Source organism: Acinetobacter sp. YH16042 (assembly GCF_013417245.1).
GTDB classification, from domain to species: Bacteria; Pseudomonadota; Gammaproteobacteria; order Pseudomonadales; family Moraxellaceae; genus Acinetobacter; species Acinetobacter amyesii.
On sequence record NZ_VPEJ01000010.1, the window covers coordinates 1 to 113,055 of the forward strand.

120 protein-coding genes, 1 tRNA gene, 1 other RNA gene and 2 pseudogenes are annotated in these 113,055 nt (G+C 40.0%); 78 read left to right on the forward strand and 46 right to left on the reverse strand.

Annotation, left to right across the window (positions count from 1 at the left end; translation table 11 throughout):
* Positions 1-231 precede the first annotated feature (231 nt).
* From FTV37_RS08850 to FTV37_RS08890, 9 genes are all read right to left on the reverse strand, one after another.
* Positions 232-2,196 (reverse strand): esterase/lipase family protein, encoded by a 1,965-nt coding sequence (locus FTV37_RS08850; protein ID WP_373683568.1) that lies wholly within the window; start codon positions 2,194-2,196, stop codon positions 232-234.
* A 167-nt stretch (positions 2,197-2,363) separates the two neighbouring features.
* The gene (locus FTV37_RS08855; RefSeq protein ID WP_168377627.1) at positions 2,364-3,278 is read right to left on the reverse strand and encodes an ABUW_2363 family tetratricopeptide repeat lipoprotein; all 915 of its coding nucleotides are present in this window, start codon (positions 3,276-3,278) and stop codon (positions 2,364-2,366) included.
* Positions 3,279-3,383: 105 nt separating this feature from the next.
* Positions 3,384-4,193 (reverse strand): serine O-acetyltransferase, encoded by an 810-nt coding sequence (cysE, locus tag FTV37_RS08860; RefSeq protein WP_078188746.1) that lies wholly within the window; start codon positions 4,191-4,193, stop codon positions 3,384-3,386.
* The gene (locus FTV37_RS08865) at positions 4,186-5,028 is read right to left on the reverse strand and encodes an RNA methyltransferase (protein ID WP_180022698.1); all 843 of its coding nucleotides are present in this window, start codon (positions 5,026-5,028) and stop codon (positions 4,186-4,188) included. Before FTV37_RS08865 ends, cysE begins: the two co-directional genes overlap by 8 nt.
* A 51-nt stretch (positions 5,029-5,079) precedes the next feature.
* Positions 5,080-8,652, reverse strand: a complete 3,573-nt coding sequence (dnaE, locus tag FTV37_RS08870) for a DNA polymerase III subunit alpha (RefSeq protein ID WP_180063560.1) — start codon at positions 8,650-8,652, stop codon at positions 5,080-5,082.
* 129 nt (positions 8,653-8,781) lie between these two features.
* A complete protein-coding gene (locus FTV37_RS17880; RefSeq protein WP_257224263.1) occupies positions 8,782-9,066 on the reverse strand; it encodes a hypothetical protein in 285 nt (94 codons plus the stop codon).
* A gap of 594 nt (positions 9,067-9,660) precedes the next feature.
* Positions 9,661-10,356 carry a methionine ABC transporter permease gene (locus FTV37_RS08880; RefSeq protein ID WP_078188742.1) on the reverse strand — a complete coding sequence of 232 codons (696 nt, stop codon included), beginning with the start codon at positions 10,354-10,356 and terminating at the stop codon, positions 9,661-9,663.
* On the reverse strand, positions 10,353-11,378 hold the full coding sequence (locus FTV37_RS08885) for a methionine ABC transporter ATP-binding protein (RefSeq protein ID WP_180063561.1): 1,026 nt from the start codon (positions 11,376-11,378) through the stop codon (positions 10,353-10,355). Before FTV37_RS08885 ends, FTV37_RS08880 begins: the two co-directional genes overlap by 4 nt.
* Before the next feature lie 74 nt (positions 11,379-11,452).
* Positions 11,453-12,325, reverse strand: coding sequence for a MetQ/NlpA family ABC transporter substrate-binding protein (locus FTV37_RS08890; RefSeq protein ID WP_180007758.1), 873 nt, complete (start codon positions 12,323-12,325; stop codon positions 11,453-11,455).
* A gap of 656 nt (positions 12,326-12,981) precedes the next feature.
* Between FTV37_RS08890 and FTV37_RS08895 the strand changes: the two genes are divergently transcribed.
* Positions 12,982-13,302, forward strand: a complete 321-nt coding sequence (locus FTV37_RS08895) for a pyrimidine/purine nucleoside phosphorylase (RefSeq protein WP_180063562.1) — start codon at positions 12,982-12,984, stop codon at positions 13,300-13,302.
* 243 nt (positions 13,303-13,545) lie between these two features.
* Here the strand turns inward: FTV37_RS08895 and FTV37_RS08900 are convergent, their stop codons facing one another.
* On the reverse strand, positions 13,546-14,103 hold the full coding sequence (locus FTV37_RS08900) for a GNAT family N-acetyltransferase (protein WP_180063563.1): 558 nt from the start codon (positions 14,101-14,103) through the stop codon (positions 13,546-13,548).
* 171 nt (positions 14,104-14,274) lie between these two features.
* Between FTV37_RS08900 and FTV37_RS08905 the strand changes: the two genes are divergently transcribed.
* Positions 14,275-15,441, forward strand: coding sequence for a hypothetical protein (locus FTV37_RS08905; RefSeq protein WP_180063564.1), 1,167 nt, complete (start codon positions 14,275-14,277; stop codon positions 15,439-15,441).
* 104 nt (positions 15,442-15,545) lie between these two features.
* Here FTV37_RS08905 and purD read toward each other — a convergent pair whose 3' ends face one another.
* The 8 genes from purD to FTV37_RS08945 all read right to left on the reverse strand — a co-directional run bounded on the left by purD (position 15,546) and on the right by FTV37_RS08945 (position 23,564).
* The gene (purD, locus tag FTV37_RS08910; RefSeq protein WP_180063565.1) at positions 15,546-16,829 is read right to left on the reverse strand and encodes a phosphoribosylamine--glycine ligase; all 1,284 of its coding nucleotides are present in this window, start codon (positions 16,827-16,829) and stop codon (positions 15,546-15,548) included.
* Positions 16,830-16,959: 130 nt separating this feature from the next.
* Positions 16,960-18,534, reverse strand: a complete 1,575-nt coding sequence (purH, locus tag FTV37_RS08915) for a bifunctional phosphoribosylaminoimidazolecarboxamide formyltransferase/IMP cyclohydrolase (protein WP_180063566.1) — start codon at positions 18,532-18,534, stop codon at positions 16,960-16,962.
* Between the two features lie 95 nt (positions 18,535-18,629).
* On the reverse strand, positions 18,630-18,899 hold the full coding sequence (gene fis, locus FTV37_RS08920; RefSeq protein WP_001086304.1) for a DNA-binding transcriptional regulator Fis: 270 nt from the start codon (positions 18,897-18,899) through the stop codon (positions 18,630-18,632).
* Between the two features lie 392 nt (positions 18,900-19,291).
* The gene (locus FTV37_RS08925) at positions 19,292-20,176 is read right to left on the reverse strand and encodes a DUF3426 domain-containing protein (protein ID WP_180063567.1); all 885 of its coding nucleotides are present in this window, start codon (positions 20,174-20,176) and stop codon (positions 19,292-19,294) included.
* Between the two features lie 18 nt (positions 20,177-20,194).
* Positions 20,195-21,097 carry a 50S ribosomal protein L11 methyltransferase gene (prmA, locus tag FTV37_RS08930; RefSeq protein WP_180063568.1) on the reverse strand — a complete coding sequence of 301 codons (903 nt, stop codon included), beginning with the start codon at positions 21,095-21,097 and terminating at the stop codon, positions 20,195-20,197.
* A 126-nt stretch (positions 21,098-21,223) separates the two neighbouring features.
* Positions 21,224-22,111 (reverse strand): bile acid:sodium symporter family protein, encoded by an 888-nt coding sequence (locus FTV37_RS08935; RefSeq protein ID WP_180003877.1) that lies wholly within the window; start codon positions 22,109-22,111, stop codon positions 21,224-21,226.
* A 75-nt stretch (positions 22,112-22,186) separates the two neighbouring features.
* Entirely contained in the window at positions 22,187-23,065 is an 879-nt protein-coding gene (locus tag FTV37_RS08940) for a bile acid:sodium symporter family protein (RefSeq protein ID WP_180063569.1), read from the reverse strand.
* Between the two features lie 148 nt (positions 23,066-23,213).
* A complete protein-coding gene (locus FTV37_RS08945; protein WP_180063570.1) occupies positions 23,214-23,564 on the reverse strand; it encodes a hypothetical protein in 351 nt (116 codons plus the stop codon).
* Between the two features lie 253 nt (positions 23,565-23,817).
* Between FTV37_RS08945 and mnmG the strand changes: the two genes are divergently transcribed.
* From mnmG to FTV37_RS08960, 3 genes are all read left to right on the forward strand, one after another.
* Entirely contained in the window at positions 23,818-25,698 is a 1,881-nt protein-coding gene (gene mnmG, locus FTV37_RS08950; RefSeq protein ID WP_180063571.1) for a tRNA uridine-5-carboxymethylaminomethyl(34) synthesis enzyme MnmG, read from the forward strand.
* Positions 25,699-26,042: 344 nt separating this feature from the next.
* Positions 26,043-27,248, forward strand: a complete 1,206-nt coding sequence (gene mhpT / locus FTV37_RS08955; RefSeq protein WP_180063572.1) for a 3-(3-hydroxy-phenyl)propionate transporter MhpT — start codon at positions 26,043-26,045, stop codon at positions 27,246-27,248.
* 114 nt (positions 27,249-27,362) lie between these two features.
* Positions 27,363-27,689 carry a hypothetical protein gene (locus FTV37_RS08960; RefSeq protein ID WP_078193710.1) on the forward strand — a complete coding sequence of 109 codons (327 nt, stop codon included), beginning with the start codon at positions 27,363-27,365 and terminating at the stop codon, positions 27,687-27,689.
* Positions 27,690-27,759: 70 nt separating this feature from the next.
* On the opposite strand, the gene glnG is transcribed toward FTV37_RS08960, so the two are convergent.
* Both glnG and glnL read right to left on the reverse strand, forming a co-directional pair.
* Positions 27,760-29,235, reverse strand: a complete 1,476-nt coding sequence (glnG, locus tag FTV37_RS08965; protein WP_180063573.1) for a nitrogen regulation protein NR(I) — start codon at positions 29,233-29,235, stop codon at positions 27,760-27,762.
* On the reverse strand, positions 29,225-30,331 hold the full coding sequence (gene glnL / locus FTV37_RS08970; protein WP_180063574.1) for a nitrogen regulation protein NR(II): 1,107 nt from the start codon (positions 30,329-30,331) through the stop codon (positions 29,225-29,227). Before glnL ends, glnG begins: the two co-directional genes overlap by 11 nt.
* Positions 30,332-30,683: 352 nt before the next feature.
* Here glnL and rimO point away from each other — a divergent pair, with 352 nt between their 5' ends.
* The 12 genes from rimO (at position 30,684) to lpxA (ending at position 43,054) form a co-directional block, all read left to right on the forward strand.
* The gene (gene rimO, locus FTV37_RS08975; RefSeq protein ID WP_111883759.1) at positions 30,684-32,027 is read left to right on the forward strand and encodes a 30S ribosomal protein S12 methylthiotransferase RimO; all 1,344 of its coding nucleotides are present in this window, start codon (positions 30,684-30,686) and stop codon (positions 32,025-32,027) included.
* A 45-nt stretch (positions 32,028-32,072) separates the two neighbouring features.
* Positions 32,073-32,801, forward strand: coding sequence for a UMP kinase (pyrH, locus tag FTV37_RS08980; RefSeq protein ID WP_078193535.1), 729 nt, complete (start codon positions 32,073-32,075; stop codon positions 32,799-32,801).
* A gap of 79 nt (positions 32,802-32,880) precedes the next feature.
* Positions 32,881-33,435 carry a ribosome recycling factor gene (gene frr, locus FTV37_RS08985; RefSeq protein WP_111883758.1) on the forward strand — a complete coding sequence of 185 codons (555 nt, stop codon included), beginning with the start codon at positions 32,881-32,883 and terminating at the stop codon, positions 33,433-33,435.
* 6 nt (positions 33,436-33,441) lie between these two features.
* The gene (gene uppS, locus FTV37_RS08990) at positions 33,442-34,197 is read left to right on the forward strand and encodes a polyprenyl diphosphate synthase (RefSeq protein WP_078188723.1); all 756 of its coding nucleotides are present in this window, start codon (positions 33,442-33,444) and stop codon (positions 34,195-34,197) included.
* On the forward strand, positions 34,198-35,022 hold the full coding sequence (locus FTV37_RS08995) for a CDP-archaeol synthase (RefSeq protein WP_078193533.1): 825 nt from the start codon (positions 34,198-34,200) through the stop codon (positions 35,020-35,022).
* Positions 35,023-36,219 carry a 1-deoxy-D-xylulose-5-phosphate reductoisomerase gene (gene ispC, locus FTV37_RS09000; protein ID WP_180063575.1) on the forward strand — a complete coding sequence of 399 codons (1,197 nt, stop codon included), beginning with the start codon at positions 35,023-35,025 and terminating at the stop codon, positions 36,217-36,219. It begins immediately after the preceding gene.
* 3 nt (positions 36,220-36,222) lie between these two features.
* A complete protein-coding gene (gene rseP, locus FTV37_RS09005) occupies positions 36,223-37,578 on the forward strand; it encodes an RIP metalloprotease RseP (RefSeq protein WP_078193531.1) in 1,356 nt (451 codons plus the stop codon).
* Between the two features lie 40 nt (positions 37,579-37,618).
* A complete protein-coding gene (gene bamA, locus FTV37_RS09010; RefSeq protein ID WP_180063576.1) occupies positions 37,619-40,162 on the forward strand; it encodes an outer membrane protein assembly factor BamA in 2,544 nt (847 codons plus the stop codon).
* 41 nt (positions 40,163-40,203) lie between these two features.
* Positions 40,204-40,704 (forward strand): OmpH family outer membrane protein, encoded by a 501-nt coding sequence (locus tag FTV37_RS09015; protein ID WP_180048911.1) that lies wholly within the window; start codon positions 40,204-40,206, stop codon positions 40,702-40,704.
* Between the two features lie 3 nt (positions 40,705-40,707).
* The gene (gene lpxD, locus FTV37_RS09020; RefSeq protein WP_180048912.1) at positions 40,708-41,778 is read left to right on the forward strand and encodes a UDP-3-O-(3-hydroxymyristoyl)glucosamine N-acyltransferase; all 1,071 of its coding nucleotides are present in this window, start codon (positions 40,708-40,710) and stop codon (positions 41,776-41,778) included.
* Between the two features lie 5 nt (positions 41,779-41,783).
* Complete coding sequence (gene fabZ, locus FTV37_RS09025) at positions 41,784-42,269, forward strand: 3-hydroxyacyl-ACP dehydratase FabZ (RefSeq protein WP_180063675.1); 486 nt, start codon at positions 41,784-41,786, stop codon at positions 42,267-42,269.
* Positions 42,266-43,054, forward strand: a complete 789-nt coding sequence (gene lpxA / locus FTV37_RS09030; RefSeq protein ID WP_180063577.1) for an acyl-ACP--UDP-N-acetylglucosamine O-acyltransferase — start codon at positions 42,266-42,268, stop codon at positions 43,052-43,054. Before fabZ ends, lpxA begins: the two co-directional genes overlap by 4 nt.
* A gap of 59 nt (positions 43,055-43,113) precedes the next feature.
* Here lpxA and FTV37_RS09035 read toward each other — a convergent pair.
* A pseudogene (locus tag FTV37_RS09035) lies at positions 43,114-43,975 on the reverse strand (YbgF trimerization domain-containing protein).
* Positions 43,976-44,266: 291 nt separating this feature from the next.
* Here FTV37_RS09035 and ffs point away from each other — a divergent pair.
* Positions 44,267-44,363: signal recognition particle sRNA small type (gene ffs, locus FTV37_RS09040), an RNA gene on the forward strand.
* A gap of 136 nt (positions 44,364-44,499) precedes the next feature.
* Here ffs and FTV37_RS09045 read toward each other — a convergent pair.
* From FTV37_RS09045 to FTV37_RS09060, 4 genes are all read right to left on the reverse strand, one after another.
* Positions 44,500-45,144: a regulatory protein RecX gene (locus FTV37_RS09045; protein WP_180063578.1), complete on the reverse strand. Its 645-nt coding sequence runs from the start codon at positions 45,142-45,144 to the stop codon at positions 44,500-44,502.
* 80 nt (positions 45,145-45,224) lie between these two features.
* A complete protein-coding gene (gene recA, locus FTV37_RS09050) occupies positions 45,225-46,268 on the reverse strand; it encodes a recombinase RecA (RefSeq protein WP_180054430.1) in 1,044 nt (347 codons plus the stop codon).
* 145 nt (positions 46,269-46,413) lie between these two features.
* Positions 46,414-46,854, reverse strand: coding sequence for an RNA-binding S4 domain-containing protein (locus FTV37_RS09055; protein WP_168377604.1), 441 nt, complete (start codon positions 46,852-46,854; stop codon positions 46,414-46,416).
* Complete coding sequence (locus FTV37_RS09060; protein WP_218947582.1) at positions 46,847-47,536, reverse strand: HAD-IA family hydrolase; 690 nt, start codon at positions 47,534-47,536, stop codon at positions 46,847-46,849. Before FTV37_RS09060 ends, FTV37_RS09055 begins: the two co-directional genes overlap by 8 nt.
* 221 nt (positions 47,537-47,757) lie before the next feature.
* Between FTV37_RS09060 and FTV37_RS09065 the strand changes: the two genes are divergently transcribed.
* Positions 47,758-49,059 carry a site-specific integrase gene (locus FTV37_RS09065; RefSeq protein ID WP_180063579.1) on the forward strand — a complete coding sequence of 434 codons (1,302 nt, stop codon included), beginning with the start codon at positions 47,758-47,760 and terminating at the stop codon, positions 49,057-49,059.
* On the opposite strand, the gene FTV37_RS17885 is transcribed toward FTV37_RS09065, so the two are convergent.
* From FTV37_RS17885 to FTV37_RS09085, 5 genes are all read right to left on the reverse strand, one after another.
* Positions 48,969-49,190, reverse strand: coding sequence for a hypothetical protein (locus FTV37_RS17885; protein WP_168377601.1), 222 nt, complete (start codon positions 49,188-49,190; stop codon positions 48,969-48,971). The genes FTV37_RS09065 and FTV37_RS17885 overlap by 91 nt on opposite strands.
* Before the next feature lie 94 nt (positions 49,191-49,284).
* Positions 49,285-49,542, reverse strand: a complete 258-nt coding sequence (locus FTV37_RS09070; protein WP_180063580.1) for a hypothetical protein — start codon at positions 49,540-49,542, stop codon at positions 49,285-49,287.
* Positions 49,539-50,708 (reverse strand): hypothetical protein, encoded by a 1,170-nt coding sequence (locus FTV37_RS09075; protein WP_180063581.1) that lies wholly within the window; start codon positions 50,706-50,708, stop codon positions 49,539-49,541. Before FTV37_RS09075 ends, FTV37_RS09070 begins: the two co-directional genes overlap by 4 nt.
* Positions 50,705-51,826, reverse strand: coding sequence for an ATP-binding protein (locus FTV37_RS09080; RefSeq protein ID WP_168377705.1), 1,122 nt, complete (start codon positions 51,824-51,826; stop codon positions 50,705-50,707). The genes FTV37_RS09075 and FTV37_RS09080 overlap by 4 nt, the downstream gene beginning before the upstream one ends.
* Positions 51,826-52,251 carry a hypothetical protein gene (locus tag FTV37_RS09085; RefSeq protein ID WP_180063582.1) on the reverse strand — a complete coding sequence of 142 codons (426 nt, stop codon included), beginning with the start codon at positions 52,249-52,251 and terminating at the stop codon, positions 51,826-51,828. The genes FTV37_RS09080 and FTV37_RS09085 overlap by 1 nt, the downstream gene beginning before the upstream one ends.
* A 247-nt stretch (positions 52,252-52,498) precedes the next feature.
* Here FTV37_RS09085 and FTV37_RS09090 point away from each other — a divergent pair, with 247 nt between their 5' ends.
* Together FTV37_RS09090 and FTV37_RS09095 are read left to right on the forward strand one after the other, a co-directional pair.
* Positions 52,499-53,395, forward strand: coding sequence for a hypothetical protein (locus FTV37_RS09090; RefSeq protein ID WP_180063583.1), 897 nt, complete (start codon positions 52,499-52,501; stop codon positions 53,393-53,395).
* Positions 53,396-53,486: 91 nt separating this feature from the next.
* Positions 53,487-53,834: a hypothetical protein gene (locus tag FTV37_RS09095; protein ID WP_180063584.1), complete on the forward strand. Its 348-nt coding sequence runs from the start codon at positions 53,487-53,489 to the stop codon at positions 53,832-53,834.
* Here FTV37_RS09095 and FTV37_RS09100 read toward each other — a convergent pair.
* The 4 genes from FTV37_RS09100 to FTV37_RS09115 form a co-directional block, all read right to left on the reverse strand.
* Complete coding sequence (locus tag FTV37_RS09100) at positions 53,831-54,160, reverse strand: hypothetical protein (RefSeq protein WP_180063585.1); 330 nt, start codon at positions 54,158-54,160, stop codon at positions 53,831-53,833. The two genes, FTV37_RS09095 and FTV37_RS09100, sit on opposite strands and share 4 nt — an antisense overlap.
* A gap of 86 nt (positions 54,161-54,246) precedes the next feature.
* A complete protein-coding gene (locus FTV37_RS09105; protein WP_180063586.1) occupies positions 54,247-55,110 on the reverse strand; it encodes a DNA adenine methylase in 864 nt (287 codons plus the stop codon).
* A 28-nt stretch (positions 55,111-55,138) separates the two neighbouring features.
* Positions 55,139-56,881 carry an AAA family ATPase gene (locus tag FTV37_RS09110; protein ID WP_180063587.1) on the reverse strand — a complete coding sequence of 581 codons (1,743 nt, stop codon included), beginning with the start codon at positions 56,879-56,881 and terminating at the stop codon, positions 55,139-55,141.
* Between the two features lie 27 nt (positions 56,882-56,908).
* The gene (locus FTV37_RS09115) at positions 56,909-57,688 is read right to left on the reverse strand and encodes a LexA family transcriptional regulator (RefSeq protein ID WP_180063588.1); all 780 of its coding nucleotides are present in this window, start codon (positions 57,686-57,688) and stop codon (positions 56,909-56,911) included.
* A gap of 1 nt (position 57,689) precedes the next feature.
* On the opposite strand from FTV37_RS09115, the gene FTV37_RS09120 reads away from it, so the two are divergent.
* The 9 genes from FTV37_RS09120 to FTV37_RS09160 are packed head-to-tail and all read left to right on the forward strand — an operon-like array spanning position 57,690 to position 61,631.
* On the forward strand, positions 57,690-57,938 hold the full coding sequence (locus tag FTV37_RS09120; RefSeq protein WP_180063589.1) for a Cro/CI family transcriptional regulator: 249 nt from the start codon (positions 57,690-57,692) through the stop codon (positions 57,936-57,938).
* A gap of 21 nt (positions 57,939-57,959) precedes the next feature.
* Positions 57,960-58,406 (forward strand): phage regulatory CII family protein, encoded by a 447-nt coding sequence (locus tag FTV37_RS09125; protein ID WP_078190844.1) that lies wholly within the window; start codon positions 57,960-57,962, stop codon positions 58,404-58,406.
* A gap of 54 nt (positions 58,407-58,460) precedes the next feature.
* Complete coding sequence (locus FTV37_RS09130) at positions 58,461-58,718, forward strand: hypothetical protein (RefSeq protein WP_257224266.1); 258 nt, start codon at positions 58,461-58,463, stop codon at positions 58,716-58,718.
* Positions 58,715-59,011, forward strand: coding sequence for a hypothetical protein (locus FTV37_RS09135; RefSeq protein WP_168377693.1), 297 nt, complete (start codon positions 58,715-58,717; stop codon positions 59,009-59,011). The genes FTV37_RS09130 and FTV37_RS09135 overlap by 4 nt, the downstream gene beginning before the upstream one ends.
* Positions 59,011-59,841, forward strand: a complete 831-nt coding sequence (locus FTV37_RS09140) for a YdaU family protein (protein ID WP_180063590.1) — start codon at positions 59,011-59,013, stop codon at positions 59,839-59,841. The genes FTV37_RS09135 and FTV37_RS09140 overlap by 1 nt, the downstream gene beginning before the upstream one ends.
* On the forward strand, positions 59,838-60,581 hold the full coding sequence (locus FTV37_RS09145; RefSeq protein ID WP_180063591.1) for an ATP-binding protein: 744 nt from the start codon (positions 59,838-59,840) through the stop codon (positions 60,579-60,581). Before FTV37_RS09140 ends, FTV37_RS09145 begins: the two co-directional genes overlap by 4 nt.
* Positions 60,578-60,820 (forward strand): hypothetical protein, encoded by a 243-nt coding sequence (locus FTV37_RS09150; protein ID WP_078190839.1) that lies wholly within the window; start codon positions 60,578-60,580, stop codon positions 60,818-60,820. Before FTV37_RS09145 ends, FTV37_RS09150 begins: the two co-directional genes overlap by 4 nt.
* Positions 60,820-61,230 (forward strand): hypothetical protein, encoded by a 411-nt coding sequence (locus tag FTV37_RS09155; protein WP_180063592.1) that lies wholly within the window; start codon positions 60,820-60,822, stop codon positions 61,228-61,230. The genes FTV37_RS09150 and FTV37_RS09155 overlap by 1 nt, the downstream gene beginning before the upstream one ends.
* Positions 61,227-61,631, forward strand: coding sequence for an antiterminator Q family protein (locus FTV37_RS09160; protein WP_180063593.1), 405 nt, complete (start codon positions 61,227-61,229; stop codon positions 61,629-61,631). Before FTV37_RS09155 ends, FTV37_RS09160 begins: the two co-directional genes overlap by 4 nt.
* Here the strand turns inward: FTV37_RS09160 and FTV37_RS09165 are convergent.
* Positions 61,613-62,377 carry a hypothetical protein gene (locus FTV37_RS09165; protein ID WP_180063594.1) on the reverse strand — a complete coding sequence of 255 codons (765 nt, stop codon included), beginning with the start codon at positions 62,375-62,377 and terminating at the stop codon, positions 61,613-61,615. The genes FTV37_RS09160 and FTV37_RS09165 overlap by 19 nt on opposite strands.
* Before the next feature lie 438 nt (positions 62,378-62,815).
* On the opposite strand from FTV37_RS09165, the gene FTV37_RS09170 reads away from it, so the two are divergent.
* The 23 genes from FTV37_RS09170 (at position 62,816) to FTV37_RS09280 (ending at position 77,167) form a co-directional block, all read left to right on the forward strand.
* Positions 62,816-62,891 (forward strand) — tRNA-Arg (locus FTV37_RS09170).
* Positions 62,892-63,746: 855 nt separating this feature from the next.
* Positions 63,747-63,968: a transposase gene (locus FTV37_RS09175; RefSeq protein ID WP_180063595.1), complete on the forward strand. Its 222-nt coding sequence runs from the start codon at positions 63,747-63,749 to the stop codon at positions 63,966-63,968.
* A gap of 125 nt (positions 63,969-64,093) precedes the next feature.
* Positions 64,094-64,309 (forward strand): cold-shock protein, encoded by a 216-nt coding sequence (locus FTV37_RS09180; protein WP_180063596.1) that lies wholly within the window; start codon positions 64,094-64,096, stop codon positions 64,307-64,309.
* 2 nt (positions 64,310-64,311) lie between these two features.
* Positions 64,312-64,524 carry a hypothetical protein gene (locus FTV37_RS09185; RefSeq protein WP_180063597.1) on the forward strand — a complete coding sequence of 71 codons (213 nt, stop codon included), beginning with the start codon at positions 64,312-64,314 and terminating at the stop codon, positions 64,522-64,524.
* Between the two features lie 53 nt (positions 64,525-64,577).
* Positions 64,578-65,006 (forward strand): hypothetical protein, encoded by a 429-nt coding sequence (locus tag FTV37_RS09190; RefSeq protein WP_180063598.1) that lies wholly within the window; start codon positions 64,578-64,580, stop codon positions 65,004-65,006.
* Entirely contained in the window at positions 64,975-65,616 is a 642-nt protein-coding gene (locus FTV37_RS09195; protein WP_180063599.1) for a putative metallopeptidase, read from the forward strand. Before FTV37_RS09190 ends, FTV37_RS09195 begins: the two co-directional genes overlap by 32 nt.
* Positions 65,617-65,674: 58 nt before the next feature.
* Positions 65,675-66,100, forward strand: coding sequence for a DUF2280 domain-containing protein (locus tag FTV37_RS09200; RefSeq protein ID WP_168377682.1), 426 nt, complete (start codon positions 65,675-65,677; stop codon positions 66,098-66,100).
* A 12-nt stretch (positions 66,101-66,112) separates the two neighbouring features.
* Entirely contained in the window at positions 66,113-67,360 is a 1,248-nt protein-coding gene (locus tag FTV37_RS09205) for a PBSX family phage terminase large subunit (RefSeq protein ID WP_180063600.1), read from the forward strand.
* Positions 67,361-67,372: 12 nt separating this feature from the next.
* Positions 67,373-68,833 carry a DUF935 family protein gene (locus FTV37_RS09210; RefSeq protein WP_180063601.1) on the forward strand — a complete coding sequence of 487 codons (1,461 nt, stop codon included), beginning with the start codon at positions 67,373-67,375 and terminating at the stop codon, positions 68,831-68,833.
* On the forward strand, positions 68,834-70,030 hold the full coding sequence (locus FTV37_RS09215; protein WP_180063602.1) for a phage minor head protein: 1,197 nt from the start codon (positions 68,834-68,836) through the stop codon (positions 70,028-70,030).
* 34 nt (positions 70,031-70,064) lie between these two features.
* Positions 70,065-70,457, forward strand: a complete 393-nt coding sequence (locus FTV37_RS09220) for a hypothetical protein (protein WP_168377678.1) — start codon at positions 70,065-70,067, stop codon at positions 70,455-70,457.
* Between the two features lie 54 nt (positions 70,458-70,511).
* Positions 70,512-71,492, forward strand: a complete 981-nt coding sequence (locus tag FTV37_RS09225) for a hypothetical protein (protein WP_180063603.1) — start codon at positions 70,512-70,514, stop codon at positions 71,490-71,492.
* Complete coding sequence (locus FTV37_RS09230; RefSeq protein ID WP_078193411.1) at positions 71,492-71,875, forward strand: hypothetical protein; 384 nt, start codon at positions 71,492-71,494, stop codon at positions 71,873-71,875. Before FTV37_RS09225 ends, FTV37_RS09230 begins: the two co-directional genes overlap by 1 nt.
* A gap of 3 nt (positions 71,876-71,878) precedes the next feature.
* Complete coding sequence (locus tag FTV37_RS09235; protein WP_180063604.1) at positions 71,879-72,955, forward strand: major capsid protein; 1,077 nt, start codon at positions 71,879-71,881, stop codon at positions 72,953-72,955.
* Positions 72,956-72,965: 10 nt separating this feature from the next.
* Positions 72,966-73,322 carry a hypothetical protein gene (locus FTV37_RS09240; RefSeq protein WP_180063605.1) on the forward strand — a complete coding sequence of 119 codons (357 nt, stop codon included), beginning with the start codon at positions 72,966-72,968 and terminating at the stop codon, positions 73,320-73,322.
* A 7-nt stretch (positions 73,323-73,329) separates the two neighbouring features.
* Positions 73,330-73,770, forward strand: a complete 441-nt coding sequence (locus tag FTV37_RS09245) for a gp436 family protein (protein WP_180063607.1) — start codon at positions 73,330-73,332, stop codon at positions 73,768-73,770.
* A gap of 7 nt (positions 73,771-73,777) precedes the next feature.
* Positions 73,778-74,293: a phage virion morphogenesis protein gene (locus FTV37_RS09250; RefSeq protein WP_180063608.1), complete on the forward strand. Its 516-nt coding sequence runs from the start codon at positions 73,778-73,780 to the stop codon at positions 74,291-74,293.
* A complete protein-coding gene (locus FTV37_RS09255; RefSeq protein WP_180063610.1) occupies positions 74,268-74,690 on the forward strand; it encodes a hypothetical protein in 423 nt (140 codons plus the stop codon). Before FTV37_RS09250 ends, FTV37_RS09255 begins: the two co-directional genes overlap by 26 nt.
* A gap of 9 nt (positions 74,691-74,699) precedes the next feature.
* Positions 74,700-74,870 carry a hypothetical protein gene (locus tag FTV37_RS09260; protein WP_180063612.1) on the forward strand — a complete coding sequence of 57 codons (171 nt, stop codon included), beginning with the start codon at positions 74,700-74,702 and terminating at the stop codon, positions 74,868-74,870.
* A complete protein-coding gene (locus FTV37_RS09265) occupies positions 74,863-75,597 on the forward strand; it encodes a hypothetical protein (protein ID WP_180063613.1) in 735 nt (244 codons plus the stop codon). The genes FTV37_RS09260 and FTV37_RS09265 overlap by 8 nt, the downstream gene beginning before the upstream one ends.
* 70 nt (positions 75,598-75,667) lie before the next feature.
* On the forward strand, positions 75,668-76,258 hold the full coding sequence (locus FTV37_RS09270; protein ID WP_180063615.1) for a hypothetical protein: 591 nt from the start codon (positions 75,668-75,670) through the stop codon (positions 76,256-76,258).
* 91 nt (positions 76,259-76,349) lie between these two features.
* Positions 76,350-76,598: a hypothetical protein gene (locus FTV37_RS09275; RefSeq protein ID WP_218947583.1), complete on the forward strand. Its 249-nt coding sequence runs from the start codon at positions 76,350-76,352 to the stop codon at positions 76,596-76,598.
* A gap of 2 nt (positions 76,599-76,600) precedes the next feature.
* Positions 76,601-77,167 (forward strand): hypothetical protein, encoded by a 567-nt coding sequence (locus FTV37_RS09280; RefSeq protein WP_180063619.1) that lies wholly within the window; start codon positions 76,601-76,603, stop codon positions 77,165-77,167.
* A gap of 32 nt (positions 77,168-77,199) precedes the next feature.
* Here FTV37_RS09280 and FTV37_RS18160 read toward each other — a convergent pair whose 3' ends face one another.
* A complete protein-coding gene (locus FTV37_RS18160; protein WP_373683569.1) occupies positions 77,200-77,610 on the reverse strand; it encodes an Arc family DNA-binding protein in 411 nt (136 codons plus the stop codon).
* A gap of 66 nt (positions 77,611-77,676) precedes the next feature.
* Between FTV37_RS18160 and FTV37_RS09290 the strand changes: the two genes are divergently transcribed.
* The 14 genes from FTV37_RS09290 to FTV37_RS09355 all read left to right on the forward strand — a co-directional run bounded on the left by FTV37_RS09290 (position 77,677) and on the right by FTV37_RS09355 (position 91,992).
* Positions 77,677-77,829, forward strand: coding sequence for a toxin-antitoxin system HicB family antitoxin (locus tag FTV37_RS09290; protein ID WP_180063621.1), 153 nt, complete (start codon positions 77,677-77,679; stop codon positions 77,827-77,829).
* 79 nt (positions 77,830-77,908) lie between these two features.
* Complete coding sequence (locus FTV37_RS09295) at positions 77,909-78,832, forward strand: phage antirepressor N-terminal domain-containing protein (protein WP_180063623.1); 924 nt, start codon at positions 77,909-77,911, stop codon at positions 78,830-78,832.
* Between the two features lie 66 nt (positions 78,833-78,898).
* Positions 78,899-82,507, forward strand: a complete 3,609-nt coding sequence (locus FTV37_RS17890) for a tape measure protein (RefSeq protein ID WP_257224268.1) — start codon at positions 78,899-78,901, stop codon at positions 82,505-82,507.
* The gene (locus tag FTV37_RS09305; protein WP_180063625.1) at positions 82,504-82,908 is read left to right on the forward strand and encodes a hypothetical protein; all 405 of its coding nucleotides are present in this window, start codon (positions 82,504-82,506) and stop codon (positions 82,906-82,908) included. Before FTV37_RS17890 ends, FTV37_RS09305 begins: the two co-directional genes overlap by 4 nt.
* A complete protein-coding gene (locus tag FTV37_RS09310) occupies positions 82,908-84,878 on the forward strand; it encodes a hypothetical protein (RefSeq protein ID WP_180063626.1) in 1,971 nt (656 codons plus the stop codon). Before FTV37_RS09305 ends, FTV37_RS09310 begins: the two co-directional genes overlap by 1 nt.
* Positions 84,879-84,887: 9 nt before the next feature.
* Positions 84,888-86,504, forward strand: coding sequence for a hypothetical protein (locus tag FTV37_RS09315; protein WP_180063635.1), 1,617 nt, complete (start codon positions 84,888-84,890; stop codon positions 86,502-86,504).
* Between the two features lie 53 nt (positions 86,505-86,557).
* Complete coding sequence (locus tag FTV37_RS09320) at positions 86,558-87,808, forward strand: hypothetical protein (RefSeq protein ID WP_180063637.1); 1,251 nt, start codon at positions 86,558-86,560, stop codon at positions 87,806-87,808.
* Positions 87,805-88,089, forward strand: a complete 285-nt coding sequence (locus FTV37_RS17895; RefSeq protein ID WP_257224269.1) for a carboxypeptidase regulatory-like domain-containing protein — start codon at positions 87,805-87,807, stop codon at positions 88,087-88,089. Before FTV37_RS09320 ends, FTV37_RS17895 begins: the two co-directional genes overlap by 4 nt.
* Positions 88,086-88,472, forward strand: coding sequence for a hypothetical protein (locus FTV37_RS09330; RefSeq protein ID WP_180063639.1), 387 nt, complete (start codon positions 88,086-88,088; stop codon positions 88,470-88,472). The genes FTV37_RS17895 and FTV37_RS09330 overlap by 4 nt, the downstream gene beginning before the upstream one ends.
* 18 nt (positions 88,473-88,490) lie before the next feature.
* The gene (locus FTV37_RS09335; RefSeq protein WP_180063641.1) at positions 88,491-90,578 is read left to right on the forward strand and encodes a hypothetical protein; all 2,088 of its coding nucleotides are present in this window, start codon (positions 88,491-88,493) and stop codon (positions 90,576-90,578) included.
* A complete protein-coding gene (locus FTV37_RS09340) occupies positions 90,571-90,804 on the forward strand; it encodes a hypothetical protein (protein WP_180063643.1) in 234 nt (77 codons plus the stop codon). Before FTV37_RS09335 ends, FTV37_RS09340 begins: the two co-directional genes overlap by 8 nt.
* A gap of 59 nt (positions 90,805-90,863) precedes the next feature.
* A complete protein-coding gene (locus FTV37_RS09345; protein WP_180026358.1) occupies positions 90,864-91,121 on the forward strand; it encodes a holin in 258 nt (85 codons plus the stop codon).
* Positions 91,105-91,614 (forward strand): lysozyme, encoded by a 510-nt coding sequence (locus FTV37_RS09350; protein ID WP_180063644.1) that lies wholly within the window; start codon positions 91,105-91,107, stop codon positions 91,612-91,614. The genes FTV37_RS09345 and FTV37_RS09350 overlap by 17 nt, the downstream gene beginning before the upstream one ends.
* Positions 91,615-91,992 (forward strand): hypothetical protein, encoded by a 378-nt coding sequence (locus FTV37_RS09355; protein WP_180063645.1) that lies wholly within the window; start codon positions 91,615-91,617, stop codon positions 91,990-91,992.
* 141 nt (positions 91,993-92,133) lie between these two features.
* Here FTV37_RS09355 and FTV37_RS09360 read toward each other — a convergent pair whose 3' ends face one another.
* The 4 genes from FTV37_RS09360 to FTV37_RS09375 all read right to left on the reverse strand — a co-directional run bounded on the left by FTV37_RS09360 (position 92,134) and on the right by FTV37_RS09375 (position 95,421).
* Entirely contained in the window at positions 92,134-92,787 is a 654-nt protein-coding gene (locus FTV37_RS09360) for a hypothetical protein (protein WP_180063646.1), read from the reverse strand.
* 35 nt (positions 92,788-92,822) lie between these two features.
* The gene (locus tag FTV37_RS09365) at positions 92,823-94,118 is read right to left on the reverse strand and encodes a Y-family DNA polymerase (protein WP_180063647.1); all 1,296 of its coding nucleotides are present in this window, start codon (positions 94,116-94,118) and stop codon (positions 92,823-92,825) included.
* Entirely contained in the window at positions 94,115-94,678 is a 564-nt protein-coding gene (locus FTV37_RS09370) for a LexA family transcriptional regulator (RefSeq protein WP_180063648.1), read from the reverse strand. Before FTV37_RS09370 ends, FTV37_RS09365 begins: the two co-directional genes overlap by 4 nt.
* Before the next feature lie 119 nt (positions 94,679-94,797).
* Positions 94,798-95,421: an SOS response-associated peptidase family protein gene (locus tag FTV37_RS09375; protein WP_180063650.1), complete on the reverse strand. Its 624-nt coding sequence runs from the start codon at positions 95,419-95,421 to the stop codon at positions 94,798-94,800.
* A 61-nt stretch (positions 95,422-95,482) separates the two neighbouring features.
* Between FTV37_RS09375 and FTV37_RS09380 the strand changes: the two genes are divergently transcribed.
* From FTV37_RS09380 to FTV37_RS09390, 3 genes are all read left to right on the forward strand, one after another.
* Positions 95,483-95,743 (forward strand): hypothetical protein, encoded by a 261-nt coding sequence (locus FTV37_RS09380; protein WP_180063652.1) that lies wholly within the window; start codon positions 95,483-95,485, stop codon positions 95,741-95,743.
* A gap of 320 nt (positions 95,744-96,063) precedes the next feature.
* The gene (locus FTV37_RS09385) at positions 96,064-96,915 is read left to right on the forward strand and encodes a 3'(2'),5'-bisphosphate nucleotidase CysQ (RefSeq protein ID WP_180063654.1); all 852 of its coding nucleotides are present in this window, start codon (positions 96,064-96,066) and stop codon (positions 96,913-96,915) included.
* A gap of 69 nt (positions 96,916-96,984) precedes the next feature.
* Positions 96,985-97,728 (forward strand): histidine phosphatase family protein, encoded by a 744-nt coding sequence (locus FTV37_RS09390; protein ID WP_078188709.1) that lies wholly within the window; start codon positions 96,985-96,987, stop codon positions 97,726-97,728.
* Between the two features lie 87 nt (positions 97,729-97,815).
* Here FTV37_RS09390 and FTV37_RS09395 read toward each other — a convergent pair whose 3' ends face one another.
* Complete coding sequence (locus FTV37_RS09395; protein ID WP_180004630.1) at positions 97,816-98,259, reverse strand: hypothetical protein; 444 nt, start codon at positions 98,257-98,259, stop codon at positions 97,816-97,818.
* 444 nt (positions 98,260-98,703) lie between these two features.
* On the opposite strand from FTV37_RS09395, the gene FTV37_RS09400 reads away from it, so the two are divergent.
* Positions 98,704-101,298 carry a M66 family metalloprotease gene (locus FTV37_RS09400; RefSeq protein ID WP_180063656.1) on the forward strand — a complete coding sequence of 865 codons (2,595 nt, stop codon included), beginning with the start codon at positions 98,704-98,706 and terminating at the stop codon, positions 101,296-101,298.
* A 105-nt stretch (positions 101,299-101,403) separates the two neighbouring features.
* On the opposite strand, the gene rpsT is transcribed toward FTV37_RS09400, so the two are convergent.
* The gene (gene rpsT, locus FTV37_RS09405; RefSeq protein WP_078188707.1) at positions 101,404-101,670 is read right to left on the reverse strand and encodes a 30S ribosomal protein S20; all 267 of its coding nucleotides are present in this window, start codon (positions 101,668-101,670) and stop codon (positions 101,404-101,406) included.
* A gap of 215 nt (positions 101,671-101,885) precedes the next feature.
* Here rpsT and FTV37_RS09410 point away from each other — a divergent pair, with 215 nt between their 5' ends.
* The 6 genes and pseudogenes from FTV37_RS09410 to FTV37_RS09435 all read left to right on the forward strand — a co-directional run.
* Positions 101,886-102,551 (forward strand): NAD(P)H-binding protein, encoded by a 666-nt coding sequence (locus FTV37_RS09410; RefSeq protein ID WP_180063658.1) that lies wholly within the window; start codon positions 101,886-101,888, stop codon positions 102,549-102,551.
* 10 nt (positions 102,552-102,561) lie between these two features.
* Positions 102,562-103,074 carry a ribonuclease E activity regulator RraA gene (rraA, locus tag FTV37_RS09415; RefSeq protein WP_180063660.1) on the forward strand — a complete coding sequence of 171 codons (513 nt, stop codon included), beginning with the start codon at positions 102,562-102,564 and terminating at the stop codon, positions 103,072-103,074.
* Positions 103,075-103,217: 143 nt separating this feature from the next.
* Positions 103,218-103,997 (forward strand): glutathione S-transferase N-terminal domain-containing protein, encoded by a 780-nt coding sequence (locus tag FTV37_RS09420; protein ID WP_180063662.1) that lies wholly within the window; start codon positions 103,218-103,220, stop codon positions 103,995-103,997.
* Between the two features lie 226 nt (positions 103,998-104,223).
* Positions 104,224-104,907, forward strand: coding sequence for a response regulator transcription factor (locus tag FTV37_RS09425; RefSeq protein WP_078188703.1), 684 nt, complete (start codon positions 104,224-104,226; stop codon positions 104,905-104,907).
* A gap of 53 nt (positions 104,908-104,960) precedes the next feature.
* Positions 104,961-106,799 (forward strand): ATP-binding protein, encoded by a 1,839-nt coding sequence (locus tag FTV37_RS09430; RefSeq protein WP_257224271.1) that lies wholly within the window; start codon positions 104,961-104,963, stop codon positions 106,797-106,799.
* A gap of 42 nt (positions 106,800-106,841) precedes the next feature.
* Positions 106,842-107,276 (forward strand): annotated as a pseudogene (locus tag FTV37_RS09435) (nitroreductase family protein); the annotation flags it as partial.
* A 155-nt stretch (positions 107,277-107,431) separates the two neighbouring features.
* Here the strand turns inward: FTV37_RS09435 and FTV37_RS09440 are convergent.
* Positions 107,432-109,219, reverse strand: coding sequence for an acyl-CoA dehydrogenase (locus FTV37_RS09440; RefSeq protein ID WP_180063666.1), 1,788 nt, complete (start codon positions 109,217-109,219; stop codon positions 107,432-107,434).
* Between the two features lie 122 nt (positions 109,220-109,341).
* On the opposite strand from FTV37_RS09440, the gene FTV37_RS09445 reads away from it, so the two are divergent.
* Positions 109,342-110,328: a GlxA family transcriptional regulator gene (locus tag FTV37_RS09445; RefSeq protein ID WP_180063668.1), complete on the forward strand. Its 987-nt coding sequence runs from the start codon at positions 109,342-109,344 to the stop codon at positions 110,326-110,328.
* Positions 110,329-110,335: 7 nt separating this feature from the next.
* Here the strand turns inward: FTV37_RS09445 and FTV37_RS09450 are convergent, their stop codons facing one another.
* From FTV37_RS09450 to FTV37_RS09460, 3 genes are all read right to left on the reverse strand, one after another.
* Positions 110,336-111,535, reverse strand: a complete 1,200-nt coding sequence (locus FTV37_RS09450) for an MFS transporter (protein WP_373683570.1) — start codon at positions 111,533-111,535, stop codon at positions 110,336-110,338.
* The gene (locus FTV37_RS09455) at positions 111,519-111,965 is read right to left on the reverse strand and encodes a MarR family winged helix-turn-helix transcriptional regulator (RefSeq protein WP_180063672.1); all 447 of its coding nucleotides are present in this window, start codon (positions 111,963-111,965) and stop codon (positions 111,519-111,521) included. The genes FTV37_RS09450 and FTV37_RS09455 overlap by 17 nt, the downstream gene beginning before the upstream one ends.
* A 190-nt stretch (positions 111,966-112,155) precedes the next feature.
* Complete coding sequence (locus FTV37_RS09460) at positions 112,156-112,929, reverse strand: DUF805 domain-containing protein (RefSeq protein ID WP_180059602.1); 774 nt, start codon at positions 112,927-112,929, stop codon at positions 112,156-112,158.
* Between the last annotated feature and the right edge of the window lie 126 nt (positions 112,930-113,055).

Sequence of the window (113,055 nt, forward strand, 5' to 3'; positions counted from 1 at the left end):
ACTGAGGATCAGAAAGCTTGTTTGAATCGATGTATTTCATCCGCAGATTATGCACGAATGCTAAGAAATCCGGAGTGCAAATATTAACCAAAAAGAAGATCGTTTTTTGATTTATGAAAGAGATCTAATAATTATGTGAATATTGGCCTATTCAAGTAAATGCAGAAATGAAAAAAACCGATCCTGAGATCGGTTTTAAAATATGTAGATCAAATTAAATGCTGTATTGGATTATGGTTTATAGAGGCCAAGTTCAATCAAATGCAATCGTAGTATACGGCGCAGTTCGAGTACAGCTTCTGGGGTTTCTTGAATTGAATGACCACCTTTAATGATCTTTTCTGAAACAGCACCCTCTAAATGCGCACTGGTGTATGGCACCACATCATCCGAGATTACATTTTTATCTTGGCTGTTGGTGTTATTTCCCATAATTGAGTGAAACTTCAAGCCTTTACGCGGTTGAATATCTTCAGTGAGCGCAATAAATTTAGATTGATGGCTTAAGTCACTTGGTCCATTTTGGATTAAGCCATGGTCGATTTCACGGAATAAATCTTTCAGGTCTTCTTCTTGGGTTAAGACATCACCCATGGCCGATAAGAAAGCGCCTGGAAGTTTAATGATTTTTCGAGCAGCTTTGGTAAACCAGCGATCTGCATATTCAGTCCCACGATGAGGTGCAGCCAAGAAAATCGCACGGCTGAAATTTGGAATATCGTCAATTACCATACGTTGCTTCACGACTGGAATATTTCGGTACTGATTTAATTGACGTGAGTTCATCATTTTCAAAGCAGATTGCGTGGTATCCGCTTGGCTAACCAGTAGTCGAGCAATAATGCCACCCATACTATGACCGACTAAGACCGCATCTTTTTTAGCTGCAGCATTGGCGTCGACTTTATTAAAGGTCTGGGTCAATATGGAATAAATTTGGAAGCGGCTTTCAATAATCGGCATGTTGGTTGAATAGAACACTTGCCACACTTGATAATGCTCACGTAGCACAGAATCGCCCATAATATCGTTGGTGAGACGAATCCATGCTTCAGGGCTACTAGCAAGACCATGTACCAAGACGATAACTTTCTTGTCAGGATTATATGGTTCAAGCATGTAGAGATGAGGCATCGTCAGTTTTTCATCTCGGTCAATCAGTGATAAATAAGCTGCCTTACCCAAGTTATTTTGTGCTAACCAAAGACCATATGGAGCGGAAAAATTGGCAGCAAGCGCATAGTTTTTATTGGCAATATTGACCTGTTCATATTTGTACGGGTCGTAGGCCTTAATTTGAAACTCAGGTTGATTTAAAATTTGATCCACTGACGTTGCGCCTACGGGTTCAGCTGTTAATGTCGCTGCTAAATAGCGCGCTTGATGGATATTGGGGTTTGAGCCCGAAGGATATTTAAAATCAACGGGGTTGATAATGTATTTGGCTTTGCCTGTTTCAACTGTATGTTCTTCGGGTAAAACCACAAGGAATTCGGAACCAAAACCATCTCGGCGGGTAATTGAACGTAAACCTGAGAAGTTGAGGTTATAAGTTGACATCAATTGTTCAATTTTACGATTTTTGAGTTCTGGGTAATGGCTGAAGTCAATATGATAGGTGGTTTGTCCGACTTTGATCTGTTGGGTGACTTCTTGCGGTTTATAACGTAGTGCATAGCTGCTAACCAGTTTAGCAATCCCTTGATTATAGAAATCTCGGATTTGAACTTGGCGGTTATCAAAAATACGGTCAGCAGGCGCACGTTTGGTTTTAAACATATAGGCGTAGCTATAGCGAATACTTTTATCCAGTAGCGTCAGCTGTTGATCTAAACATTTGTTATAAGTGTCTTGTTCAATTTTTTGTTTTTCTTCTGATTTGTGGCTACTGAGAAGACCTAATTTACAGGCTGAAGAAGACTCATATTCAATGGCTTTTGCTAAATATAATTCACTTGCCGTAGACAATAATTGTTCATCTTGAATTTGAGGGATCTGTTGTAGTTCATCAACACAGGCTTTCGGGTCTTCTATACACGCTTTGGCTTCACGACCTGTCATCGACAAGACATTTAAACTGGCTTCGCTGAGTTTGTTTCGAGAAATAATACTTTCACGTTCATTGGCAATAGAAACGTTGAGTTTTTGGTTTTTGACACTGACGACCTGACATCCACTCAGTACGCTGGTACTCATGATTCCAAGGAGCAGTATTGTTTTAGTATTTAGCTGCATAAAGGGGTCGCACATTGGGTTGAATATTTTCAAATCATACGATAATTGTCAGGATTTTCAATTCGCCTTAAATGAAAAAAGACCGTTAAAACGGTCTTTTTTCAAAAGAATTTTCTAAATCGTTACAATTAAGATGTAGCTTTAGGTGGATTTAGAACTTGCCAAACATTCCAACGGCCTTGCTTTTCAATTTCTTGAATTAAGCGGTCAGCGACTTCGCCTTCTTGTGGGTATTTCACTTTATAGTTCTTTAAGACCTGAATTGCGTTCTTTTTTTGTTCCATCGCAATGTAGTTATTTGCTGCAGAAAGATAGGCTTCTTGAACACCCGCTTTCATCGCTTTGTCTAGGTATGGAATCGCTTCACGTTGACCGCCACCTTCAGATAAACCGAAACCGAACCAGAAATTTGCTTCAGCATCATCTTGGTTGATTTTTAAAATGCGCTGTGCATAAGTTAATGATTTAGTGGTGTATACAGAACCTAAGTCGAGGTTACGTGCCATCACACTGGCTTTAAATGCACGAACTAAAACATCAAAAGAAGCGTTGTCTTTAGATGCAAGGGTATCTAATTTTTGCGTCACTTCTTTAAGTTTAAGTTCAAACCCTTTACGTTCTTGGCGTTGAACAAAACGAGGTGGATAGTGACGAGCTTTACCTTCAACGAGCTGTAAGAAATCATCAATTTCAGTAATGTCGATCTCATTATCACCCGCTAAAGCAGCAAATTTCATTGAACGTACTTTGCTGTCTACAATTGGGATAATCAGACGGTTTTCTTCAAGTGTCAGTTGCTTAGATGGGTCGGTCGGGCTAGTTACCACCATCTTAGTCACAGGCTGAGCTGCAGCTTTTTGTAAATTTAATTCAAAAGGAGGTGGCGCATCGTAGTTGAATGGGTTGAGTGCGTAGAACGGTGGAGTCAGTTCAGGCTCTACAAAAATCATGGCATCTTTAGGTGCATTATTTTTAGTTGGGGCGCTTCCACAAGCGGCAAGGGTTAAAGCAATACAAGCAACTGCCAAGGGCTTAAGCGTCATATGATTCATCCATTAATTTATTTTATACAAAAAAGCATGTTGGTCAGTCTAAAAAAACTCTGAACAACATGCAAGTTAAAGGCAACTTATTATGATTGCTTTTGGTTAAGCTTTAGATTGATTACTTTGAGCTTCGCATTCGCGGCGCACATCTTCAATGATTTTAAGTTCTTCCTGACTAAAAGGTTGTTCATTGAGCTGTTGCTTTTTGAACGTTGGGTCAAGGAGAGACAAACGCTGACACAAATTATTCATACGTTTTTCATTGTGCTGAATACGATCTAACAACACACGCATACCTTCTAACATTGGGTCAGTTTGGTCTTGTGTTGCAGCATACGGTTGGAAACCAATACTTTCTGCATAATCGCGACGACGTGTTTCCGCTTCATCTTTTGGCTTATCTTTCGTGATAAAGCGTGCTGGATTACCTACAGCGGTAGTATCCGCAGGAACTTCTTTGGTCACCACGGCATTTGAGCCGACTTTGGCATTTTTACCTACCGTAAATGGGCCTAAGATCTTTGCACCAGCGCCAACCACTACGCCATCTTCCAAGGTGGGGTGACGTTTGCCTTTATTCCAAGTTGTGCCCCCTAAGGTCACACCATGGTAAAGGGTGACATCATCACCAATTTCAGCTGTTTCACCAATCACCACACCCATACCGTGGTCAATGAAGAAACGACGACCGATTTTCGCACCCGGATGAATCTCAATGCCTGTGGCAAAGCGGCTAAAAGAAGACAATAAGCGAGCTGAGCCTTTACACTCTTTTTTCCAAAGTTCATGTGCCATACGATGCATGATCAAGGCATGAATTCCTGGATAAGTCGTTAAGACTTCGAGCGTATTTCGTGCAGCAGGATCGCGCGCGAATACAGCCTGTATATCTTCTTTAAGCTGCTTAAGCATTAGATTGATCCTCATTGTCTGTAGATTTTTTCCATGTTCCGTTATTTAAAGCCTGTACTCGGCTAAAGATGCCACGTAATAAGTGGTATTCCATACGATCTAATTGTATACGTCCAAATAGGCGACGCAAGCGTAAAGGTAATAATCTTGGATTTTTTGGATCCATAAATTCAATCTCTGCCAGCATTTTTTCAATATGCGGGTAGAACTGTTCCATCATTTCATGGGTCACCAAAGGTTCATCCCATTCCATATCAATGTCATCTGTCACATGCATATTGGCATCAGGATTTGAAGTTAACTCAGTATGTGCAAGGGCAGCCATGCGCATTTCATAGCAAATCACCTGAATCGCTTGGGCAACGTTTAAAACGCCATATTCAGTATTCACAGGGATGGTGACATGGTAGTTAGCCATTGCCAATTCTTCATTGGTCAAACCACGGTCTTCACGGCCAAATACTACGGCAATTTCTTGTTGTTGTTCGCAGACCGCTTTGAGAGACATTTCTGCAGCAGGGCGAGCGTCAAGTAAAGGCCATGGAATGGTGCGACTACGTGCACTGGTCCCAAAGACAATATGACAATCTTTAATAGCATCTTCTAATGATTCAACAATTTCAATTTGATCTATTAAATCGACAGCTCCGGCAGCCAAGGCATTAATGTCTGGATGCGGGTAAGTCTTAGGTGCAACTAAGACCAGCTTTGAAAGTCCCATGGTTTTCATGGCACGTAATGCACTACCAATATTTGCGGGTAATGTTGTATTCACCATGACAATACGCACATGGGAGAGATGTGCTGAAACCGCAGCATTGTCAGTTTGATTCATGATATTTCCAATATGTTTATTTAAAAAAGCAGTTCAAACAGCGTTTAAACTTTAAGAAAATTGATTGGCTTCAGCTTGGTATAAATCCATGGCATCATCCATGCTCATCCCATCTGGCGGTGGAGGAACTTGCGCAGGAATAGAGGCTTGTTCATAACTCACCGCTTTGGCTGCTTTGGATTTGACATGATATTCAACATGCAAAGATTCTTTACCAAAGTAGTCACGCAGCTTAGACAGTAGCTCATCTAGCGGGGCAACTTTCCAGTTTAAGCCCAAATGAATGTCAGCCGTCGCATATGGGTAGTCAATATATAACTGCACAGGAATATGCGTACACATATCAACATTGCAAAAAGGCAGCAGAATATTTTGGATATCACGTGAGAGCGTTTTACTAAAATGTTCAGGCGTTAATTTGATTTGAATCGCATTGGCACGTTTTTGACGGATTTCATTCAGACTGAAGGCTTTGGTTAGACGACCCATTGGGCGGTCAAAACCTTCACGCTCATAAATTTCACCTTCAATCACCACCACTTTTTCGTTTTGAATCACGTCTTTGAAGCGGTTAAAACGTTCGTGATTCGCAGACACTTCAATACGTGCTGTACCATCATCGAGCGTTACCATCATGCGGTTCGGGAAGTTGGCAACATCGACTACTAGGCCTGCAAATACTGTAGTAACACCACGTCGTGTAGGCGTAAGCTCATTAATGCGCTGTGAAATAAAGGCTTTTAGCTCTGATCGATACACATCGATCGGATGACCTGTTAGATAAAGCCCAAGAGTATCTTTTTCACCTTTAAGACGAACTTCATCTGACCACGGTTTAACAGGTTTAGAAGGTTTACGCTGAACTTCTTCAACTTCACCAAATAAATCCATCATCCCTGTTTCGCGGTTTGTACGGGCTTGGTCAGCCGCTTGTACAGCTTCTGGCAATTGCGCCATCAAGTCAGCGCGTTCTAATCCTAAACAATCCAATGCGCCACCACGAATCAATGCTTCAAGCGTGCGCTTATTGATTTTTTTTAGGTCAATACGATGACAGAAGTCAAACAGATCTTTATATGGGCCATCTTGGATACGTGAGTCAATCACAGACTGCATGGCAGCTTCACCGACACCCTTGATCGCACCTAAACCATAGACGATGGTTTTTGGATCGCTGGCATGGAAATTATATAAAGACATATTGACCGAAGGTGGTAAGACTTCAAGACCATTAATACGACAGTCATCGATTAAGAACACCACGTTGTCCGTGTTCTGCATTTCCGAGGTCATCACCGCTGACATAAATTCAGCAGGGAAATGTGCTTTTAACCAAGCGGTTTGATATGCAACAAGGGCGTAGGCTGCGGCATGGGATTTGTTAAAACCATAGCCTGCGAATTTTTCCATATAATCGAAGATATGGTTGGCCGTATCTGCATCAATACCTTTGGTTGCAGCACCTTCAGTAAAGATCTGACGGTGCTTAATCATTTCTTCGACTTTCTTTTTACCCATGGCACGACGAAGTAAATCCGCGCCACCCAAGCTATAGCCAGCACAGAACTGCGCTGCCTGCATGACCTGTTCCTGATACACCATAATGCCGTACGTCGGTTCAAGAACACTTTCCAGTAGTGGATGTAAGTATTCAAACTCGCCACCATGCATACGGAAAATAAAGTCAGGAATTAGATCCATTGGGCCTGGACGGTATAACGATACGAAGGCAATAATTTCTTCGAACTTACTTGGACGTGCCTCTTTCAGCATTTTTTTCATGCCAACGGATTCAAACTGGAAGACCGCTGTGGTATTCGCATCTGCGAACACGGCATAGGCAGGTTTATCATCCAAAGGTATCAAGGAAATATCGACAGGTGTGGTGATATCTGGACGGGCATTGATGTGCTTAATGGCATCTTCGATTACCGTTAAGTTACGTAAGCCCAAGAAGTCGAATTTAACTAGACCTGCAGCTTCCACATCGTCTTTATCGAATTGGGCGACACGGTTAGTTCCATCTGCATCACAGAGTACTGCCGAATAGTCGGTTAACTTGGTTGGTGCAATGACCACACCACCGGCATGTTTACCTGTGTTACGGGTAATGCCTTCAAGTTTGAGTGCCATTTCCCAAATTTCGGCTGCATCGTCGTTATCTGGGTTAGATGGATTGGTGACAATGTCTTTGAGTTGTGGTTCGGCCTCAATCGATTCTTCCAAACTTAAACCTAAAGGCTTGGTCGGAATCATTTTAGAAATACGGTCAGCCAAACCATAAGATTTACCCAAGACACGGGCTACGTCACGAATTGCACCTTTTGCCGCCATGGTACCGAAAGTTGCAATCTGAGAGACCGCATCTCGACCATAAGTGCGTGCAACATAGTCAATAACACGGTCACGACCTGCAATACAGAAATCGACGTCAAAGTCGGGCATTGATACACGTTCAGGGTTTAAGAAACGCTCGAACAGGAGGTCATAACGTAGTGGGTCAAGGTCAGTAATTTTTAAACTATAGGCAACCAATGAACCTGCACCCGAACCACGGCCTGGACCAACAGGGACGCCATTACCTTTAGACCATTGAATAAAGTCCATGACAATTAGGAAATAACCTGGGAATTGCATGGTCAGGATGATCCCGACTTCATAAGCCAAACGTTCATCATAAGGCTTACGAATTTCTGGCCAGTCGTCACCACGCTGTTCGACAGGGTACAAATGCGCTAAACGTTCTTCTAAACCTTCTTTTGATAAATGTTCAAAATAGGTGTCAATGGTATGACCTTCAGGGATTGGATAATCAGGAAGATCATGGAAGCCTAAGCGTAATGACACATTACAACGTCGTGCAATGTGATAGGTGTTTTCAATAGCTGTTGGAATGTCTGAAAAGAGCTCAGTCATTTCCGCAGCAGTTTTGAAATACTGTTCAGGGCTATAATTTTTAGGACGACGATTGTCACCGAGGACATATCCATCGGCAATACAAACACGTGCTTCATGCGCTTCGAAGTCTTCTTTACGTATAAAATGCACATCATTATGTGCAACAACACCTATGTTAAATTTCTTCGCAAGTTTTACAGCTTCGTGAATGAAGTCTTCTTCACCTGAGCGTTCAGTTCGGGTAATAGCCAAGTAAACACGATTGCCAAATTTTTCGACCCAGTCGGCTAACAATGGTTCAGCTTTTTGCGGGTTGGACGAGCAAAGCATTTTGCCGACATCACTTTGCATACCCAGTAAAACAATCAGGTCTTGGTGTTGATTTAAAATCCAATCTTTTTGTACACAAGGAATATCAAGCTGTTGACCTGAAATATAGCCTTCAGAAACCAACTCAGTCAGACTACGCCAACCTTTATTGGTCATCGCGAGGAGTGTGACTTTGTGCTCAGCATCATTCAAACGAAGGGTCGAACCAAAAATCGGTTTAATGCCTTTATCTAAGCTCTTTTTATAGAATTTTACAGCAGCATGTAGATTTGAAAGGTCAGTGATGGCTAAAGCAGGCATTTCATCTGCAGCTGCAGCTTTTACAAGATCAGGTATACGTACAATAGATTCAGTAACGGAAAATTCTGTAAAAATACCAAGATGTACAAAGTGCATAGATGAGTCCCTGCGAAAACAGCTGATGATTTTAGCATGCTCTGAGATCAAACTTGCGTTTATTGCATGGCTTTATGCAGATTTATAAATTCACTGTTTAAGCAATAAACGCTGTATGACAATCACGATTTAGCAAGCAATACCTTGATTCACTGAAAAGGCAGATAATTTACCATTTTTAAACTTGAAAGCTAAGTTGCCAATATAGGGTAGATCATAGTTTTGCGGCTCTTTCAGCACGGATTTGGCATGAGCAGGTGAGAGTAAAATCACATAAGCAACTTCATTTGGATTGGCTAATTTTGCACTTTTGGGGAAGTCTTTTACAAATTGTTGAAAGTTATATTGGCTTGTCAGGTTTTTTGATCCAATTTGAATTTTATCGCGTATTTGCGTGGAGTTATCCCATTCCATCCAAACAGCCCCTTTGGTTTGTCCAAGTTGGACGAAGCTGCTTTTATTTTTATAGAATGAATCATTTTTAACTTGAGGATTGTCCTCTGCATAAATTTCAAATTTTAGAAATTTACCTTTTGATGTGATATGAAATTCAGTATTGCCGGTACATTCTGAATATTCAAATTTTAAGCTTTACTGGATTTTTGCTGATTAATGCATTTGCTTTTGATGCAGGCAAGGGTAAGGCTAAGTCAACATCATTTACCTTAATACTAGTGACATAGTCATAATCAGCAATGGATGCAGATGCAGCTGAAGTGATCAATATCCCCGTTGTGAAAAAAATTTAAGCGGAAAATTTGTGCTGTCAGTGTAGTTTGCATGGGGAATATAAAATTCTATTCTTTTGATATTTTGTACTCATTCAAGTTTTTGTAAACGTAATATTAAAGGTTATATTTTAAATTTTATGGTGTTGCTAATTTGCCGTCAAAATAATTTAAAACTAAAAAAAATTTTGGTTTAATTGCGGCATTAAAAACTAAATTTTAGAATCTAAGAAACTAAAAAGCCCTCCGAGGAGAGCTTAAATATATGAATTATGCAGGCTTAGCGCAGTTTCGATAACCAGTCCCCCAGACTTTGTACGATTTGTACCAAGATCAATAAGACAATGACGGTCATGATGACCACGCTACTATCAAAACGTTGATAACCATAAGAAATAGCAAGGTCACCGATACCGCCTGCACCTACTGCACCCGCCATGGCTGTTGCGCCAATTAAGCTAATCGTTGCAGTCGTTAAGTTTAAAATCAAAGAGCTACGAGACTCTGGTAGTACAAATTTAGTTATGATTTGCAGCGGAGATGCACCCATTGCTTGAGCAGACTCAATAATGCCGTCATTTACTTCGAGCAACGATGTTTCAATCAGACGACCAATGTAAGGACCAACATAGATTGTGAGCGGAACAATCGCAGCCCAAGTCCCAATTGATGTCCCTACAATGACTTTGGTCAAAGGAATGACCGCAATCAAGAGGATAATAAATGGCAATGAACGCAGCGCATTCACTATCGGGTTCAAACCATGGTAGATGACACGGTTAGGCAAAATGCCTTGTGGACGTGAGACATATAAGATCACGGCCTGGATAAAACCCCAAATACAGCCGAAGAGCATGGCAAAGAACACCATGTGAAAAGTTTCTTGTAGGGCAGTGACGAACTGATCCATAGACAAAGAACTTTTCCAAAAGGGTGCTGTAATTTGAGTCAGCCATTGAACAATTAAATCTCTCATTGCTGAACTCCTGCTTGAGTGACTTCAACACCATGTTGTTCTAAGAACGCCACCGCTTGTTGAATCAATGCTGTATCACCTAATAGCTGAACGAACATTTGTCCAATCACCGCACCATTAATTTCAGTCATATTGGCAAACAAAATATTCAGGCTAATATCAAACTGTTTAATTACCGCTTGAATGACGGTTTCCTGTGCCGAACTGCCCAGAAATTTTAAACAATAAATACTGTTATGGTTTTGATTTTCTAGATTATTTAAAATATTAACAGGAAGCTGTTGCTGCAATACAGTTTGAATAAAGTTTTTGGTTGTATTGTGTTTTGGCTGACTAAAAATCTCTAAGGTTGAGCCGTGTTCGATGATTTTCCCTTGTTCCATCACCGCAACATAATCACAAACAGATTCAATCACATCCATTTCATGGGTGACCATCACAATAGTAATGCCTTGTTCTTGATTGATTTTCTTTAATAACGCCAATACCGACTTAGTGGTTTGCGGATCGAGAGCGGATGTTGCTTCATCACAAAGTAAAATTTTAGGATGATTGGCTAGCGCACGGGCAATCCCGACACGTTGTTTTTGACCACCAGAGAGCTCATCTGGATAAGCATTTTTCTTATGTTTTAAGTCAATAAATTCGAGCAACTCTTCTAAACGTTTTTGGCGTTCAGCTTTAGAAACACCTAAAAGTTTAAGCGGCATTTCAATATTTTCTGCAACTGTTTTGGTTTGCAGTAAATTGAAGTGCTGGAAGATCATGCCAATATTGGTTCTTTCTTGACGTAGCTCTGCCGAATTTAAAGCAGTAAAGTCTTTATCATGAATAATAATTTGCCCTTCACTCGGACGTTCTAGCAAATTAATTAAACGGATTAAGGTACTTTTGCCTGCACCACTGTAGCCAATTAGACCGAAAATACAGCCATCTGGAATGTCCAGATTAATCTGATCCAGTGCTGTAACGGTTTGGCCTTTTAGCTCAAAATGCTTGGAGATATTTTTAAATTGGATCATAGCGTCAAAAAAGGTTCAGAAATGAAAAAACAGGCAAAGTAAACTTTGCCTGTTTATTTGAAGAAATTATATTACTATTTTGCTTCAGTGAGGTAGCTAGTTGGTTTGTTTACATCAATTTTAGTACCACCAAAATGTTCATCGATGTAAGCTTTAACTGCTGGAGTGTGATAAAGCGCGCCTACTTTTTGTAGAACTGGGTCATTTTGACGGTCAGCAGCAACAGCAAGAATGTTCACGTTCATTTTTGTACTTTGGTCGATTGGCTCATAGTAAACCGCATCTTTCAGTACGTTTAAACCACCTTCCATCGCAAGGGTATTACCCAAAACAATCGCATCAACTTCGTCTTTAACACGAACCGCAGTCGCCATTTGAATTGGTTTGATTACGATTTTTTTCGCATTTTCAGTGACGTCAGCAGGTGTGCCTTTTACATCGTCAAAATCAGCTTTAAGTTTGATTAAGCCAGCAGATTGAAGTAGTAACAATGCACGTGATTCGTTTGCGCCATCATTTGGAATCGCGATTGTTGCACCTGTTTTGAACTCTTCAAGTTTTTTGACTTTGCTTGAATAGATACCCATTGGCTCTAAATAAGTAGTCGAAAGCGGTGCGATTTTATCTTTATTGTTGTCATTAAACGCAACCATATAGGCATATGATTGGAATGCGTTAACATCAATTTCTTTGTTCGCTACAGCCGTGTTCATAGACACATAGTCAGTGAAGTTTTTCACTTCAAGTTTAATGCCAGCTTCTTTGGTTTCAGGAAGCGTAGCAATATAGCGCCAAATATCAGCATCTGAACCAGTCGAAGCCATGGTAACAGTTTGCACTTCTGCAGTGTCTTTTTGTTGTGCGGCGTCAGTTGCAGGAGCTTCTTGTTTACCACAGCCTGAAAGGCCCACAGATAAACCGAGAACTAATCCTAGGAGCTTTTTCATATATTCACCCGAGTAAATTTATAAAATTAATAAATTCACAAATCATATTATGGAGAGATTTACTTAAGTCTTTTATCAGACAGGCTGATAGATGCTTAATAATTTAAAATGCTACACAGACTTATACAATTAGATCTGAGTCTATTTCCAAATGGGAAAAGATAGCCATTGCAAGCTGCTGTAAACAAAAGATTTAATAAAGCAAATCTCTATATTTCGCTAGGCATCATATCAATTTTTTATTATTCAATATAGTGATTTAAAAAGTTATGCTTAGCAGCAAAAATGTATATGGAATATGTTTAATTAAATAATTTAATAAGTAAAAACAATATATTATTTATAATTAAACTATTTAAGTACGTCATTTGTATAAGTTTAGGTCTATATAACAAATTTTAAAATGTATTGCTGAAAAAATGATAAAAATGAAATAAGTCCTGTCATACACAAAATTTGTAACATTCATATGTAAAAATAACGGAGAGTTTCAATCTAAGCTGAGTTGAAATCTTCATTGATATATTTGAAGTTCAACTCTGATTCATGGTTTTTCAAAATCTTAGATCTAAATCTGAGGAAGATTGAATCCGCTATATTGTTTAATATAAGCTGCTTAATAATTGATCATAATAAATTGCTATGTGAGGCACACTATGTCAAATCAGTTTGATTTCGTCTCAGTTGTAAAAAAGCCTACAGTTCATTATGGCGGTAGATCGGTGAGCCATGTTTTAAAAATGGAAGATGGTAGTCAAAAAACCATCGGTGTATTTTTGCCATCAGACCAACCTATGACGTTTGAGGCGCATGTGAAAGAATGTGTTGAAATCACATCGGGGCAGTGTGTTGTGCAAATTGGAGAGCAGGGCGAGTTTGTTCAATATACGTCTGGCGAAAGCTTTATTGTTCCACAAGATTCTATTTTTAAAGTGCAATGTACCGATGTTGTCGACTATGTATACCATTTTGATTAAGCATGCTTAGACAGGTTTGCAGTTGCTTCAGCTTACACCTCAAGATGTTTTAATTGCTAGTGATCGAATTTGATATTTTTTCTTAACCCCGCATTTAGTAGGGTTTTTTTATATGATTTAATGAATGATTTAGCTTTCTTATACGAATTCCTGCGGTAACAAAAATTAAAGTATTTAACATCACCTATAACCACTGTTTGGCAGAGTTAATGTGCTTTGGTTTTGCTGTGAATAAATATTCAATTAGCAAAATGGAATGTGCAAATAATCACTACGTTGTATTTCATACAGCACGTGTTTATTTAAGGGGTGCTCTAGGGGTACAAGTGGATGATTAAACTCACGGACTTTTTGCATACCAATTTTTTGCATAACATGTTCGGATGGTTTATTTAGACACGCTGTAAATGAAATGACTTTCTCAAGTCTTAGATTTCGAAAAGCATGTTTGAGAACTGCTTTCGCACCTTCGGTGGCATAGCCTTGATGCCAATATTGCGGCAGTAAGCGCCAACCAATTTCAGGGGCATCTGCGATTTCGAACTCAGGTGGATGTACGTGTAAGCCGATAAAGCCAATAAATTCGCCTGTGGCTTTAAGCTCGACGGCATATAAACCCCAACCGCGTGTTTCGATTGCATCACGTAGGCGTTGCATAAATGCAGTCGCTTCGGAAGCATCAAGTTTGTTAGGGAAATAGCGCATGACGTCATCATCTGCACACATGTGGATGAATGGAGCAGTGTCGGAATCTTGCCATTGGCGGAGGATGAGGCAAGGGGTTTGAATAAAAATATGCATATTAAATATTAATTTGTATGGGTGTTTTCTTACTAAGATTAATGTAAATATTTTATAGTGTACATGATGATGGAATTGATATAAGTGAATAGTATTTTAGGGAGATGTAATTTGATTTGATGAACTACTCTTAATAGGCTTTTACATATATTTAGTTGATAAGGAGTAAATATGGAGTTGCAATACAAATTTTCAGAGGATGAATTTCTCGTATTATGCCAAGAATATCTTGGGCGGGAAAAAACAACAGTTTTTGAAGATTTATATGAAGCTCTTATTCACTTTTTTAGTACTCCGGATTCAATCTCAATAACTGAAATAAAGCAGAATTACACATTTGGGTACTATGATGATCACTTATCACTGAAAGAGTATATAGACAAAGGGAAAATGATAATCCCTTATCTTCAATTTGAGCTAATCAGTGATAAGGACATAGATCTGGATGTTACGGAAGTTAAACTACCTTCATTTATTATATTGTGTGATTTCCTTTATGGAGGAGGAATAACTAGGAAGTACAATATTAAAAATACAAAAATGAAAACCAAAAACAAAACATCAATACAGCTTCTTTCCGTTGAATTTCCACAAGCATTATTAACAAAGCTTTATTCACGAATGACACCACCAAAAAGTTTATTACCATCAAAATTAGGCTTTTATGAGTGGCGGCAGACTTTCTATAACAAAATGACAGGAGAAAGTTTCTTTTGCTCATGTTTTAAGGGTGCTCTTGCCCAAAATCAGATTGGGTTGGCTGTACGCCACACTCACCTTAAAAATGCGTTAGAACATAAATCTGTTAAAGTTTCGATTTGCCATATCTGCACCAATACCAATTCAGATTTAATCTATTGCCACAAAATGTATGGCTCGGCTTTTAAAGCTAAATATGGCGCGTACATTGCTAAATACGCATTTCAGGAAGGTATCAGTGAAAGGGATGCGGAAAACCATATTAGAGAGTTAAAAGGTGTTGCACGTATAGGTGAAAGGTGGGTTAACGAAACCTTATTATTTAACTATATCAATCTGCTATTTCCTCAATACACGGTTCAAAGAGAAGCATCACCAAGTTGGTTGAATCGACAAAGGTTTGATGTCTATATCCCTGAGCTAAATTTAGCGATTGAGTACCAAGGGCAACAACACTATCTTGCTGTCAACTTATTTGGTGGAGAAGAAGGTTTAAAACGGACAAAGCAAAGGGATAAGGAAAAGCTTCAACTCAGTAAAGCAAATGGAGTGGATATTATCTATTTTAGCTACAAAGATAATTTAACTGAAAAATTAGTACAAAATAGACTTAAAAACTATCTTAAAGAACCTCTATAAAAGTGTATTTTTAATCATGGATATAAATGATAAAAGCCCAAATTTGAGCTACATATTTATAAAAAACCCGCACTAAGCGGGTTTTTTATTACACAGGAAATGGATTAAGCATTTTCACGCGCAATTGCGCGGTAACCAATATCTTTACGGTATTGAACACCATCAAACGTTACTTTTTGGCAAAGCTCGAGCGCTTTTGCTTGCGCTTCACCAATGGTATTGCCAAGAGCAGTTACGCAAAGTACACGACCGCCAGCCGTTACAATGTCACCATTCTCAAGCGCTTTTGTACCTGCATGGAATACTTTTGCATCAGCCATTTCTGTGTCTAAACCAGAAATCACATCACCATTGCTAGATGTTTCTGGGTAGCCTTTAGATGCAAGTACGATACCTACAGTCTTGCGCTCATCCCATTCAGCTTCCGCAGGTAAATTGCCCGCGATACCCGCTTCAACCAAATCAACTAAAGATGATTTTAAACGCATCATAATTGGTTGAGTTTCAGGGTCGCCAAAACGACAGTTGAACTCGATCACTTTTGGTTGACCTTGCTCATCAATCATTAAGCCTGCGTATAAGAAACCTGTATAAACATGACCGTCTTTTTTCATACCTTCAACGGTAGGACGCATCACTTCATTCATGGTTTTTTCAAATACGTCAGAAGTCACAACAGGCGCAGGAGAGTAAGCACCCATACCGCCAGTGTTTGGACCTTGGTCACCTTCAAAGATACGTTTGTGATCTTGTGAAGTCGCCATCGGCAAGATGTTGTCGCCATCAATCATGCAAATGAAAGATGCTTCTTCACCTGCCAAGAATTCTTCGATCACAACGCGTGAACCTGCATCACCAAATTTATTGCCTGCAAGCATGTCATCAATTGCATCGAATGCTTCTTGATTGGTCATCGCAACAATTACGCCTTTACCAGCAGCAAGACCATCAGCTTTGATAACGATTGGCGCACCATTTTTTTCAACAAATGCTTTAGCCGCATCTACTTCTGTAAATACATCATAGAAAGCAGTTGGAATGTTGTGGCGTTTTAAGAAGTGCTTTGCAAATGCTTTAGAGCCTTCAAGCTGTGCAGCAAATTGAGTTGGACCCCAAATTTTTACACCTGCTTCACGGCAAGCATCCACAACGCCATTTACAAGCGGTGCTTCAGGACCAACCACGATTAAATCAACTGCATTGTTTTTAGCAAAGTCGATAATCGCAGCATTGTCTAAAATATTTAGTGCAACATTTTCGCATTTATTTTCAGTTGCAGAACCCGCATTACCTGGTGCTACAAATACTTTTGCGACTTTGTCATCTTGTGCGATTTTCCATGCCAATGCATGTTCACGACCGCCATTACCCAAAACTAAAATATTCATCGGTTCATACTCCATGAATCGAAAATGACATAAAGTCCTCAGCCTAAAAATAGGAGAGGACTTTATGCAAGATTAGAAATCTGTTTTAAACCACATGTATGACTTTGTCATTACATTCTAAGCACTGTGCTTAGTGGCGGAAGTGACGCATGCCAGTGAAGACCATTGCAATACCAGCTTCATCAGCTGCAGCAATTGTTTCGTCATCACGCATAGAACCACCCGGTTGGATAATGCATTTGATGCCCGCTTTTGCAGCGTTATCAATGCCATCACGGAATGGGAAGAATGCGTCAGATGCCATTACCGCACCCTCAACCACTAAACCAGCATGTTCAGCTTTAATTGCAGCAATACGAGCAGAGTTAACGCGGCTCATTTGACCTGCGCCAACACCAATGGTTTGACGACCTTTTGCATAAACAATAGCGTTAGACTTAACGTATTTCGCAACTTTCCAAGCAAAGATCATGTCATCGATTTCTTGTTCAGTTGGCGCACGTTTAGTCACAACTTTAAGGTCATCTTTCGTGATCATGCCTAAGTCTTGGTCTTGAACCAACAAACCGCCATTCACACGTTTGTAATCTAACTGAGCTTTACGTTCAGTGATTGCAGGAAGTTCGCCACATACCAGTACGCGTACGTTTTTCTTCGCACCAGTCACTTCAAGCACGCCTTCAGCAACGCTAGGAGCAATGATCACTTCAACGAATTGACGGTCAACAATGGCTTGTGCAGTTGCAACGTCTAATTCACGGTTGAATGCAATGATGCCACCGAATGCAGATTCAGGGTCAGTTGCGTATGCAAGGTCATAAGCCGCTTGGATGCCGTCTAAAGATACTGCTACACCACATGGGTTTGCGTGTTTTACGATGACACATGCAGGCTTAGCAAATGATTTTACACATTCAAGTGCTGCGTCAGTGTCTGCGATGTTGTTATAAGAGAGTTCTTTACCTTGAAGTTGTTTCGCAGTAGAAACAGATGCTTCAGTTGCTGTGTCTTCTACATAGAAAGCAGCAGATTGATGCGGGTTTTCACCGTAACGTAAGTCTTGAACTTTGTTCAATTGAGTATTGAAAGTACGCGCAAATTTATCTGCTTGACCTTCTTCCTTACCTACGCGAGCGCCTAAGTAAGATGCAATCATGCCGTCATACTGTGCAGTATGTTCAAATGCTTTAACCGCAAGGTCAAAACGAGTTGCATGTGATAATGCGCCTTCAGCTTTTAACTCTTCAACAACAGTTCCATAGTCAGATGCATTTACTACGATACCTACAGATGCATGGTTTTTCGCAGCAGCACGAACCATAGTCGGACCACCGATGTCGATATTTTCAATCGCATCAGCAAGTGAGCAGTTCGGTTTAGCCACAGTCGCAGCGAAAGGATAAAGGTTAACAACAACTAAATCGATTGCATCGATGTTGTGTTCAGCCATCACAGCTTCGTCTAGACCGCGACGAGCTAAGATACCACCATGAATTTTCGGATGTAGCGTTTTTACACGGCCGTCCATCATCTCTGGGAAACCTGTGTGCTCTGAAACTTCAACTACGGCAACATTATTGTCTTTCAACAATTTGTATGTTCCGCCAGTAGATAAAATTTCTACCCCTAGAGCAGCAAGTTCTTGTGCAAATTCAACAATTCCAGTCTTGTCAGACACAGAGATTAAAGCGCGTTTAATAGTCATGATCTTCGTCACAGTTTTCAAGGAACAGATTAAAACAAAATTAGCAAAATGCAGGTTAAAAAAAATGCCTGCGGAAGCCGCAAGCATTTTATCATTTATTCACTCATTAAACCGTGAGCTTTCAACTTTTTACGTAAAGTACCACGGTTTAAGCCGAGAATCTCAGCAGCGCGGGTTTGATTACCACGTGTATATTCAAGAACTACAGATAGAAGAGGCTTCTCCATTTCCGCCAGCACCATATCGTATACCTGAGATGGTTGCTCGCCTTGCAATTGTGCAAAGTAATGGCGAACTGCGCGATCTACGTGAATACGAAGAGCGACATCAGATTGTGCAGTAAAAATAGGAGATTTGCTATTCATGCGAATTAATCCGAAAAATCAAATATCACTTGGGTAAAGTGATTTGTTAAAAGTGGTCTATAAACTTGAATGAACTCCGTTTTAGTTCCTAATGCGGAGTTCTAAAACTTGTACATTACTTGTAGCTTGACACAACTCGCAAAATTGTTCGAAAAATAAGCGTAACAATAGATTAATAATTGTTACAGCCTAAAAAACAAACAAAAAATCTACTCAATACGCAATAAATATTAAAGCGCACGGTTGGGATTGTATTTGTTGTGAAAAATTAGCGAGGAGTTTGCAGCACAAAGCTTTCGTGGCGCGTATCATACCATTGTCTAGGAAAAAGTGAGCAAGAAAACTGCATTTTTTTTATGTTTTTTTTACTTTTTTAATAGTTTTTTCCAATATTAGGGGCGAATCAACTCAATTGAATAATTATCGAAGCTTTTGCGTGCAATTGGTAGGCTAAATTGGAATTTAAAAGGACTACTTTTTGGGATCCGTTGGATGCCATGCAGACTTTTGTCCAAATACTCTTCAGGTAAAAGCGTATAGTTTGCTATTTCAGCACCATTTTCTTTTAGTGAAATTTTCATATTGGGTAAGGCAAGGCTACGGTCATGAAAATTGATCATTTCACCAGTAAAACGTGTTTCATTATTTCCAATGCTACGAATTTTGACTTTTTTGGTACTAATTAAACTGTAATGTTCCTCTAGACGTGAACAATTGAATACATCACAGACCGCAGTAAATGCAGCACCCATTACTGGGCTGTTTTTTAAATATTGTGGATTGAACCAGAAAAACTGGAATATAAGTGCACCAAATAAGAAAGCATTAATACAGAACCACATAAAATAATTCAGTGGTGTACGTTTTTTATCTTTTTCAGCCTGTTCTGCCCAATTTACAGCAGGCAGGTTGCCGATTGGTTCGGTGCTGAAATAATTTAAGTTATTTAAATAAGTTTTTAGATCGATATTAGAGTTTTCGACTTTTTGATCAAATAGTTTTAATAAATGGTGGGTTGGTGTTTCTTCAACAGTCACTGGTGTAAGCGTATTATTAAATTCGCTGACATTAATAATAGTATGGGAGTTTTTTTGCGGTGCATTTTCTTGCTCAGGGGTAGAAAAAGACAACGCTTTATCTACCACCAAATGAGACAGTGCATTAAAAGATGTAGAGCACTTTGGGCAACAAACCATGCCCTGAGCGACAGTAAGCTGCGGAACAGTTACTTTATATGTTGTAAAACAAGTTGGGCAGTTAGTTAATTTGTCGCTCATAAGTACACATTTTAAATTTTAATACTGTTGGCGTTTACCCGAAATTCGGCACCATGTTTCGTCACGTTTTTCTACGTCTAATATATCAAAAAATTCAGAATAAACACTAGAAACATCAGAAACTTGCTCTTCAATTACACCTGCAAGTGCGAACTCTCCCTCAGATTTAATTAAAGTTGAGAATTCTGCAGCCAAAGCCATTAGAGGGCCTGCAAGAATATTGGCAACAAACACATCGGCTTTTTGTCCAGCAAGCTCTTGGTTGAACTCTTCAGGTAGGCCAACATACAAATTTTTGAGCACACCATTCAATTCGGCATTTTGTTGTGTTGCTAAAACGGCTTGTGGGTCAATATCAGTGGCATAAACTTTTTTTGCACCCAAAAGTAAAGCGGCAACACCTAAAATACCAGAACCACAACCGTAGTCGATTACGATTTTATCCTTTAGATCAACTTTACCTAACCATTGTAGGCATAAGAATGTTGATGCATGGTTGCCAGTACCAAATGCCAGACCTGGGTCTAGTTTGATGTTTACGGCGTCTGCTTCTGGCGCTTCCATCCATTCTGGTACGATCCAGTATTTTTCACCAATTTGAATAGGCTCGTAAGCATCCATCCATGTGCGTTCCCATTCTTGGTCTTCGATGAATTCGCTACGCATTGGAGCATCAGGAAGTTGAGCTTTAATAAATGTTTCTAATGCAGCAACATCAATTTCTTCATCATCTTCTTGTGCATAGATACCAGTAACGATCACTTTATTCCAAAGTGGTGTTTCACCTGGAAGTGGTTCAAGTAAATCCTGATTTTCTGCATCATCTAGCGTGACACTGACTGCACCTAAAGAACTGAGCAGCGTTTCAGTGTAATCAACTTGAGCTTTTTCAACAGTAATATGAATTTGTAACCACTTCACGGACATAACCTAAATGAGTTTTATAAAAAGCTATTGTAACGGAACTCGGCAACTTGCAGCTAGCGATTATCAAAATTGACAAAAAATAAAAGGATGCACGTAGCATCCTTTTAACTTTTCAGTGCCTTAACTTTTAATTGTTTCGGTTGTCGTTGTCGAGATTGGTGCAAAACGTGTAATTAGGAAGCCAAATACAGCGGCAAAGATGTACATAAAGATTGAATATACTGCCGCAGGCATTGCAACTGCAGAGCTGGCCATCACCGTTAAGGCGATGGTCATGGCCAACGTGCTGTTATGAATCCCGATTTCAAATGCACAAGCACGTGCCTGAGCACTATTGATGCCGAATAGTCTCGGAACAAAATAACCGATACATAAGCTGAAAATACAGAATAGAACCGTAGCTAAGCCAACTTGGGTTAGATAAGCCGCAATATTATGTCGTTCAGAGTAAATAGCACCGATAATAATTAAGATGAGAAAGACCACAGCAAAGATGCGGAGTGGTTTATGCAGTTTCTCAGTCAGTTTAGGTGCATAGTGACGAAGCAGCATACCTATACAGACTGGGATGATAATGATGCCGAAAACTTGGAGGATTTTTCCAAACTGTAGACTGATTTGTTGCCCTTCTTGCATGAAGTGCATGATCGAAAAATTCACGATCAATGGAAGGGTTAATGCTGCAATGACAGAGTTGATGGCGGTCAGGGTAATATTTAAAGCCAAGTCACCTTTAAATAGATAGCTAAATAAGTTCGCTGTACTACCACCAGGTGAGGCTGCGAGTAGCATCAAGCCGACAGCAAGCAGTGGTGGTAATGCTAGCAGTTTACATAGTAGAAAGGCGATACCGACAAGCAACACGAGCTGGCAAAATAATGCGATCAACACGGCTTTAGGATGTTTGGTGACACGTGCGAAATCTTTGGGGGTAAGTTCTAGCCCAAGCCCGATCATAATAAAGGCCAGTGCTAATGGCAAAAGAACCGTAATAATTCCAGAATCCATCGTATTTATTCTCCTTGAGCATATTTAATGGTTTTTCACCAAAGTCCTTATGGTGATTGCGTTAGAAAAAATAGTTTAGGTTTTCACTTGTTGAATCAAGTGACTGCCACGGCGCGTCAAAATAAAACCAAATAAGGTCGCCAATAAATACATAAAAATAGAATAAACACCGGCAGGTATCGCCACTGTGGTGTTTTCAAGCACACTCAGTGCGATGGTTAGGGCGATACTGGTGTTATGAATGCCAATCTCAAAGGTACACGCACGTGCCTGCTTTTCCGGTACACCTGCGAGGAACGGAATTAGGTAACCCAAAAATAAGCCACTGAAACAGAGTAAACAGGTCGCAATTCCGACGCTGGCAAAATACGTAATAATGTTGGATTGTTCACGCAAAACTGCGAGTGTAAAGATAAGAATTAATAAGAAAATAGACAACATTCGCATCGGCTTGTTGATGTGATACGCAATGGTCGGAAAGGAGTTACGAATAAACATACCGAAACATACCGGTATCAAAATAATCAGAAATACATGGGTTATCTTATCGATAGGCATACCAATGCTAGTGCTTTCACCAACAAAATGCAAAATGGATAGGTTGACGATAAAGGGCAATGTAAAGCACGAAACAACTGAGTTGATGGCTGTTAAGCTAATGTTTAAAGCAATATCACCTTTAAATAGGTAGCTAAAAAGGTTTGCTGTGGGGCCACCGGGTGAAGCCGCAAGCAACATGAGCCCCACCGCAAGTAATGGGGGTAACTCAAGCAACTTACACAGGAAAAACGCAATACTGGTCAGTAGAATAAGCTGAGTAAATAAAGCGATGAAAATAACTTTTGGATAGCGTCCAACGCGTAAAAAGTCTTTGACTGATAGTTCAAGCCCCAAACCCATCATCATGATGGCTAAAGCAATGGGCAGAAAAAATGCAAATAATCCCGAATCCATGGAATTTCCTGATATTTTTATCCTTATAGTATTTTTTGAGTTTATCTCAGTTTAATAAATAAGCAATAAATAAAAGCGAGTAAAAACTGATGTTTTACCCGCTTTATTTTTGATCTGTTAATTGGTCGATATTTTCATTGACAACTGTTTATTTAGGACGAGGGGGAGTGAACCCTAAAGCACATTTTCCTTTAATTTCTTGTCCATTAATCGTTGCAGTAGTGGCTTTTGCATCTGCACTACATATGCTTAATAATTCTGCTTCTTCGCCATGCAGATTTGCATTTTTGGAAGAGCTAAAAAATTGTGGTTCGCAGGTACCATTCCAGATAATACCGCGATAGGCAAATGATACTTGAGCGCCTTGGCTTTTACCTTTACAGACTTGTTGATATCGCTGTGCATCATACACTTTCTCAACTTTATCATTGGCTGAGGCAGCAAGTGGTGATAAACATAAACCGCATAAAACCGTGGATAGCAAAATATTCTTATTCATGCTTATAGTCCTTATGATTCTCATGGGATCTATAACAGAATAAAAAATCATCAGAATAAAACAACAATCTTCGAGTAACATTTGCTTGAGAAATGTATATTTTTATATGGAATATGCAAAGTATGTATGTTCATAAAGAAATATATAGGCATAAAACAGTAGTCAATAACAATAAAATCGAGTTAATCAGTCAACTTATCGGTGAATTTTTGCTATAATCTTCCGTCATCCTTTTTTAATCTCCTTTACCACTATGCATTATCCTAAAGTTTACGATGTCATTGTTATCGGCGGCGGTCACGCGGGTACTGAGGCAGCTCTTGCTGCGGCACGTATGGGTCGACAGACTTTACTCTTAACTCATAATATTGAGACTTTAGGGCAGATGAGCTGTAATCCAGCCATCGGTGGTATTGGTAAATCACATTTAGTACGCGAAATTGATGCGCTTGGCGGTGCAATGGCATTGGCTGCTGACAAAGGTGGTATTCAATTCCGTATTTTAAACTCACGTAAAGGTGCGGCTGTTCGTGCGACTCGCGCACAGGCTGACCGTATTCGTTATAAAGCTGCGATTCGTGAAACCTTAGAAAATCAAGCGAACTTGGATATTTTCCAACAAGCAGCTGATGACCTTATTGTTGAAGGCGATACCGTTAAAGGTGTAGTCACCCAAATGGGTATTCGCTTTGATGCGAAAACTGTTGTATTGACTACAGGTACATTCCTAGGTGGTGTGATCCACGTAGGTCTAAATAATGCTTCAGGCGGTCGTGCGGGCGATCCTCCTTCAATTTCATTGGCTGCGCGCCTTCGTGAATTGAACTTACCTGTAGGTCGTTTAAAAACTGGTACACCACCACGTATCGATGCACGATCAGTTGATTTCTCTGTGATGACGCCACAGCCGGGTGATTTCCCATCTCCGACTATGTCATTCATGGGTGATGCGTCGATGCATCCTGAGCAAATCAATTGCTATATCACACATACCAACGAGAAAACTCACGATATCATTCGTGGCGGCTTAGACCGTTCACCAATGTATACTGGTGTGATTGAAGGTGTGGGTCCACGTTACTGCCCATCGATTGAAGATAAAATTCATAAATTTGCCGATAAAGATTCGCATCAAGTATTCTTGGAACCTGAAGGTCTAGATACACATGAGCTTTATCCAAATGGTATTTCAACTTCATTACCATTCGATGTTCAGTTTGAATTGGTTCGCTCGATTCGTGGTATGGAAAATGCGCACATTTTGCGTCCGGGTTATGCAATTGAGTACGACTATTTCAACCCACAATCATTGAAATTCTCTTTAGAAACCAAATCGATTAATAACCTGTATTTTGCAGGTCAAATTAACGGTACAACAGGTTATGAAGAAGCGGGAGCGCAAGGTTTGCTTGCAGGCTTAAACGCAGCACGTCGTGCATGGGATCAAGAGCAATGGACACCAAAACGTGATGAAGCGTACATGGGCGTGTTGGTTGATGACTTGATTACTCTCGGTACTAAAGAACCGTACCGTATGTTCACGTCACGTGCGGAATACCGTTTGATGCTTCGTGAAGACAATGCGGATCAGCGTTTAACTGCCATTGGTCGTGAAATGGGGCTGGTAGATGATGCGCGTTGGGATTCGTTCTGCCAAAAAATGGAAGCAGTTGAAACTGAAAAAGGACGTTTACAACACCTTTGGGTAGCGCCAAACAATCCACTAGGCAAAAAATTCGTTGAAATGACGGGTGATGACCTGTCTAAGGAAACCAATGCGATCGATTTGCTCAAACGTCCAAATATCAACTTCTCACAAATTGCTGAATTGACAGGTTCAGAAGTTTCAGCATTTGTGGGTGAGCAAATTGAAATTGCAGTGAAATATGCGGGTTATATTAACCGTCAGCAAGAAGACGTTGCGCAAATGAAGCGTTTGGAAGATACACGTATTCCAGCTGATTTTGATTACGATGTCGTTTCTGGTCTTTCACGTGAAATTACCATGAAGCTGAAGAATGTATTGCCTGAAACATTGGCACAAGCAAGTCGTATTCCAGGTGTAACACCTGCAGCTGTTCAATTGGTGATGATTACGATTCGTAAGAATAACCAAGCGAAAAAATCTGCATAAGATTTTGAGTTAAATAAAAAACCCGCTCAGTTGCGGGTTTTTTTATTGCCAATAAATTATTGGCTGTAGGTATTTGATCGGATTAAATGAATATTTTGATCATCATTAGTTTTAGCTATGGTTTGATTATTAAAATCTTTCATAAACTTAAGTGATTGATAATGAATTATAAATACAAAAAATAAGATCTAAAAACTATTGATATACAAAGTTTTAGGTCTTAATGGTGGGCTTTTGGTCGTGTGAATTCCGACCTTTGTAGTGGTATTTATTCTACCCAATAAAGCTGAAACTTCAGGGCATGGCGTACAAGTGGGTTTACGCTACATGAATGGAGTTCGATTATGGCAAATCAACAATCGGGAAAAATGCAAAAATTTCTAACGGTATTTTTGTGTTTCTGGGTAGCATTTTTTGAAGGTTTTGACCTGCAAACGCCCGGTATCGCAGCAAAAGGAATCGCAGCGACATTTTCCTTAGATCAAGTGCAAATGGGCTATGTATTTAGCTTAGGTGTGTTTGGTATGTTATTTGGCGCGTTCTTTGGGGGGCGTGTCGCTGACTATTTGGGACAGAAGAAAGTCCTGATGCTGTCGATTTTTATCTTCGGTGTATTTATGTCGATTACGGCAGTTGCACCAAGCATTGAAATTTTATATATCGCACGATTCTTTACAGGTTTAGGTTTGGGCGCTGCGATGCCAACGATGATCTCGGTGGTGGGTGATGAAGCGACGGATGCTAACCGTGGGCGCTTAAATAGTTTGATGTACTGCGGCTTACCTGTAGGTGCAATCTTTGTTGCTGGCTTGGGTATTATTTTTAAAGATATCTCTTGGCATACATTGTTTTTAATTGGTGGTTTAACGCCTTTAATCCTGATTCCATTCATGGCGCTTATCTTAAAAGATAAGCGTACTGAAAAAGTTCAGGCAGAAAGCAAAGAAGCGGTTCCAGCGATGGGGCAAATCCTTTTTGCTGAACAGCGTTATAAATATACATTGCCGCTATGGTTAAGCTTCTTCTTTACCTTAATGGTGAACTATATTCTGATCAGTTGGTTGCCTAACTTGCTTATGGAACAAGGGTTGGAAAAGCAACAAGCTTTCATGATCATGTTGATGTTCCAAGTGGGCGCAGTGATTGGTACGCTGGGTTTAGGCTACTTGCTTGATCGGCTAAAATTATGGCAAATGGCAGTGATTATCTATTCAGGTTTGTTTGTGGCATTGTTTGTGCTGTTTACAACAAATTCCATTCCTGTACTTATCGCAGCAGGCATCATGGGCGGAATTTTCTCTACAGGCGGTCAATCGATTTTGTACGGGATCTCTCCAATTTTCTATACACCAGCTGGGAAAGTAACAGGTGTGGGGAGTGCGATTTCATGGGGTCGTTTGGGTGCAATGACGGGTCCATTACTCACAGGTAAGATTTTGGCGCTAGGTCTAGGAACGACAGGTATTTTAATTGCAAGTGCGCCGGGTATTGCTTTGTCGGCTATCGCAGTGGCTGCATTGTCGGCCTATAAGTCATCCCTTAAGAAATAATCGAAATCAGTCATATTTAAAGGAGCTACGGCTCCTTTTTTATTGAATAAATACCTTTAGCTGAAACTAAGTTTTGTTAGAATGAATCTAATATTCATGAATAAATTTACTTCTATGTCTTATCAATTGATCGAACTTGATATTTCTCCTTCGGATAACATTCAGTGTCCACATTGTCAGCAGCAAGTGATTGATTGGTCAGAAGAGCAGTATGTGCAGCCTTGTGAGCATGTGCTGTTTATTGCAATGGATATTGGTTTTGAGTTTATTACAGATGAATTTGAGCAAACCATGCAGCATACAGTCGATGACTTGCATGCCAATGATGATCAGTATCATATGTTTACTGAAATTACCGCCTCGAGCTTCCCTGAGTTTCTGATTTATAAGTCTGATTTAGGTGTGGAAGGTTATTCACGCTATGTCGGCTTTACGGCATAAAATATTGCTAAAAAATCTCAAAATAAAAAAGCCAGTCAAGTGACTGGCTTTTTTAATGTAAATCAGAAAATTAACTTTCTAATTCTTCTTCGACATCATCTTCGGCACTGTCCATACCGAGTTCTTTGAGTTTACGGGTTAAGGTATTGCGACCCCAACCTAAAAGTTCTGCTGCATGGCGCTTACGCCCACGTGTTTGCTGTAGTGCAGCATTGATGAGGGTGCGTTCAAACATTGGTGTGGCAATGTCTAGAATTTTCATCTCACCATTTTTCAGTTTTTGTACGGCCCATTGACCAAGTAATTCATCCCAATGATGCACACCAATACGATCAATCCCTTGAGCAGCAGGATTGCCATCTGTGCCTTGAATTGGAATCTGTTTTAATTCGGATGGTAGATCTTCAGGATAAACTTCACGTCCTGTAATCATCACGGTGAGCCAGCGACAGGTATTTTCAAGCTGACGCACATTACCTTGCCACGGTAGTTTTTGCATGTATTCTTGCGTTTCTGGACGCAGAATTTTTGGGCTTACCCCAAGTTCTTTGCCTGCACTTGCTAGGAAGTGTTGTGCAAGCATCGGAATATCTTCACTACGATGTGCAAGTTTTGGAATATGAATACGAATCACGTTTAGACGGTGGTACAAGTCTTCACGGAAGCGACCTTCATGTACTAACTTTTCTAAGTCTTGGTGCGTTGCCGCAACGATACGGACATCCACCTTGACTGGGATGTGACCACCAACGCGGTAGAATTCGCCATCCGCTAAAACACGCAGTAAACGTGTTTGGGTTTCAAATGGCATGTCACCAATTTCATCAAGGAAAAGTGTACCGCCATTGGCTTGTTCGAAACGACCTTGGCGCTGTGTGTTGGCACCGGTGAACGCGCCTTTTTCATGACCAAATAATTCAGTTTCGATCAAATCTTTTGGAATTGCCGCCATGTTGAGGGCAATAAAAGGCTTGTTGCCACGTGGTGAATGCTTATGCAATGCATGCGCAACCAATTCTTTACCCGTGCCTGATTCACCATTAATTAATACGGTAATGTGTGATTGAGAAAGACGACCAATGGCACGGAAGACTTCCTGCATAGCAGGTGATTCACCAATAATCTCAGTAGATTGAATCGGTTGAACAGTTTTAGCAGATTCTTGTTGTTGTAATTTGGCAATATGCAAAATTGCACGGTTTACAAGTGCTAAAGCTTCATCAATATCAAAAGGTTTTGGTAGATATTCAAAAGCACCCGTTTGATAGCTCGACACAGCAGATTCTAAATCTGAATGTGCGGTCATGATAATTACAGGTAAGTCAGGGTAGTTGCATTTGACTTTACCTAAAAAGGTCAGTCCATCAATACCCGGCATACGGATGTCTGTCAAAATAACATCTGGCGCATCGACACTTAACTGATCTAAAGCGGATTGTGCTTCTTCAAAACTGGTAACATCAAAACCTTCTTCTTTGAATGTTTTTTCCAGCACCCAACGCATGGCGCGATCATCATCGATGACCCAAATCTTATTACGCGACATGATCTGACTCCCAAGGTAAATATAGGCTAAATACTGTTTTTCCAGGAACTGATTGGCATTCAATCATTCCGTTATGTTGATGCATAATATTTTGTGCAATGCTTAGGCCGAGGCCTGTACCTTTCGCTCGTCCTGTCACTAATGGGTAAAATACGGATTCTAATATTTCTTGTGGGACACCCGGTCCATTGTCCTCGATGTCAATGCGTACCGCAGAACGTTTTAATACACCGTTGATGGTGACTAGCCGTTGAATACGTGTGCGCAAGGTGAGTTCTGGTTGATGCTCAACAAAGAACTCTTTATTTTCAGTCATCGCCTGAACAGCATTGACACTGATATTCAGCATGACCTGAATCAATTGATCACGATCTGCTAAAACATCAGGTAAAGAAAGGTCGTAATCACGGGTGATTTTAATTTTCTTTTTGGTTTGGTTGACGATCAGTGCACGGACACGTTCAAGTGGTTCGTGCACATTGACTGGTTCGTAACTTGGTAGTTGTCTTGAACCCAGCATAGTGTCAGCAAGATTACGTAATCGATCCACTTCACTAATAATAATGTCGGTGAATTCACTGTACTTCGGATCATTTAAGCTACGCGCTAAAAGTTGTGTCGCCCCACGGATACCACCGAGTGGATTTTTAATTTCATGGGCAACACCACGAATCAGTTGTCGTGCGACTTGATGCTGTTGAATTAGGTTTTCTTCTTTAGAGATTTTCAACATCCGGTCGATTTGATTGAGTTCAATCAATAGCAACGGGTGGTAGGGTTTGCCAGAGTTGAGCTGTGACACGGTGTAATCAACATGAATGTCTTTAAAGTTGACATTAATCGTTGCTTCTCGGCGCGTATAGTGCTGGCCAGAAGTTAATGTATTCATTAATGCATCATGCGTATTGAATTCATCATCAGGCATATGGAGTAAATTTAATACAGGCTGACCTGATGCACGAAGTAAGCTGATGTCAAAAAGCGCTTCACAAGATGAATTTAAATAAAAAATATTTAGGTTGCTATCGACCAATAAAATGGCAGTGGTTAAATTATCCACTAAAAGCCGGTAATCAATCGTCATAGTCTGATCCATTAGCGAGAGGTTCCTGTCTTAAAATGGCGCAATGGCATCTTCATAAAGCAAATCGTTCAATCTAATAAGGTTCGAATTGATGCAAGTTATGCAAGATATAAGCCAACTATTTGAGAAATACGCTAAGTTTTGATGCTTATTTGAATAAATGCGCTTATTTAAGACTTTAAATAAAGTGTATAGCCGATTAAAAACAGGCTGTAAATCAAAAATGCATTAAAATGGTGCAAATGAAATTATATGGATGAATTTATAGCATTATTTTGGTGCGTGATATAAAGAGTGGCCTTTTCACCTGTTTTTATGTTTTGAAAAGACATACAATACGCGGATTATAGTGGAGCGCAGATTCATGAAATCCCCCAAAGTCGGTTTTGTTTCTTTAGGTTGTCCTAAGGCATTGGTAGATTCCGAACGAATTTTAACTCAGTTAAAGACTGAAGGTTATGATGTAGCATCAGATTATGATGGTGCCGATTTAGTAGTTGTAAATACCTGTGGTTTTATTGAATCTGCAGTACAAGAGTCGCTAGATGCCATTGGCGAAGCGATGAGTTCAAACGGTCGCGTAATTGTGACTGGTTGTTTAGGTAAAGACGAAGACAAAATTCGCCAAATGCACCCAAATGTCTTAAAAGTGACAGGTGCTGCGGCATATCAAGAAGTGATGGAAGCTGTGCACGAATACGTGCCTGAGCCACCGAAACACAATCCGTTTATTGATCTAGTACCTGAACAAGGTATTCGATTAACACCAAAACATTATGCTTATTTGAAGATTTCAGAAGGTTGTAACCATCGTTGCACATTCTGCATTATTCCGAGCATGCGTGGTGATTTGGTTTCTCGTCCAGTAGGTTCAGTATTGACTGAAGCTCAAGCGCTGAAAAAAGCAGGCGTAAAAGAAGTCCTTGTGATTTCTCAAGATACATCGGCTTATGGCGTAGACACCAAATACAAATTGGACTTCTGGAACGGTCAGCCCGTTAAAACCAAATTCTATGACATGTGTGAAGCATTGGGTCAATTGGGTATCTGGGTGCGTCTGCACTATGTATATCCATATCCACATGTGGATGCTGTGATTGACTTAATGGCACAAGGCAAAATCCTGCCGTATTTGGATATTCCATTCCAACATGCAAGTCCTAAGATTTTAAAACTCATGAAACGTCCTGCGCACAGTGAAAATACACTAGAGCGTTTAAAAGTTTGGCGTGAGAAATGTCCTGATCTTGTGATTCGTTCTACATTTGTTGTGGGCTTCCCGGGTGAAACTGAAGAAGACTTCCAAATGTTGCTTGATTGGTTAAAAGAAGCGCAGCTTGATCGTGTGGGTTGTTTTACTTACTCACCAGTTGAAGGCGCGACTGCAAATGATTTGCCAGATCATGTGCCTGAAGAAATCAAACAAGAGCGTTATGAACGTTTCATGCAAGTTCAGCAAGAAATCTCTGCTGCGAAATTGCAAAGCCGTATCGGTCAGAAAATGACAGTACTTGTGGATGATCTTGAAGAAGAGTTCCCAGTTGCTGTTGCGCGTTCTTATGCAGATGCACCTGAAATTGATGGTAATGTTTTTGTTGAAGATATCGATAAGTCAGTGATTAAAGCAGGTGATTTACTTGAAGTAGAAATCACAGATGCAGATGAATATGACTTATTTGCAAAACTGATCTCGGTTAAGTCTGCTTAAACGATTCATTAAAAATAATTGAAATTAAATAATTCGGAGTTGATGATGCTTGATTCTAAAAAACCACGTTTTGGTCGCATCCTGCTTAAGCTTTCAGGTGAAGCTTTAGCGGGCAATAAAGAGATGGGTATCGATGCACAAGTGCTCGATCAAATGTCACTCGCAATTGCGCACCTTGTTGGTTTGGGTGTTCAAGTGGGTATCGTTGTCGGTGGTGGTAACCTTTACCGTGGTAGCCAATTACAAAAAGATGGTTTGGTTGGCCGTGTAACAGGTGACCAAATGGGTATGTTGGCCACTGTGATGAACGGTTTGGCACTTCGTGATGCTTTGGTACGACGTAATATCAAAACTCGTCTAATGTCAGCTTTACCCATTGGTGCAGTAGTTGAATCATACTCTAGCCGTGATGCTATTCGTCATTTAACTCGTGGCGAAGTGTGTGTATTTGTCGCAGGTACGGGTAACCCATTCTTTACGACAGATACAGCGGCATGCTTACGCGGTATCGAGATTGAAGCCAATCTTATCCTTAAAGCGACGAAGGTTGATGGCGTATACAACAAAGATCCAAGTAAATATGAAGATGCAGTGAAATACGATGCATTAACATTTGACCAAGTTTTAGATGAAAAACTGGGTGTGATGGATTTAACTGCGATCTGCTTATGCCGTGACCACAACGTTCCACTTCAAGTATTTGATATGAACAAATCAGGTTCATTACTTTCAGTGGTAATGGGTGAAAAAGAGGGTACTCACGTTACGAACTAATGTACGTGGGCCCTAAAGCTCTTTATACTACAAGCTATTTTAGAATTTACATCTTTTCGAATTAAGTAAGGAAGATCACATGATTAACGATCTTAAAAAAGACGCAGAAGACCGTATGAACAAATCTCTAGATTCTCTAGAGCATGGTTTTGCTAAAGTTCGTACAGGGCGCGCGCACCCATCAATTTTAAATGGTGTTATGGTTCCTTACTATGGCTCTGATGTGCCATTAAACCAAGTGGCGAACGTGGGTGTAGAAGACTCTCGTACTTTACTTGTTCAGCCTTTTGAACGTTCAATGGTTGCTGCAATTGATAAAGCAATCCGTGAATCTGACTTGGGCTTAAACCCGATTACTGCTGATGCCATCCGTGTTCCTATGGCTGCATTAACAGAAGAAACACGTAAAGACATGCAGAAAATTGCACGTAACGAAGCTGAAAATGCAAAAGTTGCGATCCGTAACATCCGTCGTGATGTTTTGGGTGATATCAAAGCATTGTTGAAAGAAAAAGAAATTTCTGAAGATGATGAGCGTCGTGCAGGTGATGACATTCAAAAAATCACAGACAAATTCGTTGCTGAAGTTGAAAAACGTCTGGCTGCAAAAGAAGCTGAATTGATGAAGGTCTAAGTTTTAATGACCTCATCTGAAGAAACTTCCCGTCTTCCAAAACATGTTGCCATCATTATGGATGGCAACAATCGTTTTGCCAAAAAGAATCAAATGCAAAAAGGTGAAGGGCATCGTTCTGGAAAGGACATCCTAGATCCCATCGTTGAACATTGTCGTAAAAGAAATATCCAAGCACTGACCGTTTTTGCTTTTTCGAGTGAAAATTGGAATCGTCCTCAGTTTGAGGTTGATTTGTTAATGGCTCTTCTCGAAGAAACCATTCATGAGCAGTTGCCACGCATGGAAAAATTTAACATTTCCCTACGTTTTATTGGTGATCGTTCTCGTTTATCTCCTAACTTACGTGACTTAATGTTGCAAGCCGAACAAAGGACTGCTAATTTCGACAGCATGACTTTAACTATTGCAATTAGTTACGGTGGTATGTGGGATATGGCACAGGCTGCAAAACAAATCGCAGCAGATGTTTTAACTAACAAAATAGATCTTGAAGCAGTGGATGCTGAAGTCTTTGGTCAATATGTCAGTTTAAGTGATCTACCTCCGGTAGATTTGTTAATTCGTACAGGTGGTGATTTCCGTCTTTCGAACTTCTTGCTTTGGCAAGCTGCGTATGCAGAACTTTATTTTACCCAGACATTATGGCCTGAATTTACCATTGAAGAATTTGACGACGCACTAGCAGTATTTGGTGGTCGTGAACGTCGTTTTGGTAAGACCTCAGAGCAGATTCAACAAGAGCAGTTTGAGAATAAATAAATGTTAGAGCGGATAATAACCGCATTGGTACTGGTTTCAGTTGTACTGAGTTGCATGTTTGCAACCGAGTCTAAATACCCAATGCTTGTGCTGATGATTATTGCATCAGCTGTCGCGGGTTATGAGTGGTTCAAACTCATGCCGCGGAATACACAAAATGTGATTAAACCTTTCGCTTGGGGCTATGGTCTAGTCACTGCTATTCTTTCAGCACTAGCATTGCATTTTACAGATGTTGCATTACTGCTTTGGGCGGCTTCGATCTTTACTTGGATCTTAAGTGTCTATTGGGTGAAGTCTTATCCTGATTACGATAACTGGTATAACCCGAGTCTGAGTGGTATTGGTTTAGTCTTAGTTCCTGCTGCGGTAACTGCTATTTTTTCTGTGTGGATGAACTCACCGTGGTGGCTCATGTATCTGTTCCTGTTGGTATGGGGTGCAGACAGTGGTGCATACTTCGTGGGACGTAAATTTGGTAAGAAAAAACTTGCACCAGATGTGAGCCCAAATAAATCGATCGAAGGTTTATATGGCGGTCTATTCACTGCAATGCTAATTGTTATTGTTGTTGAAATTATTTATCTTGATTTAAGCATCGCTGAACATATTTTATTTTTAATACTTTCAGTAATAACAGTATTTAGTTCAGTACTTGGTGATTTATTTGAATCGATGATCAAGCGTCGTGCAGGGATCAAAGATTCTGGTCGTATTCTTCCCGGACATGGTGGTGTGCTGGATCGTATTGACTCGTTGCTTGCTGCAGCACCTATCTTTGCAGCAGGTATGTATGTTTTAAAATTAATTGGCGTAGATTTATAGATGTCACAATCTGTTTGTATATTGGGTGTAACAGGATCCATTGGTCAAAGTACTTTAAAGATTCTGCAACAGCACCCCGAAGAGTATTCAGTTTTTGCAGTCACTGCACATAGCCGAATTGTAGAACTTGTCGAAATATGCAAACAATATCGACCGAAAATCGCAGTTGTTCCATTCAATAAAGTGGATGAACTGCGCCAATTACTCGTAGCTGAAAAATTAACTGATATTGAAATCTTGCATGATGAAGCCGGATTAATCGCAGTAGCAGAACATCCACAAGTTAATGTGGTCATGGCCGCTATTGTGGGTGCAGCAGGGTTGCTACCGACATTGGCTGCTGCGAAAGCGGGTAAACGTGTCTTACTTGCAAATAAAGAAGCGCTGGTGATGTCGGGTGACATCATGATTCAGACCGCACGTGAAAATAATGCTTTGTTACTGCCGGTCGATTCTGAACATAATGCAATCTTCCAGTGCTTGCCTGAAACTTATCTACAAGGTGAGCGTCATGGTCAGCCAAAATTGGGTGTCAAACAGATTTTACTCACCGCATCTGGTGGTCCATTTTTACATCATAGTTTAGAACAATTACAAAGTGTAACGCCTGCTCAAGCCTGTAAGCATCCAAACTGGTCGATGGGGCAAAAAATTTCTGTTGATTCTGCAACGCTGATGAATAAAGGCTTGGAATTGATCGAAGCCTGTCATCTTTTTGCAGTTGAAGAACAATTTGTAACAGTTGTTGTCCATCCACAGAGTATCATTCATTCAATGGTTCAATATGTAGATGGTTCGACTTTGGCGCAAATGGGTAATCCTGATATGTGTACGCCTATTGCTCATGCATTAGCGTGGCCAAAGCGTATTCAAACACATGTGCCTCCATTAGATTTATTTGTTCATTCACAGTTAAACTTTGAACAGCCTGATATACAGCGATTCCCAGCACTAAAATTAGCACGTCAAGCCATGAAGGCTGGGGGCTTAGCTCCTACGATTTTAAATGCAGCCAATGAAATCGCCGTGGCAGCATTTTTGCATGAGAAAATTGGCTTTACTCAAATCCCTCAAATTGTGGAACATGTGTTGGGGCAAGTTGAAAACTCAGCTGCAAATAATATTGATGTTATTTTGCATGCAGATAAATCGGCACGTATGGTTGCTGAAAAAGCAGTATTGAATTCAGGAAGTTAAGACATGAATGCCTTGTTTATGATTATTGCAGCAATATTGCTACTTGGACCGCTGATAGCGATTCATGAATTTGGGCATTATTTCGTTGCACGTAAACTGGGCGTAAAGGTTTTGGTGTATTCGATTGGTTTTGGCCCAACACTACTTAAGTGGACGTCAAAGAAGTCGGGTATTCAATATCAACTGTCTGCATTACCACTAGGTGGTTATGTCAAAATGTTGGATGAACGAGAAGGTGATGTCGCAGCAGAAGACTTACCAAAAGCATTTAACCGACAACACCCTTGGAAGCGTATTGCAATTGTTGCGGCAGGGCCACTCATCAACTTGGCTTTTGCTGTGGTGTTGTTTTGGATTTTATTTTTACCTGCACAGGAACAGCTGAATACGCGCGTAGGTAAAATTTTACCAAATACACCAGCAGCGGCTGCGCAAATGCAGTCTGGTGATAAAATTACTGCCGTAGATGGCACTCAAGTATCCACTTGGGAGCGCTTGAATTATGCCTTGGTTGATCGTGTAGGTGAAACTGGCAATATTCAAATTCAAGCTGAACGAGCAGGGCAAATTCAAAACTTCAGTTTACCGATTCAGAGTTTCTTACGCGATCAAACTCAGTCACCACTCGATGTTCTTGGTTTTACACCGTATCGTCCTGAAATTCCTGCAGTGGTTTCAAAACTCAGTGAAGATGGCGCAGCAATTCGCCAAGGGATGCAAGTGGGTGATCGAATTGTTTCGATTGATGGCGTAAAAATGAAAGACTGGTTTGATGTTGTACAAGTTGTACAAGCTTCTCCAGAAAAGTTACTTAAAATTGATGTTTTACGACAAAATAAAATTGTGCATTTAAGCGTGATGCCGCAAGGTAAGCGTGACCAAATGGGTAAAGTCACAGGGCTTTTAGGTGTACAAAGCGATCCGGGTAAAGTCAATATTCCAGCCGAATACAAACAAACCATTCAATACACGCCTGTAGAGGCGATGGGAAAAGCGGTAGAAAAAACAGGTCAAATCTCTAGTATGATCCTGAATTCTATTGTAAAAATGGTGCGTGGTTTGGTGGGTTTGGATAATTTATCTGGTCCAATTACCATTGCAAAAGTGGCTGGACAAAGTGCCGAAATGGGGTGGCAAACCTTCATTTCATTTATGGCACTGATGAGTGTGAGTTTAGGTATTTTAAATTTACTACCGATTCCTATGCTCGATGGCGGTCATTTAATTTACTATTTTATTGAATTAATTCGTGGTAAACCTGTTTCTGAACAAATACAATTGGTTGGATTAAAAATTGGTATGGTATTGCTGGGTAGCATGATGCTACTGGCTCTATTCAATGACATTATGCGTTTATAAGAACGTTATACGAAATAAATTAACAGCGGAAAAGACTGGCATGCAGCACAAACATTTATTTATGCCATTGGCACTGGTTAGTGCTATGGCCGTAGCACAACAAGTATATGCAGCAGATGATTTTGTAGTACAAGATATTCGTGTTGATGGCTTAGTGCGTTTAACTCCTGACAATGTAGCCGGAATGATCCCATTCTCCGCTGGTGATCGTGTCAATGATCAAATCATTTCAAACTCAATTCGTAGCATGTTTGCATCGGGTTTGTTTGATGATGTGAAGTCTTCACAAGTCGGTAATACCCTTGTATATACAGTGGTTGAACGCCCAGTTATTTCTAAAGTTGAGCTAAAAGGCAATAAACTTATTCCTAAAGAAGCCTTGGAAGAAGGCTTAAAGAAAATGGGTCTGTCCGAAGGTGAAGTTTTAAAGAAATCATCTTTGCAAACGGTTGAGACTGAATTAGAACAACAGTACATGCAGCAAGGTCGTTATGATGCTGATGTTAAAGTTATTACAACCGCTCAACCAAACAACCGTGTTAATGTCTTAATCGAGTTTGAAGAAGGCCAATCTGCCAAAGTATTTGATATCAATATCATTGGTAATACGGTCTTTAAAGAAAGCGAAATTAAACAAATTTTTGCATTAAAAGAAAGTGGTTGGAACTCGATCATTTCTCGTAATGACCGTTATGCACGTGAAAAGATGGCTGCGAGTTTAGAAGCTTTACGTGCGATGTATCTCAACAAAGGTTACATCAACTTTAACATTACCAATTCAAGTCTGAATTTGAGTGAAGATAAAAAACACGTCTTTATCGAAGTTTCGGTGGATGAAGGTGAACAATTTAAGTTTGGTAAAACTCATTTCTTAGGTGATACGCTTTATACGCAAACTGATTTAAACGCTTTAAAACTCTATAAAGATGGCGATTTATATTCACAAGAAAAAGTGAATGGTGTTAAACAACTTTTACTTCGTAAATACGGTAACGCAGGTTACTACTTTGCAGAAGTGAACATTGTTCCTGAAATCAATAAAGACACCAAATTGGTTGATTTAAATTACTATGTGAATCCGGGTCAGCAAGTCACTGTTCGCCGCATTAATTTTACAGGTAACTCGAAAACAGCTGATGAAGTTCTACGTCGTGAAATGCGTCAAATGGAAGGCGCATTAGCAAGTAACGAAAAAATTGATTTGTCTAAAGTGCGTTTAGAGCGTACAGGCTTCTTTAAAACCGTTGATGTTAAACCTGCACGTATTCCGGGTACGCCAGATCAAATTGATTTAAATGTGAATGTTGAAGAACAGCATTCAGGTACAAGTACTTTGGCTGTTGGTTTCTCACAAAGTGGCGGTGTAACTTTCCAAGCAGGTTTGAGTCAAACCAACTTCTTGGGTACAGGTAATGCAGTTTCTATCGATTTGTCACGTTCTGAGACTCAAGATTACTACAACCTCAGTGTAACTGACCCGTATTTCACTATTGATGGTGTACGTCGTGGTTATAATATGTACTACCGTAAAACCAAGTTAGATGACGACTATAACGTTAACAACTACGTCACTGACAGTTTTGGTGGTGGTATCAACTTTGGTTATCCGATCGATGAAAACCAAAGTATCAGTATGGGCTTGAATATTGATAATACCGAAGTAACTACAGGCCCATATGTTTCTACTTATGTGCGTGATTATTTACTAGCAAATGGTGGGAAGGCGACGGATACCACATCATTCTGTCCTACTGATGCGTCTGGTAACTCACAATTAACTGTGCCTGTATACAAAACTGATGCGAATGGAGATTTTGTACTAGATAGTGAAGGTAATAAAATTGTTACTCACAACACTTGCGCAGTACCTGAAGAATCATACGATAGTGCGTTTAAAGGTGATTTCTTAACTTATAACCTTAACTTGGGTTGGTCATACAATACCTTGAATCGCCCGGTATTCCCTACATCGGGTATGTCACACCGCGTCAATGCCGAAATTGCATTACCGGGCAGTGATGTTGAATACCAAAAAATCACTTACGACGCACAAGCTTATTTCCCACTCGGTAAAGACTTTGTGTTACGTGGTTACGGTAAGTTAGGCTATGGTAATGATTTACCGTTCTACAAAAATTTCTATGCAGGTGGTTTTGGTTCGGTACGTGGCTATGACAACAGTACTCTAGGGCCGAAATATCCTGGTGTGTATTATGATGCGCAAAATCAGGTTGACTACGATCCAGAAGAAGTCGGTGGTAATGCTTTAATTCAATTTGGTACTGAATTGGCTTTACCTGTGCCATTTAAAGGCGATTGGGCGCGTCAAGTTCGTCCAGTATTGTTTGCTGAAGGCGCACAAGTATTTGACACCCAATGTGACGTTCCTAAATCTAGTGAAGACCGTCAATACTGTAAAGATAACTACGGTTTTGATATGAATAACATGCGTTATAGCGTTGGTGCAGGTTTTACTTGGATCACGATGATTGGTCCAATTTCACTGAGTTATGCATTCCCACTAAATGACAAAGCTGGCGATGAAACAAAAGAAATCCAATTCGAGATTGGTCGTACGTTCTAAGTACGACCCTTCTGGGAATAACAAAATTACAGGTTGATAAGATGAATAAATTATTTGCTGGTTTGGCGGTATTGGGTATGTCATGTTCTGCTGTGGTACATGCAGCAGGTTACGGTGTGGTTGATTTAGAAAAGGTGGTGGATCAAAGCACTTATATAAAACAACAAAATGCTCAAATTCAACAGCAATTGAAACCACAAACCACTAAAATTGAATCACTTGCTAAAGAGCTGGAAGCAATGCAACAAAAAGCTCAGCAAGGTGGTGATAAGTTGACTGCTGCGCAAAAGCAGCAAATGGGTCAACAGTATCAAACTAAACTCAAAGAGCTGACTGATTTACAGCAAAAAGTTCAAGCTTCGGTTCAAGGTAATATCCAGTCCTTAAATCGCACGATGGATACTCGAATCAAGCAAGTTGCAGAACAATTGCGCACAGAAAATAAGTTAGATGTTGTTTTGAATAAAAATTCAGCACTTGCGTATGACCCTAAGTTTGATTTAACTGATAAAATGATTCAAAAGGTTAATGCAATTAAATAATCAATGAATTCTCAAAAATTCAGTTTAGAAAAGCTTGCTCAACTTGTTCAAGGTCAATGTATTGGTCAGCTAGACTTGCAATTCAGTGGAATGGCAAGTCTAGAGAGTGCTCAACCGCATCAGCTTGCATTTTTAAGCGCAGATAAATATCTGAATGAAGCTCAACAGTCTCAGGCTGGTGCGCTGATTGTGACTGCAGACATGCAGTCACAAATCCCTTCACAGCAAAACTTCATTGTTGTACCCAATCCGTATCTGGCTTTCGCTATTCTGACGCATGTTTTTGAAAAGAAATCTGTAGAAACAGGTATTGAAAGTACTGCCCAAATTCATCCTTCCGCAATCATTTCTGATACTGCTTATATTGGGCATTATGTGGTAATTGGTGCGAATAGTGTGGTGGGTGAAGGGACGCGCATTGAATCACAAGTGAAGATTGATCATGGCGTTGAAATTGGTAAAGATTGTTTTATCGATTCGCATGTGACAATTACTGGTGAAGCCAAGTTAGGTGATCGCGTACGTATCCATGCAAATACGGTGATCGGTGGTGAAGGGTTTGGTTTTGCACCTTATCAAGGGAAATGGCATCGTATTGCTCAATTAGGTTCTGTACGCATCGGGAATGATGTGCGTATTGGCTCAAATTGTAGTATCGACCGTGGTGCTTTAGATGACACAATTTTGGAAGATGGTGTCATTATTGATAACCTTGTGCAAATCGCGCATAACGTCAAAGTTGGTGCAAATACAGCAATGGCTGCGAAATGTGGCATTGCTGGTAGTACAACTATTGGCAAAAATTGTGTGCTAGCAGGGGCTGTTGGTATCGTAGGTCACATTAATATTGCAGATAATGTGACAATTACCGGTATGTCAATGGTCACAAAAAGTATTTCCGTTGCTGGAAGTTATTCTTCAGGCACGCCAATGCTTGAAAGTGGTTCTTGGAAAAAGGCAGCAATCCGTTTTAAACAATTAGCAGATGTGCCATTGACCCAATTGGTCAAACGACTTGATCATATGCAGTCTCAAATTGAGTCCCTTGAATCAACATTTAAATTGCGTAAATAATTATGATGACAGAGTCGAATACCCCAGCTTTCACAAAACCTGAATTACCAATGACTATTCAGACTATTCGTGAATATTTGCCACATCGTTATCCGTTTTTATTGGTTGATCGTGTTGTTGAAGTGACTGACAACGGGATTGTAGGCTATAAAAATGTAACGATTAACGAAGAATTCTTACAAGGTCATTTCCCAGGATACCCAATTATGCCGGGCGTGCTGATTGTTGAAGCATTGGCGCAAGTATCGGGTATTTTAGGTTTCATCATGAATAATGAGAAACCTTCAGCGGGTTCGTTGTTCTTATTTGCTGGTGCAGAAAAGGTCCGATTTAAAAAACAAGTCGTTGCAGGCGATCAACTTGTATTAAAATCAGAATTAGTGATGCAAAAGCGTGGCATTTACAAATATAATTGTGTTGCCACTGTAGATGGCGTAGTCGCAGCAACCGCGGAAATTATGGTTTCGCATCAGAAAACAGAGACAGCATGAGCAATAACGAATTAATTCATCCTACCGCCATTATTGACTCATCAGCAGTAATTGCTCCGGATGTGCAAATTGGACCATATTGTATTATTGGTCCTAATGTCACAATTGGAGCGGGTACTAAACTGCATTCACATGTTGTGGTGGGTGGTTATACCCGTATTGGTCAACATAACGAAATTTTTCAATTTGCCAGTGTTGGTGAAGTTTGCCAAGACTTGAAATATGCTGGTGAAGAAACGTGGTTAGAAATCGGGGATCATAACTCGATTCGTGAACACTGTAGTTTACACCGTGGTACTGTTCAAGATCAGGGTCTAACTAAAGTTGGAAGTCATAATTTATTGATGGTAAATACACATATTGCACATGACTGTGTGGTAGGTGATCACAATATCTTTGCTAATAACGTCGGCGTTGCAGGCCATGTCCATATCGGTGATTATGTCATCGTAGGTGGTAATTCTGGTATTCACCAATTCTGTAAAATCGATTCATACAGTATGATCGGTGGTGCATCGCTTATTTTGAAAGATGTACCTGCTTATGTCATGGTATCTGGTAATCCAGCCCATGCTTTTGCCATGAACATTGAAGGCATGCGTCGTAAAGGTTGGTCTAAAAATGTGATTCAAGGTTTACGTGAATCCTTTAAATTGATCTATAAAGATGGTTTAACGACGAATGAAGCGATTGAGCGTATTCGTACTGAAATTTTGCCTGAAGTGGCAGAAGCGCAATTGTTGATTGACTCACTTGAGCAGTCTAAGCGCGGTATCGTACGCTAAATGCTGCGAATAAAAAAAGACACCTTATAAGGTGTCTTTTTTTTGCGTTAAAAATAGGACTATTTTTTAACAAAGCCTGCTTCTTCAGATTTTGGATATTTTTTGGTAAGCTTGGTTTTGAGCTGCGTTGCTAAACTGCTATTTCGATCGACGTCTTTTGCAATGCTATACAGTTGATATAACGCTCTAGGCGCGCGGGTCGACTCAGGGTATTGATCTACCACGATACTATAGTTCTTTTTCGCTTCTGCGTAGTTGGTCGGTTCAACAGCAAGGTTGAACTCAGCTAACCAAAAATATGCATTGCTAATGTAGACGCTATTAGGATTATTCTTAATAAAGTTTTTCATTGGTGCAATGGCTTTTTTCGCACCACCTTGTTTATATGCATCTAAAGCAACGGTATAAGCTGCTTTCTCAAGCTCAAGTGAGTCACCACCTGCATTTACAGGTTGTTTTGCAGATGAGCTTAATGTTGCTTGGGTCGTAGGTTGTTTAGCTGGTGTAGGGGCTATATTAGCTGCTACTGGGTGCAGTACCTTGTTGGTTATCCTCCGCAGCCTCTGTGTCTTCACTCGGATCTACTTTTTGTTGGAGTAGCTCTAAACGTTGATCTAAATCTGCATAGCGGTTTGTAAGTTCACTTTTTAATTGTTCGATAATATTGTCTTGCTCTTCCATTTTACCGCGTAAGCTACGCAATTCATTTTCGAGCTGTTGGTTCTTCTGCATGAGCTGCCAATTTAAATTGGTTGGCGTAGGTGTAGAGCCAGCACCTGTTTGAATGGCTGTATTATTTGCTGTATACACAGTGCCATTATCTGCGCCACTCAAACCGCGAGATTCAATTGGAATATTGGCAAATAGCGTACCTGAGCAAGTCAATGTAAGGGCACACAATACATGCTGTTTAAACATCATAAAAATTCCATGTAGTTGCAAGCATGTCCGTATTGAATAGTTTTATTACAGACTGCTTTAGATAAAACGATAAGCACATTAAAAACGCCAAAGTTCTGAATTGCAATAAGCTTTTACAATCTTGTTGTGTATTAAAGTAAAAATATAGTGATGATGTTTCACGTTTTCTACATCATCGACCATCATATTGATTTATAAATAATCAAACAGTGTTTTCTACTCAGGAATTCTTGGTTTTAGGCTTGCATGTTTATTAAAAATCTCTATACTCTGTTCTTGCAATGGTAGCCCTGCCGGTTACTTCGCAATTGTACTCTACAAACCCCGCCAGGACCGGAAGGTAGCAACGGTAGTAGAAATATGATGTGCCGAAGTCTTGCTGGTAGGGTTGCCACCACTTTCAATAATAATAAATTAAACGTCCTCTCATTTTTTCAATCCTAGATTCTTCTTTATTTTAATTTTATTAATTCATCATTTAGATCTATATCTTTATTAATTCATCATTTAGATCTATATCTTTATTATTCGTCTTCAAATTCTTTACGTGCAATCACTTTAAAAATCGTATCGAGATCGAATCCTCGATATTGTAAAAAACGTATTTGTTTGGCTTTTTGTTTTGGATCACGTTCAACAGCTTTGCCAAATTTTTTGATCTTGAGCTGGTAGGCTTCGGCGACCCAATCTGTTTCTTTTAATTCATCCTGAATTAATTCACTGTCTACTTTTTTATTTTTTAAAGCGAGCTTTATACGGTTGGGACCTTTACCTTTACGCTTTTGACTCGACAACAGCATTTCTGCTACACGTTGATCGCTTTGATAGTTCTCACGTGCGAGTTCTTCCACCAAGTGTATGACTTCTTCACGACTATCCGCATACAGTGCTAATTTTTCAATTAAATCCGCTTTTGAGTATTCTTTACGTGTGAGTACTGCAAAGGCGTAGGAGCGTAAACGAGAGCCGCGCAGTCCTGGTTTTTTTTCAGCATGAACATCTTTACCATTGGCATCAAAATGCAACGCAGAGTGATCGGTCACCGAAGTATTGTCATGTGAAATGTCAGTTTGTGCAGTATGATTTGCGCAGGTAGGTTCTTCAGCTTCTGCGAACTGTTGTTTTAGTGCTTCGTAGTCGAGCAAGAGTGGAAAATGGTCTTTAGTCATGGGGTCATTTTAATACAAATTTTGAGTGCAAAACAAAACGCCCCGTAGGGCGTTTCGTCTACTATTAAAGTATGCTGTAATTAAGCATCTAAAAAGTCTGGTTCTTCTTCGTCTTTGTCTTCTACAGGTGCTGTACCCGTAGTCAGAAGTTGTTCACGAATCAGTTTTTCGATAGTTTGCACAAGTTCAGGGTGTTCTTCTAAGTGGCGAATGGTATTGTTTTTACCTTGCCCAATCTTGTCACCTTGGTATGAATACCAAGCACCTGCTTTTTGAACAATTTCTTGTTGTACTGCGAGGTCAACAAGCTCACCTAAATGGTTCACGCCTTTACCATAAAGAATTTGGAAAATCGCTTCACGGAATGGAGGAGCCATTTTGTTTTTCACAACTTTCACTTTGGTTTCTGAACCAATGATTTCGTCGCCTTCTTTCACTTGACCAATACGGCGGATATCTAAACGTACAGATGCATAGAATTTAAGTGCATTACCACCAGTTGTGGTTTCTGGGCTACCAAACATTACACCAATCTTCATACGGATTTGGTTAATGAAGATCACCATACAGTTCGAACGTTTCGCATTACCGGTAATTTTACGCAGTGCTTGGCTCATCAGGCGAGCTTGTAAGCCCATGTGTGAGTCACCCATTTCGCCTTCAATTTCGGCGCGAGGGGTCAGTGCAGCTACAGAGTCGACAACGATCAGGTCAATGGCACCTGAACGTACCAGCATGTCTGCAATTTCAAGTGCTTGTTCACCATTGTCTGGCTGTGAAACAAGTAAGTTATCAATATCTACGCCAAGTTTACGTGCGTATTGAGGGTCTAATGCATGTTCAGCATCGATGAATGCACAAGTACCGCCAGTTTTTTGACATTGGGCAATGGCTTGTAATGTCATAGTCGTTTTACCAGAAGATTCAGGACCGTAGATTTCTACGATACGACCTTTAGGTAAACCACCAATACCTAGTGCGATATCTAGTGTTAAAGAACCCGTAGAAACAGCCTCAACCGCCTGTACAGTATTATCACCAAGACGCATAACGGTGTTTTTACCAAACTGCTTTTCAATTTGGCTTAAGGCCGCATTTAACGCCTTGCTTTTATTATCATCCATCTTACAACCTCAATACGATGTCACGAAACAATATACTCAAGTGGATGTATTCAGTTTAAATCTGTTCCACGAGGGTATAGTGACAGAAATCATCCTTTTGTTCTATGAAAATCACAACAGGTGCGACATGTTGTGACGCTTTAACTTAATCATCATTATAAGACCATTGCTGGTCAAACTGTTGATCATTTTCTCTTTTAAATTTACCAATATCTCGACGATCTTTTTTACTTGGTCGATGATCTGGCCGAGCTAGATTATGCAACTTTCTTTGTGATGCGAGCAATTCCCGTTTTGCAATACTGACCTCAGTTTCATCATAAAGCAGCTGAGCGGTTGGGGCAGGCCCACGAACATCCGACAGTGCTTTTACCACCACGGTTTTTTTCTCAAGGCCTTGAGCAATGGTTAATTCCATGCCTACACGAACTTCACGAGAGACTTTAACGCGTTCGCCATTATGATGAACTTTACCGCCTTCAATCGCATTTTTGGCAATAGAGCGTGTTTTAAAAAAACGTGCAGCCCACAACCATTTGTCTATACGCATACCAACCGCATCTTCGGCTAGATTTGATTTACGCATATTTTTTCTGTTCCTCGGCTTGCTCAATCATTTGAGCTTCTAAAATAGGGATTAAATCTGTTAATGCGGACAGCATTGGGTAATTGCAAGTCTCGCGAGGCGCTTTGGCAGATGAAGGCTGCTGAATCGAATAGAGCTGTTCAATCCCAAAAAGTTTTGCACCATTAAGCACTTTTTCTGTGTCATCAATGAAGTAACAGTTTTTTGCATCGAAGGGATGTTTGCTTGCTAATATTTGCCAAAACTCAATAAATTCTTTGGCATGACCGAGCGTTTCTGAACTGACGATAACATCAAAATAATCACGAAGACCGGTTTCTTCGAGTTTGAATTGTAAGCCTGCAAAGTCGGCATTGGTCGCAAGCCAAATAGGATAGCCATTTTCTTTTAGATAGGTAAGCAGCTTAATGCAGCCTTCGCGTTTAGCCACTTTGGCTTTTTGTTCTATTTGCATTGCCAAAACATCAACGCCAACTTGTGACGTCCAAAAGCGAGATGAGTACCATTTTAGGGTATGATTATGCTGTTGATAAAAACTAAATAGCGTTTGCTTGCTTTGTTCGAGTGAGCACTGATGCTGTTCAGCATAGCGAATTGGCAGAAGCTCATTCCAAATGAAATCATCATAAGCAAGATCGAGTAAAGTACCGTCCATATCGAAAATTATAGTCGGTTTTTGCATTCAAGATTCTCCAAAGATTTTCAAAGTTTAACAAAGCATATAGAAAAGCTTTAGATTCAATGAAATTGCTCAACTTTCGCGTTTATTAACGATGATCAAATAATTTCAAAGTTTAACAAAGTTATTTACCTTTCAAGAAAAAATATGTACATATGTGTGTACATATTTTTGCTCTGCTTGAATATGTACAGAGTATAAAGTATTTGGACTGGAAAATTTAAATGTCTTTAAGTGATAGTTGGCTAAAATCAAATAATGGGAAACCGCGAGAAAAAGTCGAAGTTGTAACAGATAGAGATGGTTTGTCAGTCAGAATATCCCCAAAGGGAAAAGTCGTTTTTCAATATCGCTATCGTTTTGGTGGTCAAGCCAAAAGACTAGATCTAGGTACATACCCATTATTAGGTCTAAAAGATGCTCGTGCTCAGGTTCATAAATATAAAATTGAGCTAGATCAAGGCAAGGACCCAATGCAACTTAAGCTAAAAGGGGAAAGCGACTATCTGAAGCAGCTGACCGTCAAAGAAATATGTGACCTCTGGTTTAATACAATTGCCGTAAATAAAGTCTCAAAAGAATATGATTTAAGGGCATTTGAAATTCACGTTTATCCACGTATAGGTCGTAGAATTTGTAACGATGTCACCCTACAAGAATGGTCATCGCTATTATTTGAAATTACAGATGGTGCTAAAACGGTAGCAGTGAAAATACTTGGTAATCTCAAAATGATTATGCGCTGGGGGTGTGTACACGGGAAATTAATGAATCAGCCTATTCAGCATCTTAAAGCAGCTGATTTAAACGTAAAGAAAGTGAAGCGTTCGCGTTATCTTTCAGAACAGGAAATATTCTGGGTGGTGCATGCTTCTCTGAGATCCAATGCCATATCACCAAAAAACAAAGCCATTATTATTATGCTACTGTTCTTTGGCTGCCGTGTATCAGAATTGAGGCTGGCCAAGAAATCTGACTTTGATTTTCAGGAAATGATTTGGCACGTACCACCAGAGAATCACAAGATGGGGGACCGTACCCACAAGCCGATTATCCGACCCCTCATTCCACAAATTGTGCCATTCATTAAGTATGTTTTTTCACTGTCGCCTGATAGCTGTGAATATGCTTTTCCAAACTTAAAAGGTAAAGCATATACGAAGCTTTCAAAAAGCTTTCAAACAACAATTCCACCATATGTGAATGACAATGTGCGTAAGCGATTTGATGTAGAGATGCAGCATTGGACTATGCATGATTTGCGCAGGACGATGAGAACACATATATCCGAATTAGCGCCACCGCATATTTGTGAAATTATGCTGGGTCATGGGTTACCTGCTGTATGGGGAACCTATGATTTACATGAATACATGGATGAACAGGCGCAGGCTTATGAGAAGTGGTTCCATAAACTCTGCACCATATTGAACAATCACGAGCGTTTCGATATTAAAGGCTGTATTTCTAATGACTCAAGCAACCCTTTACTTCTTTCCCAAGCATCTACAGCCTTGATGCCATAGCGACTACATGAGCGCCCATGTGCTTTGATCAATGGTTCTGGAAAATCCTGTTTATCACGCCAATTGATCAAAGTGCCTTTGGTAATACCGTAGCGCTTCAACAAATCAGGCGTTGAAATATATAATCCCATCAAGACACCTCCTTTAAAATTTGTTTCACTGATTCAAGAAAATCCTCAGAAATACATTCATGTCCTATATCTGTATCTTCGCCGTTGGGATCCATCACGCCACCTTTAAAATAAGGGCCTGGGCTTGAAGGCGAAGAATAAATTCTTTGCCATTCTTTAGCCATAATTTAAGAAAAAGCTCATAACGCTTTTGAGCAGCACCATTCATGTTTCCCGCATTATCAATCTTCAAACTAGGTTTATTTGCTTTAGTGAAAACAGCTTCACCAACAATTTTATTAATTACGCATTGATATCCATCACTTGCTAAAAACATTGTGAAGGCCGGGACTAATGATTTAGGACAAATCATGAGCTCACCTGACTTGCTTGATTTTCAAGCTCGAAGCGGCGCTTTTTAACGTAGTCCATTAACTTAGGTTGAATTTCAGGACTACGTGCAGAAACATCAATTTCCAAAGCATCTAATGTCGTTAAGTCTGGTGCATTCTGAATCTGAACCATCAGTGAAGGTGGAGTCTTAATTTCAGCTTCTGCAGGTGCAAGCTCAAGTAGGCGCTTATGAATAGCATCCAATAATGGTTTGCGCTGTGCTTCAGTCCAGTTGCGTGTATAACCGGTAAGGGCAGTGGCTTCTTTAGGTGTTTGAGCATTTGTTGCACTGGTTATTAAATCTTTCAAAACATTTTGATATTCATCATCTGTTGATTCGCTAGCTAACTTTTTATCTGCTACTAACTTTTCGGCCTCAACCTGTAAACTTTTGAGTTCTTCTACACTTAAGTTGTCAGTCGTATGTTCTGGCTTAGGTGTATATTGCTCAGGATCTAGTTCAAGCAGCTTGTCCTCAGTTAACTTACATAGGTGCTGAGTGTGTTCACGTTCTAAATGACCATTTGCCATGAACACCGGACGTAATGCCAAGACTGCTTCGTTGGTGGTGCATGCATTAATTTGCATAGTGAACTTTTCAACCAGTTTCACTGGATCTGTTTCAATCTCTTCAACTGCAGATTGCTCAGATGCTTTTTCTTTAACATCATTTGATGTTTGAATTTGGCTATTTTTAGCTTCTTTAGCTGGTTCATTTACCCAAGGCAATGATGTATCACAGACAGGTTCTTCTTTATTTAAAGACCCACCACTCACTGAAATCAATGCCTGAGCGTGAACTACCGCATTATCTTCATATAGATGAACTAAGCCACGAGTGAGTAATTCCAAGTCAGATTCAGAGTTTTTCCATTTGAATGCTTTACTCAATTCAGCTGTTAAAAGTGATGGGGCAAAACATGGTGTACCTTTTGCTGGTGCTTCAGATATGGCTTCTGGAACTTGAATGGTGCCAATGGTCATATATACGACAGCAATACGGAATTCATGATCAGGGTCAAAGAAAACAGTCGCAGGGAAATTACGAATGCTATCAAAATCTAAATCAGATCCAGTATGGCGACATTCAATGTTTTGACCTGCAGCCATGGCAGCAAATGCTTCTTGTCCGTTTAAGATAATCATGAATTTACTCCCGCTTTAGCAATTTGATCTAATTCCTGTTTTACTTCTTGAATTTTCGATACATCGATCTGCATCAGCGAATCTATACCTAGATGCTCGCATACAGTTTTTGTATCTAATCCACGCTCATCGATGAAGGCCAATAGATCATCACGTTGCGCATCTGATATGCCATTAAATTCAGGTGGACTCATCCACGTTTCTTTATGCTTATCAAAGGTACAATTTAGTTCTTTGGCTTTGAGTAGCATGGCTTGGCGCATGTTTTGGTAATACATATGACTCTTATCAAGGGACTCAGTTAACTGGTTTAGGTCACTGGCATATAGCGCTTCATCACAGCTTTGTTTCCAGTTTTCCAAGTCTTCAAGTGCTTTTGCTGAAGCCAATTGCGCAGGGGTTAATGTATTGATGTGTGCCTTAGCTGCTGAAATTAATTGTGCTAAAAACATCGGTTCTGTTTTTAAGTCAGGTACCCAAACTTCACCAGTTTCTCCACCAAGAGCACCTGAGTTTTTTGCATGATGAGTTGGAGATGGTTTGAAGTTGATGACACGAGCATTCTTACCTTCGCCAGTAGTGACAGTAGTCATGTAGCCCATCATATCTGCAATACGGTACAGCTCATTTCTATTCTTACCGCCTAAGTCAGGACGGTAGATGATCTGATCATTATTTTGGTCCTCAGAGGCGTGAGCAATAAAAACAACATCCTTACCCATGCTGATTAGGGTATTCACGTATTGCTTGAATGTTTGATTGGCCAAACCTTGGGCTTTAAGTTTTAAAGCGCCATCTTTCTGCCGGTTGTTAGGATGAAGTAGTAGGTGGGTTTTAATGCATTCAAGCATCGCGCCTACTGTATCAATAACGACAGTGTTGTAAGGTGCTAAGTCTTGAGTTGTAAGACCTGCAACGTCAGCCCATTGTTGAACTGGAATTACTGCACCACGACGAAGTTCACCGGTACGATGTGCACCACGGTCAAAGTCAAAGGAAACAGCTTTATCAGCAGTAAAGCCTAAAGAGGATTTGCCGAGGCCTGGATCTGCATAGATGTAAGTGATGATGGCACTGACATTCAGTGCTTGGTCTGCTGGAATAATATTAATAGTCATCACACTTCTCCCAACAAACGGTTTTTAATCATGTGCTGCACCAACATTTCATTGATGTTGCGGTGGTCGTTGTAATCTGTGAAGTCGGGGAATGGATTGCCGTATTCATCGGTGATGTGATCTACAGATAGCTGGGTAATTTCAGCCGTATCAAATTCACTACCGGGTAAGCCGTAGCTGTCTTCAAATGGTTCAAAGTCAAAGCTTACGTCTAGGGTGAAGTTGTCTAAACGGATAACTGCATTACCTGAAGTTTTGGAAGTGAGTTCCATTGCAGCAACGGTAGTAACTTCAGGGATGCTTTTGTGAAGCACCTGAGTGTTGAGAGCTTGTGGCTTATAAGCGAATGCTATTGCACCGATTGTTACGGTTGCAGCGACAAGTGTTACCTTGAGGCTATTGAAAGGGGTTAAGGTTTTGTTCATACTTATCTCGCAGTTTTCTGTAAAAGCGCCTCGGGTCTCAAACTTCGGCGCTTTTTTGTTGTCTGGTGAAATAAATACTACTTTAAGTAGAAATAAAGTCAATACATAGTAGAATTATTTTCTACTTTAAATTGTTTTTTGTTTGTAGTAGGAAAAATAAAAATTAAGTATGCTGCATATAATTAATTAATTTGATAAATTAAAAAGACAATAAACTTCATATATTTAATTAAATTTAGAGGGGCTTATGTCTAACAAGGCTGAATTAATTCTTATTGCTGATGATGAAAAATTATTAGAAATCGCTAAGGGGTCTAAAATAAAATTTGACAAGCAATTGGCATTAGATATCGCTGAAATAGTAAGTAAAATATTTTCATACAACCCGTTTGCCGCAACAATTAATACCGCTCTAGCTGTATTTAACCGAAAAGAAAGGGAGAAGGAAAAAAAGCAAGCTAAAGCTTTACCTTTGTTAAAAGAACAAATTTTGCAGCAAATAAAAAAAGAGTTGAATCTTTCATCTGAATTGGCATGTATTTCACCAAACAATACAGAAGGAATGAAATTTGAAATTGGAGACAAGCCAACTAACGGTAGTTTTTATTTAAAGCACCCCTTATTAGATAATTTATATATACGTCCGTGTAATTACGAAGCTGTATTGGCGAAAGAAAAGGAAGCTTCTTTTAGAAGATTAGCAAGTGCATTGGGAGCAAAAAGCATTGTTTTAAAGGATGCAAAATTTTTTGATAGCAAAGGGCAATTAAGTGTTGGTACCACTATACCTCAAGCAGTTTGTGCAAATATTGGCATCAATGCGTCTTTTGAAAAAGATGGTGCGGTTATAAAAGAAGTTTATAGTGAGTTTGGTGAGCCAAGATCAGCTCCATATATACCAGAACATCTCCAGTCTTGGACGTTAATTGATACAGATTTGCGTACAATGGCTCAAGATCGCCTAGAGGGGCACTTAATAAAGCATCAAGTTACTTTGCAATTTAAGGAAACTTTTACAGGTGGTGGAAAAATAGCCGCAGAGATTGCAGATAAGGGGCTTGATATTGGCGGCTCAATCTCTAAAAATGTAAGCTCCGTATGGTTTTTTGAAGTGGAATATTATCCAATTGTTGAAGCTGTTTAAGGGCATATAACGAAAAAACCCACCACACGAGGTGGGTGAGATGAAGCTATGCTAAGCTCTCACTACCCCTAATAAAAAAATGAGTATTTAGATGTTCAAATTCTACTCTTTAATCATGATTGGCTGTGCAACAGTGATGATGTGTCATGCGAATGCTGACCAATCAACTTTTGATGAAAATGTGCAAGTTAGATGGTATGAGGCTGTTAAGCATTATGATGATGTTATGAAAAGAGCAAGTATAGCCAAACAAGAATACGACAATTGCCAGAAAAAAATAAATTGTGATGCAGTTAAAGCAAGATCATCTGATGCGTATTATGCAAAAGTTATCGCTGATGCCAAAGCAAGACTAGACGCTGCAGAACGCGATCTTTATCCTAAGATAGAAAAAACTGATGCCGGAAATGCCCAACATACGTTAACTTCTAAACCTTAGTTACATTGAATATTATATTTCGATTTGTATGAGTCGAAAGCATTCATTAGATCTTTAGAATGGTCTGTTTCATAAGTACCTTCAAGTTTGATCATCAATGGTTTATATTCTTGTTCATATGCAGTAGGGAAGTCACTACAAATAATTTGCTTACGAAGCTCATTTTCTGTTGCGGGACCCACCAATTGAGCTTGATACCACATAAACTTTGAATCAAGTTCTTTATAATCCAGTAGCAATTGTTCACGCTCTGGATCTATCTGCTCAGGCTCATAGCAGCCAAATATTCCAAAAGTGATTAAACATAAAAATGAGATGGTTTCCATAGGTTCAAATTTTTCTAAGTTGTGGCTAGTCTAGTAGGGCTCGTGATAAAAGAAAACCCACCATGGGGTGGGTTGTTTGAAGTTTTTTACGCAATATTGAGGTTTAGTTGTTGAGTGGGAATATCAACTGACTTGATGGAAGGGCCATAGATCATGACTTCTGAGCCTTTCATTTTATGATATGCACTATAATTCAAAACATAATCATCTTGCGCATATCCAGTATAAATATCTTTAATTTCTTGACAGTTATCGTAAGAAACTATCCAGTTTGTTTTCACTGAATCCAGCGCCTTTCGTATTTGAACATGATCTTCATGCATATAGAAATTTCTATATAAACCTTGACCTTTGACATAATAGGGAGGGTCTAGATAGATAAGAGAGTCTGGGGGGAGCAAGCTGTCGACTTCATTTAGTAGCTCAACTGCATCCTTATTGTAGACATTAATATGTTTAGCAAACTGGCCAATCATTTCAATTCGTTTAACAAGATCAACTTTATTAAAACGAGCATCAAGCTTATACTCACCAGACTGAGTCTTTCCACCAATGACACCACCTTTTAAAATTCCAGAACGATTAGTTCTATTAAGGAAGAATGTAGAAAAACCATGTTCAAGAGTTGAATGAATTTCAGGATTAGCCAAGACTTCTTTTTGCTTAAACCATTCCTCTATGGTTACATCGGTATCAATAACCTTCTTTAAAAAACCTTCAGTATCTTCTGTAATGCTTTTCCAGAAATTATAAATAGCTACATCAAAATCATTGATGTGAATGTTTTTACAGTACCCATTAAATAATAAATCTAGAGCAACACCAGCTCCTCCCGCATATGGTTCGAGATAATCACCTGAAAGGTTGTTTGCTTCCATCAGATCTTTAACAAAGGGCGCAAATTTACCTTTTCCACCAGGGTAGCGTAGAGGAGTATTAAATCTTTTCAACAAAAATATTCACCTTCAGCGCAACAACTTAGTTTGTTAATGTGGAATTTTCTTGGCATACAAATGCAATACTCATTTGGAGATCCCTGCAAAAATTATCGACCTGATCAGTATTTTCCAAACACCAACTTTCAATTATCTTAGCATTTTCGATAAAGCTTTTGTGTACATTAAACCAATACTTCATCTTATCTCTGATTTTTGGAAGTTGTGAATTATCGTGTTTGCGATCAGGAATAGGAAGTATTGTATTTTGAATATAATCAAAATCATATGCTCCATCATTGATATCGAGAATGTGTTCCCAGAATGGATCCTCACTATCATAATTTATGATTTTGTTATTAATGAAATCATAAATTATTTTCTCTGGATTTCTATCTGTAGATGGAGTGTTTTCATTGAAAGATTTATCTGAGGGTAGTGGGCAAAATTGCTTATGCTGACTAATAGTCTTTCTATTGTTCTCTTCAGATAAAATATCATTATCAGGCACTATCACCACAGTGCTAAAATATTTATCTGCTTTAAATAGATTCATTAGGCTAGAACAACCCACTTTTAAAGAAATCAAATTCAGTTCCGCACCATAAAGTGCTTTGAAATCATTAATATTCTTAAACGAAAATATCTTCTCTAGGAAAAATTTTCCTTCATCATCTTCTAGGTATATTTTTACCATTGGCGCCTCTGAAGATGCAATGTCAGGATCTTTACTTTGCGATAATTGATTATTTTTTATTCTTAAATAGTTTGGATTCACCAATATTTTGGGGGCTGGTGTATTATGAAGGTACACAACAGTGTCTTCTACGCTCCCTTTTTCTATTTGAGATTCTGGTAGGGTTAAAATATGTTTGAAAATAGTTAGAGAATGGGTTGTAAAAACAATTTGCAAGTTCAACCTTCTAGCTTCTTTTTTTAATAAATGCATTAATCTTATTTGTGCAATGTGATGTAATCCTGCATCAATTTCATCAATGATTAATAGCCCACCAGGATATACATCCATTTCACGCTTTAATTTTTTAAATGATGCTAAAGCGGTAAAGATACCACTAAGAGAATCTTGGCCCAAGGAAATTGAAAAAGTATTATGTTTCAAAGATGGGAGTTTTGATCTTTTCTTTGAGCCTTTAAAGTCGTGATCAATAATAGGATCTTCTGAAGAAGATACATCAAAAGTAATAACATCTTTAAATAATTGCTGAATATAGATTTTATCTACTTCTTCTATATTTCTAACTTTGGTAAGTCGTATACGATCTTTTTCGTACTCTCCAATTGGAGTCATTCGACTCATTCCAAGGTAGAGGGTTGGCAGAGGAACTTTTGCTGATTCACCAATTTCAAATTGTGATCCCAATTGCTTATCAAGAGTGCGAGGAACAACTTTTAAACGAGTAATTAAATCTCCTTCAGAGTTTTTATCAGAATGTCGTGAAACGCTACATCTTTTAGTAAATTCAATATTATCAAATAAATAAGTGATATCGATATACGATTTATCTTCGATTTTTTCTTTATAATCATCATTTTCATCTAAATGAAAAAGCTCTTGGAAGTTGGCTTGAAATAAAGCATTAAAATAACTCTTATATTGAGAAGACCTAATCCCACTACAATTAGCAATAAGACCTAAAATTGTCGATTTTCCAATGCCATTTAACCCCCCAATAACAGTAATCCTGTCAGAAAAAATAATTTCCAACTTCTGTAATTTTCTGAATTTATTTTCACCAAATTTTATTGATTTAAGTTTGATATTCATATTTTTCTCAAAATACACATAATTCAACTATACATCCCGATACAACCCAACAACCTTACCAACCAACTTACAACCATCTTCTAAAGCTATGGTTTTCTCTGGCCAGTCAGGATTTAAAGGCTGCAAATACATATTCCCGCTTTCAACAATAAGCTTCTTAAACGTCGCTTCACTATCGCCTTGGCAAGAAACAATAACTAAATCACCTGTTTTTAAATCTGTTATTTGAAAGTCAGGATTCACATAAATCTTATCGCCAGGCCTAAAGTCGGGGAGCATAGACTCACCAACAACTTCCAAACCATAGCCATTCTTTCCGCATTTAGGGTTCGGCGGTAACCATTCTTCAAACTGAGTACCTGCGGGAACAGAATCTACAGTGGTCCATGAGCCAGCTTGCACCCATGAAATAACTGGAACTAATCGACCTGCAACTGGAAAAGGGGCTGTTACATTTGGTTCTAAACCAGTGCCATGATCTAGATAACTAATATCAACATTAAATTTGTCAGCAAGAATTTGCATTTTTTCTTCACGTGGCTTTGCAATACCAAGCGTGTATCTACGAGCCATCTCATACGTCACATCAATAGCATCTTTCAACTGATTAACAGTTGTAATAGGAGATCCTTCCTTATCCATAAGGCCTTTAAGTCTTGATGCAAATTCAAGATATTTTGCTGTCTGCACTTTGGATTTCTTTCCATTTTCTACCAATGGTAGAAGTTTACCTCGTATTTTTAGTTGCACCAATTCTATTTTAGGTAGTATATTATCTTCTACTTTAAGTAGTTTTAATGAGTGCATTATGTCAACTCCAAAAGATGCTTTAGAAAAAGCGATAAAAATTGCTGGCAATAAGTCTGCATTAGCCCGTGGATTAGGCATAACACCTTGGGCTCTAAGTAAATGGAATTTCGATAAAATTCCTGAAGAACGTTGTTTGCCAATCGAAGAATTAACTAAATCTAAAGTTAAAGCTGAGCAATTGCGCCCAGACATTAATTGGACTTTCATTCGTTCTACTAAAAATAGTAATAACACAGCCCTCCAATAAACACGTTCAAAGGAAACCGATATGAACATATTGGATGCTGCTTACAACACTGTTCACGACTACCAAGGTGGAGCGAATGCATTAGCGCCACGAATGGGCATAAAAAGCCCTGCGGTACTGAACAGTAAAGTGAATCCCAATACGGAAACACACCACATCACCTTGCTTGAGGCTTCAAAACTTATGGAGCTGACAGGGGATTACCGAATTCTGCAAAGACTGAATGCTCAACACGGAAAAGTGGCCATCAACTTGCCATGCATACCCGAATGTCGAGATACAGCGCTCACAGACCTAGTACTGAGTATTGGAATGGGTGGTGGAGATATATGTGCGCAGTTCAAAGAAATGATGGCAGATGGTCGGATCACCCGAGGTGAAGCGATTGATATGTCGAAGGTCATCCATTTTCTGCACGAAATATTGGCCGAGCTAGAAGCTCAAATAAACAAATGCGTCGAGCAATAAAAAAGCCTGATCTCGTACATCAGGCTTCCAATTCAAAATATGACGGAATCACAAATGAATCTGAAACCAAATATACCACAAAACAATGACATGGCAAACGATGGATTCCTCAATGGCGACGTTGTGGTCTTCACAGACCCAATCAAACCAGGCCATCTAATGACCGTACATAAAGTCCAAGGTGATGGTGTGTTACTGGATGGAAATCATAACTTTGCGCTGAGCCATTTAGTGCGTCATGCAAACGTAGCTGAATTAGGCGCTAAACGTCGCTTAACGGCTGTGGAAATGGCAATGGGAGAGGTGTCATGAACATAGATATTAGCGATGTATCAGACTTTATCTGGAAAGCAAGTCAATCTGAATTGAATCAAATAGCAGATGAGCTGGTTGATAACGGCTATGAGTTTGAATGTGCTGAATGTGAAACCCATGAGTGTGCAACGCACGATTCAACAGAAGACATAGAAGTAGCAAAACGCTTATTTCTGCAAAACCTTGCGAATCGTTTAGATCTGTTTGGTTTGAGTGACATGCTTTCAGAGCTTAAAGATGAATGCGATCAACTCGGTGTGAACCTTAAACTTGAGCGGAGTGCTGCCTAATGCACTACTACAAAAAGAACATTGGTGACTATCGCTCAGCTACAGCTCATTTAAGTTTGCTCGAACATGGTGTCTACAATTGGCTTTTAGATACGTATTACCTGAACGAAAAACCTTTACCGCTCAATGAGCGTGAGCTTTTTCGCATGGCGCTAGCACGTACTGAAGATGAAAAGAATGCAGTACGCGACATTCTTATTGAGTTCTTTGTGGAAACCGAAAACGGTTGGGTTCATAACCGTTGTGAAAGCGAAGTAAAAGCGTATCACGCTAAAGCAGAAACCAATCGCAAGAATGGTGGGAATGGTGGCAGACCTAAAAAGCAAGCCAAAGAAAACCCAAACGGTTTTCAAATGAATGATAAAGAAACCCAGTCGGTTATTTCTGGAATCCCACAAGAAACCTTAACCAAGAACCAAGAACCATTAACCATAAACCAAGAGAATACACACACAAACGCGCAAGCAGATTTTTCAGGAAGCGATCATTGGAAACCAGATCTTGAACAACTGGCGATTGCCTTGAGAACCACAAAATATTCTCAACGAGTTTCTGAAATCCTAAGCATGGAAGATTTTCAATTCCATCTTGGGAATTTTAATACTCACCATGAAAACAATCACCAGCTCACTGATAACCAAAAACTTCGCAAGTTTGCGCAATGGATTTTTCAGGAATTTGAAAAACAATTGGCCAAAGCTGAGCGTGAAGCAACGAAAACGAAAAACCATACCACTGAAAAACAAAATTCTCGAAACGTAAATGATGCTTGGGGTGAAGTACAGCAGTATGCACCTGCAAGTGATATCGATTGTGGAGGACTGCTATGAACGCCTCAATTTTGAATGTGCAGATCCAGTTGAGTTCTGAATACTGTGAAACACACCGAGCTCAAAAAGTCTTAGTTGGTCGTACTGCAATTTGCAAACAATGCGCTACAGAGATTTTAAACAAAGCCCATAGGGATCACGAGGTCGAAGTAAATCGCATGGTTCGCGAAAAGCATTTTGAGGGGGCTAAGTTACCAGCTCGTCATGCGAATAGTGGTTTCAAAGATTACATCGTAAAAAACATTGGTCAGCAAAACGCCAAGCAACACTGCACAGCATTCACAAAGGACTTCAAGCAGGGTGTCAACCGCAATTTGATTATGGTGGGTCGTACAGGTACAGGTAAAACACATTTGGCATGCGCTGTAGCTCGGAACATCTTGGAATCACGCAAATATGCTCGTTACATCACTTCAGAAGATATGGGTAATGAGATTGCGAATGCTTGGAAAAAAGCAGATGACACTGAATCAAATGCAATTCACCGATTCACCGAATATGACCTGTTAATTCTTGATGAATATGGCTTGCATGACCGTCATGAAAATCGGTTGCAGCTTGTGCACAAAGTTTTGTATGCGCGTTATGACGCAGCAAAGCCAACGATGTTGATTTCGAACATGACGATGGCTGAGTTGCAAAAGGATTTGGGGGATCGTTTATGGTCTCGTTTTCAGCATGATGGCCTGGTGATTGTCGAATGTAATTGGGCGGATCAGCGTGTAGGAGGTGCAGCATGAATACGTCATACGTTAAAAAATTTGAAGAGATTAAAAACGTACTTGTATACATCGCATTTTCTACTGGTGAGGTGACTGCTTTAGAGCTTGAGGAAAACGTGACTGATTGGGGGCGTTGCCAATTAAATTTACATCTTAAGAAACTTGTAGAAGCTGGGTATCTGCAGAGTAATGGCAAGCAAGTAGAACGTGCTTATACCGCTACTAACAAAACAAAGCAGTTATTTGGGGTGAAGTAGTGACCAGCTACTCAATTGCTGAATACAAACAAATGATCGGTGATGCTAAACCTAAACGAGGTACCAAAAGACCTAAGGTTAAAAGTCAAAAGGTACCGAATGAGTTTGAGGCGAAATTGGCAAGAGAACTAAAGGCTTTAAAAATCGATTTTGAACAAGAATTTACGTTTCGCCCGAGCCGTAAATGGAGAGCTGATTTCCATCTAAAGGGAAGAATGATTTTGATAGAGGTTGAAGGTGGTATTTGGAGTGGTGGTAGGCATACAAGGGGTAAAGGGTATATCGGTGATATGGAGAAATATAACGCGGCAGCAATGCTGGGTTATCAAGTCATACGGTTTAGTACAGAGCAAGTGAAGTCAGGTTTAGCAATTCAGCAGATTGAGAAGATGGTAGGGAATTTAGGATGAATGCAGTTACAGAAATAAAACCAACAGTTCGTATGATGCAGAATGAATTGGCGCAGTGGGGTAAATGGGCACGACATGCTTCTTATAATCCAAGTGAATTGACTTATACCTCACCTACATATGGTTTGATGCGTTTGAAAGAGGGGCAGAAGTCGTCAGGTATTCAGGTGATGCTGGATGATAATGCTTTGATTGCTATTGATCATCTGGTGACTCAGTTACGCTTTTCACGGCCGGACCTGTACCAATGGATTGAGTTTCATTATTTAAAGGGGTATCCGATCGCCGTATTGGCGAGTAAGACCAAGGTGGATCGCCGTAATATTGATAAGTTTCTATTGGCGGCTGAGACTTGGTTGGATAGTAGGCTTGAGGCTATTTGTCATGCAATAAATGTGTAATAAGAAAAAACGGTCCAGAACCAAATATATGTAGTGATGGCGTAGCATTTAATGTATCGCCATTTCTTAAAGGTGTAATTTAGACTATTAAGGAAATAAAGTTGCGGATCACATTCATATCCTTTGCCTGTAGTTACAGAAAATGCACACCCGCAAGAAAGTAATAAACTATAAAATTCTTCATGATTACCTGATTGAAGCCTCTCAACACTCCTAATATAGCTATTAAGATGAATTCTAGATTTTGAAGTTAAACTTAAACTATGGATGTTTTGAGTTAGAAGATTTTTAAAATCAATCATTTGATCTATCACAAGCTTTTTATTTTCTTCATCCATATTGTCAACTATGAACTTATACCAATTCGGAAGTCCTTTATTATTTGAAATAAAGTAATGAGAGAAGAACTCAGGATTGTTTAAATTATTTCGTGGTAGGACGCTTTGATGGGTATAGGGAAGACATATATAAATTGAATTTAATTGAATAGATTTGACTAATTTATATTCTTCAATTAAATAATTCCTAATTTTTTTATCATTCTTTGAATTGGTATATATCACATTAATATAATAAAAAATTATGCTAGCAATAATACTGTATGAAATATTTTTTAAAATTTCATACATCGTTTCATCTAGTTTATTATTTAAAATAATACATAAACAAAATAAGGATAAGGCTAAAAGTAAGTTTAAAGTCCACTCTTTTAAAATATTAAAGAAAAACATGAAGAATTCTTTCATAAAAATATCGTTAATTTTACTTGAGTTGCGCGCAGCAAACTACTATATTTGTGATATTGTCGCTGTAGTTGCATTGATCGACAACATAGAACTTAAAAGCTCGCCAAATGGTGGGCTTTTTTGTTGCCTGTGAAAAGCCAATTCATAGAACATGCCATCGAGTAAACTTCCTTCGGGAATCTAGACTAGGGGGTGGCGCCCCAACCTTAAAGAGAACGAAAGCAAGTAAAGCAGGCCTTGCATGTTAGGTGTGTGTGATTGTGAGTAGCGGTAGATCAGTTGCCGAGCTGATTAATATCGATATCCAAGGCAAGGGTGTGGTGATTTGCCACGCCCTTTTTAATGCCCTGAGAAATGTTTTTTGTGTAAGCAATATCAGGGCACCTAAGGCGGCTTCATTTAATCTTAGTGGTTTAAATTTTTATGCCGCCACCCAATGCGCCTATGGCAGAAAGGATTATGCATCGGACTTCTATTCCGCCTTATGTGGGTTCGAATCCTACTGGGCGCGCCAATATTCAGGAGATTCACATGCTCCAATTTTTAAAATGCTTATTCGGCTTTCATGGTGCGGTTGAAATTGACCACACCATTGATGGTGATGAGATAAAAGTTTGTCGAAGTTGTTTGAAAGAAGTTAGATAATTTGCCGAACGTATTACGGCGCATAAAAGCCCTTCACATTCTAATGTTGAGGGGTTTTTCTTTTCTTATTTGGTGGTTGGTATGGCTTATATCGTAGTGGGTTTAGTTTCATTCTTATTTGGGTACGGGTTGTGCTTTAAGTGGTTTAAGAAAGACATTGTTGAAAGTAAGCCGATCGCGTTTAACGAAGGTGTTTATGTAGCATCTAAAAAGAAGATTGAGCCATGACAGATAAAGTACAAGCAAAACATGACTTAGAAATTTGCATGAAGTGGTGCAATGTTTATCACCTAGATATTGGATAGCTAGCAGAAGGAGAATATATAAATCACAAATATAAATAAAATTGAAATAAAGTTAGGTAAATATTAATATATCTGATATAGTTTGTTTGATCGAATCCGTAAGCGGAACGGTAGTGTTTGAGTTGTTAACGGAATTGCGTATTCCCTCCATTCTGATGTTCAAGCATCAAATTCAAACAGTTAACGCATAGCATGAATTCGCATCATGCCGATCAAGGGAAGCCTGCAGCTATCCGTGGGTTTTCCTTAAATTTTATTTTTAAGATACTAATTTAATTTTTATATCTTTTTTAAATTTCACAGCTACTGTAAATATCATAAGTTTAAATATCTTCTTAAGTGAATTATCTCCAACCTTACAATTGGTTTTATCTTTAAATACTTTCTTGTTTGCAAAAGCTCATTACATGAGTGATTAAATGAACATTTCAAATGGGTGGACAACCGCCGCAGCAATCAATGGCGATGTTATACGTGTAAACATTATTCCATTAAACAAAATTCAAAGCACAATGAATGGCCATACTTGGGTTGAAGTTGCAAAGCAAGTTGAACTTGAGTCAGGCAAAAAAATTGAACTGAATTTAGATGGTAAGTCTTTTTATACTGAATTGAATAAGCTTTATAAACTGTACTCTTAATTCGTCAACATTATTCAATACGTCACATAGAGTAAAATTTTTAATTTATTTTTTGTTTTTTATATTTTTAAACTAAGGGTATTTCGAATTTTTCTCTATCACAAAAAATCTATAAGGAAAAATATATGTCTAATTTAACTACTGGCACTGTGAAGTGGTTCAATGATGCAAAAGGTTTTGGTTTTATTGCCGCAGATAATGGTAATGAAGTTTTTGCACATTTTTCTCAAATTATGTCAAATGGTTTTAAAAGCTTAGCTGAAGGGCAACGGGTTCAGTTTTCACAATCTAAAGGACAACGCGGATTTCAGGCAAGTGAAATTGTAGCGATTGATAATTAATTATGAATACGCCATTAAATAAAGTAATGCTGGACGTGGTTGATCAACATGGCGCTGTCTATACACTAGAAGCTATGTGCGAAAAATCATCTGATGAGCCAAATAGTTTTGGTGATTGCGTCCGTTATCTAAATATAGATGATGAAATAATTAAGCCTAGCTTTGATATGCATTTCTACAGTGATAAAACTGGAAAAATATTTAAGTTATTTTAATTTTACATGCAATTAAATTAACCTCCTCCGGGAGGTTTTTTATTGGGTGAAATATGGAACTTGATACCTATAAAAACCTAACTAAAAAGATTCCGCCTAAAAAGAAACTACGCTCCAGGCCATTACCCAAAACCAGTGAAAAATACTTAGAAGCATTCGAGCGACTAAAAGAAATATTAGACCGGATGGAAATGAAGTATGAAGAATACTTTCATTTCAAAAGTACAAAGCACTGGCGTTTTGACTTACACCTCATCGAACATCGCATGCTAATTGAAATAGCAACTGGTCCATGGTCTGGAGGTCGTAAAGGCAAACTTGCAACAAAAGCTTGGAGTATTGATCGTTATGACCATGCAGAAGAAATGGGGTATCGATTTCACAGGTTTGAATTAGCAGATATCAATATGGGGCGTGCAACGGCCTGGCTAAGACAATTAAAGGCATCACATGGAACAGATCAGACCATTCCCACCGACTGAACTTATAGATCAGGCTGAGGAAGAAGACGCTATACGTCTTGCACCAGCACAAGAATTACTGGCCTGGGTGAAAGATAATTATCTAACTATGGGTGGCCAACTACATAACCCAGACCATGATCATATCGCTGAGCTGATTCACGACAATGAAGAGTTTTTGGCATTTGCATGGGCATCTTCTGCGGCTATGGCTAAAAAGCGCATGGTACTGGGTCAATGTGAAAAAGTGATGTTTAACCAAGGTGGATGGAAGAAAGCTCGCCAAGAACAACAAATGCGAGACTGGTTTGGCTTTGTACCTCAGTACTTAATCACGATTGATGCAGCATTTTGTGAGCAAACCTCTGATCGTGAATTCTGCCGTTTGATTGAACACGAGCTATATCACATTGGTGTAGAACGATATGAAGATGGGGAAATCATTTATAGCGATATGACTGGATTGCCGAAGCATTATTTGGCTGGCCATGATGTTGAAGTTTTCTTTGGTGAAATACGTCAGCACGGAATCGATAGCTCAGTACAACGACTATTGGATATTGCTAAAAATGCTCCATTTGTATCGGAGACAAACATTGCAGCGTGTTGCGGAAACTGTGTGATTAACTGAGCCGAAAGGCTCTTTTTTTTGCCTATCTTGCGACACGTAGCGACACAAAGAGGAATTTATGGCAACACTTAAAGAGCCTGTGAAAATTTTTATAATTCAGTCTCTTGCTTGCCGTGACACCCCTCAAGAAGTCGCGGATCTTGTGAAGCAAGAGTTTGATCTGATTCTCGATCGATCTCAGGTGGCTTTGTACGATCCAACCAAGCGACGTGGGAAAAACCTGAGCAAGAAATACGTCCAATTATTTGAGAAAACCCGTGAGGATTTCGATGCTGGATTAATCGATATTCCAATTGCGAACAAGTTCTACCGCTTGAAAGAAATCCAAAAGATGTATGATGACTCTGGGAAGAACAAAGTCGCAAAACAAAAGTTATTAAAGCTTGCACATCAAGAAACTGATGGCAGGACAATTCGTCAGGAGCACACTGGTAAAGATGGTGCTGACTTGGAAATCAAAGTTATTCGAGAGTTTATAGATTAGAAGGATTCCACTGTGGAGCTTAGAATCAAAACTCCACGTTGGTCAAAACCTTGGTTTAAGACAGCACGATATAAGGGTGCTCATGGGGGGCGTGGATCAGGTAAGTCACATTTTGTAGGTGAGCAGCTGGTAGAGGAATGCGTCATTGATAAAGATCTTCGCGCTGTATGTATTCGTGAGATTCAGAAATCGATTAAGTACTCAAGTAAGCAGCTTATTGAGGACAAGATCAAGGCTCTAGGCGTATCACATCTGTTTGATGTGCAACGTGACCTAATCAAGCGAAAGGGTGGGGAGGGAGTAATTCTTTTTCAGGGTATGCAAGACCACACAGCTGATTCAATCAAATCCCTTGAGGGTTTTAAGATAGCTTGGATTGAAGAAGCTAATAGGCTTTCATCAAAATCCCTCAGACTATTACGTCCAACAATGCGTGCTGAGGGGTCACAAATTTGGGCGACATGGAACCCCGAATCGAAAGACGACCCTATAGATGATTTTCTACGTGGTGAGTTTGCACCTGAAGACTCCATCGTTATTGAAGTAAACATCAACAACAACCCATTTGCTCCGCAAACACTGTTGGACGAATACGAGGAAGATCGTAAGCGTGCAATTAGGATGCAGGCTGCAGGTGATGAAAATGCATGGCCTATGTTTGAGCATGTTTGGCATGGTGCTTACCTTGAATTTAGCCAGGCCATTATCTTCTCTGGTCATTATGTGGTTGATGAGTTTGAACCTGATGCTGACTGGACAGAAGTGTACTACGGTTCCGATTGGGGGTTCTCACAAGATCCAACAACACTAAACCGTATTTTTATTCATGACGATATTCTCTATATACGTAATGAAGCTCATCAAGTGGGTTGTGAGATTGATCATCTTCCGAATCTTTTTGATGAAGTGCCGGGCGTTCGTACTCACGAAATCAGAGCTGATAATTCGCGACCTGAAACTATTAGTTATATGAAACGCCAAGGTTTCAAGATTAAAGCAGCAGACAAGTGGCCTGGATCTGTAGAAGACGGTGTGACGTATATGAAGAAATTCAAGCAAATCATTATTCACCCTGATTGCCCTGAAACAGCTAGAGAGTTCAAGTTGTATTCATACAAGGTCAATCGTGCAGGTGATGTACTGCCGGATATTTTGGATCTCAACAACCATCATATGGATGGTATTCGCTATGGCTTACAGCCATTGATTAAGGGTCGAAGCAGCAAAAAACCTGCTGGTGCAGGTAGTCGAACTTATTGATAAGGAAAACACATGGCAAAGTCTAAAAAAGACAAAGCGTCAAAGAAGGCTTTGTCTCTTGGCAACCTATACACTCAAGAAGCGGTAACGCGTTTTTTAGTTAATTTTGGCAAGCAACCAGATACCGATGAGGTGCTTCGTAAGGCTGGCATTACACGTCACAGATTACGAGTATTGCTAGATGATGATGAAGTTGCCCAGGCGGTTGAGACTCGCATAGATGCACTACTGGCTACACCGCTAAGAGTTGAACCAAGTGATACAGATGAGGCCGAAAAATTAACACTTGTTCTCAAAGAATGGTTTCATGAGATTGCGGCCGGTTCTTTGAATGCCTTGTTTTTTGGCTATTCGGTTCAAGAAGCTGTTTATGAACTTAAACCAGAGGGTTACATCGGCCTGGAATGGATTGGTGAAAAGCCAATGCAATGGTTTGAACCTAAAAATGATGGTCGACTAATTTACCGTCAGGAAGGGACTGCTAATGAGCAGGAGGTCGATCAAGTATTTAAATTCTTCTTAACGCGTCGTAAAGCTTCATATGAACAACCTTATGGAAAAGCATTGCTAGCAACACTGTATTGGCTATTTTTCTTTAAGCAGAATGGATTCAAATTTTGGGCTAAATTCTTAGAGCGTTTTGGTACGCCAATTCTTTTAGGTAAATGTAAAGATACCGAAACTGAAGACATGAATAGAGCATTATTAAATGCTCATGCTCAAAGTGTATTGTCGATCGATGCTGAAGACGATGTTCAGGTACTGGGTACATCTGGTGCGAGTGGTACTGCTGGAGCTGCGTTTGAGTCTTTCAATAATCAGCTTGTACGACAGATTCAAAAAGTCATCTTAGGGCAAACACTTACTAGTGGGACTGATGGTGTTGGTAGTAGAGCATTAGGTCAAGTCCATGAAAATGTAAGGATGGATAAACTCAAATCTGACATTCGACTGGTTACGCCTACTTTGCAAGCAGTGGTGAATGCACTATGCGCTCTAAATGGTTGGGGTGTGTATGAGGTTATGCTCGGTGAAAAACCTAAACCACTCAATAAGGATCAAGCCGAGCGTGATGCTCATCTTAAGAATGCTGGTGCAAACCTAACGCCACAGTATTTTCAGCGTGAGTACGGGCTTCAGGATGGTGATATCGCTGAGTCAAACCAACCTTTTCTAAACACCCAATTCTCAGCGATACCTAATCGTGCATTCAGCTTTAAAGCCCAGGCCAATAAACTTTCAGCTGAACAGCAAGAAGTTGAGGAATTAACCGATGGCCAAAAGGATCTGCAGCTTTTAAGTAATGAGCAGATTAAGCAGCTTGTTGCTGAGTCGGATAGTCCCGAAGGCCTGGCATTCAATTTAATGCAGTTGATTCCGTCTGTATCTGAATCTCAGTTTAAGGCCAATTTAGATCAGGCTTTATATGCTGCAGATGTATTGGGGTATGCGACAGCAGCCAAGGGGAAATAGATGCAACCAGTCACATTCCTTGAAGCGCTTCAGTACGCGCATGACAAAAAGATTGTGCTGCCTGATGAGTTTTATTCAATGGACTTAAAGACACGGCAGATGGCGACTACAGTGAGCTTTCTATCGAGTCTTGAGCAAGTTGAGACAGTAATTAAGTCACTGAATAGGACTTTAGCCAATGGTGGAACGTTTAACGATTTTCAGAAGTTGATTGAAGAATCTGAAATCGTTCTGCCAAAGCATTACTTGGATACTGTGTTTCGCACCAATCTCCAAAGTGCTTATGGTCATGGGCGATGGCAGCAGCAGAATCGAAATAAAGCCAAACGCCCTTATCTAATGTACTCGGCTATCGATGATAGTCGTGTACGCCCATCACATTTGGCATTGAATCGAATTGTATTGCCGATTGATCATGCATTTTGGCTAACGCATTACCCGCCATTAGGATTCCGCTGCCGCTGTACAGTCATCGCACTTACAGAGGCACAGGCGCTCAAATACGGCATTACACCGGATGATAAGTTGCCGGAAGTTACTGAGGCATTGGACTGGTCATCGCATCCATTGCAGTTTGGTGATCTAGAGGCATTGGTAGATAAAAAGATCAATGTGTCAGTACTAGATAAGGAATACCTCCTCGAGCAGAAGGAAGTCATCAAAGCTGAGTGGACTGCATCGAAAAAGCTTACGAGTCTATTTGCTCCTATGGATGATAAGACTCGGGACTTATTCGATACGGTGGCTAATAAAGTAATTCCATTAGATCCTTTGATTCGACCAAGTGCTATTCGTACTTTCTTGGATTATGTGCAAGGCAATGACCAGGCCATTACAAACTATTTGAATAGCAAAGCCTCATCCAAGGCTGACCAAGTGCTTAAGCAGTGGTTGGTTCAGGATATAGGAGCGATTCATGCTGTAGCTAAAAACACCTCAGACGTAATTACCGGCACAACCACACTGGCTTACGCAGCTTCACTCGAAGTAGGCAAGGTGGTGACATTGGATGCCCCGATGCTTTTAGCAGGGCAATCGAACATCATGATTCAAATTGAGAATGCCAATGGCCTGGGGATTGATCTTGAACAGTTGAATGCAGGAGAGGGTGTATTGTTGCCTTTGGGAGTGGCTTTCGAGGTTATTTCTATTGAAGTACTGAAAGAGCAGATGGTTTATACTTTGAAACTATTATAATTGATAAAATAAACAGATTCAGAGTGTGGCTAATATGAATAAAACTGAGGCTTTCAAGAAGTTAGGCGCTACCCAGAAGAATACATTTTGGTCAGTTTCGGCTTTTAATGAAGACAAACAATTAGTTTTAAGTTTATGGCAAGACTTCTTTAGAACAGAAAATAGAAAATCAATCTATAGGGATTCAATTTCTAGATGGCATGGACATGGAAATAAAGAATTTAGAGAGAATCTCTTAATAGCATATGAACAAAAAATACCTATTAGAGCCGTGATAGCGCGGACGAATAATATTGAAGGTGTTAAACGTGGTGAAGATGCGAGTAAATTCAAAAATACATTTTCACCAAAACTTGATTGGATTGGAGAAATTACTTTCTGGGATGGGGAAAATTTTGAAATCACATTCTTAAAAATCACTAAGTAATGAATTATTAGCAACCAGAACCGCCTTCGGGCGGTTTTTTTATGGAGCATGAAAATGCCAGAAGCTGAAAAGCCTAATCAGTATTGTTTCCAGCTCGGGCAACTGAGTGTTGATAATGCTGAGGAGGGTAAGAAAAAACGTACTTTCTCCGGTGTTGCTTACAGTGGAGAGCCAATCACTGATCACTGGTATTGGGATCGAATCATTTTTGATTTGGACTCAATGCAGCTAAAAGGCCGAATCCCTGCGTTACTTGAACATCGATCAAGTCAGCGAGCAGGAGCAATCAATACCCACTCAATCAACCATCAAACAGGTTTAACTGTTTCTGGCGATTTAATGAGTAATGAGTTTGGCGCTCAGGTTGCCCAAGATTCGGACGATGGTTTCCCGTGGCAAATGTCTGTTCGGATTGAACCCACAGCTATTGAAGAAATTCAGGCAGGTGCATCCGTATCGGTGAACGGAAAAGTTCATCAGGGTCCAATCACGGTATTCCGTGGTGGACGAATCCGTGAAGTTTCGTTTTGTGCCTTGGGCGCAGATGACAATACAAACGCCGTGGCAGCAAGTCACTCACCTAAAAACTTTAATCAACCAGAGGACACCGACGTGACCGAATTAGAGCAAACCCAGGCCAAATTAAAGCAGGCTGAAATAGATCGTGATGCTGCTCAGGCCGAACTTAAGAAGTTCAAAGCTGATAAGCGTGAAGAAGACATCAAGTCGCTTGAAACAGCAATGAATAAACAATTCAGTGCTGAAGAAAAGAAATCCTATACAGATATGGATGATGCTGCATTCGCATTTATGGCACAGCAGTTAAAGCAATTTTCTGCAGGTATTCAACAGCCAGCTGGTCAACAGCAACAAACGCAGCCAGCACCGGGTGTGAATCCAGCATTTGCACATTTATTCACTCATCAAGCGAATAGCAATCAAAGTGGGCAACAAGGCCAAGGCGATCAGCAAGGTACAGCCTTAGATCATGCGTTTAACCAATTTGCTGCAGCTCAACAAGGAGCAAAAAATTAATGGGAACCATTACTCAAACAATCACGACTACACAGCTTGTAGTGGGTGATGGCGTTCGTACAGAAAACGCCAAAGTAAAAACGGCGACTGCATATAAACGCGGTGATTTGTTGAAGGTGGCTACAAACAACCTCGCAGATCACCCCGTGGTAACAGAAGGTGTGGTTGGTGATTGGAATGCCATTGCCAATACAGATATGACTGTAGAGCAGGCTACTTACCATGCAGCCAATGGTCTGGAAATGCCAATTTACGTACAGGGTGCATTTGATATTGCTGTGGTAACTGTGAATGGTACGCCGTTAACGGAAGCCCAATATGACGCGGTACGTGCCCAGGCCTTAATCAACAAAATCGAACTTCGCAAAGTCGTGGGGAAATAATCAATGAGTCAAACTTTTACATTTCAGAACGCTCCGGTTGAATTACTGGATGTACCTCAGTTGGTGTTATTAACGGATACTACTCAGAAGGTAGACACGTGGTTAATGGATCGCTTCTTTCCTCAACGTGTCTCGTATACCAAAAAAGAAGTTCCTGTAGGTGAGTTAAATACAGCAACGCCGCTCGCGCCATTCGTTACACCAACAGCTGCTGGTCGCCAAATTAAAGTTGGTGAGTCTGGTAACGTGAAATTCGTTAAACCGGCATATTTAAAGCCAATGATGACGGTATTTCCAAGTGACGTGCAAAATACCGCTTTGATTACCCAGTTGCGTAAATTTGGTGTGATTGCCACAGGCTCAAACCGTTTAAGTGATGCAGATCTATTGCTTATTGACCAAGCGCAAAAGGCATTATATTTACGTCAATCGATTGAAAACCGAAAGCTGTTGATTGCCCGTGATGTCTTGCTATATGGCAAGACAACCTTCGCTTCTGCTGACTTCCCAATGTATGAAGTAGATTATGAGCGTAATGCGGCTTGTACATTTGCTCCATTGATCAAATGGGGGCAGGTTGGTGCTACACCAGTAAAAGATTTTCAGACCATGATTGATCTATCAGTAGAACATTCAGGTACTTCTCCAACAATGGCACTTACAACATCTAAGGTGTACAACACTTTAATTAAAGATCCAGAGTTTAAAGAGAAGTTCATTGCACCATATGCGGGTATTAGTGTTCCTTTGACTCCAACCTTTGATCAGATGGATAAACCGCAGTTCCGTGGTACGGTCGACAACATTGAAATTTGGACGTATGACGTTCAACACAGTATTGGTGGCGGTACACCGGATCGTTTTATTCCGGAAGACTTCTTTGGACTGATCTCTGATGCTAATGGCTGGATCGCTCACTGCGCTATCCAAAACGTAGAGGCTTTTGGACAAGCTCTAGAGTTCTATCTAAGCCAATGGCAAGAAAAGAATCCTTCAAGCATTCAAATGCTTGCTGAATCATCTCCACTGGCGATTCCAAACAATAAGAATGGCCTGGTAGGCGGTCGTGGGTTTGTATAAGGAAAATATTATGACGAAGTACATTGCAAAGCAGTCGCTTGGACACTTTCGTCCAGGCCAAGAAATCACAGGGCTTGAAGCTAAACAACTTCAGGCCCTTTTAGCAACTGGGGTTATTGAAGAAGAAAAAGCTCCAGAAGAACCTAAGGCTGATGGTTCAGCCGCTCGCTTAGCTGAGCTTGAAAAAGCCAATACTGATCTTATTGCAGCAAATAAGCTGATGACTGATGAAAAGGTCAAATCAGATCAGGAAAATGGTGAGCTTAAAGCGAAGGTTGCAGAGCTTGAAAAAGCATTGGCTGCATCTGACGCTGCCCTGAAAAAAGCAACTGCCGAAGCGAAGAAGGCTGCTTCAGAAGCTAAGTAGGTGATCTATGTATGCGACTAAATCTGACTTGGTGGCGCGGTTTGGTGATGAGCTAGAGCAACTGTTAATAATGCTACCCAATGTCACTGCTGTAGATGATGCCATTCAGGACGCGACAGAGGAGATTAACGGTCACATAGGTGGCCGTTATTCTTTGCCGTTGCCAAATGTGCCAAGCAACTTAAAACGCATGGCATGTGATATTGCACGCTATCGCTTGTATTTCCAGCAACCAACTGAAGAAGTCCGAAAGCGCTATGAGGATGCAATCTCATTCTTAAAGCGCGTGGCTGAAAACAAGGCACATTTACAGATCCAGTCTGAGGAATCGGACGAGATTATTGATGATGAGCCTACAAAGAAGCCAAGTACTTTACCTATCGGTAGTACTTATCGTGGTGGGGTATTTGGTGACGATGTCTTAAATATGATGCCTAGCATCAAGTGAGGCAATTATGGCGTTTGCAATCAAGATTGATTCAAATAGTTCAGCAATTGAGGCGGTAATGACTCAATTGTTGGATATTAATGCTGAAAAAGCTCGACTTTATGAAGATATTGGCTTGGCATTAACAACCAGTGTTCAAGAAAGATTCATTGGTGGGTTTGATGTTGATGGTAATCCATGGAAGATGTCTTGGCGTGCAAGCTTGCAGGGACGAGAGGGTATGCAAGGTGGTCAAACGCTACGTGATACTGGTCGTTTGATGAATTCCTATACATACAACGTTCTTTCGAATGGTGTTGAGGTAGGTACGAACGTCTTTTATGCGCCATACCTGCACTTCGGTGCTACGATTCTGCCAAAGACAAGCCAATACATTACCTTTGCTGTTGGTGGTCAATACAGAAAAGTAAAACAGGTAGTTAATCCTCCAAGGACACAATTAGGTATCAATTCTGCAGATGAAGAAATGATCCTAAATATCGTAGGAAGTTTTATTGATGAGTACCTTCTTCGCGGTACGTGATGAGATTGCAGAAAAACTGAAAGAAATTTCAGAATTTAAGCAGATTTATTCCCCGCTAAATTCAGTAGTGGTCACAGAAATGTCGCAGGTCACTCCGTCGGCGCATATCAACTTTGTACGCATAGACAAGAAAGCAAGCGCAGGTAAAGGGGGAATTAATCAGGTTGGTCAGCAGTGGGCGGTGACAGTGGCGTGTCGCAATGCCCAGTCACAGAAGAATGATGGTCGAGCAGTTAGCGATGAAGCAGGGCTTTTAACTGAAAAAGTAATTCAGCTTCTTTCAGGTTGGAAGCCGCAATCTTCTCGCAATGAATTAGATCTGATTTCGGTTCGTGATGGCTATAGCCCCGGGTTTGCATACATCACTATTATCTTTGAATCACAAAAATTTATTTAGGAGCCATTCATGGCAAAACAATATAAAGCCCGGCAACCCGTCGGGCGTTTTTCTGCCGGCGATATTGTTGGTGGGCTGACAGAGAATCAAATCAGCAAATTACTCGCAGATAAAATCATTGAAGAAGTGAAGCCATCTGCTCCAAATAAACCCACTAAAGAGGTGAAAACCGATGGCTAAAAATTATATTTCACTCCAAGGTAAATTCTATTTATCTGAAATTGCAAATGGTGTTGCAGGTGCAATGCGCCATATTGGTAACGTGCCTGAGTTTGAGCTTGAAATCACAACAGATCAGGTTGAGCACACAGAAAGCACATCCGGTCAGCGTACGACGGATTTTGTACTAACAAAGACCACTGGTGTGAACTTTTCAGGACAACTTGAAGAAGTGGATGATGCCAACCTTCAGTACATCCTTTCTGGTATGAAGTCTGAAGTTGCAAGTGATACGGTGACTGACCAAGCCTTGGGTACCGTGAAAGTCGGTGAAGAAATTAAGCTCAACGGCTATAGCTTAACTGCAGTTGCATTTACTGCCGGCTCAACAGCTATTGATGAGACGAAGTATGAGCTTGATTCTGTATTCGGCACTGTGATCTTTAAAGAAACGATTGTAGAACCAGTAACGGCAACCTACACCACTGGTGCAGTAAGTCATACCACCATTGCTAGTGATTTCAACAAAGAATATGAATTGTTCTTTAAAGGGATTAACACTGCAACTGGGGACAGTATGGCTGTTCGTTTATGGCGTACTAAAAAATCACCAGAAACTACATTCCCATTGATTCATGAAGACCTTGGCCAATATGAAATTTCAGGTCAAGCCTTATCTGATGTGACCAAAGGAACGGATGCAACACTTGGTCTATATGGCCACGTTGTGACAATTCCGAAAGTGTAAAACCTCAGGCACAAAGAACTCCACGGCGCATAAGCGTCTTTTTTTGTGCCTGAATTCTAGAGATTAAATCATGAATGATTTCTTTGTAGCGAATAATCGCTCGATCACAATTAAGGTGCTTGGCAATGATGTGGAAGTGAAGCAGCTGCAGATGCATAACTTTGATTTCTGGTCACCGATTGCATCAGTTATTCGTGACAGTCTAAAGCAAAGTGATTATTCAGATTTAATCGGCGCAGGCCTGGTAAAAGATTATGGCGCGCATGTATTTCAACTTTGCTCAATGTGTACAGACACTGAAATGGAGTCGCTATTAGATCTCGCTGAATCAGATCCGTTGGAGTTTAGCCATCTTCTTAAACATGTGATCGAAGTAAATGGTGCATATTTCAATGAAGACGTTAAGCCAGGCCCTAAAATTCGTAAGAAGAAAGGTGGTGTTGAACAAACTTGGTTTGATTCATTCCAGTACTTGATAGCGTATGGCCATAGACAAGACGATATTCTGCAAATGTCCTATGGGGCTTTTGTTGGCTACTTAAAAGCGGCTGAAAAGTATCAACGCAACCGTGGTAAGTTTGATTCAAATATCATTCGGGCAGCGCACCATGCGGATAAAAAAGGTTTTACAACGTTCCAAGATGAGCTAAGTAAACATTGATGTAAGTTGCGGTTTTCACTTAATATGTGCTCCATAATAAAATATTGAGGGTGTTGGGGTGAGAAAGCTAGCTTTAATATTGGCTCTATGTGTGTCTGTACAAGCATTTGCAGTAGATATGAGAGCACTGCGTGGTAGCAATGGTTTTGTTGAGCTTGGTAACTCAGAAGCTAGACTTAAAGATGTACTGGGGCAACCTGAGTCTGTAGATCGTCAAGTTGTGCACGACCGCAACGGATGGCCACATAAGGGCACAATCTACATTTATAAAGTTGATGGGCAGACCTACACCATTACTGTTATTGGTGGCAATGTTTACAAGATTAATTGGGAGCGTTGATAGTGAACCTTAAGGTTTTAATTGTAGCTGCTGTATTAATTGTTGGTGGATTGTTTTATTTCATAAATGAGAGCAATAAAGCGGATGTTGAAAGGTTAAAACAAGCTGAGGTTGCACATCAGCAGAAGCTGGAGAAGGAAAAAGCTGCGGAACTAAATGAGCAATATGGTGGCTCCCCAATTAAAGAAGAAACTATTAATAAGATTGTTGATGCTAAGATGGAAAAAACAGTGGAGGTTACTCCACAGCAAGCACAAGAGTTAAATAAAATTATTCTTGAGTGGACAGATGCAGCAACTGTAGCTGGTGCCACCAGTAGAATTGCATTATCTCAGCCCGTGGCAAAGCTTCAGGAAATTAAGAGAAATATTTCCATAATGAAGTTTCAGGGATGTGCAGAATCCACGCGCTTACTTTATGCTGATGCTATGACCACAAATATTGATGCATATCTTGAATTTATGAAGGGTAAAGAATATGAATTTAAGGCGGCATCACTATTGACTGATTACAGTAAGCAGTTGGAAATGGCTGAAAGAGAGAAGAAAAATTGCACAATATTGCAATAATAAAAAAGCACCCTATGGTGCTTTTTTATTATCTATCTAGCATTAGAGCCTTCAAATTTACAACCAATTTTAATCAACTCATTAGCAATAGAGCTATTAATAGTGCATCGCATTGCATGATAGCTAAGTATCCAGTAGTTGAAATTTAACTCGTACAGCTTAATTTCGTGTAATTGAGACTTAAACAATCCAAGTGTAAATCGATCAATCTCGATCGTATATCCAAGTTGCTCAAGATCATTGAATGTTGTAATTCTAAAGAAATTAGGTTCAAAGCTTTTTTCTAGGCGATATACAGCCTCAGCAGTAATGGTTCTGCTATTTTCCAAAGCGGTTTGTTCGATTTTTTCTTTTAACTCAATTGGAACACGGAGGTTCATCTGTGGGTCGTTGCGCGCCATTGTACGAAAGATTCTATTATTGATATAAAGAATATAGTGCATCACAGTGCTTTACATCAATAAAGCGCTGTGCTTTAATGTGATCACGGTGCTTTACTGGAGGATTAAATGGCACGATCGGACACACAGGTAGCAGTACGCATTCCACCTGGGTTGCACAAGCAACTAAAAGAGAAGGCAGTAAAAGAAGAGCGTTCGATGAATTATTTAATCAATAAGGCGGTTGAACTTTTATTAAACCAAGAGAGTGCGAAAGCATGAAATCAATAGGCACAAAAAAACCTTGCTCAACTCTCACATATCACAAGGTTTAGTTGCCATCACATAAGGATGTAAACACATGACAAGTTTAACCCAAATCACAGTGCCTTTCCACAATGCTGAATTATATATTGTGGAATATGAAGGGCAGCCATATACACCAATGAAGCCTATTGTTGATGGCATGGGTTTGGATTGGAAAAGCCAGTTTGTGAAATTAAAACAGCGCTTTGAACAAGGTATGGTGGAAATCACCATACCTACCAAGGGTGGCCTACAAACCATGCTTTGTTTATTACTTCGCAAGCTACCAGCATGGCTTTATTCAATTCATGCAAATAAAGTAAAACCCGAACTTAGAGACACGGTTATAAAGTACCAAAGCGAATGCGACGATGTGCTATGGGATTATTGGACAAAAGGAAAGGCGGTTAATCCACGTAAAACAACCCCGAAAGACCGCGAAAATCTACGTCATGCTGTATCAAACTTAGTATCACGTGTGAAGATCAATTTTTCAGATGCATACAACATGGTTTTGCAGCGATTCAATGTAAAAAGTATTGAAGAGATACCACTTGATAATCTCGATGATGCAGTTGAATACGTTCACGGCTTGATTTTGACATTTGATAAAGTTCAGCAACATTCACCAGTAGATATTAATGCAGTGCAGGATTGTCACGGTGTATTGCAATATCGCTTGATTGAGTATCACAGTCAGCTTGAAAAGGAAGTAAAGCGTTTAGGCGGCAAAATGCCTGAACACCCATCTTTTAATCCTGACCAAGTTGCACAAGCTTTGATGTCAAGAATACTTCAAGGTAAGCAGATGATGATCAAGCTAAATTATCAAGGCGGATTTTCTCTAGATTTGATTCCAAGAGATGCAGTAATGGTGGATGCCAATAGCATTCCAGAATTGGTAAATCGCACTGACCTAGTCTCAAAGGAGCAATTGCCACTAATAGTGCAAAATGCTATGGGTCGATTAGTTAAATAAGATCAGACATTTAAAAACCACTCTTCGGAGTGGTTTTTTTATGCCTAAGATTAAAGGAAAAAGTTCATGTCAGGCAAAAATCTTACTTTTAAATTAATTCTGGATGGTGATAGCAAAGGTTTGGTAGCAGCTGCAAAGCAGTCTGAAGATGTTACTAAAAAAGTATTCGAAACCATTAGAACTGAAGCAAAGAATGTTCAAGTGGATGCATTGGTTGGTGAGCTCAATAAAGCCACTAAAGAAATTAGCAATCTTGGTGATAAGAGCACGGTAAGTGCAAGCCAGCTTCGTGATATGTCGATGCAAAGCCAACAAATGATTGGAGCATTGAATACTGAGCTTGTAGGTGCCCAGGCCGAGCTTGTTGAACTATCACAAACAAAAGCTACGCCGTCAGATATTCAAAATGCCGTTAATCGCGTTGCTGACCTTAAAGCATCGATCCAAAGTGTTGAGGCTGCATTTGGTATTTATGAAGCAACTGCCACCGATGCAATGTTGGGTGTGGATAAAGCTGCAAGTAAAACTATTTCTGAAGTTCAAAAATTTACGTCAGTAGATTTAACCAATATTGTTTCTGAAGCTCAGAGCGCCACTCGTGCAATTGACAGTATGGGGGATGGCGCAGTTGTTTCAACAAAAGAGGTGGAACGAATTGGGCAGTTAGGTGCAACTGCAATAGATGCACTACAAAAAGAATTAACTGCGGCTAATGTGGCCTGGAAGGCTTTGGCGGATTCATCCGATGATGTTTCCTTGGAAGAATTAACTTCTGCCAAGACGAAGGTATCAGCTTTAGAGCAAGCGCTAGAATTAGCTGAAACATCGATGCATGAATTTAGCCAAGCATCGCAGCAAGCCATTCCTGTGGTCGACAACTTAGATCAATCACTTGGCAAGGCAAATCAAGAGCTAAATGAGACTGAAACAGCATCTCAGCGCGTATCAAATGAAATACAAGGTTTAAAAACAGGTTTTACAGCGCTAACCGGTGCGCTTGCTACACTTGGGATTGGTACATCTGCAATGGAAATTGCTCAAACTGCGGATGAATATAAAAATCTATCTGGGCGTATTAATATTGCGATCGGTGAGCATGGCAACCTACAAAAAGCCATGGATGATGTAAAAAATGTAGCTATTGCGACCAATTCAAATTTAACAGCTACAGGTGACTTGTATTCTCGACTAACTAAGATTGGTCAGGAGATGAAATGGCCTCAAGAACAAGCTCTTGCTTTAACCGATACAATCAATAAAGCAATTCAAGTGGGTGGTGGGTCAGCAGCATCCAATGAAGCAGCAATTACACAGTTAAATCAAGCCTTAGGTTCTGGTGTACTTCGTGGTGATGAGTTTAACTCCATGATGGAGCAATCACCACGACTGGCTCAAGCATTGGCCGATGGTTTAGGAGTGACAACAGGTGCGCTTCGTGAGATGGCAAGTGAGGGTCAGCTTACTACTGATGTCGTAACCAAGGCGTTACTCAGCCAATCTGAAAAAATCAGTGCCGAGTATGCTAAATTCCCAGCAACGATTGGCGCTGCTATTGAGAACCTGAAAACAGCCTGGACTGTCTACATCGGTGAGGCGGATGCTGCTTCAGGGGCGAGTGAAAAAGTTGCCAATGCGCTGAAATACGTGGCAGAAAACCTCGATACGATTGTTTCTACCCTAACTTTAGCTGGTCAAGCTTTTATTGCCTATAAGGCGCTAAATATTGCAAGCGTGTTCCTTGATAAAGCAGCAGGTGTGAGAGCAGCATCTACAGCGATTGCGCAAGAAACAACAGTAGTGGTTGCAAATACACAAGCTCAAATTGCGAATGCTGCAGCTACACGGGGTGCAGCGACTGCCAAAACCCAGCTTGCCACCAATTCAGCGGCTGCAAGCACATCGATGGCTGCTACTGGTGGTTCAGTTATGAATCTCATTAGTCGACTGGGTGCATTGGGTATAGCGATTACAGCGATAGGTGTTTTAATACCAACAGTTGCAGTTCCTCTTGGAACGGCAATCGGTGAAGGGTTAGCTAAAAGTGTTGAAAAGGCTGAGATGGCATTTTCTAATCTAGGCAAAGCCTCAGAAGACAAAAGGTATTTAACAGCAATTCAGGAGTTGGAGTCAGCAACTAAAACGGAAGCTGCTCAAGCCAAGGTTGCAGCAGAAATTAAAGCGGAGCAGGCTGCTGCAGCTGAAAAGGCACGAGACAAAACCTATCAACTAACAGAAGAATGTAAAAAATTAATTGCGCAGTTTGATGAGTTAATCAAAAAAGGTGAGCCAACTAAAGAAGCGTTGGAAAAAATATCCAATGCTATGAAGTTTGATTCAACTAAAGGGATTAATGATTCGGTAACTGCCCTAATCGCTCTGCAAGAACAGGGAAAGATCACCAGTGAAGATCTTCAGTTAAGGCTTAGCCAGGCCTTGGATGGTAAGGATCTGTTGGTCTTTGAAACTAATGCTAAAGCTGCATTTGCAGGCACATCCAAAGAAGCAGAAAAAACAGCCGCATTAACTGAGGCAGTGATGAAAGCCTCTTTAGAGCGTACAGGTTTAAGCACAGAGCAACTACAAGGTAAGTTTTCACTTGCATTTCAATCGGCCAGTAATGATGTGCAGGTTGTGCTTAACAATCTTGATGCTTATAAGGCAAAGGGTATTGATACTGGTCTTGCGTTATCTGCAAACCTTAATAAAGCAATTGATACCGCTCAAACACGCGCTGAATTGGATTATGCGAAAAGCAAACTGATTGAACTTGAAAAACAAGGCTTAATTACTGGCGAGCAGGTCGCTCTTGGCTTAACTAAGATTGAGCAAAAAGCCAAACAATTGCCGGTAGCATTAAATCCAGTTCAAGCGGCTTTTAGTGCACTTGGGATACAAACTAAAGAGCAATTAAACGATGCTGCAACAAGTGCTCAGCGTAATTTTGATGTAGTGAGTAAAAGTGGTCAGGCAACAGCAGAGGCTATTAAGCATGCTTACACACAAATGCTGAACGCAACAATTGCAACAGGTGATAAAGCTCAGATTGCAATGGCTCAAGCCAAGGCTGCTTCACTTGGATTAGAAGTGCAAATTGATTCATCAGGTAAAGCATCAGTCAAAAGCTATGGTGAGCTTGAAGAATCCATTCACCGCGTGCGCCGTGCTTCAAGTGGTGCTGAAGATGGATTCCGCAACCTTGGCCAAACTGGTCGTGACGAGGCTGACTCGGTTAGAAGTGCATGGGAAGAAGCGGTTAGTGCAGCATCGAGTGGTATGCATGAGACTCGAAAAGGTACCAAAGGCAAGATGGCTAAAAATGCCGGGGATATCGAAGCTGAGCTTAAAGCCATGGGATATTCGGATGCAGCTGCTAAACAGTATGCAAAAGATATCTATGAAGGAACCAAGGGTGTAAATGGCTACAAGTCGTCAGGCTTTGGCTTCTTCGGTGGCTTAAGTAACGTGGAGCAAGTGAATGCAGAGTTAGAGCGTATGCAGCAATATGCGCCTAATAATGTGTCTACCAAGGCGAGTGGATTAGGCTCTTCATCAAAGAGTATTTCATATGAACTCAAACTTGGTAATGAAACAGTGCAACTAACAGGGTCACCTGAGAGTCAATCAAGCCTTGAAGCGATGCTTAAACAGTTGGGTACATTGAGTAAATCAACATGAAAATAAAACGCATCTCAACATCAGAAACCGTCTCAATTGAAGACGGTTTTTTTTGGTCTGATGAATTTAGCTGGAAAGCCAAAGAGCAGTCTTTGGAATATGCCATGGATGGCACACCGAATATTCAGGAAGGTACTAAGCTTTCAGGTCGGCCAATCACTTTAGTACCAGCTGACAGTGGAATGGGGTGGGCTTCATTAAGTGTCGTTCGTAAATTGCAGGCCTGGTCAGTGCTCAATGAGCAGTTTCAGATTCAATTTGAATGGGCACATGACACACGTACTTTTAATGTGGTTTTTAATCATGTTGATGGTGCTTTAGAAGCCACACCTGTGAAAGGCATACCACCTGTATCACTTGATGACCACATGAACTTAACGCTCAGATTTTGGAGTGAGTAATGCCAATTGAAACCAAAGATTTAGTGATCTATCACGCTGAGCGTGACACCGATAATGCTGATGGTGGTGGGAAATATAACGGTCAGATTGTGGCAGACGGATTAAGTAATAACTTATTCAATGACATTTCTGAACTAGATCGTACCGTCGGTGATGTATCGATGCGAAAGATCTTTCCAGCTGTAACCACGAATGACACTGACTTACTTATGGGTGCCACGGTATTTGTATCTGAGCTTCCGGAGGATCCAAATGTATCAGCATTATTATTCAGCACTGAGTCATGGACCGACGAACGCCAGGCTGCACAAAACAGAGTTGAAAATTACTTGGCTAAAGGTGGCCAGATTGCCGGCACGCCACTTGATACGCACTGGCAAGGCATGTCATCACTGCAAGTGGTAATGTTTCCACAAGAAACTGAATCCAGTGTCGGTGATACGATCGTGTTGATTTCAGATGAAGGAAAAGCACTTCAATTTGAACAGTACGTGCGAATTACTAAGGTTGATACCCGCACAGCAGTGATGGTAATCGATGGTAAAAATGTCGAATACAAAGTTGCGACCTATCAAATCAATGATCCGTTAGAGCGTGATTTTGTAGGTTTGTCGGCGCGTCAGTGGTATGCCGGTAATACACCGTCTAAAACTATTCTCCGCGATACGCTTGTTGCTGATACCGGCTTGTATTACTCATCAACTCAGTTGGCATCTGATGCAACCGTGGGTGAATACACGGTTAATGCGGATTCAATGTTTACCCAACTGATCCCATCTGCTCAGAGTGAAACACCGATTATCGATGTGAATGCAGCAGGCGAAAGTGTTGTTTTGGTACCGGGTAGTGATGGGTTGATTACGGTGAACTATGCATCGCAAGTCGTGAGTGAAAGTCAGAACTTATATATCGGTTCTGCAGTCATGCCAAGTTCTGTGTCATTTACCATGCAAGGCCAATCGATTACTGACCAAGGTGGATTGCTCAAGAACTCGCTTGGTACGCAGGTTGGTACGATCGACTATCAGCGTGGACTGGTGAAATGGACCTCTGCGGCACCAACCGGCACCATGAGTTTAAACATTGCGTTTAAGCCGGCAGCCGCACCGAATCAGTATTACCAGAGTAGTGCCATACCAGTTACTCAGAACAATCAAAGTACTAATTGGTCAGGTGTATTGATTCCGATTCCTGCGCCAGGTGCATTATCTATTTCCTATATGGCTCAAGGTAAGTTTTACGAGCTTAAGGATGATGGATCTGGACAGTTAAAAGCGGCAAACAGTTCTTTTGGGTCGGGGATGATTAATTACGAGACAGGATCATGGCTTTTAACTGCAGGCGCATTGCCCGATGTAGATAGTGTAATTCTGCTGAATTGGGGTACACCGATTGTGACTTTTGTACGCTCAAATTTGAGTGTTGAAAAAGCTGCCTTTGAGTTTGATCTAGGACATCTAGGGGTGTTACCGGGCGTGACGATTAATTGGTTGCTTGAAGGGGAAGCCAAAACGGCAACATCCAATGCTCAAGGAAGATTCACTGGTGATGCTGAAGGTTCAATAAATTATGCTTCAGGCAAAGGCAAAATTATACCTAACAAATTGCCGCAGAAATCGACAACTTTTAATGTGATCTATAACTTCGGTACTTCACTTTCACAAACAAAGAATGATGTGGTGCCTGATGCTAACCAAAAACTCGTATTCACAATTGGAACGGGATCGGCGATTCAACCCAACAGTGTTGAGCTGGAAATACCTGTATCTACTGAGACAGGAAATTTTGAAACCAATGTATTGCTGACGGATGTACCGGTGACTAGTTCATCGGGGAATTTAGTCAACACTCGTGGTGAAGTGCAAGGCAGTATCAACTACTCAACTGGCTTATGCGAAGTCACACCAGAAACGGTTTACAAGCAATTTATTACTAAATTTGAAGCAGCAGTTACTTATGGTACCGCTTAGGGGATTTCAATGGCTTTTTATAGTCCACAAACATCAAGTATTGTTGGCGAAGAAATTACTTTAAAGGCATTCAATACTGCTGATGTGAAAGTAAAGTACCGCGACACGTCAGGTTCAAATTCAGCTACACATACTTTAACGGCTGATAAGTTGAAATTAGATTTATCTTCCGGTTTTGATGAACAGATTTTAACGGGTTCAGCACGTTTTAAAGTGGGCAATGATACCTTTTTAGACCGCTCAGGCTTGTTGTATCGCAATGTGGATCCGGCAAACAACTCAGGCATTCAATCTGGTGTCATCCAGTATGGCACTGGTGTTGTTGAAATCGATAGCTGGACGCCGAATGCTGACAACAGTATTCAATTGCAGTCATTGACCACAACAACGGATTTACCGCCAGTCAATAAGATTGCATTTCGTACACCGGTAATTCCACTTCGACCCAGCTCATTAACCGTGGTCGTAGGCACGCTTGAGCATGGTCAGCTCACACTAACTGCCGATGAGAACGGGGTGATTGAGACATCCCGTGCTCATGGCCTGGTGAATTGGGACAATGGCTTTGTGCAGATTTATTTCTACACCAAAACTGAAGTTACAGTTGATAATCGTGCGGCGTTAGAAGCTGAAGACTGGTACGATCCACTGCTTGAATATGAAGAAGCCGGTAAGGTTTATATCAATGTGCCGGTATGGGTGGATGCTTCAAGTGTTCGCTATAACGCGATTGCTTATACCTATCTGCCGATTGATTCTGAATTGTTGGGTTTGTCTGCTACGCGCTTACCGATTGATGGGCGTGTACCAATTTTTCGTGTCGGTGGTATTGGTATTGTTAGTTCCACCAAGTCGCAGGAATTACCAAGTGCAATTGCTGGTACGACATATGATTTAAATGATCAGCGTATTGCGTGGTGTGAGCTTGAGGATGCAAACGGCGTTAAAGTGGGTTATGACCTGTACACCGTAGATTATGATTACGGTCGCGTGACGCTTGGTGGTGATTTTACGCTGTTGGGCTTGGTTGAGCCATTAACTGCCAAATATCGTTATCAAGATATGGGGCAGATCCGTGATGGGCAAATTAATGGCCAAGTCACTTTTACCAAGCCTTTGACGCATAACTATGAGGCCGACAATACGATCGTAGGCTCTGCATTGGTCATTAATGACATGCAAGCGCGTTATACCAAGAAATTCGTGCAGCAAACCTGGTCTAATCAATGGTTGGATGAACCGACAGGTACGCTAATTAGCGCAAATTACAATGATGCGCTATATCCTATTCAGGTCACGAATAAAGGCGCAATTCAAGAGCGCTGGTATATCCAATTCACAGATGGTACAAACTTTAAATGCGTGGGTGAATATACCGGTCAAATCGCAACAGGTGTCATTACGAGTGATTTTAGCCCAATTAATCCTGTCACCAATGCTCCTTATTTTGTGATTAAAAAAGAAGGTTGGGGGAGTGGTTGGGCCAATGGTAACGTTCTGCGATTTAATACCGTTGCTTGTAATTATCCTGTGTGGGTAATTCGCACAGTAAAACAGTCCGAACCTGCAGTAATTTCGGATGCATTCCAAATCATGCTGCGCGGTGATATTGATCGCGTTGTGTAAAATTTAAATCAAATATGGCCGCTTTATGCGGTCTTTTTTATGAGTAAATAAAAATGGTCGCAAGTACAGATATTAAGTTCTATGTGCACACCAACAATAACGCACCACAACTTCAGAATGCTTATGGCTCGATGATTAATGTGCTGGATGCTTGTTTAGTTGATGGCATCAATATTGGTACGATTTCATCATTAACAGCATCAGAAAAAGTAGTTACAGCCATATTTAGTTCTGCACATAATTTGATGCAATACCAAGTGATTAAAATCACAGGTGCAGCGCAGTCAGAGTTTAATGGTGAACATCGTATTTTAACTGTGCCAAATGCTCAGAGTGTGACCTTTGAGCTTGCCACTACGCCAAGTGCGACAACAGCTACAGGTACAATCAGTGCTTCATTGCCACCACTCGGTTGGGAGAAACCATTCTTTAGCAGCAACCCGAATGGTGGTGGTAAAGCAGCATATCGCTCTAAAAACTTATTGTTAGCGAGTCGGCCATTTCTTCGAGTTGTAGATGAGTTAGACCCTGCATACACAGCAACTTATGCAAAGTATGCAAAAGTAGGCATTGTTGAGGATATGACAGATATTGATGTGATGCTCGGTGTACAAGCGCCATTTGATTCTAATTTGCCGAATAAAAATTGGGTGGGCACAGGGTCTGGTGGTTCTGCTGTTAATGGTTGGTCAAAATGGTATTATGCAAGCAATGCAATTAATGCGGGGGATTCATCACCACCAACAACCAGCATTAAACAATGGTTATTAGTAGGGAATGGTGATTTCTTTTATATCCTGCCAAGCCATGTGCAGTCACGAAACCACGCTATACTTTACGGCTTTGGGTGTTTTGAGAGAGTCCTGGAAACTGATATTAGTAATAATTTTTTAATATCGACATACCGCTCGACCGGGGTCGGGAGTACTGCGTATAGAGGATCATATACAGGCGGTGTATCAAATGGGGTAAATGCAAAGTTGCTTTTGCAACGTAATTATTTGCAAGAAGCCAAACCTGCCGAGGCAAACTGCGAAGCATTAAGTGTGAAAGGACAAGGAGTTCTTGGCTCTGGTTCTGCAAATTATTTAACAGTGGTCACAGATGATGTGCTCTTTTCACCAGTCTTTATTAATGAAAATGTATTTAGGGGTAAGTTGCCGCTGATTAACTGGCTATACAGAGTTGAGCCGATTCCGCATAAAACACTTTTCGTGAAAAACAGTGAAATTTTTATGGGGTATCTAACTGAGGTTGAGAGTAGTAATTTCGGAGAGCTTGTCGTCAAGGTTGGTGATTTATGATTAAACTTAAGCCAACTTCAGCTCGCATAGAGCTAACAGCGACAAGATCGTCAGGTGTTGGTTTACATATAAGCGGAACAATCAAAGAGACCGGGGTAGGCATACCCTGCAGAGTTCGCTTGTTTGAAAAAATAAGTGGTAATTTGGTTGCAGATATTGCAACTGATCACATAGGGAATTATAGGTTTTCACAGTTAATGAAAACAAAATTTTTTATTGTCGCACATCATCCAGCCTCTCAATTCAACGCAGTCATTCAAGATAATGTGGTGCCAAAATGAGTAAAACATCAATCAATGCCCGGCTTGCCATGATTCAAGCCTTTGCTAGTTTTATGGATAGCGGCAACCAAAGTGCTACCGTTATTTTTTATGAAGACGTGCAGCCTGCTAGTCCTGCAGTCGCAGCAGATCCGGATGCTGCTTTAGTAACACTCACTTTTCCTGAGCCTTGTATTAAAGAAACCACAGCCACTTATGTTGAGCTACACCCGACAGATACAGCAACTGTAATTAAAACAGGCACTGCAACTTGGGCACGTATTTATAACGGTGCGGGTGAAGTCGCTGCGGATCTTACAGTGGGTGCTGACATATCACTGGCCAATACTAACTTAGTGCTGGGCGGCACACTGTCCATCACTTCAATAAAACTCAGACCTTAATTTTAAAAGGGTGCTCATGTGGATTTTAAAAATAAGCTCGGCACCGTTGATGCACACAATCTAAACTTAAACTTTAAACCTGATAACACTGACAGTCATAACATCATTCTGAATTTTGAGCACTTGGCCGGTGGCACAACCAATCTTAATTTTGGCGATGATGTTTCAGCTGAGGTTGATGCGGTATTAGATACTGATTTTGGCTTTGAAGTCACCGCAGTCTATGCAGATAGTGGTGCCAATACTGCAGTCATAGATACAGTGCTGGATTCCGAGTTTAGCTTTAAAGTTGTCGCAGTCTTTAAAGACAATATTGATGTCATTGGGCAGATTGATACCGTCCTAGACACCAGTTTTAGCTTTGAAATTGTTGCTGAATTCGCTGAAAACCTATGCACGATTGATACTGTTTTAGATACCGAGTTTCAATTTCAAATTGAGGCAGTATTCGACATTAATCACATCGTTGGGGTGTCTTATGGATTTGATGCCAGTTATCAAAAGGCAATCGCTGCTTTAAGTGTCACAGCAATACCATGGGCAAAACCAATTTTAAGAGTCTCAAATGAGGCTCTTTTTTTTGATAAGAGTTTAGTGGTCTCAAGTATTTCAAATGTTGAATTTAATGAGGCGACATTGCTGAGCAAAGCTGTACGAATACTGCATGAGCAAGCAACGGGTTTAAGTTCTGATGTACAGATGGTCTGGGAGCAAGGCGAGACGCGCTTTATTCATCAACGTTATGTACATCAGGACACGATCAAGCTACGCCATAACCGCGAATCAAAATGGCAGGAAATGATTCGTCGGCGTAAGCAATTCACCTATTCACACAAAGTGGCTGAGCAATTTGAAAAGCGATTTTCATTCGAGTGGGATAAAGGTCTGGAGATTATCACCAAGTCTGAATTGCCTTGGGATAAAGCTAAATCCATTCATTACAGAAAACATCCAGTTCAACCTTGGCCAAAGCCCGAAACACCCAAATACGCGGGTGATGGAAATCTCAACTTCATTTGTTTGTGTACTGAGGTTGATGCTCACAATGTCATTTTAAATTTTGGTGCGGATGATTGTATTCCTGCACTACCGAATAAAAACTGGTGGTATATCGTGAATAGTTTAAGTGCAGAACGCTTAGATAATGGTGAGCCGATTAAAGTCATTAACGGCACTTATAACTGCAGCCGTAGTACGTGGTGCTGGTCATATTCAATTACCGTGGCGCACACGGAGAAAGAAAAACTACAGCCAATCAATGACCAACCGGTGATTTTGAAATTAATGATTAATGGCTTTGAACATCATGTATTGCTTGAGACCGAAACGGAAACGATTAAGTTCGCGAATAAATCTTATACCTATGATGGTCGAAGTGTCACGGCACTCAATGCAGCGGATTACGCGGCTAAACGATCATTTATTCAAGATAATGAGCGAACGTCGGTGCAGTTAGTTCAAGCAGAAATTGATCGAGCTCAATCCGGTACTGAACTGGACTGGAAGTTGATTGATGACGTCGGCTGGATCGTACCAATTGAGAGCCTAAGTTATGCGGAACTTGCGCCAATGGATGCAATAAAGCAGGTTGTTGAAGCTGGTGGTGGTTTCATCTACAGCCAAAAGTCAGGTAATACGCTTTCAATCTTGCCTCGTTATAAAAAGGGCTATTGGGATGCAATGACTGTGGACGACTATGACATTCTGATTTCACAGAGTATCGTGATTCAACAAGTCATTGAACAAAACAAGGATTACATCGCCGACTTCAATGCCATTAATGTCGTGAATAGTCGAAGTGGTGACAGCCTGACTGTGAAACAGCGAAATACTGCAGGTGATGTTCCTCTTGAAGCTGTGAGTGGTCCAATGTTTGATGTCGTGTCAGGTGCAAGCTTTGGCAAGATGGAGTTAATCAAAGCCAATATTCAAGAATTTCACACCTTGTCAGGTTTACCGGTCTCTCAAGAAATTGGTGAGTTGTTGCCAGGTAAAACCATAGCATTCCATGGACAGTGGTGGGGTATGATTGATTCTGTAAGTGGTTCATTTAGTCATGGCAAAGTGACGGAATCCATCAAAGTGGAGCGCATCCATCGTGACTAATCCTTTATTTGAACTTCGTAAACTGTTGAATCCAACTCATACAGAATTAATTGGAATAATTACTTCTGCAAGCCATCCTGAATATCGTGTTCAAGTAGATGGAGGATCTGGACCAGTACTTTGTACTAGCGGTACAGCCTACAATATTGGGCAACGTGTATTCATTTCAAATCAACAAATCATACGACCAGCTCCATCAGGACAACACAGTCAGATAGAAGTTTGAATCATTTAAACAATGGCACCGAAAGGTGCTTTTTTTATGCCTAAAAATTAGGGGGCGACATGTCTGAAACGACAGCAGCGGTGGCAGAAACATCAGCTGCAGCTTTGGGATCAAAAGCAACAGTGACCGGTGGAGCAGCAAGCTTTGCCGGTTTTTTTATGGGCATTGATTGGATGGGGTGGGTAGGTATAGGTGTTGCCGTGCTGGGCTTACTCATTAATGTTTATTTCTCATGGCAACGAAATCAGCGCGAAAAAGAAATTCACGAGCTTACTAAGCGAAAATTAAACGGTGAATGCAATGTCAAACAAGACTAAGTTGATTGTAACAATGATCACAGCTATCAGTGCAACCGGCCTTTACTACACACAAAGCAAAGAAGGCACTGTTTTAGTCCCATACAAAGATAGTGTTGGCGTGGCAACTATTGGTACAGGCACTACGGTGTACCCAAACGGTCAAAAAGTAAAAATGACCGATCCAAAGATTACACCCAAACAAGCAACGGAATATCTGAAATTTCACATTAACAAAGATGCCAAAAAATTCAATAAAACGCTTTTGGGTGTTCCGCTTTCACAAACTGAATATGACCTATATATGGACTTCACTTATCAGTTTGGAACTGGTGCATGGTCGCAATCTTCAATGCTACGAAACTTAAAGCAAGGCAAGTATGTGCAGGCATGTAACTCATTGTTGAAATGGAAATATGCAGCAAAACGTGATTGCTCAGTTCGGTCAAACAATTGCTATGGCGTTTGGATTCGACAATTAGAACGTCATCAAAAATGCATAGGAGCACAGTAGATGCCAATACTCACAGTTTTATGGAAATATAAAACATGGATCGCAATTGCGGTCTTTTTTGTTTTATACGTGGGGCAAATTGCCTATACAAATCATCTAGCTGGAAAACTGCGCAAGGCAGATGAGCAATGTAATGCAAAAATCCAAGAAATTGAGCAAAAGCACCTTAAAGCTTTGGCTGAAAAACAAAATCTAATCAATCAGGTAAGTGCAGACTATGAAACACTTAAATCAGAACAGCTCATTAAAACAGAAACAGTCACACGTGAAGTTCAAAAAATCATTGAGCGGCCTATTTTTCGCAACAACTGCTTTGATGACGACGGCGTGCAGCAACTCAACTCACTTATCGCCAGTGGTGCCAGCAAACCTCCTTGAGTCATGCGCAGATCTGCAACAACTAGAGTCTGGGCAGGGTAAAGCTTTAATGCTTTGGTCTGTTGATACGGTTACTAAATACAATGACTGCAAGGCGCGACATGGTGCAATTGTAAAAGCCCTCAAGTGAGGGCTGTTTTATTATTCTTTTAATTTGATTAGCAAATCGTTAATATAAATTTGCTCAAAAGAACTTAATACTTTAACTAATTCACCATAATGGAAAGATAAAGTATCTCTTGAAGATTGCACGTTAGAGTAATCTACATCCTCACATTTTTTTAAGAAGTACCTAAAGTCAGACTTATATTTTTTTAGATCTTCATGAACGTGCTCGTAATTTCCTTCGACAATGCTGTACTTTTCAATCGCGTCAATCACCTTCAGAAACTGCATTTGTAACTCAAATAGAATTTCATATTTATTATCGTTAAGGCTCATAAATACAGGATCTGATGCTTCTATTTTTTCTCTATCATAAGTTTTAGAAATAGGACCATAAAAATATGAAAGCTTGTCATCAAAGTTATTAAATTTTTCCACAATATTTAAAATTAAACTGGATTCAATATTCTTATTATGTTGATCTTGCCATTTGTTAAATAGTAAAGATGCTATATAAGCCGCAGCCAAGGTAGCTATTCCGCCAAAATAACTACCATACATAGTTATTGCATTGGAGATTGGCTTTTGTTCACCATTACAACCCGAAACGATTGCACAAACCACAATAATAGTCACACTCAACGCAGTAGTAATCCATAAAGTGTTATAAATACTCTTCCTAATATCCATGGTAATTATTCTAAAAATAAATGGTTTATAAGAAATTAATCCCTAATAGTCAACATCCCCTCTACAGAAAAATAGTTCTGCGTCAATCGATTACGACTCATTGACCATCTACGATTTGGCAGCATACACGGTCCAATCGCAAGAATCTTATCCCCGAATTTTTCCTTAACATCTTCTAAAGTCGCCTGCAGTTTTTCATCCACTTCAATGGCATCTAAATCTGTTAGCAAGTCATGAATGTAGGAGGCTTTAGGCTCAATGCCTGTCAATATCACGCCGCATTTCTTAAACTCAATTCCTTCTTTATATATCTCATCAATTCGCTTCATAACCGCTTTTATCATGACTGCAGCCGAGTCAGTGGGTTCGGCAAATCCAAGACTCACGGACTTATTATAAAAAGGGCGCTCCTTATCAAAAGGATTTGATTGCGCAAAAGCAATGACGCATCCGCAAAGACTTCCATCCTCACGCAGTCTTTTAACAGCTGATTGCAAAAAAGCACTCATGGCTTCCTTTAAAGAATCTAAGTCAGTTACTCGTTGGCCAAAGGATTTAGAGCTGATGATCTGCTTCTTACTTGGCGGGGTTTGTTCTAACTCAATACATGCAGTACCAGTTAATTCAAGTACAGTCCTTTTCATCACAACGGAAAATTGCTGTTCAATATATTGCGGATTCGTGAGAGCTAAATCTAAAACGGATTTAATGCCCATTGCTTCAAGTTTCTTGGAATGTTTTCTACCAACGCCCCAAACTTCAGATACTTCAATATCATTAAGCACGTATTCTTTAATGCATGGATCCATTTCAACAAAATTGCAAATGCCATTAAAGTGCTTATTTTTCTTTGCTACATGGTTTGCCATTTTTGCTTCAGTCTTAGATCGACCAATTCCAACACAAACAGGGAGAGCAAGCCATTTCCATAAAGCATCTTTAATATTCTGAGCAATCTCATTCACATCTTGATTCACGTACGACGTGAGGTCCACAAATGTTTCATCGATAGAGTATTGTTCAACATCCTTTTCGCTAACAAAGCACTTAATTGTATTTACGAAACGTCGACTCATTTCAGCATATACAGCGTAGTTGCTAGAAAGGACCTGTACGTTATGCTGCTCAACAATGTCTTTAATTTTGAATAATGGCACACCCATTTTAATTCCGAGATCTTTGGCTTCTTGTGAGCGTGCAACAGCACAACCATCATTGTTTGATAGGACAATGACAGGGCGGTTTCTTAATTTTGGTTGGAATAGACGCTCGCAACTTACATAGCAATTATTGATGTCGATGAGCGCAATAATGCGATCTTGCGAACTCATCGAAAGCTCTTAATTACTCTTGTTACAACGCCCCAAATCTCAATAATTTGACCTTCATTAAAGTGAATGTCAGGAAAGTTAGGGTTTTCAGCTTTAAGCCAATGATTATCACCTTCAAGCATTAAGCGTTTAACAGTGAGTTCGTTATCAATGCAGGCGATAATAACGTCTCTATGCTTTGCTTCTAGACTGCGATCGACAATCAGCTCATCATTAATGTCAATTCCGATATTAAGCATCGAAAGCGAATCAACTTTAACAATGAATGTTGCATTTGCATTTTTAATTAAGTGCTCATTAAGATCGACTTTTTGATCGATATAATCTTGAGCTGGCGAAGGAAAACCAGCTTGCACACGTTCAACAGCAAGTGGAATTTCTAGATATGTAACTGGGTCAATTTGACGAATATTTGAAATTTCTGCTTCGTTTTTAGGCTTGTTGAGGTAGTCTTTAATCTCCACAATACGAGATTCGGGCACACGAATAACCTTTGTTGGCTCTAATTTTTTTCGACCAGCGCCAATTCTAAAGCCGCCGTGTGTTATGATTTCAGACATAATAAACTTGATAGGTGTAACAGATATCAAGATTTTAATAGTTGCTCAATTAGATTTCAAATTTATAAAATTAAGTAAATTCAATAAGAAGTCAAAATAAGTCGCGCTGTGGCTTTGTTTCAGATAAATGGTTTTTTAGGAAAAGTTACAAACTCATCTGACATATCAAAGAAAAATTCATGAGCTTCTTCAAAGTTAGTATTCAGCCAATCTTCTCTATATTCTTCAGGTATAACGATAATGCTGCGCTTTTCATCCTGTGGGGCATGAAACTGTTTCATGAAAGGATGTTTGTCAGCGTTTATCGTCAACATACTCATTGAGCGGATCTGTTCTACATTGATCATTGCACTTTCATATATAGCAGCTACGGTAAACGGCATTCCGTCTTCGCGCGCTATACCATACCAGTGCGGTTTACCGTTGATATACTTTGGCTCATATATAGTTTCGACTGGAATTAAGGCAAACTGATTTTTATACCAAGCGTTCTTGAAACTCGGCTTTTCAGCAACGGTCTCAGTTCTAGCATTATATGTATGTCGGCCGTATTTAAGCTCTTTGGCCCATTTAGGGATCATGCCAAACTTCGCACTGCGCCATTCAATATTACCCTTATTGCTAAAAACTAAAGGGGAGTTATAGGTAGGAAAAATTTCATCAGGGAATTCGAGTTGAGTTGGCTCTGGCAGATTTAATAGAAAAGCCCGGTCACGCTTTATCGCTTCAAAGTTTGAGCACATAGACTTCTCCTTTCATTTTAATTATCATCCTTGCACAAATAATAACCCAAAAGAATAAAAAATGATTTCAAAGCAATTCAAATTAATGAGTTCAGCATTGGCAGTGTTAGGTGTGGCTGCATTTATCTATTTCCAATATCAAATGCGTCCTGAAGTACTTGGGGGATATAAAGATGGAACTGAGCAGTATTTTGGATATCGCTATGCACGTGATAATCAACTTAAATCTGCTGATCAATGTGACGATGAAAAAGATGATCTTGAGATGAATGTGAATGCAGAATTTATAGATGGATGCATCGGGTATTTTAGAAATAAATGAAAACAAATATTCTTTAATAGTAGTATTCAATTAAAAAGCCCTCAAATGAGGGCTTTTTATTTTTCTTCATGACGATCATGTGTTGCTACCACTTCATTAGTAATACTTAGATTATATAATTTCAAAGTATTAAATTAGTACTTTTTGCTTATACTTAATCAGAGCAGATAATTAAATGTGTACAAGATTGTGTACATAAAAACTTATTTTAGAGTATTTTTTATAAATAAATATTTTAAATTAATGGTTTATTAAGCTATCCGTCCATATCGAAAATGATCGTCGGCTTTTCTGAGTAATTTGGCATATAAAGGTATTCTATGTTTAAAACAACAACAGCACCGCAAGACCCACTGATTTTGCAGTTGGTTCCCATTGTGACACAAGCTTGCGAAATTTTGCGAGAAGAATATCAGCGTTATTGCTCAGGAGCGAATTTTGATGTGGAACGTAAAAGTGATGATTCACCGGTAACGCAGGCGGACTATCGTGCAAATAGCTATATTACCCAAGCATTATCCAAAGTTTCTAACTTGCCTGTATTGTCAGAAGAAGGTGATAAGTCTGAGCGTATGCAATGGCAAAAATTTTGGCTGCTTGATCCCTTGGATGGTACCAAAGAGTTTTTACATAAAAGACCTGAATTTACCATTAATCTGAGTTTGGTAGATGGGGCCAATACCACTTTTGCCATATTGGCGATCCCGGGGGAATATAGCGTATATATTTGTCCCTTTGAGGGACTGCCGCTGAAATATGATAGCCAGTCAACCACATGGTATGAATATGTTCAAACCTCTGTAGAGAATGTCGTACACGTTGGCTTGAGTCAAAGTGCTAAAAATAAGCCGATTTATACGGATTATTTAGACGCTTTAGAAAAACTTAGTCCTTATCAGGCATACCATGCTGGTAGTGCATATAAGTTTTGTATGATGTTAGAAGATCGAGTGGATATTTACCCGCGTTTTCATCCGACTTGTGAATGGGATACGAGCGCTGGACAATGTTTAATCGAGCGTATTGGTGGTGGTTTGGTTGATTTTAAAGGTCGCGCATTTCTATATAACCAACGCACGACTTTATTAAATGGTGGATTTATTGCATTTAAAAATGCCGAAATGAAAGAATTGGCCTTAAATGCTTTGGCAAACATGCCTGACAAAACTTGAGCTAAATCGGGTTCATGCTATAGTGTCAGCACACTCCGTTAAATCTCCTGCATTTAAGAACTGTCAATTATGGCCCTAGATTTGCTCCCTCCTAGTATGCTGAAAGCAATAGACTTATTGCCGGATGAAAAGACGCCTGTAACATTGTTTACACGTCATTCCATTCGTGAAGTTGTACAAGGACAAGGCTTGGCCGGTTATGACTTGCAACTGACCCATCAAGGACGTGATTTAGCCGAAGCGTGGGGCAGCTATTTGGTTGAAAATACCGATCGTGTTATTCAGCACTGTATTTCGAGTCCAATTCAGCGCTGTGTGGATACGGCGGCATTGATGATTCAAGGTGCAGATAATGTCACGATTGAACCGAATACCCACCATATCGAGATCATTGAACAAGGATTATTGGTCGAGCCGGGAAGTTTTGTGCTCGATATTAAAAAAGCAGGACCATACTTTCAAAAGCAAGGTGCTTTAGGCTTTATCAATAGTTTTGTGAATAATGCTTTGCCGGGTATGAAACAGCCCATTCATGGGGTGGTAGATGTTTTGGAGTTGATTTACAACACTCATCCAACCAATGATTATGGTCTGAGTCTAGCGGTGAGTCATGATACGATTTTGGCTGCAATTCTTGCCATTATTTCAGGTAAAAATATCGTGACACGCGAAGACTGGCCGAAAATGATGGAAGGTTTATTTGTTTGGTTTGAAGGAGATGTATTCCTTGAGTCAAAACTGAAATGGATTTGGCGTGGAGAACTAAATGAATTAAATATTCGTGAATTTCAGCAGGCTGAGCAGCAACTCTAAGTATTTTTGCGCATACAAAATATTTAAAAAAGGCATCCATGTACGGGATGCCTTTTTATCTGCTTCAATATTTCATTAAATAAAAGATTAAATATTGGCTTTAATTCGTGCAGGATACTGATTTAAATCAATACTTGAACCGTCGTCACTATAAGGCCAGCGGCTAGTATTGACAGGGAGATGTTGTTGGTGGATTCGACTGTATTTGTCTGCGGCAATCAATGTGGCAATGTCATGATCTTTAATGCTATACGCTTGCACGAGTTCAACTGGATATTGTGTGCGTTCAAAAAATGCAGCTTCCGTTTCCCCTTGATGCAGCGCAAAGATGCGTTCTACAGCCGGTAAATACACGCCATATGCTAACCATGAGTCTACGCCTTGAGAGGCTTGAATCTCAGCGGTTGATTTCATATTTGAAATGACTTTACCTAAAATGTCTTTTTCACCTTTCGATGTAAAATATTCAATATATTGATTTTCTGCTTCTGCAAATTTTTCTAATGATGGCAAAAATTGGTTAATCGACATTTTTATCCCTCTTTTCATTTGTACAGCAATGGCTGCCTAGGATGAAAATTAAAATACCATAAAAAATATATGGGATTAAACCATTTCTAAAAATTTTTATTTACAAAGTTTCTAAAAATATCCTGACAATTTTTGTCGGGAATATACGATTGTATTTAAAGGACTACATCTTAATTTTAGTTGATAAGTGAAGTACCTGTCACAGCAATCGTGATTCAGCCAATACTAAATATTTAGATTTAATTTGAATTGTTAATAAGTGACAAAACGCGGCAATTGAATGATTAATAAAAAGAAAATAGCATTATATTTGTTGTAACTTATTGATTTATATATTTTATGTAAGTCTCTTTATTGGATTTTTTTGTGGCTAATTGGGGAATAGTAGTGAAAAGTGTGATAGATTTTTCATATAACAAATTATCAATTTGTATTGTGTCATTCATGTTAGTTGCTTGTGGTGGTGGAGGCGGTGGTGATAGTTCAAGTGGTTCTGCATCAACTGCAAATTATCCAGAACCGACCCAAGACATAGTCGATGATACCAGTATTGGCTTTTATGACTACGATGCAAATGATGCTGTTCGTGAAATACGAAATGATTTAGTCGGCAACTTTTCAGCGCAAGTTCAATTTGGTCAAAGTCATGTCGTCGATCCGAATGCGAACGAATCCAAGAAAATGCCACGGTTAACCAGTGAAAAAGAAGCGCTGCTTATCGTGATGCCAACACTTGATATGCAAAACATCAAGCAACTCAAAGTAGAAATCTATCAAAACAACCGCTTAATTCGTACCGCGACATTGGATGATCCGACGCAAATGCCTGTTTCAGACCAGAGTGGGCAAAGAGGTCGTCCAGATGTTTGGTACAGTAAACGCGCGTGGACCACGAAGCTCAATTGGGATGAAGTTAAACCCGGTCTAAGATTAAAATTTATTGACGCAAATAAAGTCAGCGGTGAATTGGCTGAGGATAAAATCGATTTTGCTGCACCAGGTGAATTGGTTTTAAATAATATCCGTGTTGGTATGTTGGCAGATAAGCCAAATTCTACCGGCCACTATATGCTACTAGAGCCTGAAAAAGCGGGCACAGATTATTTCCAAACCATTCCTGCAGCAGAAATGACGGTTGCACAATATGATGATATTCAGTTAACACGTGCAATGGTATCTTCAGGTGTTATTTATGACAGTAAAAGTGCCGGAGATGGTGGTGTTTATGCAGGAGACATGCGTGAGGATGTCGGTAAATCAACCTTTAGTGTTGGTATAAACCTTGCTAACTGGGGTATTACCAGTGCATCTATGGCCAACCAAAGTCAGCCACAATTAACCCAAACAGTAGTTGTCCATCATACGAAGGGGAACTATGCCAATGGTGTGCATACTCATGGACTGAGTGGTGGTAATGGCATGCTCACGCTTTATGATTCTGTAGGGAATGAATTTAGCCATGAAATTGGCCATCACTATGGTTTAGGACATTACCCTGGTCAGGTAGGTGACAATCTATTTTGGGCTGCACATCATGCGGACAGTGGATGGGGTTATATTGCCAATCGCAATATGATGCGCGGAAATCTATCATGGACGGCGACATGGAAGTGGGATGGAGCGAATGGTATCCCAAATTTTAAAAATTTGTTTCCGTACGGAAAAGATGCCATGTCCGGCGGGTATCCTGATAGTAATGTATCACGCTACACACACTATACGGGTTACAGCACATTCCTGAAAATTCAACCACACTTTGACCGTTATGTCTGGGATGAAACTTCGCCTACCGGCTACAAAAAGTGGAACAAAACTACTCGTGAAATGGAAGTCGCTCAACCGAAGATGCCAAATTCTACGGCTCCGGTTTGGTATAACGCAGATCAAAATTATCCACGACCACGGGTTTTTGGTCAGCCTGTCATTACCATTTTAGGGGGTTATGATCCAGTCAATCAAGTTGGTTTGTTGTATCCTGCTGCACGTTCAAACTGGGGTAATGTGTATGACTTAAATGCTGCCAATACCGCTTTGGATCAAGCGGCATGTTGGTTGAATGTGCAATACACGAATAAAGTCAACAATATTGCTTTAGCACCTGTACGACTAGGTAGTAATGCCAATAAATTGCATGTCAATTTAGCTTTGGCAGATCAACCACAGAAGGTCAATTTATATTGTAAAAAAGCAGGTGAAGAAGCCAAGTTATTAGCAAATATTGATATTCCAGTTTACAGTACAGCGATCAAGCCGGCCGTCAAAATTGGACGTCAGCATGGTTATAGTGCTTTGCGTGCTATCGAGCTTCCTCAATTAGAAAGTGCTTTGGAAGCGCAAGCTGCAAATGCTGTTGTTGCTCTTAATCCAACTGAAAAAATGCTGTATGAGTCATATAAAAATGACAAGTCATTGATGAATAGTGTGGCGCGTCAGCAATTAACCCGTTATGAGTCGCAACAAAACACAGCATACCGACTAAATCGTTGGATGAATGTGTATGCACAAGACCTAACCAATCAAGTACCTGAGGCGCAAAGCGCGCTCGAAGCATTTATGAAAAAGCTTTCAGTCACTCAAGAAGGTATGTTTGAGCAGGCGACATTGATCAAAAATGGTAACAACTGTTTGAAATCTGAAACCTTAACTGATGGAGCATTAAATTTGTACATCAGTGGTCCAAGCGGATGTACTGCGGATGATACTGAACAGTGGGTATATGATGCCATTGGTCGTATACACAGTAAGTCAAATCCAGATCAATGCATAACAGGCAACGGTGGTTCAGCTAAAGTGACGCTAGAACGCTGCATGTTAAACCAAACCAATCAAATTTGGACCATGGACCCTGCGACTACAACGATTCGTCAAAGTGGTCAATGTATGGATTTAAATACGGGCCGTTTGCAAAATAACCGTGCGGATTTAATTCGATATAGCTGTACCAACGGTGGCAATCAACGTTGGACAAATTTGACAGCAAGCCAAAACTTATTATGGACATATTTATCAGCGACGAATATGAAGCTGATTAATAAATAGCCTATAATTAAAAAAATAAGGTCCATCGAGGACCTTATTTTTTTGCTTTTAAAAATCTATAGGCACAAAAAAAGCCCTAAAAAGGGCTTTTTTTATCGCAACAAATTAGTTAGCTAAAGCTTTAACTTGTGCATTTAAACGGCTCTTATGACGAGCAGCTTTGTTTTTATGGATGATGCCTTTATCAGCCATACGGTCAATTACAGGAACAGCTTTTTTGTAAGCTTCTGTAGCGACAGCATAATCACCAGCAGCAATAGCAGCTACTGTGCGTTTAAGATAAGTACGAACCATAGAACGTAAGCTTGCGTTGTGTTGACGTGCTTTAACGTTTTGACGAGCACGTTTTTTTGCTTGAGCAGAGTTTGCCACTCGTGCACTCCTTGAAATAGATTGGTCTGGGCGGGCTGAAATTACATCTGAAAACCAACATCAGAAGAACTATCACCAGCCCGTAAACAAGTGCCATATTGTGATTAAACTAAGCGCTTAAGTCAAGTCTTGACATGCTTTGACAACATTTTAGATGCAGAAAAATTTTAAAGAAAACGTTAGATTAGTCTAAAGTGATTGAGATTGTATGAAAAATGACTAAAAGTATAGAGAATGCAATTGTCATTGGGGCAACAGGATTGGTCGGGCGGGAACTGGTTCGTCAGCTCAGTCAAAATACAGGATGTAAGAATATTACGGCTGTGGTACGTCAACGTGACCATGAACTGAATGGATTGGCAAAAGTTCAACAAATGGTGATCAGTGACTTTCTTTCCCTGACTCAGGATGATGTGCGAGATTATAGTCATGCCTTTAGTTGTTTAGGCTCGACGATTAAAAAAGCAGGGTCTAAAGATCATTTTTATCAAATTGATTTTAGCATCAATGCGCATTTTGCTGAATTATTAGAATATACAGACACACATCTGATCATTGTCAGTGCAATGGGCGCAAAAGCCAATTCCGCGTTTTTTTATAATCGAGTCAAAGGTGAATTGGAATATTATTTAAAAACCTTAAAGTTAAATCAACTTTCGATATTAAAGCCTTCGCTGTTACTTGGTGAGCGTCATGAATCTCGACGTTTAGAAGATGCGACACAGAAACTTTATATGCGCTTTTCGCATTTTGTACCTGATCGTTTCAAATTTAAGCCAGTGACAGCACAGCAAGTGGCTAATACTATGGTCGAGGCGGCACAAACTCAGACTGAAAAGTTCGAGATTTATGATAATTTACGCATACTAACAATTAAATGAGGGAAATACCGTGTCTACAGTTCCATTCGTCACCTGTGATTTACTTGATGATCATCCAGACAAAGAATTACAAGTGGTGATCCCGTCTTTGGATGGTAAATTCTTTCAAAGTTATGGTGCACGAAAAAGTTTTGGCGGTCAGGTGGTGACGGTTAAATGTTTTGAAGATAACTCTCGTGTTAAAGAATTATTGGCAACCGATGGTACGGGTAAAGTATTGGTTGTGGATGGTGGTGCGTCGATGCGCTGTGCCTTGATGGGTGATATGATTGCTGAATCTGCAGTTAACAATCATTGGAATGGCGTCATTATTTACGGCTGCGTGCGTGATGTTGATGCGATTGCCGAACTTGATTTAGGTGTGCATGCTTTGGCTGCGATTCCACAAAAAAGTAACCGCAAAGGCGTGGGTGAAACAGATATTCCATTAAGTTTTGGTGGTGTAAACATTCAGTCTGGTGATTTTATTTATGCTGACAATAACGGCATTGTTGTTTCAAAAGAGCAATTGGTTGTTCTTTAAGTGGGTTTGAGTTTTTAGTCATGGAATCAGTTGGCATTGCTTACTTATATACGACGATATAAATCTGGAAAAAATACAAACTTCAGCTGAGGACTCTCGGCTGTTGTATAAAAATACGAAATAAAAGAAGAAAGGAAGAATATATGTTGTTGCATCAATTAAAAGTGGCGCAAGCGTTGCTCTCAGGCGTAGCAGAGGGCGGACGTGGTACAAATGGAACGCCTTATCCGAAACAACCTGAAAAAGCCCTTAAACTGTACGAATTTGAAGGTTCTCCGTATTGTCGTCGTGTACGTGAAGTTCTGACCACGCTCAATTTGGATTATGAGGTCTACCCATGTCCAAAAGGGGCTAAAAAGTACCGTTTGGATGTGCAAAAATTAGGTGGAAAACAACAATTTCCTTTCTTGGTAGATGACAATACTGGGGATCGTTTGTACGAATCACAGCAAATTATTCATCATCTATTTAAACATTATGGCAAAACAGGCCAAACCCCTAAGAAATATGCCAGTTATCCTAAAATTCCGTATGTTGCCTATGTTGGTACCTTAATTAATGGGGCTCAAGGGGTGTGGGTGCAGCGAAAAGCCATTCATCGTGATGCACCAACTCAACTGTTAGAACTGTGGGGCTTTGAAGCGAGTCCATATACACGCATCGTACGTAGTGCATTGTCTGAAATGGAGTTGGCATATACCTTTCATAATGTGGCTAAGGAGCGTTGGCAAGATCAGGGATTAGCGGTAATGCGCCTAAAACCTGGTAAATATGTACCCCTGAAAGGCGGTAAGCGTGAACAAGTGTTAAAAATCATGGGGAACAATATTCAAGTGCCATATTTGAGAGATGCCAATACAGGTGTTGAACTTTTCGAATCTGAAAAAATTGTAAAATATCTGAAGAAGCAATATTTGAGCTAATCTCACTCAAGTTTAAGCTAAGTACAGTGTATAGTCAGACTGATGGCTATACACATATTGTAATGTTAAATGGATTTAAAATTAGAAGAAAAATGCATCATAGCTGCATCAATTGAATTAGAATAAATTGTTAAAAAATAAGAAATTTACTTAATTATAGGGATATCCTAAAAGGATTAAACTGATTAATGTAAAAGACATTTCATTTTTTCGGGGGAAGTAAATCATGTCACCACAAGAAGTCATACTACCCGTACCGGTGCTCGTCGTTGAAGATGAGGAAATTATTCAATTACGTTTACGTCAAATTTTGACAGAGCTGGGTTATAAGCGTGAAGAGCTTATCTTCACCAAAAATGTTAAAGAATCTATTCAAGCCGTAGAGACCCAACCGATATCCTTAGCCTTAGTTGACTTAGGTTTGCCTGATGGTAGTGGTATCGAAATTATTGAAAAAATACGTTCCCTCGAAAGTAATACCATGATCTTGGTTGTCTCTGCATGGAGTACACAAGAAAGCTTATTTGCCGCAATTAAAGCAGGTGCAACGGGCTATGTATTAAAAGAACGTGATGATGCTGAAGTACTTTTATCTATTCGGAGTATTTTACGTGGTGGGGCGCCGATTGACCCATTTATTGCACGAGAAATCCTTAAACAAATATCCGAAGCCGAAGCGCCAAGTCCAGAACAAACAGTCGCCGATGAAGCAGACCTGAACCTCTTGACCAGTCGTGAAAAAGAAATTTTATGTTTGGTTGCTCAAGGTTTGAGTAACCGTGAGATTGCTGAACAGCTTTTTGTTTCTCGCTATACGGTAGAAAGCCATATTAAACATATTTATCGCAAATTAGCCGTAACGAAACGAACCAAAGCCGTGAGTACAGCAAGATCTATGGGTATTCTATAATGCGTAAAGGAGGATATTTTTTCTTATTTATCCTCTGTTTAGTATGGGGGAGCTTGAGTCATGCAGAGCAAGTTTTCCCTGTAAATGATCAATGTAATGTAACTGTGAATAGCATTTCACGGGTGAAGACACCATCCAATCAAGAATTACCCAGAACTGGATGGAAAACCACGCAATTACCTGACCGTTGGAAAGAAGATAAAGACTGGGAGGGTTATCAAGGTGGTGCTTGGTATAAATTAGACTGGTCTTGGTACTGTAAAAATAATGCGCGTTTGGCAGAACCCATCGCACTATATGTTGATTACATTATTAATACGGGTTCAGTCTTTCTGAATGGCGACTTGCTGTGGACCAATAAAAATCTTCAAGAACCGGTCTCTAAAAGTTGGAATGTTGCACGCTATTGGATTTTACCGATAAGTGGAATCAAGCATGATCATAATGAAACCTTGATCTATGTTTATGGCTACTCGAGTCTAAATGCTGGCTTGGGTCCGGTGAAATTTAACAATGTCATGGCAACAATAGAGCAGGCCGAAGAAGCCACTTGGACTCGTCGAACCATATTACAATTAAATATTTTTCTTTCTGGGGTCTTGGGTCTAATTTGCTTCATTATTTGGTTGATGCGACGTCGGGATACTAGTTTTGGCTGGTTTGCGCTTTCAACGGTGTTATGGATTTTATTTCTCAGTAATGCACTGACCACTGAAACCTTTCCGTACCCAGATTCAATATTTTCCACCAAAGCCAATCTGATTTTTGCAATGCTGTACTTTCAGTGTTTTAGCATCTATATTTTGCGCTTTCTTGGGCGTAAATTTCCTCGCATTGAGCTGTCATTTACCATGCTGACAGCATCTCTGATTGGTGTAGTGTGTATTTGGCCATTTGAACAAAATGCGGAAATTTCGAGCCTCATTTTCTTATTATATTGCATCCTCTTTTTTATCACTTACATTTATCTTTGCTGGATTAGTTTTAAAGAAAAACGTAGAGACTACACTTTATTAGCAATGTGTATGACTGCGATCATTGTGATTGTTATTGCAGACATCACAGCCTTGGTATTCTTTCCAAAAGAAGGTTTTACACCGTTATCTCCCTTTACTTCACCGATTATTACCCTATTTATCGTGGTGATTTTGGGGGCGAGGCTCAATCGTAATATTCAGAAAATTGAAAAATATAATGATGATTTGGCATTTGAAGTTCAGAAAGTCAGTGATGAATTATGCAGTAGCCTAAACGATAAACATCAGCTTGAACTCAGTAATGTACGCCTACAAGAACGAATTAAATTATCACATGATCTACATGACGGTCTGGGCGCATCTATTGTGCGCTCGATGATCTTGGTTGATCAGTGTGAAAGTAATATTCCAAACAGACAGTTCTTGTCGATGTTGAAATTACTACGGGATGATTTAAGGCAAATTATTGATAGTGGATCATCTTTGGACAGCAAAGTGCCAGATTCACCCTTGCTATGGATTGCACCAGTTCGACATCGTTTTAGTCAGTTGATGGATGAAGTTGAAATGAATGCCAAATGGTGCATTCCTTCGCAGTGGGCGATCAAACCAACAGCAATTCAGTGCCTGACTTTAATACGAGTAATTGAAGAAAGCCTGACCAATATTGTGAAACATAGCCAAGCTAATCATGTCAATGTAACGCTGTCACAGTTCGAGAATGGCGCATTGTTATTAACCATTGAAGATGATGGCGTAGGTTTTGATGTTGAGAGTGTTTCAAATCATGGCATGAGTATCGGCATGCGAAGTATGAAAATGCGTGTAGAACGGATAGGTGGAAATTTCAAAATTCATTCTCAGCAAGGCTGCACGATTATTCATACAGAAATTAATTTAAAATCAGCTGCATAAATATCTCTAGATGAGCATAATTAAATATCAACAGACTCTACTGGTGAAAGCGAAAAATTTTGGGGCTTAGTCGCTGACAAATTAAAATCTTATACAAAAGATGAAGAAAGTGCTGCGAAGACCACGGATAAAATGGCAAGTTTTGCAGCAGGTTTGGGTACAGTTTTGTTCTTTGAAGATTTGGATGTGGTCAGTGGTCTACAAGCACAGTTTCCTTCTTATGCAGAAAACTTTCCGATTTGGGCTGAACATTCAACTGCCATTGCCCAATTTGCGACTTGGACAGCGTTGCACACCGAAGGTTTAGGCGCATCACTACAGCATTACAACCCAATTGTGGATGAACAAGTGCATGCTGAATGGGACATTCCTGCGCATTGGAAACTTCGTGCTCAATTGGTTTTTGGTTCAGTGGAAGGTGAAGCGAAAGAAAAAGGCTATATGGATGATGCAGCTCGTTTTAAAGTCTTCCAATAATTGCAGTGTATAACACTCAATTTTGATAAAAAAGGAACGAAAACTAAGTTCCTTTTTTATTGTAGTTTTTATTGAAATAGATAGGGTTGGACAAGATCTTCATCCGTGAAAACCTTGTCCAAATTAGCCCATTGAGGACTGAGCTAAACGGGTGGCTAGAACCAGCTTTCTTGCATGTTGAGGCAAGTATCATCAAGTTCTAGCAATAACTTGGCTTGGTGCTCTATTTCAGGTAATTCCCAGCGGATAAAATATTGCGCGGCTTGTAATTTACCGGCTAAGAATTGTTGATCTTCAGCTAAATCTGAATGTTCAAATTTCACAAGAGCTTGATTAGCCATTTCAAGCCATAGCCATGAAATGATGACTTTGCCCATCATGTCTAGATACAAGGCAGAATTACCCAGTACCTGATCGACACGACCTTGTGCGAGGACTTGTCCCAAACTTTGTGTGGTTTTCTTCACCGTGTTTAAATGCCCTGAAAAAATCGCTGCGAGCGCTTCCGTTTTTGGATGTTGAGCTTGATCAATCGTATTTTGCATACGTTGTAATAACAGCATCAAACCTCTGCTGTTGTGCTGCCAAAGCTTACGACCCAACAAATCCAAAGATTGAATACCAAATGTACCTTCATGGATCGGATTTAAGCGGTTGTCGCGATAGCATTGTTCAAGTGGATATTCGCGGGTATAGCCAGCGCCACCTAAAACTTGAATGGCTAAATCATTGGCTTTTGGTCCATAGGCGGAAGGGAATGATTTGACGACAGGGATAATCAAATCTAATAACAACGCGCTGTCTTCATTGTTAGCGGCCTGATGTTCATCAATTAATCGTGCAGCAAATAGGCATAATGCGAGTGCGCCTTCCACATAGGATTTTTGTGCCAAAAGCATCCGTTTAACATCTGTATGTTGAATAATATTGACAGGTTTTGAGGCAGGATTTTTATCTGATACTAAGCGACCTTGTGGACGGTTTTTGGCATATTCGAGTGACTCTAAATAGCCACGGTATCCAATCATGGCTGCACCTAAGCCGACACCGACTCGTGCTTCATTCATCATCTTAAACATATATTTAAGACCAGCACCTGCTTCACCAATCAGATAGCCTGTACATTGGTCTTTTTCACCAAAGCTCAGTACTGTCGATGTTGTACCTCTGTAGCCCATTTTATGTAATAAGCCAGCCAGTTGAACGTCATTGGCGCCTGCAAGTGAACCATCGCTCAGGGTTTTAAACTTCGGGACAATAAACAGAGATATACCTTTTACGCCCTGAGGTGCATCTTGGATGCGAGCAAGGACCAAATGGACGATATTTTCAGTGATGTCTTGGTCACCCCCTGAAATAAACATCTTTTGGCCTTTGATGAGGTAGGTACCATCGGCTTGCGGTATAGCTTTTGTGGTCAAATCACCTAAAGATGAACCCACATCAGGTTCAGTCATGGCCATCGTTCCTGCAAAGCGACCACTGAACATATGCGGTACAAACCTATCTTTTTGTTCAGTCGTACCGAAAGCTTGAATCACATTTGCAGCCGCAGCGGTTAGAAATGAATAAGCCACTGATGAAGGATTTGCTGACATGAAATAAGCATTTGCAGCCATGTTGATCAAAGTCGGAAGTTGCATACCGCCTGCATCATAATCATGCTGTGCACAAAGCAAGCCGGCATCTGCAAATTGCTTCCATGCCGTTTTGACTTCAGCAATGGTTTTAACCTGTTGACCATCAAACGTAGGTTCGTTTTGATCGGCTGTTGCGTTATGGGGTGCAAAAAAGTCTTGAGCAATACCTTGTGCAGTTTCTAGGATGCTTTTGAAGGTTTCAGCATCATGCTCAACAAAACGTGGGTAATGCGTTAAGTCTTGCGCTTTAAACACGTCAAATAGCAAAAAATTTAAATCTTTGTCATTGATTAACTGCGCCATTGATCAATCTCTAATCGGGTCGAATTTTATGCCTTAAGCCTAGCAGTTGATTTTTAGATATAGAATTGTCAATAATGACACTTAATAAGTCAAAAATGACATTTTGATAATTTGAAATTTAAATGAAGAAAATCATAATTTTAGCATTTGATGGTGCTTTGGCTTCCGCGATTACTGGGGTTGTTGATCTCTTTGCAATGGCGGGAGTCAGTTGGAACCGGATTCAAAAACAAAATGTGCAGCGGCTATTTCAGGTCAAAATTTCCTCACAACATGGTCAAGCAGTGCAATGTATCAATGGCATCAAGCTTTATGCAGATTTAGCATTTTCTGAAATAACAGATGCAGATATCATCATTGTTCCAACGATAGGCGCGCCGATCTTAGATGTTTTAGCGCAAAATTCAGCACTAATCGAGTTATTAAAAACTCGGCAATTGCAGAGCGGACTGATCGCAGGAAATTGTACGGGTAATTTTTTTCTGGCAGAAGCAGGGCTTTTAGATGGTAAGCAGGCAACGACGCATTGGGGCTTTCAGCAAATGTTTCGTGAACGCTATCCTTTGGTCAAACTGAATGCAGATCAGCTCATTAGCCATGATCAAAATATATACTGTGCTGGAGGTGGCTTAGCATGGTTTGATTTGGGACTGCACCTGATAGAACGTTTTTATGGTTTTGAAACGGCAATCCACACGGCAAAATCATTTGTATTGGATTATCGTCGTGATAGTCAGTTGTCCTATTCATTATTGAAAATATCTAAACCGCATCAGGATGGTTTGGTGCAAAAAGTTCAAGATTGGTTAGAACAGCATTATCATGAAAATATTGTCTTAGATGAACTTGCAGCGCAGTTTAATGTGACAACGAGGACATTGATTCGACATTTTAAAGCGGCTTTGGATATTCCACCGAATCAATACTTACAATCGATACGGATTGAAGCTGCACGAAAGCGTTTAGAAGAAACGGGACATGCTTTAGATCTGATTATGCGAGATGTTGGCTATAGTGACCCAAGCTCATTTCGACGGTTATTTCAGAAAAAAACTGGGCTGAGCCCCTTAGAATATCGTCGACGTTTCAGCCGACGATTTGATGTTTAAATACAGTTTAAGCGGTTCGAACGGCATAATGACCATGTAAAATGTAGTAGGCACCAATACATGCAAAGGCAGCAAATGCGCTATACAAATACAATTGTGAGTAACCAATATGGTCGAGCAATTTACCGATAAAGTATGGTCCAAAGCCTAAGCCTGCATCCAAAAAGATAAAGAAAGTCGAAGTGGCAAAGCCCATACGTTCAAGCGTTGCACTTTTCACGGCAACTGTTTGGCAGACCGACTGAATATTGCCATAACCGAGTCCAAGTAAGCCGGCACAAAGTAAAAGCATCCATGAACTCTGTGTGATGCTGAGCAGTACCAATGCTACGCCCATAATCACAAAAGCAGGGTAGATCACAATATTTTCACCTTTACGATCCATCAACGGGCCAGTAAATGGGCGAGAAATTAAAATCGCAATGGCATACATTAAAAAGAAAAACGAGGCTGTTTCAACCAAATCGATTTCTTTGGCGTAGAAGTTAATGAAAGATAAAACACCTGAATAGCAGATTGAAGCGAAAAGCATGATGAATGATATCGGTAATGCTTTCGGTTCTACAAATTGAGCAATCCAACTTAGTTTTTTGACGGCTTCAACAGTATCAAGAGGTTTATTGATTTTGGGTAAATCGGGCACTTGAATCAACAATGCAACCAATAGGCAGCTCAATGCGATAATCGTAGAAACGATAAAAATCGCGTGATAACCAATATGTAACATCATCCAAATGGCGAGAAATGGCCCAATAGCCGTACCTAACGTACTACTCATGCTGTAGTAGCCAATGCCTTCACCGCGACGTGTCGCTGGTAAGATTTGGGCAATTAAGGTACCTAGCACTGTTGATGCTATACCCATCATAAAGCCATGCATAAAGCGTATGAAGAGCAACATGCCGACGCCAAACTGAATGAAGTAAAAACCAGAAAAGACTAAAAAGCCAATTAAACCAACGATCAGTGTTGTTTTACGACCAAAACGCTCTAGGAACTTACCCACCAATAAACGCCCGACCAATGTGCCGACAATGAACAAGCCTGAAACTAGACCTGCTTGGGCTGTAGTCGCACCCAATTCAGCCACCGCATAGCCCACGATCACCACAACCAAGAGATAAAAGGTTAAAACCAATTGGAAGTTAATGGCGCTGACTAAAATAAAATTTCGAGTCCAAAGTGGTGCGTTATCTTGCATGATCATCACCTATAGTGTTTTGTTCAAGTTCTTGCATGACAAGGTGTAAAATTTGAATGGAGTGTTGGATATCTTGGCTTGCTAATGGCGCGATTAGGCGCTGCTCAAAGGCATCTATGTCTTTTGCACATTGCTGAAATAACTCACGTCCAGTCTCGCTGAGCATCATTTTCTTTTGACGTTTATCGTCAGTTTGCACATGTGCCAAAATATCCATCTGCGCAAGAATTTTGACACGCTTCGTGATGGATGGCTTGGATACGTTTAAATATTCAGCCATTTCAATAGATGTACAAGCGGTTTTTTCACGGATGACAAACATGACTTGCCAAAGCGAATAGTTCAATTGATAGGGCAATAAAATCGTGTTGATTTCATCACTCATCAGACGCGCACAGCGTAGAAGTGAAGAGCGGAAACCTAATGTGGAATTCATGATAGTTAACTAGGGTAACTAAATTATCGCAACTTTATGCCTTATTTATTTTGAATTCAAGTGAACAACTCAAAGCATAAAAAACAGGTATAAAAAAACCTGTGCGCACACAGGTTTTTTTGCATAACATTTCATTTAAAGCTTATCGTTCAATGTATATCATTGAATTGATACCTTAAACAATACGTGTTTATTCTACAGAAGCTTCTGCAGCTGCAATTGCTGCATCTTCCGCTGAACTGTCTGCATTTTCTGAAATTTCTACACTTTCACCATCTGCATAAGCAAGTTCTTCACCTTCTGATTCAGCTTGCTCTAAATAAGCCGCAATTTGTTCATCCGTTAATTCAGGTTCACTATCAGACATCATCGCTTGTTCTTGTAATTGCGCTTGTTCTAAATTGTTCATCATACTTTGCATATTGAACATCAATGGGATCATGACCAATAAATAAACAATCATCAGGATTAGATACAATGACCCAATAACTTTCTCTGTTTGTTCCGTTGGACGTTTTATGCCATATTTATTTTCACCTTCAGTGCCTTTTGAAGCCATCACATAAATGCTAAAGATGGTTCCGACCAGTGGGATGAGAAAAATTAAACAGAGCCAACCGCTTTTATTTAGATCATGTAAACGACGAATCGTAATGCAGATCATTGCGACAAACATTGCAACGATGGAAACGACAATCAGAGCGATCGCACTGAGTCCTAAGAATGAATTAAAAAGTGCATCAATACTACGTTCTGCTGAATTGAAAAATGCAAAAAGACCCAGCGCGACGCTGATGCCCAATAGGCAGGTATAAATCATACTAATGATAAATAACCACGCTAAATAAGACATGCGGCCAAAACGTCCCTCAGGAGACAGGGGATGATCGGCTTTTTGAATTTGAGGCTGAATATTTTGATCTTGTTGAAACGGATTCAATTCGCTTGAAGTAAGTTCAGTCATTATTAGGGTCTGTTGACATTTGTTGATTAAAAAAATAGCGAGATAGTAAAATTAAATCGCCAAACCCAATTTTACACTCGCTATGCCTCGAACAATGCTAAATGATCAACACTGGTCCAAGTTACT

What these genes read in the sequence shown, in the direction of transcription:
- FTV37_RS08850 (WP_373683568.1), bottom strand. Translation starts at nt 2,196, where the DNA reads ATGAGTACCAGCGTACTGAGTGGATGTCAGGTCGTCAGTGTCAAAAAC.
- FTV37_RS08855 (WP_168377627.1), bottom strand. Translation starts at nt 3,278, where the DNA reads ATGACGCTTAAGCCCTTGGCAGTTGCTTGTATTGCTTTAACCCTTGCC.
- cysE (WP_078188746.1), bottom strand. Translation starts at nt 4,193, where the DNA reads ATGCTTAAGCAGCTTAAAGAAGATATACAGGCTGTATTCGCGCGCGAT.
- FTV37_RS08865 (WP_180022698.1), bottom strand. Translation starts at nt 5,028, where the DNA reads ATGAATCAAACTGACAATGCTGCGGTTTCAGCACATCTCTCCCATGTG.
- dnaE (WP_180063560.1), bottom strand. Translation starts at nt 8,652, where the DNA reads ATGCACTTTGTACATCTTGGTATTTTTACAGAATTTTCCGTTACTGAA.
- FTV37_RS17880 (WP_257224263.1), bottom strand. Translation starts at nt 9,066, where the DNA reads ATGGAATGGGATAACTCCACGCAAATACGCGATAAAATTCAAATTGGA.
- FTV37_RS08880 (WP_078188742.1), bottom strand. Translation starts at nt 10,356, where the DNA reads ATGAGAGATTTAATTGTTCAATGGCTGACTCAAATTACAGCACCCTTT.
- FTV37_RS08885 (WP_180063561.1), bottom strand. Translation starts at nt 11,378, where the DNA reads ATGATCCAATTTAAAAATATCTCCAAGCATTTTGAGCTAAAAGGCCAA.
- FTV37_RS08890 (WP_180007758.1), bottom strand. Translation starts at nt 12,325, where the DNA reads ATGAAAAAGCTCCTAGGATTAGTTCTCGGTTTATCTGTGGGCCTTTCA.
- FTV37_RS08895 (WP_180063562.1), top strand. Translation starts at nt 12,982, where the DNA reads ATGTCAAATCAGTTTGATTTCGTCTCAGTTGTAAAAAAGCCTACAGTT.
- FTV37_RS08900 (WP_180063563.1), bottom strand. Translation starts at nt 14,103, where the DNA reads ATGCATATTTTTATTCAAACCCCTTGCCTCATCCTCCGCCAATGGCAA.
- FTV37_RS08905 (WP_180063564.1), top strand. Translation starts at nt 14,275, where the DNA reads ATGGAGTTGCAATACAAATTTTCAGAGGATGAATTTCTCGTATTATGC.
- purD (WP_180063565.1), bottom strand. Translation starts at nt 16,829, where the DNA reads ATGAATATTTTAGTTTTGGGTAATGGCGGTCGTGAACATGCATTGGCA.
- purH (WP_180063566.1), bottom strand. Translation starts at nt 18,534, where the DNA reads ATGACTATTAAACGCGCTTTAATCTCTGTGTCTGACAAGACTGGAATT.
- fis (WP_001086304.1), bottom strand. Translation starts at nt 18,899, where the DNA reads ATGAATAGCAAATCTCCTATTTTTACTGCACAATCTGATGTCGCTCTT.
- FTV37_RS08925 (WP_180063567.1), bottom strand. Translation starts at nt 20,176, where the DNA reads ATGAGCGACAAATTAACTAACTGCCCAACTTGTTTTACAACATATAAA.
- FTV37_RS08935 (WP_180003877.1), bottom strand. Translation starts at nt 22,111, where the DNA reads ATGGATTCTGGAATTATTACGGTTCTTTTGCCATTAGCACTGGCCTTT.
- FTV37_RS08940 (WP_180063569.1), bottom strand. Translation starts at nt 23,065, where the DNA reads ATGGATTCGGGATTATTTGCATTTTTTCTGCCCATTGCTTTAGCCATC.
- FTV37_RS08945 (WP_180063570.1), bottom strand. Translation starts at nt 23,564, where the DNA reads ATGAATAAGAATATTTTGCTATCCACGGTTTTATGCGGTTTATGTTTA.
- mnmG (WP_180063571.1), top strand. Translation starts at nt 23,818, where the DNA reads ATGCATTATCCTAAAGTTTACGATGTCATTGTTATCGGCGGCGGTCAC.
- mhpT (WP_180063572.1), top strand. Translation starts at nt 26,043, where the DNA reads ATGGCAAATCAACAATCGGGAAAAATGCAAAAATTTCTAACGGTATTT.
- FTV37_RS08960 (WP_078193710.1), top strand. Translation starts at nt 27,363, where the DNA reads ATGTCTTATCAATTGATCGAACTTGATATTTCTCCTTCGGATAACATT.
- glnG (WP_180063573.1), bottom strand. Translation starts at nt 29,235, where the DNA reads ATGTCGCGTAATAAGATTTGGGTCATCGATGATGATCGCGCCATGCGT.
- glnL (WP_180063574.1), bottom strand. Translation starts at nt 30,331, where the DNA reads ATGGATCAGACTATGACGATTGATTACCGGCTTTTAGTGGATAATTTA.
- rimO (WP_111883759.1), top strand. Translation starts at nt 30,684, where the DNA reads ATGAAATCCCCCAAAGTCGGTTTTGTTTCTTTAGGTTGTCCTAAGGCA.
- pyrH (WP_078193535.1), top strand. Translation starts at nt 32,073, where the DNA reads ATGCTTGATTCTAAAAAACCACGTTTTGGTCGCATCCTGCTTAAGCTT.
- frr (WP_111883758.1), top strand. Translation starts at nt 32,881, where the DNA reads ATGATTAACGATCTTAAAAAAGACGCAGAAGACCGTATGAACAAATCT.
- uppS (WP_078188723.1), top strand. Translation starts at nt 33,442, where the DNA reads ATGACCTCATCTGAAGAAACTTCCCGTCTTCCAAAACATGTTGCCATC.
- FTV37_RS08995 (WP_078193533.1), top strand. Translation starts at nt 34,198, where the DNA reads ATGTTAGAGCGGATAATAACCGCATTGGTACTGGTTTCAGTTGTACTG.
- ispC (WP_180063575.1), top strand. Translation starts at nt 35,023, where the DNA reads ATGTCACAATCTGTTTGTATATTGGGTGTAACAGGATCCATTGGTCAA.
- rseP (WP_078193531.1), top strand. Translation starts at nt 36,223, where the DNA reads ATGAATGCCTTGTTTATGATTATTGCAGCAATATTGCTACTTGGACCG.
- bamA (WP_180063576.1), top strand. Translation starts at nt 37,619, where the DNA reads ATGCAGCACAAACATTTATTTATGCCATTGGCACTGGTTAGTGCTATG.
- FTV37_RS09015 (WP_180048911.1), top strand. Translation starts at nt 40,204, where the DNA reads ATGAATAAATTATTTGCTGGTTTGGCGGTATTGGGTATGTCATGTTCT.
- lpxD (WP_180048912.1), top strand. Translation starts at nt 40,708, where the DNA reads ATGAATTCTCAAAAATTCAGTTTAGAAAAGCTTGCTCAACTTGTTCAA.
- fabZ (WP_180063675.1), top strand. Translation starts at nt 41,784, where the DNA reads ATGACAGAGTCGAATACCCCAGCTTTCACAAAACCTGAATTACCAATG.
- lpxA (WP_180063577.1), top strand. Translation starts at nt 42,266, where the DNA reads ATGAGCAATAACGAATTAATTCATCCTACCGCCATTATTGACTCATCA.
- FTV37_RS09045 (WP_180063578.1), bottom strand. Translation starts at nt 45,144, where the DNA reads ATGACTAAAGACCATTTTCCACTCTTGCTCGACTACGAAGCACTAAAA.
- recA (WP_180054430.1), bottom strand. Translation starts at nt 46,268, where the DNA reads ATGGATGATAATAAAAGCAAGGCGTTAAATGCGGCCTTAAGCCAAATT.
- FTV37_RS09055 (WP_168377604.1), bottom strand. Translation starts at nt 46,854, where the DNA reads ATGCGTAAATCAAATCTAGCCGAAGATGCGGTTGGTATGCGTATAGAC.
- FTV37_RS09060 (WP_218947582.1), bottom strand. Translation starts at nt 47,536, where the DNA reads ATGCAAAAACCGACTATAATTTTCGATATGGACGGTACTTTACTCGAT.
- FTV37_RS09065 (WP_180063579.1), top strand. Translation starts at nt 47,758, where the DNA reads ATGTCTTTAAGTGATAGTTGGCTAAAATCAAATAATGGGAAACCGCGA.
- FTV37_RS17885 (WP_168377601.1), bottom strand. Translation starts at nt 49,190, where the DNA reads ATGGGATTATATATTTCAACGCCTGATTTGTTGAAGCGCTACGGTATT.
- FTV37_RS09070 (WP_180063580.1), bottom strand. Translation starts at nt 49,542, where the DNA reads ATGATTTGTCCTAAATCATTAGTCCCGGCCTTCACAATGTTTTTAGCA.
- FTV37_RS09075 (WP_180063581.1), bottom strand. Translation starts at nt 50,708, where the DNA reads ATGATTATCTTAAACGGACAAGAAGCATTTGCTGCCATGGCTGCAGGT.
- FTV37_RS09080 (WP_168377705.1), bottom strand. Translation starts at nt 51,826, where the DNA reads ATGACTATTAATATTATTCCAGCAGACCAAGCACTGAATGTCAGTGCC.
- FTV37_RS09085 (WP_180063582.1), bottom strand. Translation starts at nt 52,251, where the DNA reads ATGAACAAAACCTTAACCCCTTTCAATAGCCTCAAGGTAACACTTGTC.
- FTV37_RS09090 (WP_180063583.1), top strand. Translation starts at nt 52,499, where the DNA reads ATGTCTAACAAGGCTGAATTAATTCTTATTGCTGATGATGAAAAATTA.
- FTV37_RS09095 (WP_180063584.1), top strand. Translation starts at nt 53,487, where the DNA reads ATGTTCAAATTCTACTCTTTAATCATGATTGGCTGTGCAACAGTGATG.
- FTV37_RS09100 (WP_180063585.1), bottom strand. Translation starts at nt 54,160, where the DNA reads ATGGAAACCATCTCATTTTTATGTTTAATCACTTTTGGAATATTTGGC.
- FTV37_RS09110 (WP_180063587.1), bottom strand. Translation starts at nt 56,881, where the DNA reads ATGAATATCAAACTTAAATCAATAAAATTTGGTGAAAATAAATTCAGA.
- FTV37_RS09115 (WP_180063588.1), bottom strand. Translation starts at nt 57,688, where the DNA reads ATGCACTCATTAAAACTACTTAAAGTAGAAGATAATATACTACCTAAA.
- FTV37_RS09120 (WP_180063589.1), top strand. Translation starts at nt 57,690, where the DNA reads ATGTCAACTCCAAAAGATGCTTTAGAAAAAGCGATAAAAATTGCTGGC.
- FTV37_RS09125 (WP_078190844.1), top strand. Translation starts at nt 57,960, where the DNA reads ATGAACATATTGGATGCTGCTTACAACACTGTTCACGACTACCAAGGT.
- FTV37_RS09130 (WP_257224266.1), top strand. Translation starts at nt 58,461, where the DNA reads ATGAATCTGAAACCAAATATACCACAAAACAATGACATGGCAAACGAT.
- FTV37_RS09135 (WP_168377693.1), top strand. Translation starts at nt 58,715, where the DNA reads ATGAACATAGATATTAGCGATGTATCAGACTTTATCTGGAAAGCAAGT.
- FTV37_RS09140 (WP_180063590.1), top strand. Translation starts at nt 59,011, where the DNA reads ATGCACTACTACAAAAAGAACATTGGTGACTATCGCTCAGCTACAGCT.
- FTV37_RS09145 (WP_180063591.1), top strand. Translation starts at nt 59,838, where the DNA reads ATGAACGCCTCAATTTTGAATGTGCAGATCCAGTTGAGTTCTGAATAC.
- FTV37_RS09150 (WP_078190839.1), top strand. Translation starts at nt 60,578, where the DNA reads ATGAATACGTCATACGTTAAAAAATTTGAAGAGATTAAAAACGTACTT.
- FTV37_RS09160 (WP_180063593.1), top strand. Translation starts at nt 61,227, where the DNA reads ATGAATGCAGTTACAGAAATAAAACCAACAGTTCGTATGATGCAGAAT.
- FTV37_RS09165 (WP_180063594.1), bottom strand. Translation starts at nt 62,377, where the DNA reads ATGAAAGAATTCTTCATGTTTTTCTTTAATATTTTAAAAGAGTGGACT.
- FTV37_RS09175 (WP_180063595.1), top strand. Translation starts at nt 63,747, where the DNA reads ATGAACATTTCAAATGGGTGGACAACCGCCGCAGCAATCAATGGCGAT.
- FTV37_RS09180 (WP_180063596.1), top strand. Translation starts at nt 64,094, where the DNA reads ATGTCTAATTTAACTACTGGCACTGTGAAGTGGTTCAATGATGCAAAA.
- FTV37_RS09185 (WP_180063597.1), top strand. Translation starts at nt 64,312, where the DNA reads ATGAATACGCCATTAAATAAAGTAATGCTGGACGTGGTTGATCAACAT.
- FTV37_RS09190 (WP_180063598.1), top strand. Translation starts at nt 64,578, where the DNA reads ATGGAACTTGATACCTATAAAAACCTAACTAAAAAGATTCCGCCTAAA.
- FTV37_RS09195 (WP_180063599.1), top strand. Translation starts at nt 64,975, where the DNA reads ATGGAACAGATCAGACCATTCCCACCGACTGAACTTATAGATCAGGCT.
- FTV37_RS09200 (WP_168377682.1), top strand. Translation starts at nt 65,675, where the DNA reads ATGGCAACACTTAAAGAGCCTGTGAAAATTTTTATAATTCAGTCTCTT.
- FTV37_RS09210 (WP_180063601.1), top strand. Translation starts at nt 67,373, where the DNA reads ATGGCAAAGTCTAAAAAAGACAAAGCGTCAAAGAAGGCTTTGTCTCTT.
- FTV37_RS09215 (WP_180063602.1), top strand. Translation starts at nt 68,834, where the DNA reads ATGCAACCAGTCACATTCCTTGAAGCGCTTCAGTACGCGCATGACAAA.
- FTV37_RS09220 (WP_168377678.1), top strand. Translation starts at nt 70,065, where the DNA reads ATGAATAAAACTGAGGCTTTCAAGAAGTTAGGCGCTACCCAGAAGAAT.
- FTV37_RS09225 (WP_180063603.1), top strand. Translation starts at nt 70,512, where the DNA reads ATGCCAGAAGCTGAAAAGCCTAATCAGTATTGTTTCCAGCTCGGGCAA.
- FTV37_RS09230 (WP_078193411.1), top strand. Translation starts at nt 71,492, where the DNA reads ATGGGAACCATTACTCAAACAATCACGACTACACAGCTTGTAGTGGGT.
- FTV37_RS09235 (WP_180063604.1), top strand. Translation starts at nt 71,879, where the DNA reads ATGAGTCAAACTTTTACATTTCAGAACGCTCCGGTTGAATTACTGGAT.
- FTV37_RS09240 (WP_180063605.1), top strand. Translation starts at nt 72,966, where the DNA reads ATGACGAAGTACATTGCAAAGCAGTCGCTTGGACACTTTCGTCCAGGC.
- FTV37_RS09245 (WP_180063607.1), top strand. Translation starts at nt 73,330, where the DNA reads ATGTATGCGACTAAATCTGACTTGGTGGCGCGGTTTGGTGATGAGCTA.
- FTV37_RS09250 (WP_180063608.1), top strand. Translation starts at nt 73,778, where the DNA reads ATGGCGTTTGCAATCAAGATTGATTCAAATAGTTCAGCAATTGAGGCG.
- FTV37_RS09255 (WP_180063610.1), top strand. Translation starts at nt 74,268, where the DNA reads ATGAGTACCTTCTTCGCGGTACGTGATGAGATTGCAGAAAAACTGAAA.
- FTV37_RS09260 (WP_180063612.1), top strand. Translation starts at nt 74,700, where the DNA reads ATGGCAAAACAATATAAAGCCCGGCAACCCGTCGGGCGTTTTTCTGCC.
- FTV37_RS09265 (WP_180063613.1), top strand. Translation starts at nt 74,863, where the DNA reads ATGGCTAAAAATTATATTTCACTCCAAGGTAAATTCTATTTATCTGAA.
- FTV37_RS09270 (WP_180063615.1), top strand. Translation starts at nt 75,668, where the DNA reads ATGAATGATTTCTTTGTAGCGAATAATCGCTCGATCACAATTAAGGTG.
- FTV37_RS18160 (WP_373683569.1), bottom strand. Translation starts at nt 77,610, where the DNA reads ATGCACTATATTCTTTATATCAATAATAGAATCTTTCGTACAATGGCG.
- FTV37_RS09290 (WP_180063621.1), top strand. Translation starts at nt 77,677, where the DNA reads ATGGCACGATCGGACACACAGGTAGCAGTACGCATTCCACCTGGGTTG.
- FTV37_RS09295 (WP_180063623.1), top strand. Translation starts at nt 77,909, where the DNA reads ATGACAAGTTTAACCCAAATCACAGTGCCTTTCCACAATGCTGAATTA.
- FTV37_RS17890 (WP_257224268.1), top strand. Translation starts at nt 78,899, where the DNA reads ATGTCAGGCAAAAATCTTACTTTTAAATTAATTCTGGATGGTGATAGC.
- FTV37_RS09305 (WP_180063625.1), top strand. Translation starts at nt 82,504, where the DNA reads ATGAAAATAAAACGCATCTCAACATCAGAAACCGTCTCAATTGAAGAC.
- FTV37_RS09310 (WP_180063626.1), top strand. Translation starts at nt 82,908, where the DNA reads ATGCCAATTGAAACCAAAGATTTAGTGATCTATCACGCTGAGCGTGAC.
- FTV37_RS09315 (WP_180063635.1), top strand. Translation starts at nt 84,888, where the DNA reads ATGGCTTTTTATAGTCCACAAACATCAAGTATTGTTGGCGAAGAAATT.
- FTV37_RS09320 (WP_180063637.1), top strand. Translation starts at nt 86,558, where the DNA reads ATGGTCGCAAGTACAGATATTAAGTTCTATGTGCACACCAACAATAAC.
- FTV37_RS17895 (WP_257224269.1), top strand. Translation starts at nt 87,805, where the DNA reads ATGATTAAACTTAAGCCAACTTCAGCTCGCATAGAGCTAACAGCGACA.
- FTV37_RS09330 (WP_180063639.1), top strand. Translation starts at nt 88,086, where the DNA reads ATGAGTAAAACATCAATCAATGCCCGGCTTGCCATGATTCAAGCCTTT.
- FTV37_RS09345 (WP_180026358.1), top strand. Translation starts at nt 90,864, where the DNA reads ATGTCTGAAACGACAGCAGCGGTGGCAGAAACATCAGCTGCAGCTTTG.
- FTV37_RS09350 (WP_180063644.1), top strand. Translation starts at nt 91,105, where the DNA reads ATGTCAAACAAGACTAAGTTGATTGTAACAATGATCACAGCTATCAGT.
- FTV37_RS09355 (WP_180063645.1), top strand. Translation starts at nt 91,615, where the DNA reads ATGCCAATACTCACAGTTTTATGGAAATATAAAACATGGATCGCAATT.
- FTV37_RS09360 (WP_180063646.1), bottom strand. Translation starts at nt 92,787, where the DNA reads ATGGATATTAGGAAGAGTATTTATAACACTTTATGGATTACTACTGCG.
- FTV37_RS09365 (WP_180063647.1), bottom strand. Translation starts at nt 94,118, where the DNA reads ATGAGTTCGCAAGATCGCATTATTGCGCTCATCGACATCAATAATTGC.
- FTV37_RS09370 (WP_180063648.1), bottom strand. Translation starts at nt 94,678, where the DNA reads ATGTCTGAAATCATAACACACGGCGGCTTTAGAATTGGCGCTGGTCGA.
- FTV37_RS09375 (WP_180063650.1), bottom strand. Translation starts at nt 95,421, where the DNA reads ATGTGCTCAAACTTTGAAGCGATAAAGCGTGACCGGGCTTTTCTATTA.
- FTV37_RS09380 (WP_180063652.1), top strand. Translation starts at nt 95,483, where the DNA reads ATGATTTCAAAGCAATTCAAATTAATGAGTTCAGCATTGGCAGTGTTA.
- FTV37_RS09385 (WP_180063654.1), top strand. Translation starts at nt 96,064, where the DNA reads ATGTTTAAAACAACAACAGCACCGCAAGACCCACTGATTTTGCAGTTG.
- FTV37_RS09390 (WP_078188709.1), top strand. Translation starts at nt 96,985, where the DNA reads ATGGCCCTAGATTTGCTCCCTCCTAGTATGCTGAAAGCAATAGACTTA.
- FTV37_RS09395 (WP_180004630.1), bottom strand. Translation starts at nt 98,259, where the DNA reads ATGTCGATTAACCAATTTTTGCCATCATTAGAAAAATTTGCAGAAGCA.
- FTV37_RS09400 (WP_180063656.1), top strand. Translation starts at nt 98,704, where the DNA reads ATGTTAGTTGCTTGTGGTGGTGGAGGCGGTGGTGATAGTTCAAGTGGT.
- FTV37_RS09410 (WP_180063658.1), top strand. Translation starts at nt 101,886, where the DNA reads ATGACTAAAAGTATAGAGAATGCAATTGTCATTGGGGCAACAGGATTG.
- FTV37_RS09420 (WP_180063662.1), top strand. Translation starts at nt 103,218, where the DNA reads ATGTTGTTGCATCAATTAAAAGTGGCGCAAGCGTTGCTCTCAGGCGTA.
- FTV37_RS09425 (WP_078188703.1), top strand. Translation starts at nt 104,224, where the DNA reads ATGTCACCACAAGAAGTCATACTACCCGTACCGGTGCTCGTCGTTGAA.
- FTV37_RS09440 (WP_180063666.1), bottom strand. Translation starts at nt 109,219, where the DNA reads ATGGCGCAGTTAATCAATGACAAAGATTTAAATTTTTTGCTATTTGAC.
- FTV37_RS09445 (WP_180063668.1), top strand. Translation starts at nt 109,342, where the DNA reads ATGAAGAAAATCATAATTTTAGCATTTGATGGTGCTTTGGCTTCCGCG.
- FTV37_RS09450 (WP_373683570.1), bottom strand. Translation starts at nt 111,535, where the DNA reads ATGATCATGCAAGATAACGCACCACTTTGGACTCGAAATTTTATTTTA.
- FTV37_RS09455 (WP_180063672.1), bottom strand. Translation starts at nt 111,965, where the DNA reads ATGAATTCCACATTAGGTTTCCGCTCTTCACTTCTACGCTGTGCGCGT.
- FTV37_RS09460 (WP_180059602.1), bottom strand. Translation starts at nt 112,929, where the DNA reads ATGACTGAACTTACTTCAAGCGAATTGAATCCGTTTCAACAAGATCAA.